This is a genomic window from Bosea sp. F3-2 (assembly GCF_008253865.1).
GTDB lineage: Bacteria > Pseudomonadota > Alphaproteobacteria > Rhizobiales > Beijerinckiaceae > Allobosea.
On the sequence record NZ_CP042331.1, the window covers coordinates 3320001 to 3435343 of the forward strand.

General features: G+C 66.6%; 93 protein-coding genes, 1 tRNA gene and 2 pseudogenes (2 of these 96 cut by a window edge). 43 read left to right on the forward strand and 53 right to left on the reverse strand.

The genetic code is table 11. From position 1 onward, the window contains the following. The 3 genes from ilvD to FQV39_RS15390 all read left to right on the forward strand — a co-directional run. Positions 1-1333: the 3' portion of a dihydroxy-acid dehydratase gene (gene ilvD, locus FQV39_RS15380; protein ID WP_149131088.1), read on the forward strand. 509 nt of this gene lie to the left of the window's left edge; the window shows 1333 of its 1842 coding nt (coding positions 510-1842); the start codon falls outside the window, past its left edge; its stop codon occupies positions 1331-1333. A 195-nt stretch (positions 1334-1528) separates the two neighbouring features. Next, positions 1529-2635 carry an HPP family protein gene (locus FQV39_RS15385; protein WP_149131089.1) on the forward strand — a complete coding sequence of 369 codons (1107 nt, stop codon included), beginning with the start codon at positions 1529-1531 and terminating at the stop codon, positions 2633-2635. 81 nt (positions 2636-2716) lie between these two features. Beyond that, positions 2717-3652 (forward strand): hypothetical protein, encoded by a 936-nt coding sequence (locus tag FQV39_RS15390; protein ID WP_149131090.1) that lies wholly within the window; start codon positions 2717-2719, stop codon positions 3650-3652. A 54-nt stretch (positions 3653-3706) separates the two neighbouring features. Here FQV39_RS15390 and FQV39_RS15395 read toward each other — a convergent pair whose 3' ends face one another. Next, complete coding sequence (locus tag FQV39_RS15395; RefSeq protein WP_149131091.1) at positions 3707-4189, reverse strand: hypothetical protein; 483 nt, start codon at positions 4187-4189, stop codon at positions 3707-3709. A 233-nt stretch (positions 4190-4422) separates the two neighbouring features. Here FQV39_RS15395 and FQV39_RS15400 point away from each other — a divergent pair, with 233 nt between their 5' ends. Both FQV39_RS15400 and FQV39_RS15405 read left to right on the forward strand, forming a co-directional pair. After that, a complete protein-coding gene (locus FQV39_RS15400; RefSeq protein WP_149131092.1) occupies positions 4423-4866 on the forward strand; it encodes an Lrp/AsnC family transcriptional regulator in 444 nt (147 codons plus the stop codon). A 188-nt stretch (positions 4867-5054) separates the two neighbouring features. Continuing rightward, positions 5055-6185 carry a saccharopine dehydrogenase family protein gene (locus tag FQV39_RS15405; RefSeq protein ID WP_149131093.1) on the forward strand — a complete coding sequence of 377 codons (1131 nt, stop codon included), beginning with the start codon at positions 5055-5057 and terminating at the stop codon, positions 6183-6185. A 173-nt stretch (positions 6186-6358) separates the two neighbouring features. Here FQV39_RS15405 and FQV39_RS15410 read toward each other — a convergent pair whose 3' ends face one another. After that, on the reverse strand, positions 6359-6973 hold the full coding sequence (locus FQV39_RS15410) for an HAD family hydrolase (RefSeq protein ID WP_149131094.1): 615 nt from the start codon (positions 6971-6973) through the stop codon (positions 6359-6361). 126 nt (positions 6974-7099) lie between these two features. On the opposite strand from FQV39_RS15410, the gene FQV39_RS15415 reads away from it, so the two are divergent. Both FQV39_RS15415 and FQV39_RS15420 read left to right on the forward strand, forming a co-directional pair. After that, the gene (locus FQV39_RS15415; RefSeq protein ID WP_149131095.1) at positions 7100-7972 is read left to right on the forward strand and encodes a protein-methionine-sulfoxide reductase heme-binding subunit MsrQ; all 873 of its coding nucleotides are present in this window, start codon (positions 7100-7102) and stop codon (positions 7970-7972) included. Positions 7973-8051: 79 nt separating this feature from the next. Further along, entirely contained in the window at positions 8052-9782 is a 1731-nt protein-coding gene (locus FQV39_RS15420) for an MFS transporter (protein WP_149131096.1), read from the forward strand. 188 nt (positions 9783-9970) lie between these two features. Here the strand turns inward: FQV39_RS15420 and FQV39_RS15425 are convergent, their stop codons facing one another. After that, on the reverse strand, positions 9971-10768 hold the full coding sequence (locus FQV39_RS15425) for an undecaprenyl-diphosphate phosphatase (RefSeq protein ID WP_149131097.1): 798 nt from the start codon (positions 10766-10768) through the stop codon (positions 9971-9973). 259 nt (positions 10769-11027) lie between these two features. Here FQV39_RS15425 and FQV39_RS15430 point away from each other — a divergent pair, with 259 nt between their 5' ends. Genes FQV39_RS15430 through FQV39_RS15440 form a run of 3 tightly spaced genes read left to right on the forward strand, consistent with a single transcriptional unit; the run spans position 11028 to position 13719 of the window. Beyond that, on the forward strand, positions 11028-11720 hold the full coding sequence (locus tag FQV39_RS15430) for a glutathione S-transferase family protein (RefSeq protein WP_149131098.1): 693 nt from the start codon (positions 11028-11030) through the stop codon (positions 11718-11720). An 11-nt stretch (positions 11721-11731) separates the two neighbouring features. After that, complete coding sequence (queG, locus tag FQV39_RS15435) at positions 11732-12856, forward strand: tRNA epoxyqueuosine(34) reductase QueG (RefSeq protein WP_282570337.1); 1125 nt, start codon at positions 11732-11734, stop codon at positions 12854-12856. Continuing rightward, positions 12853-13719, forward strand: coding sequence for an SDR family oxidoreductase (locus FQV39_RS15440; RefSeq protein ID WP_149131100.1), 867 nt, complete (start codon positions 12853-12855; stop codon positions 13717-13719). The genes queG and FQV39_RS15440 overlap by 4 nt, the downstream gene beginning before the upstream one ends. 108 nt (positions 13720-13827) lie before the next feature. Here FQV39_RS15440 and olsB read toward each other — a convergent pair whose 3' ends face one another. The 5 genes from olsB to FQV39_RS15465 form a co-directional block, all read right to left on the reverse strand. Then, the gene (olsB, locus tag FQV39_RS15445) at positions 13828-14700 is read right to left on the reverse strand and encodes a l-ornithine N(alpha)-acyltransferase (RefSeq protein WP_472840646.1); all 873 of its coding nucleotides are present in this window, start codon (positions 14698-14700) and stop codon (positions 13828-13830) included. Between the two features lie 182 nt (positions 14701-14882). After that, on the reverse strand, positions 14883-16970 hold the full coding sequence (locus FQV39_RS15450) for a hybrid sensor histidine kinase/response regulator (protein ID WP_149131102.1): 2088 nt from the start codon (positions 16968-16970) through the stop codon (positions 14883-14885). Between the two features lie 165 nt (positions 16971-17135). Then, entirely contained in the window at positions 17136-18689 is a 1554-nt protein-coding gene (locus FQV39_RS15455; RefSeq protein ID WP_149131103.1) for a YifB family Mg chelatase-like AAA ATPase, read from the reverse strand. Between the two features lie 114 nt (positions 18690-18803). Then, complete coding sequence (gene msrA / locus FQV39_RS15460) at positions 18804-19460, reverse strand: peptide-methionine (S)-S-oxide reductase MsrA (RefSeq protein WP_149131104.1); 657 nt, start codon at positions 19458-19460, stop codon at positions 18804-18806. Between the two features lie 82 nt (positions 19461-19542). Next, positions 19543-19803, reverse strand: a complete 261-nt coding sequence (locus FQV39_RS15465; RefSeq protein ID WP_248313022.1) for a hypothetical protein — start codon at positions 19801-19803, stop codon at positions 19543-19545. A 233-nt stretch (positions 19804-20036) separates the two neighbouring features. On the opposite strand from FQV39_RS15465, the gene FQV39_RS15470 reads away from it, so the two are divergent. Further along, positions 20037-20126, forward strand: a tRNA-Ser gene (locus FQV39_RS15470). Position 20127: 1 nt separating this feature from the next. On the opposite strand, the gene FQV39_RS15475 is transcribed toward FQV39_RS15470, so the two are convergent. Then, positions 20128-21060: an IS1595 family transposase gene (locus FQV39_RS15475; RefSeq protein ID WP_149131106.1), complete on the reverse strand. Its 933-nt coding sequence runs from the start codon at positions 21058-21060 to the stop codon at positions 20128-20130. Between the two features lie 722 nt (positions 21061-21782). On the opposite strand from FQV39_RS15475, the gene FQV39_RS15480 reads away from it, so the two are divergent. From FQV39_RS15480 to FQV39_RS15515, 8 genes are all read left to right on the forward strand, one after another. Beyond that, a complete protein-coding gene (locus FQV39_RS15480; protein WP_149131107.1) occupies positions 21783-23282 on the forward strand; it encodes a M81 family metallopeptidase in 1500 nt (499 codons plus the stop codon). 43 nt (positions 23283-23325) lie between these two features. After that, positions 23326-24486, forward strand: a complete 1161-nt coding sequence (locus tag FQV39_RS15485; protein WP_149131108.1) for a M20 aminoacylase family protein — start codon at positions 23326-23328, stop codon at positions 24484-24486. A gap of 11 nt (positions 24487-24497) precedes the next feature. Next, a complete protein-coding gene (locus tag FQV39_RS15490) occupies positions 24498-25634 on the forward strand; it encodes a M20/M25/M40 family metallo-hydrolase (RefSeq protein ID WP_149131109.1) in 1137 nt (378 codons plus the stop codon). A gap of 183 nt (positions 25635-25817) precedes the next feature. Next, on the forward strand, positions 25818-27386 hold the full coding sequence (locus FQV39_RS15495) for an ABC transporter substrate-binding protein (RefSeq protein ID WP_149131110.1): 1569 nt from the start codon (positions 25818-25820) through the stop codon (positions 27384-27386). A 37-nt stretch (positions 27387-27423) separates the two neighbouring features. Beyond that, a complete protein-coding gene (locus FQV39_RS15500) occupies positions 27424-28365 on the forward strand; it encodes an ABC transporter permease (protein WP_149131111.1) in 942 nt (313 codons plus the stop codon). A gap of 14 nt (positions 28366-28379) precedes the next feature. Further along, complete coding sequence (locus FQV39_RS15505; RefSeq protein WP_472840647.1) at positions 28380-29288, forward strand: ABC transporter permease; 909 nt, start codon at positions 28380-28382, stop codon at positions 29286-29288. Further along, positions 29285-30898 carry an ABC transporter ATP-binding protein gene (locus FQV39_RS15510; protein ID WP_149131112.1) on the forward strand — a complete coding sequence of 538 codons (1614 nt, stop codon included), beginning with the start codon at positions 29285-29287 and terminating at the stop codon, positions 30896-30898. Before FQV39_RS15505 ends, FQV39_RS15510 begins: the two co-directional genes overlap by 4 nt. 40 nt (positions 30899-30938) lie before the next feature. Further along, positions 30939-32414, forward strand: coding sequence for an amidase (locus tag FQV39_RS15515; RefSeq protein WP_149131113.1), 1476 nt, complete (start codon positions 30939-30941; stop codon positions 32412-32414). Positions 32415-32421: 7 nt separating this feature from the next. Here FQV39_RS15515 and FQV39_RS15520 read toward each other — a convergent pair whose 3' ends face one another. Continuing rightward, positions 32422-33711, reverse strand: coding sequence for an ArgE/DapE family deacylase (locus FQV39_RS15520; RefSeq protein WP_149131114.1), 1290 nt, complete (start codon positions 33709-33711; stop codon positions 32422-32424). A 487-nt stretch (positions 33712-34198) separates the two neighbouring features. Next, on the reverse strand, positions 34199-35074 hold the full coding sequence (locus FQV39_RS15525) for an SDR family NAD(P)-dependent oxidoreductase (protein WP_210251104.1): 876 nt from the start codon (positions 35072-35074) through the stop codon (positions 34199-34201). 179 nt (positions 35075-35253) lie between these two features. Between FQV39_RS15525 and FQV39_RS34410 the strand changes: the two genes are divergently transcribed. Continuing rightward, positions 35254-35646 carry a MarR family winged helix-turn-helix transcriptional regulator gene (locus FQV39_RS34410; RefSeq protein WP_472840648.1) on the forward strand — a complete coding sequence of 131 codons (393 nt, stop codon included), beginning with the start codon at positions 35254-35256 and terminating at the stop codon, positions 35644-35646. 100 nt (positions 35647-35746) lie between these two features. On the opposite strand, the gene FQV39_RS15535 is transcribed toward FQV39_RS34410, so the two are convergent. Then, complete coding sequence (locus FQV39_RS15535) at positions 35747-36367, reverse strand: reverse transcriptase family protein (protein WP_248313023.1); 621 nt, start codon at positions 36365-36367, stop codon at positions 35747-35749. Positions 36368-36788: 421 nt separating this feature from the next. Then, positions 36789-37894, reverse strand: a pseudogene (locus FQV39_RS15540) (transposase). A 183-nt stretch (positions 37895-38077) separates the two neighbouring features. Between FQV39_RS15540 and FQV39_RS15545 the strand changes: the two are divergent. Together FQV39_RS15545 and FQV39_RS15550 are read left to right on the forward strand one after the other, a co-directional pair. Then, positions 38078-39094 carry an IS110 family RNA-guided transposase gene (locus FQV39_RS15545; protein ID WP_149128711.1) on the forward strand — a complete coding sequence of 339 codons (1017 nt, stop codon included), beginning with the start codon at positions 38078-38080 and terminating at the stop codon, positions 39092-39094. A gap of 592 nt (positions 39095-39686) precedes the next feature. Continuing rightward, positions 39687-40838, forward strand: coding sequence for an alpha/beta hydrolase (locus FQV39_RS15550; protein WP_149133867.1), 1152 nt, complete (start codon positions 39687-39689; stop codon positions 40836-40838). Positions 40839-40974: 136 nt separating this feature from the next. Here FQV39_RS15550 and FQV39_RS15555 read toward each other — a convergent pair whose 3' ends face one another. The 9 genes from FQV39_RS15555 to FQV39_RS15595 form a co-directional block, all read right to left on the reverse strand. Continuing rightward, on the reverse strand, positions 40975-41481 hold the full coding sequence (locus FQV39_RS15555; protein WP_149131117.1) for an NADPH-dependent FMN reductase: 507 nt from the start codon (positions 41479-41481) through the stop codon (positions 40975-40977). A 186-nt stretch (positions 41482-41667) separates the two neighbouring features. Continuing rightward, positions 41668-42162, reverse strand: a complete 495-nt coding sequence (locus FQV39_RS15560; protein WP_149131118.1) for a BTB/POZ domain-containing protein — start codon at positions 42160-42162, stop codon at positions 41668-41670. 133 nt (positions 42163-42295) lie between these two features. Further along, complete coding sequence (locus FQV39_RS15565) at positions 42296-42988, reverse strand: TetR/AcrR family transcriptional regulator (protein WP_187639942.1); 693 nt, start codon at positions 42986-42988, stop codon at positions 42296-42298. Positions 42989-43129: 141 nt separating this feature from the next. Then, positions 43130-46237, reverse strand: a complete 3108-nt coding sequence (locus FQV39_RS15570; protein ID WP_149131120.1) for an efflux RND transporter permease subunit — start codon at positions 46235-46237, stop codon at positions 43130-43132. Continuing rightward, the gene (locus tag FQV39_RS15575) at positions 46234-47313 is read right to left on the reverse strand and encodes an efflux RND transporter periplasmic adaptor subunit (RefSeq protein WP_149131121.1); all 1080 of its coding nucleotides are present in this window, start codon (positions 47311-47313) and stop codon (positions 46234-46236) included. The genes FQV39_RS15570 and FQV39_RS15575 overlap by 4 nt, the downstream gene beginning before the upstream one ends. Further along, complete coding sequence (locus tag FQV39_RS15580; protein ID WP_248313025.1) at positions 47310-48362, reverse strand: efflux RND transporter periplasmic adaptor subunit; 1053 nt, start codon at positions 48360-48362, stop codon at positions 47310-47312. The genes FQV39_RS15575 and FQV39_RS15580 overlap by 4 nt, the downstream gene beginning before the upstream one ends. A gap of 309 nt (positions 48363-48671) precedes the next feature. Further along, a complete protein-coding gene (locus FQV39_RS15585; protein ID WP_149131122.1) occupies positions 48672-49502 on the reverse strand; it encodes a 3-hydroxybutyrate dehydrogenase in 831 nt (276 codons plus the stop codon). Then, the gene (locus FQV39_RS15590; protein ID WP_149131123.1) at positions 49480-50277 is read right to left on the reverse strand and encodes an acetoacetate decarboxylase; all 798 of its coding nucleotides are present in this window, start codon (positions 50275-50277) and stop codon (positions 49480-49482) included. The genes FQV39_RS15585 and FQV39_RS15590 overlap by 23 nt, the downstream gene beginning before the upstream one ends. A gap of 31 nt (positions 50278-50308) precedes the next feature. Then, on the reverse strand, positions 50309-51499 hold the full coding sequence (locus tag FQV39_RS15595; RefSeq protein WP_149133869.1) for a DUF3734 domain-containing protein: 1191 nt from the start codon (positions 51497-51499) through the stop codon (positions 50309-50311). A 278-nt stretch (positions 51500-51777) separates the two neighbouring features. On the opposite strand from FQV39_RS15595, the gene FQV39_RS15600 reads away from it, so the two are divergent. After that, positions 51778-52674, forward strand: coding sequence for a LysR substrate-binding domain-containing protein (locus tag FQV39_RS15600; protein ID WP_149131124.1), 897 nt, complete (start codon positions 51778-51780; stop codon positions 52672-52674). A gap of 220 nt (positions 52675-52894) precedes the next feature. Continuing rightward, positions 52895-54181: a tyrosine-type recombinase/integrase gene (locus FQV39_RS15610; protein ID WP_187639943.1), complete on the forward strand. Its 1287-nt coding sequence runs from the start codon at positions 52895-52897 to the stop codon at positions 54179-54181. A gap of 297 nt (positions 54182-54478) precedes the next feature. Here FQV39_RS15610 and FQV39_RS34415 read toward each other — a convergent pair. From FQV39_RS34415 to FQV39_RS15665, 5 genes and pseudogenes are all read right to left on the reverse strand, one after another. Next, positions 54479-54837 (reverse strand): annotated as a pseudogene (locus FQV39_RS34415) (phosphotransferase); the annotation flags it as partial. A 28-nt stretch (positions 54838-54865) separates the two neighbouring features. Beyond that, the gene (locus tag FQV39_RS34140) at positions 54866-61291 is read right to left on the reverse strand and encodes an autotransporter domain-containing protein (RefSeq protein ID WP_187639944.1); all 6426 of its coding nucleotides are present in this window, start codon (positions 61289-61291) and stop codon (positions 54866-54868) included. A 50-nt stretch (positions 61292-61341) separates the two neighbouring features. Further along, a complete protein-coding gene (gene ampH, locus FQV39_RS15655; protein ID WP_149131126.1) occupies positions 61342-62502 on the reverse strand; it encodes a D-alanyl-D-alanine-carboxypeptidase/endopeptidase AmpH in 1161 nt (386 codons plus the stop codon). Between the two features lie 222 nt (positions 62503-62724). Next, complete coding sequence (locus tag FQV39_RS15660) at positions 62725-63663, reverse strand: LytTR family transcriptional regulator DNA-binding domain-containing protein (RefSeq protein WP_210251106.1); 939 nt, start codon at positions 63661-63663, stop codon at positions 62725-62727. A gap of 244 nt (positions 63664-63907) precedes the next feature. Continuing rightward, positions 63908-65359 (reverse strand): aromatic amino acid ammonia-lyase, encoded by a 1452-nt coding sequence (locus tag FQV39_RS15665; protein WP_149131127.1) that lies wholly within the window; start codon positions 65357-65359, stop codon positions 63908-63910. 182 nt (positions 65360-65541) lie between these two features. Between FQV39_RS15665 and FQV39_RS15670 the strand changes: the two genes are divergently transcribed. The 5 genes from FQV39_RS15670 (at position 65542) to FQV39_RS15690 (ending at position 69995) form a co-directional block, all read left to right on the forward strand. Next, complete coding sequence (locus FQV39_RS15670) at positions 65542-66411, forward strand: fumarate hydratase (RefSeq protein WP_149131128.1); 870 nt, start codon at positions 65542-65544, stop codon at positions 66409-66411. Continuing rightward, positions 66411-67049: a fumarate hydratase C-terminal domain-containing protein gene (locus FQV39_RS15675; protein WP_149131129.1), complete on the forward strand. Its 639-nt coding sequence runs from the start codon at positions 66411-66413 to the stop codon at positions 67047-67049. The genes FQV39_RS15670 and FQV39_RS15675 overlap by 1 nt, the downstream gene beginning before the upstream one ends. Next, the gene (locus FQV39_RS15680; RefSeq protein ID WP_149131130.1) at positions 67046-68029 is read left to right on the forward strand and encodes an NAD(P)H-quinone oxidoreductase; all 984 of its coding nucleotides are present in this window, start codon (positions 67046-67048) and stop codon (positions 68027-68029) included. Before FQV39_RS15675 ends, FQV39_RS15680 begins: the two co-directional genes overlap by 4 nt. Positions 68030-68120: 91 nt before the next feature. Next, positions 68121-68924 (forward strand): DNA-binding transcriptional regulator, encoded by an 804-nt coding sequence (locus FQV39_RS15685; protein ID WP_187639945.1) that lies wholly within the window; start codon positions 68121-68123, stop codon positions 68922-68924. 84 nt (positions 68925-69008) lie between these two features. Beyond that, positions 69009-69995, forward strand: a complete 987-nt coding sequence (locus FQV39_RS15690; RefSeq protein WP_149131132.1) for a Bug family tripartite tricarboxylate transporter substrate binding protein — start codon at positions 69009-69011, stop codon at positions 69993-69995. Positions 69996-70198: 203 nt separating this feature from the next. Here the strand turns inward: FQV39_RS15690 and FQV39_RS15695 are convergent, their stop codons facing one another. Genes FQV39_RS15695 through FQV39_RS15705 form a run of 3 tightly spaced genes read right to left on the reverse strand, consistent with a single transcriptional unit; the run spans position 70199 to position 72877 of the window. After that, the gene (locus FQV39_RS15695) at positions 70199-71131 is read right to left on the reverse strand and encodes a DUF6282 family protein (protein WP_149131133.1); all 933 of its coding nucleotides are present in this window, start codon (positions 71129-71131) and stop codon (positions 70199-70201) included. An 11-nt stretch (positions 71132-71142) separates the two neighbouring features. After that, positions 71143-72063: a cupin domain-containing protein gene (locus FQV39_RS15700; protein ID WP_149131134.1), complete on the reverse strand. Its 921-nt coding sequence runs from the start codon at positions 72061-72063 to the stop codon at positions 71143-71145. Positions 72064-72076: 13 nt separating this feature from the next. After that, on the reverse strand, positions 72077-72877 hold the full coding sequence (locus FQV39_RS15705; RefSeq protein ID WP_149131135.1) for an HpcH/HpaI aldolase family protein: 801 nt from the start codon (positions 72875-72877) through the stop codon (positions 72077-72079). Between the two features lie 20 nt (positions 72878-72897). On the opposite strand from FQV39_RS15705, the gene FQV39_RS33185 reads away from it, so the two are divergent. The 9 genes from FQV39_RS33185 (at position 72898) to FQV39_RS15745 (ending at position 82139) form a co-directional block, all read left to right on the forward strand. Further along, a complete protein-coding gene (locus FQV39_RS33185) occupies positions 72898-73047 on the forward strand; it encodes a hypothetical protein (protein ID WP_187639946.1) in 150 nt (49 codons plus the stop codon). A gap of 12 nt (positions 73048-73059) precedes the next feature. Continuing rightward, positions 73060-74070: an amino acid ABC transporter substrate-binding protein gene (locus tag FQV39_RS15710; RefSeq protein WP_149131136.1), complete on the forward strand. Its 1011-nt coding sequence runs from the start codon at positions 73060-73062 to the stop codon at positions 74068-74070. A 91-nt stretch (positions 74071-74161) separates the two neighbouring features. Next, positions 74162-75253, forward strand: coding sequence for an Ldh family oxidoreductase (locus FQV39_RS15715; RefSeq protein ID WP_149131137.1), 1092 nt, complete (start codon positions 74162-74164; stop codon positions 75251-75253). Positions 75254-75471: 218 nt separating this feature from the next. Then, the gene (locus FQV39_RS15720; RefSeq protein ID WP_149131138.1) at positions 75472-77217 is read left to right on the forward strand and encodes an alkaline phosphatase; all 1746 of its coding nucleotides are present in this window, start codon (positions 75472-75474) and stop codon (positions 77215-77217) included. 28 nt (positions 77218-77245) lie between these two features. Continuing rightward, positions 77246-77713, forward strand: a complete 468-nt coding sequence (locus FQV39_RS15725) for a hypothetical protein (protein WP_149131139.1) — start codon at positions 77246-77248, stop codon at positions 77711-77713. Beyond that, on the forward strand, positions 77691-78392 hold the full coding sequence (locus FQV39_RS15730) for an ABC transporter ATP-binding protein (RefSeq protein WP_149131140.1): 702 nt from the start codon (positions 77691-77693) through the stop codon (positions 78390-78392). The genes FQV39_RS15725 and FQV39_RS15730 overlap by 23 nt, the downstream gene beginning before the upstream one ends. Further along, positions 78389-79690 carry an FtsX-like permease family protein gene (locus FQV39_RS15735; protein ID WP_149131141.1) on the forward strand — a complete coding sequence of 434 codons (1302 nt, stop codon included), beginning with the start codon at positions 78389-78391 and terminating at the stop codon, positions 79688-79690. Before FQV39_RS15730 ends, FQV39_RS15735 begins: the two co-directional genes overlap by 4 nt. Positions 79691-79886: 196 nt before the next feature. Next, on the forward strand, positions 79887-80819 hold the full coding sequence (locus FQV39_RS15740; protein ID WP_149131142.1) for an acetamidase/formamidase family protein: 933 nt from the start codon (positions 79887-79889) through the stop codon (positions 80817-80819). Positions 80820-80864: 45 nt separating this feature from the next. Then, entirely contained in the window at positions 80865-82139 is a 1275-nt protein-coding gene (locus tag FQV39_RS15745) for a M20/M25/M40 family metallo-hydrolase (RefSeq protein WP_149131143.1), read from the forward strand. A 3-nt stretch (positions 82140-82142) separates the two neighbouring features. On the opposite strand, the gene FQV39_RS15750 is transcribed toward FQV39_RS15745, so the two are convergent. From FQV39_RS15750 to FQV39_RS15770, 5 genes are all read right to left on the reverse strand, one after another. Beyond that, positions 82143-83195, reverse strand: coding sequence for an aldo/keto reductase (locus FQV39_RS15750; RefSeq protein WP_149131144.1), 1053 nt, complete (start codon positions 83193-83195; stop codon positions 82143-82145). A gap of 71 nt (positions 83196-83266) precedes the next feature. Then, positions 83267-84097 (reverse strand): ABC transporter permease, encoded by an 831-nt coding sequence (locus tag FQV39_RS15755; RefSeq protein ID WP_149131145.1) that lies wholly within the window; start codon positions 84095-84097, stop codon positions 83267-83269. After that, complete coding sequence (locus FQV39_RS15760; protein WP_149131146.1) at positions 84094-84930, reverse strand: ABC transporter permease; 837 nt, start codon at positions 84928-84930, stop codon at positions 84094-84096. Before FQV39_RS15760 ends, FQV39_RS15755 begins: the two co-directional genes overlap by 4 nt. Positions 84931-85071: 141 nt before the next feature. Continuing rightward, a complete protein-coding gene (locus FQV39_RS15765) occupies positions 85072-86202 on the reverse strand; it encodes an ABC transporter substrate-binding protein (RefSeq protein WP_149131147.1) in 1131 nt (376 codons plus the stop codon). Between the two features lie 15 nt (positions 86203-86217). Continuing rightward, positions 86218-87342 (reverse strand): ABC transporter ATP-binding protein, encoded by a 1125-nt coding sequence (locus FQV39_RS15770; RefSeq protein WP_349238552.1) that lies wholly within the window; start codon positions 87340-87342, stop codon positions 86218-86220. A 114-nt stretch (positions 87343-87456) separates the two neighbouring features. On the opposite strand from FQV39_RS15770, the gene FQV39_RS15775 reads away from it, so the two are divergent. Further along, complete coding sequence (locus FQV39_RS15775) at positions 87457-87972, forward strand: hypothetical protein (RefSeq protein ID WP_187640347.1); 516 nt, start codon at positions 87457-87459, stop codon at positions 87970-87972. Between the two features lie 133 nt (positions 87973-88105). Here FQV39_RS15775 and FQV39_RS15780 read toward each other — a convergent pair whose 3' ends face one another. Then, the gene (locus FQV39_RS15780; RefSeq protein ID WP_149133872.1) at positions 88106-89896 is read right to left on the reverse strand and encodes a chloride channel protein; all 1791 of its coding nucleotides are present in this window, start codon (positions 89894-89896) and stop codon (positions 88106-88108) included. Positions 89897-90011: 115 nt separating this feature from the next. Beyond that, entirely contained in the window at positions 90012-90491 is a 480-nt protein-coding gene (locus tag FQV39_RS15785) for an Lrp/AsnC family transcriptional regulator (protein ID WP_149131150.1), read from the reverse strand. 101 nt (positions 90492-90592) lie between these two features. Here FQV39_RS15785 and FQV39_RS15790 point away from each other — a divergent pair, with 101 nt between their 5' ends. The 3 genes from FQV39_RS15790 to FQV39_RS15800 are packed head-to-tail and all read left to right on the forward strand — an operon-like array spanning position 90593 to position 93702. Further along, a complete protein-coding gene (locus FQV39_RS15790) occupies positions 90593-91780 on the forward strand; it encodes a diaminopropionate ammonia-lyase (RefSeq protein WP_149131151.1) in 1188 nt (395 codons plus the stop codon). After that, positions 91777-92448, forward strand: coding sequence for a glutathione S-transferase family protein (locus tag FQV39_RS15795; protein WP_349238553.1), 672 nt, complete (start codon positions 91777-91779; stop codon positions 92446-92448). The genes FQV39_RS15790 and FQV39_RS15795 overlap by 4 nt, the downstream gene beginning before the upstream one ends. Before the next feature lie 57 nt (positions 92449-92505). Next, a complete protein-coding gene (locus FQV39_RS15800; protein WP_149131152.1) occupies positions 92506-93702 on the forward strand; it encodes a multidrug effflux MFS transporter in 1197 nt (398 codons plus the stop codon). Between the two features lie 6 nt (positions 93703-93708). On the opposite strand, the gene FQV39_RS15805 is transcribed toward FQV39_RS15800, so the two are convergent. Next, positions 93709-95859, reverse strand: a complete 2151-nt coding sequence (locus tag FQV39_RS15805) for a transglycosylase domain-containing protein (RefSeq protein WP_248313027.1) — start codon at positions 95857-95859, stop codon at positions 93709-93711. A 265-nt stretch (positions 95860-96124) separates the two neighbouring features. Here FQV39_RS15805 and FQV39_RS15810 point away from each other — a divergent pair, with 265 nt between their 5' ends. Then, a complete protein-coding gene (locus tag FQV39_RS15810) occupies positions 96125-96517 on the forward strand; it encodes a DoxX family protein (protein WP_149131153.1) in 393 nt (130 codons plus the stop codon). A 133-nt stretch (positions 96518-96650) separates the two neighbouring features. On the opposite strand, the gene trxA is transcribed toward FQV39_RS15810, so the two are convergent. The 15 genes from trxA to FQV39_RS15885 form a co-directional block, all read right to left on the reverse strand. Then, positions 96651-96971 carry a thioredoxin gene (gene trxA, locus FQV39_RS15815; RefSeq protein WP_038366779.1) on the reverse strand — a complete coding sequence of 107 codons (321 nt, stop codon included), beginning with the start codon at positions 96969-96971 and terminating at the stop codon, positions 96651-96653. Positions 96972-97088: 117 nt separating this feature from the next. Further along, complete coding sequence (locus tag FQV39_RS15820; RefSeq protein ID WP_149131154.1) at positions 97089-97745, reverse strand: DUF1345 domain-containing protein; 657 nt, start codon at positions 97743-97745, stop codon at positions 97089-97091. After that, positions 97742-101242 (reverse strand): double-strand break repair helicase AddA, encoded by a 3501-nt coding sequence (gene addA / locus FQV39_RS15825; RefSeq protein ID WP_187639948.1) that lies wholly within the window; start codon positions 101240-101242, stop codon positions 97742-97744. The genes FQV39_RS15820 and addA overlap by 4 nt, the downstream gene beginning before the upstream one ends. Continuing rightward, positions 101239-104346, reverse strand: a complete 3108-nt coding sequence (addB, locus tag FQV39_RS15830) for a double-strand break repair protein AddB (protein ID WP_149131156.1) — start codon at positions 104344-104346, stop codon at positions 101239-101241. The genes addA and addB overlap by 4 nt, the downstream gene beginning before the upstream one ends. Further along, entirely contained in the window at positions 104339-105043 is a 705-nt protein-coding gene (locus FQV39_RS15835) for a nucleotidyltransferase family protein (RefSeq protein WP_149133875.1), read from the reverse strand. Before FQV39_RS15835 ends, addB begins: the two co-directional genes overlap by 8 nt. Before the next feature lie 361 nt (positions 105044-105404). Next, complete coding sequence (tsaE, locus tag FQV39_RS15840; protein ID WP_149131157.1) at positions 105405-106952, reverse strand: tRNA (adenosine(37)-N6)-threonylcarbamoyltransferase complex ATPase subunit type 1 TsaE; 1548 nt, start codon at positions 106950-106952, stop codon at positions 105405-105407. Continuing rightward, complete coding sequence (locus tag FQV39_RS15845) at positions 106949-109366, reverse strand: sensor histidine kinase (protein WP_349238554.1); 2418 nt, start codon at positions 109364-109366, stop codon at positions 106949-106951. The genes tsaE and FQV39_RS15845 overlap by 4 nt, the downstream gene beginning before the upstream one ends. Positions 109367-109825: 459 nt before the next feature. Next, entirely contained in the window at positions 109826-111220 is a 1395-nt protein-coding gene (gene ahcY / locus FQV39_RS15850; RefSeq protein ID WP_472840593.1) for an adenosylhomocysteinase, read from the reverse strand. Positions 111221-111334: 114 nt separating this feature from the next. After that, complete coding sequence (locus tag FQV39_RS15855; protein WP_149131160.1) at positions 111335-111532, reverse strand: DUF2283 domain-containing protein; 198 nt, start codon at positions 111530-111532, stop codon at positions 111335-111337. After that, complete coding sequence (locus tag FQV39_RS15860; RefSeq protein ID WP_248313029.1) at positions 111516-111710, reverse strand: DUF4258 domain-containing protein; 195 nt, start codon at positions 111708-111710, stop codon at positions 111516-111518. The genes FQV39_RS15855 and FQV39_RS15860 overlap by 17 nt, the downstream gene beginning before the upstream one ends. Further along, the gene (locus FQV39_RS15865; protein ID WP_149131161.1) at positions 111707-112021 is read right to left on the reverse strand and encodes an HPr family phosphocarrier protein; all 315 of its coding nucleotides are present in this window, start codon (positions 112019-112021) and stop codon (positions 111707-111709) included. Before FQV39_RS15865 ends, FQV39_RS15860 begins: the two co-directional genes overlap by 4 nt. A gap of 24 nt (positions 112022-112045) precedes the next feature. After that, positions 112046-112447 carry a PTS sugar transporter subunit IIA gene (locus tag FQV39_RS15870; protein WP_149131162.1) on the reverse strand — a complete coding sequence of 134 codons (402 nt, stop codon included), beginning with the start codon at positions 112445-112447 and terminating at the stop codon, positions 112046-112048. Between the two features lie 109 nt (positions 112448-112556). Next, positions 112557-113027, reverse strand: coding sequence for an HPr kinase/phosphorylase (locus FQV39_RS15875; protein ID WP_149131163.1), 471 nt, complete (start codon positions 113025-113027; stop codon positions 112557-112559). After that, positions 113017-114816 (reverse strand): stimulus-sensing domain-containing protein, encoded by a 1800-nt coding sequence (locus tag FQV39_RS15880; RefSeq protein ID WP_149131164.1) that lies wholly within the window; start codon positions 114814-114816, stop codon positions 113017-113019. Before FQV39_RS15880 ends, FQV39_RS15875 begins: the two co-directional genes overlap by 11 nt. A 69-nt stretch (positions 114817-114885) precedes the next feature. After that, on the reverse strand, positions 114886-115343 hold the 3' portion of the coding sequence (locus FQV39_RS15885; RefSeq protein ID WP_149131165.1) for a response regulator transcription factor. The gene runs 244 nt beyond the window's last position; the window shows 458 of its 702 coding nt (coding positions 245-702); its start codon lies beyond the right edge, outside the window; its stop codon occupies positions 114886-114888.

The following is a 115343-nucleotide window of genomic DNA, read 5'->3' on the forward strand; positions in this document are numbered from 1 at the left end:
AGCCGCCGACGACAAGTATACCGATGCTCAAGTCGACGTGATCGAGCGCTCGGCCTGCCCGACCTGCGGCTCCTGCTCCGGCATGTTCACCGCGAACTCGATGAACTGCCTGACCGAGGCGCTGGGCCTCGCGCTGCCGGGCAATGGCTCGACGCTCGCCACCCATGCCGATCGCAAGCGCCTCTTCGTCGAGGCCGGTCATCTGATCGTCGACATCGCGCGCCGCTACTACGACCAGAACGACGAGAGCGTGCTGCCGCGCAATGTCGGCTCGTTCAAGGCGTTTGAGAACGCGATGACGCTCGACATCGCCATGGGCGGCTCGACCAACACCGTGCTGCACCTGCTGGCGGCGGCGCATGAGGCCGAGATCGACTTCACCATGGCCGATATCGACCGGCTGTCGCGGCGCGTACCAGTGCTGTGCAAGGTCGCGCCCGCCGTCGCCGACGTGCATATGGAAGACGTCCACCGCGCCGGTGGCATCATGGCGATCCTCGGCGAACTCGACCGCGCCGGGCTGATCGACACCTCGCTGCCGACCGTCCACAGCGCCACCATGGCGGAGGCACTCTCGCGCTGGGACATCCGGCAGACGCAGAGCGAAGCCGTTCGGTCGTTCTACAGTGCCGCGCCGGGTGGCGTGCCGACACAGACCGCCTTCAGCCAGGAGCGTCGCTTCGAGGAGCTCGATCTCGACCGCGAAGCCGGCGTGATCCGCGATCTCGACCACGCCTATTCCAAGGATGGCGGGCTCGCCGTGCTCTTCGGCAACATCGCACTGGACGGCTGCATCGTGAAGACCGCTGGTGTCGATGCCTCGATCCTCACATTCTCCGGTGCGGCCGTGATCTTCGAGAGCCAGGACGCGGCGGTCGAAGGCATCCTCAACCGGAAGGTCAACCCCGGCGACATCGTGCTGATCCGCTATGAGGGGCCGCGCGGTGGGCCGGGCATGCAGGAGATGCTCTATCCGACGAGCTACCTGAAATCGAAGGGCCTCGGAAAAGCCTGCGCGCTCGTCACCGACGGCCGGTTCTCGGGCGGCTCGTCCGGCCTCTCCATAGGCCACGTCTCGCCGGAAGCGGCTGAAGGCGGCGCGATCGGCCTCGTCGAGAGCGGCGACATCATCGCGATCGACATTCCCAATCGCTCGATCGAGCTCAAGGTCTCGGACGAGGAGCTGGCGCGTCGCCGCGCAGCGATGGAAGCCAAGGGCAAGGATGCCTGGAAGCCGGCCGCGCCGCGCAAGCGCAAGGTCTCGACCGCGCTCAAGGCCTATGCTGCGACGACGACGAGCGCTGCCAGGGGTGCGGTGCGCGTGGTCGACTGATCGGCTTCAGGTCGACCGGCCAACATGGCCGGTCGACCTTTTCGCAGAGATCAAATTTCCACGCTTCGTCACGGAAAGAGCGATTTCTGCTTTTCATATTTGCCAGACTGGCCGCAGCCGCAGAATCGCGTTGTCCGGCCACCTTCTCCGGCGTATTGAGCCTGCCGAAATTTTGAGCAGCGCCAGCCGAATTCAATGCCCATTCCCGTTCTCGAACCACAGATCGGCCCACGCCGGCGCCGCAGGTTCTTCGCACCGATCCTGGCCGGCGCAACCTGGCGCGACCGGCTCGTCGCCTGCCTGGGCGCGCTGATCGGCGTCGGCGCGACCGGGCTGATCTGCGGAGTTCTGCTCGGCAAGGACCCACATCTGCCGCTGCTGGCCGCGCCGATGGGTGCCTCGGCCCTGCTCCTCTTCGCCATCCCGTCGAGCCCGCTGGCGCAGCCCTGGTCGATCGTCGGCGGCAATACCGTCTCGGCACTGATCGGGCTCATGGTCGGCCGCTATGTTGCGGAGCCCGCCATCGCAGCCGGCAGCGCCGTCGCGCTCGCCATTGCCGCCATGTCGCTGCTGCGCTGCCTGCATCCGCCGGGCGGGGCAGCGGCGCTGACGGCGGCGCTCGGCGGCCCCCTCGTCTCCGCCTATGGCCTGAGCTTCGCTTTCGTGCCGGTCGGGCTCAACGCTCTCGTCCTGACGCTGCTCGGCGTGTTGTTCCATCGCTTCTCCAGCCACAGCTATCCGCATCGTCCTGCGGCCGTCGCCAATCCGCACCGAACGAAGGACCTGCCGGCCAGCCAGCGCATCGGCTTCAACGAGGCCGACATCGAGGCGGCGCTCGGCGATCTCGGCGAGGCCTTCGACATCAACCGCGGGGATCTCGACCAGTTGCTGCGACGCGTCGAGATGCATGCGCTCTCGCGCTCCCGTGGCCTGCCGCGCTGCGCCGACATCATGTCCCGCGACATCGTCCGGATCGACCGGCACGGCGGGATCGAAACCGCACGGGCGCTCCTGCTCGAACACGGCGTTCGCGCCCTGCCCGTCGTCGATCACGACAATCGGCTGCTCGGCATCGTCGGCCTGCGCGAGTTGACGCGGCCGGGCCTGCGCGTCGACGACGTCATGACTCCAGCTCACGCCGCCAGCCCCGATGCCCCCGCCGTGGAGCTGATCGGGCCGCTGACCGATGGCCGCCACCACGCGGTCGTCATCGTCGACGAAGCGCAGCACCTGCTCGGCCTGGTGACGCAGAGCGACCTGCTCGCCATGCTGCTCAAGCCATTGCGGCAGGAAGCCGCCTGACCAGGGGCTGCGGCAAAAAACGTTCCCCCTTTCAGCCGTCCTCCTTTAGCCTTGCCGCACCATCTCATCGGAGGAACCGCAATGCGGGCTGCTGCCGTCGCCCTGATCTGCCTTCTGTCGCTTCCCGCGGAGGCCGCCGGCCCGTTCGGCAAGATCGTCGTCGGCAACTGGTCGGGCGGCACCTTCACCAACGACCAGACGGGCACCTTCTCGCATTGCGCCGTCAGCGCCCGTTACAAGAGCGGCGTGACGATGCTGACCTCGGTGACGGCGCAATTTTCCTGGCTGCTCGGCTTCACCAAGCCCGACTGGAAGCTCAGGACCGGCGAGACGCTCAATTTGCGGCTCGTCTTCGACCGCAGCTCGACCATCGACGTGACGGCGAACATCAAGTCGCCGACATTGCTCACCATCGCGATGCCGGCACAATCCAATTTGATCAACGCCTTCCGCCAGGGCCGCTACCTCGAACTGATCGCCAACGACGCGCGCTACACCTTTGCATTGACCTCGACCGGCGAGATGCTGCCGGCGCTGGTCGAATGCGTGAAGCAGAGCGCCAATGTGCGCGGCCCGGTCACACCCGGCGCGCCCGCTCAGGCCCAGACGCCCGAGACGACGGAGAAGGAGCGTGCGGCACGGGCCGAGAAGAAGGCGCTCCTGGAGAAGACGCGCGATCTGATCCGCAGCAAGATGCTGGCCTGCATCGGCCGGGAGGGTGCGCCGATGCTGCTCACCGACGAGAAGGCGGAGGTCGTGGCCAAGGCGGCGATGCTGTTCTGCAAGGATGATGTCGACGCGCTGACCAACGCCACGATCGAGCTGATCGAGACAGAGGAAGGCCGCCCCGCCAACCGCGGTGTCGTCCGCGAAGCCGCGGAAAAGCGGGTGCAGGAGGCGGTGACGGCCCACATCATCCGCGCCCGCGGCGAAATGCTCGGCAAGGGGCAGAGGCCTTCTGATCCGCCGCCGGCGCGGCCGTCCGATCCCGCCCCTCGTCCGTCGCAGATGCTCTGAAACGCGAAACGCCGCGCCTTGCGGCGCGGCGTCCAAAAACCGGGTTGCTGAAAATCAGCCCTTGAGCTTGGCGTTGCACTGGCTCCAGTAGCCGCCGCCCTTCTCGATCCATTTGAGCTCGCCATTGGCGTTGGTCGCCTTGTTGGCGTTGTACTGATCGACGCAGGTCTTGAGGCGAGCCTTACCGGCGGTTTCGTTCGAGTATTTCTGCGACACAGCCTTCGGGAAGACGGCAGCCTTGGCCTTGCCGGCAGGCATCGCTGCGGGCTTGGCGGCCGGAGCGGCAGTCGTCGTCGCCGGAGCAGCGGGCGCCGCGGTTTCCGGCACCGCCGCCGCAGCATCCGCGTCGTTGGCGTCGTCATCGCCGCACTGGGCCTTGCGGAAATCGTTCCACTTCTGGCCCTTCAACGTGTTGGCCTTCTTGGCCTCCTGATACTTGACGCTGCACTCCTTCATCGTCAGCGCCGAGGCTGGCGTCACGGTGAAGGATGCAAGAGCAAGGGCCGATGCGGATGCGAGAATGAATGTCCTGAACATGACCTTCTCCATGGCAAAGCGTGCTGCCGCCGGTCGGCATGCCACTCTGATTTGCGCCCAGAGGCAAGCCCTTTCCGGCGCGCCGAATAACCCTTTCGCGTGCAAAATGTTCCTTTGTAGGCAAGCCCTTGTGCCAATCGCGAGGGAAGGCCCGGCGGATCTTTTACGCTCGGCCCTTGCCGGGCTTCACGATTTCCCTGCTATATGACGGCCCATCTCACACAGGAGACGATATGGCACGGCCCTCCGATGCCGCGAAGGACCGCGAACTCATCCGCATTCTGACCGAAAACGCCCGGCTTCCCCTGTCCGACATCGCCAAGCAGCTCGGTGTCTCCCGAGCGACCGTGCAGGGGCGGCTGGCCCGGCTGGAACGCGACGGTGTGATCGCCGGATACACCACGATCCTGGGCAAGGCGACCCGGCCGGCCACGACGATCTCCGCCCTCATCCTGATCGAACTCGAGGTGAAGCAGCAGGGCGGCGTGGTCGCGGCCCTGAAGAAGCGGCCTGAAATCGTGCAATGCCACACGTTGAGCGGCCATTTCGACCTCTCCGTGAAGATCGAGTGCGAGACGGCGAGCGATCTCGACACCATCATCGACTGGATCGCCGAGATGGAGGGCGTCCGGCGCACCACATCCTCCGTGATTCTGGCCAGGAAGTTCGAGCGCTGACGCTACCACCGCGGCACAGCCGGGGGCGTTATCGTCCATTTCACATCGATATGTCGCATATCCCTTCATGTTGAAGGCACATCGTTACCTGCAGCGGCGATCCGCTCGTTAAAGCGCGCGCCGCCTGAAGCGATGATTGGGACGAGAGGGAGGTGCCCTGCCTGCCCGACCCGTCAGGAGATCGCGACATGACCATCCAGAAGCAGCGCATCGCCGTGCTCGGCGCCGGCCAGATCGGCGTCATCATCGCCGGCATGCTGGCCGAGCAGGGCCATGAGGTGACGCTGGCCGACGCTTCCACGGCGCAGCTCAAGCATGCCGCCGGCGGCCGCTTCGCCACCGCCACCGTCGACGCGTCCGACCTCAACGCGCTCAGCGCCTTCCTCAAGGACCGCGACATCGTCGTCAGCGCTTGCCCCTATTTCCTCAACAAGGGCATCGCCAAGGTCGCGGCCGAGACCAAGACCCATTATTTCGACCTGACCGAGGATGTCGCCACCACCTCCTACATCAAGGAACTCGGCAAGACCTCCGAAGCCGCCCTGGTGCCGCAATGCGGGCTCGCCCCCGGCTTCATCTGCATCCTCGGCGCCGACATGGCGGCGCGCTTCGAGAACGTCCGCACCATCAAGATGCGCGTCGGCGCCCTGCCGCTCTATCCGACCAATGCGCTGCGCTACAACGTAACCTGGTCCGTCGACGGGCTGATCAACGAGTACTGCAACCCCTGCGAGATCGTCTTCGATGGGCAGCCGACGCTGGTTCCGGCACTCGAAGGCATCGAGAGCGTGATGATCGACGGCGTTGCCTATGAGGCCTTCAACACCTCGGGCGGGCTGGGCACGCTGACCGAGACGCTGGCCGGCAAGGTCCGCAACATGAGCTACAAGACGCTGCGCTATCCCGGCCATGCCGAGATCATGAAGCTGCTGCTGCGCGACCTCGAGCTCGCCGACGACCGCGAGACGATGCGCCGGATCCTCGGCCACTCCGCGCCGTTCACCCGCAAGGACGTCGTCGTGATCTTCGTGACCGGCGTCGGCGAGCGCAACGGCCGCCTCGAAGAAGAGAGCGTCGTGCTGCGCTATGACGGCAATGACGAGCTCGGCGCGATCCAGCTCACCACCGCCGCCGGCTGCGTCGCGATGATCGAGCTGTTCCTCGCCGGCAAGCTGCCCGCCAAGGGCTTCGTGCGCCAGGAGGACGCCGCCCTCGCCGACTTCCTCGCGACCAAGGCGGGTACCCGGCTGGTGCGCGAGGCGCGCGGCGTCGATGCCGCCGGCCTCGCCCCGACCGTCGCGATCAAGAGCGCGGCCTGAGGGCCGCTGCTTTTACGCAGAACCGCGCCGTCATTCCGGGCTTGACCCGGAATCCATCTTAGAGCGCCGAACTCTACGATAGATTCCGGATCGGCGCCGCTATCGCGGCTTGTCCGGAATGACGGCGTGTTTCCGTGAAAACGAAACAGGCTCCGACAGCCAGGCTCTGCCCGTCAGAGCCTGACGCCCAGGCCGCGCAACTCGGCGCGCAGGTCGATGGGCTCGACGAAATGGACGGCCCGCATGCCGACACCGCGGGCCGCCACGATATTCTTCTCGCTGTCGTCCACGAAGATGCAGTCGCCGGCCGCGAGGCCGTAGCGGCCGAGCAGCACCTCGTAGATCGCCGGGTCCGGCTTCAGCAAGCGCTCATGTGCTGAGACGACGACGCCGTCGAAGCTCTGCAGGAAGGGGAAGCGGATCAGGCATTCCGCCCATTTCTCGTGCGAGAAATTGGTGATGGCGTAGACCTTTTCGCCCTGCCCCTTCAGATCCTCCAGAACGGCGACGCTGTCGGCTATGGTATGCGGGATGCTGTCGTGCCAGCGCTCGTCGAAAGCGCGGATCTCGCTCTCCCACTCGGGGTGCTGGGCGACCAGCAGGGCCACCGCCTCCTCCCAGGAGCGGCCGCGATCCTGTTCGAGGTTCCAGGCCATGGTGCAGATGTTCTGCATGAACCAGTCCAGCCGCTCCGGATCGGGGATCAGCGAGCGGTAGATCAGCCGCGCATCCCAGCGCAGCAGGACATTGCCGACATCGAAGACGACGGTGGGATTGCTGGAAGCCATCGTGAAATCCGCTTGAAATGGGCCGGCAGGACAACCCATTCACGGGCTTGTGTCCAGACGTGCAAGACAGTGGCCGACCCTATCGTTTATGCCGGGGGGCATGAGCGTTCACATCGGAGACCGCCCGTGAAGGCCTGGCTGCCATGGACCGATCGACAGGGCCGCTTCTCGCCCCTGCGGGCCGCGACCTTCGCGTTGCTGCTCGTGCCGGCGCTGCTGCTGCTGTACGCCGCCTGGATGCATCAACTCGGCTCCAAGCCCTGGACGCAGGCAATCCACCAGACCGGGACCTGGGCGGTGAGAATCCTCATCATCACGCTCGCCGTCTCGCCGTTCCGGCGGCTGTTCGACTGGGGCAAGCTGATCGGCATCCGCCGCATGCTCGGGCTCGGCGTGATGGCCTATGCGCTCGGCCATCTCGCGCTCTACTGCATCGATACGGCGTTCGACTGGGGCCTGATCGTCTCCGAGATCGTCAAGCGCTTCTACCTGACCATCGGCTTCATCGCGCTGATCGGCCTCAGCGCGCTTGGCGCCACCTCGACCGACGGCATGATCCGCCGGCTCGGCAAGGACTGGCAGCGCCTGCACAACCTCGTCTATCCGATCGCCATGCTGGCGCTGCTGCATTTCGCGCTGCAATCCAAGATCGACGTCACCGAGCCGGTGCTGACGAGCGGGCTCTTCCTGCTACTGATGCTCTATCGCGGCCTGTATCGCTGGAAGCTGCCGGTGTCGGTCCCGGGCCTGGCCGGCATCGCGCTTGTCGGAGGGCTGCTCACCGCCGGCCTGGAAGCGGGCTGGTATGCGGCGACTTCCGGCGTCTCGGCCTGGCTGGTCTTGCAGGCCAACTCCGACATTCTGACCTATCAGGACTATGCCTCTCTGCGGCCGGCACATTGGGTCGCATTCGCCGGGCTTCTGGTCGCGTTCGGCCATGGGTTGCGCGCTCGCAAGCCGCGCCCGCCGCGGCAGGCACGCCAGCCCGCGGTGGCGTAAGGGGAAAAACCTTCCAAGTTTCGACATCTTCCAGATGGAAAGGATTTCCCCTCCCGCACTCATGCTCTAACCCTATGGCATGCCTGACGATCCGCACGCCCAGCCCACGGCCGATGTCGTAGAAGCCGAGCTCGCCTCGGAAGGCATCAGGCCAGCGCAGGCCCGGGTCTCGCCTTTCGTTCCGCTGCAGCAGCCGATTTTCCGCGCGGTCTGGTTCGCCAGCCTCGCCTCGAATTTCGGCGGTCTGGTCCAGGCCGTCGGCGCCTCCTGGATGATGGCCTCGATCTCGCCTTCGGCTGAGATGGTGGCACTGGTGCAGTCCTCGACGACCCTGCCGGTCATGCTGTTCTCGCTGGCCGCCGGCGCGATCGCCGACAACTACGATCGCCGCCGCATCCTGTTGACCGCGCAGGTCTTCATGCTGCTGGTCTCCATCGGGTTGGCTGCCTTCGCCTGGCTCGGCCTGATCACGCCCTGGCTGCTCCTGACCTTCACCTTCCTGATCGGCTGCGGCACGGCGCTCAACAACCCGGCCTGGCAATCATCGGTCGGTGACATGGTGCCGCGCCGCGACGTGCCGGCGGCGGTGACGCTGAACAGCGTCGCCTTCAACATCGCCCGCAGCGTCGGCCCGGCCATCGGCGGCGCGATCGTAGCGGCTGCCGGCGCGGTCGCCGCCTTCGCCATCAATGCCGTGAGCTATATCCCGCTGCTGGTCGTGCTGGCGCGCTGGGAGCCGCCCAAGGTCGAGCGGCTCCTGCCGCGCGAGACGCTGCTGATCGCGATGAGCGCGGGCGTGCGTTATGTCGCGATGTCGCCGAACATCCGCTCCGTGATCCTGCGCGCCTTCGTCTACGGCTTCGGCGCCATCGTCGGGCTGGCGCTACTGCCTCTGATCGCCCGCGACCTCGTGCGCGGCGGCCCTCTCACCTATGGCGTGCTGCTCGGCGCCTTCGGCGCGGGCGCGGTGGCCGGCGCCTTCATGAGCGCACGCCTGCGGCGGGCGATGAGCACCGAGGCGCTGGTGCGCTCCACCTTCACCGCCTATGCAGTGGGCGTCCTCCTCGTCGCGCTCAGCACGACCATGCCGCTGGCGATGGTGGGACTTTTCGTTTGCGGAGCCTGCTGGGTTCTGGCGCTCTCGACCTTCAACGCTACGGTGCAGCTCTCGGCACCACGTTGGGTCGTCGGCCGCGCACTCGCGACCTACCAGATGGCGGCCTTCGGCGGCATGGCGACCGGAAGCTGGGCCTGGGGCCGGCTGGCGCAGCATCTCGGCGTCGAGAAGGCTCTGCTGATCTCGGCGGTCACGCTGCTGGCCGGCGCCGCGCTCGGGCTGCGCTACCGGCTACCGCCGCTCGAGGCGCTCAATCTCGATCCGCTCAGCCGCTGGCGCGAGCCGAAGGTCGCGGTCGACATCGAGCCGCGCTCCGGCCCGGTGATCGTGACGATCGAATACATCATCAAGCCCGAGGATGTCGTCGCCTTCCTGACCGTGATGGCGGAGCGGCGGCGCATCCGGCGGCGCGACGGCGCCCGGCACTGGACCCTGCTACGCGACCTGACCGATCCGACGCTCTGGATCGAGCGCTACGATAGTCCGACCTGGGTCGAATATGTCCGGCAGAACCAGCGCGTCACCCAGGCCGATGCCGAGATCGGCGAGCAGGTGCGCGCGCTGCACAGCGGCCCGAACCCGCCGGTGGTTCATCGCATGATCGAGCGGCAGACAACCTCTCTGCCGCCATTGCCGGCCGGGCGGGCGCCGACCCTCGCCGATTCGCTCGCCGATTCGGCGCGGCCGACCTGAGCTGGAACCGCAGCGTCATTCCGGGGCTTCGCGCCAGCGAAGAGCCTGGAACCCATGAACACTGTGCGATGAAGAAGGGGCTGCACCATTACGGCCTCCTTCTTCAAATCCCGTGTTCACGGGTTCCGGGCTCGCCGCTACGCGGCGCCCCGGAATGACGGTGTGGTTCCCAGGTCGGTCAGGTCGGGTCAGCCGACGATCCAGAGGCCGGCGAGCCCGACCATGCCGACAATGATGCGCCACCAGGCGAAGGGGGCGAAGCCGCGCTTCGAGACGAAGTCGAGGAAGCTGCGCACCACGATCAGCGCCGAGAAGAAGGCCGCCACGAAGCCGACGACGATCAGGATACCATCGTCGAAGGTCAGGTCCTTGTAGCTCTTCAGCAGATCATAGGCGAAGGCGCCCGCCATGGTCGGCATGGCGAGGAAGAAGGAAAATTCGGCCGCAGCCCGCTTGCTGGCGCCGAGCAGCATGGCGCCGACGATGGTCGAGCCCGAGCGCGAGACGCCGGGGATCATCGCCAGGCACTGGATGAAGCCGATCTTGAGATACATCGGCAGCGGGAAAGTCGTGGCGTCCGTGTGCTTCTCCTGCAGCTCGAGTTCATCGACGACGAGCAGGATCAGGCCGCCGGCGATCAGCGTGCAGCAGACGATGAAAGGGTTGAACAGCACGGTCTTGATGAAGCCGTGCAGAGCGGCGCCGATGACCGCGGCCGGCAGGAAAGCGATCAGCACGCCGATGACGAAGCGCCGGGCGGAAGGGTCGCTCGGCAGCCGCAGCGCGATGTCGAGCAGGCGGCGGAAATAGACCAACAGGATCGCCAGGATCGCACCGAGCTGGATCAGCACCTCGAAGGTCTTGCCGTTCGATTCGAAGCCGAGGAAATGTCCCAGCAGCAGCAGATGGCCTGTCGAGGAGACGGGCAGGAACTCGGTCAGGCCCTCGACGACGCCGAGGACAAAGGCTTCGATCAGGTTCTGCATGCGGGAGATCCTCGCGCGAATCAGACCGCACCTGGCCGGGCGTCGGTCATCGTCTCGTCGGCTTACGCCCAGGCCTTTGCAAATTGGTTACCACTTCGCGAAGGAGCCGGGACAAATTGTAAGCTCCCGCATTGCCGCGGCTTGTGACGTTTTTCAGGCATGATTATAGCAAGCCCCCGCCGCCCCTTCGGATCGCTACAAAGTCCGGCGGCCCTGCTTCCGACGCATTTTGCCTGCTTCACAAGTCTTCATGAGTGCCATGGCGACCCTGTACCATTACCCGCTATGTCCGCATTCGCGTTTCATCCGTCTCGTCCTCAGCGAGTTCGGCATGGAGGCCGAGCTGGTCGAGGAACGCGTCTGGGAACGGCGGCGGGAATTCCTTGAGCTCAACACGGCGGGAACGACGCCCGTGTTCCAGGAGCAGAACGGGTTGCCGGTGCCCGGCGCGGGACCGATCGCGGAATATCTCGACGAGACCCGCGGGCTTGCGCTCGGCGACCGTCGTCTCCTGCCGGAGGGCCCGGGCGAGCGCGTCGAGGTGCGCCGCCTGCTCGACTGGTTCAACCTCAAATTCCACGAGGAGATCACCGGCCCGCTCGTGCTGGAAAAGGTGATGAAGCGGTTCATGAGCCGCGACGACGGCGGCGGCCCGCCGGAGATGAGCGCGATCCGCGCGGCGCGCACGAATGTGCGCTATCATCTGCGCTACATCTCCTGGCTGCTGGCGAAAAGGAACTGGCTCGCAGGGGCGCAGCTGAGTTATGCCGATCTCGCGGCGGCGGCGCATCTGTCCTGCGTCGACTATCTCGGCGACGTGCCCTGGGAAGAGGATGAGGCGGCTCGCTCATGGTATGCGAGGATCAAGTCGAGACCGAGTTTCCGGCCGCTGCTGAGCGACCGCATGCCCGGCATGGCTCCGAGCGCCCATTACGACAATCTGGACTTCTGAGCGGCGAGAAGCTGAAGCGCGCCGTCGCTGAGCGGGCGCTCAGTGAAGGCTTCGCCGTGATGCGCGTCGCCGCGGCCGATGCCATCCCCGAGGCCCCGGAGCGGCTCGAAGCCTGGCTCGCCAGCGGCTATCAGGGCGAGATGGGCTGGATGGAGGAACGCCGCGAGCAGCGCGCCGATCCGCGCCAGCTGTGGGGCGAGGTCCGCTCCGTCATCATGCTCGGCATGAACTATGCGGGCGACGGCGATCCTCTCGCGACGCTGGCCCAGCCCGACAAGGCTACGATCTCGCTCTATGCGCGCCGGCGCGACTATCACGACGTCATCAAGGGCAAGCTGAAGAGCGTGGCCGGGCTGCTCGCTGCGCGCGGCGGCGCCGACGTCAAGGTCTTCGTCGATACGGCCCCGGTCATGGAGAAGCCGCTGGCGCAGGCGGCCGGGCTCGGCTGGCAAGGCAAGCATACGGTGCTGGTTTCGCGCGAGCACGGCTCCTGGCTGCTGCTCGGCGCGATCTACACCACCGCCGCGCTCCCGGCCGACGCAGCCGAGCGCGATCATTGCGGCTCCTGCCGACGCTGCCTCGATATCTGCCCGACCGACGCCTTTCCGGCGCCCTATCAGCTCGATGCGCGCCGCTGCATCGCCTATCTCACCATCGAGCATCAGGGCCATATCGACGCGGAGTTGCGGCCCGGCATCGGCAACCGCGTCTTCGGCTGCGACGACTGCCTCGCCGTCTGTCCGTGGAACAAGTTCGCGCAGACCGCGCAGGAAACCAGGCTCGCCCTCAGGGACGAGCTCGACGGGCTCGACCTCGCCGCGCTCGCCCGTCTCGACGATGCCGCGTTCCGTACCCTCTTCGCCGGCACGCCGGTGAAGCGCACCGGCCGCGACCGCTTCCTGCGCAATGTACTGATCGCCATCGGCAACAGCGGCCGGCCTGAACTTGCCGAAAGCGCCCTGCCCCATCTCACCGATCCGTCTCCGCTCGTCCGCGCCATGGCTGTCTGGGCGCTGGGCCGGCTCGCCCCCGAGCGCGCCGGCGAGCTCGCCATCACGGGCCTCGGCAACGAAAACAACCCGCAGGTGCGCGCCGAATGGCACGCGCTCGCGCCTCGAACGGAAGACGCCGCATGAATATCCTGGTCCTCGGCCTCGGCTATTCGGCCGGCTTCTTCGCGCGTGCCGCGCTGGCGCGGGGATGGGAGGTGACCGGCACCGTCCGCTCCGCCGAGAAGGCAGCGCAGCTCAGCCGCGAGGGCATCCGCACTCTCGTTTTCGACGGCTTCGCCGTATCGTCCGCACTCGGCAAGGCAGTGGCGGAGGCCGATGCGGTGCTGGTCTCGGTGCAGCCGTCCGAGGATGGCGACCCAGCGCTCGGGCCGCTGCGGAGCGCGCTCACTGCGGCGCCCAACCTGCGCTGGATCGGCTATCTCTCGACGATCGGCGTCTATGGCGACCAGAGCGGCGCCTGGATCGACGAAACCACGCCGCCGGCTCCGACCAACACCCGCACCCGCCAGCGCGTCGTGATCGAGGAGGCCTGGCTGCAGCTCGGGCGCGACAGCGGCAAGCCGGTGCAGATCTTCCGCCTCTCCGGCATCTACGGCCCGGGCCGCAACGCCATCACCAAGCTGCGCGCGGGCACGGCGAACCGGCTGATCAAACCGGGCCAGGTCTTCAACCGCATCCATGTCGACGACATCGCCGGCGTGCTGATGGCCTCGCTGGCGCAGCCCCGCAACGGCGCGGTCTATAACGTCACCGATGACGAGCCGGGGCCGCCGCAGGACATCATCACCTTCGCGGCCGAGCTGACCGGCCTCGAACCGCCGCCCGAAATCCCATTCGAGCAAGCGCAGCTCTCGCCGATGGCAGCGAGCTTCTACGGCGAGAGCAAGCGTGTCTCGAATGCGCTGGTGAAACGGGAACTCGGCTATGCCTTCCGCTACCCGACCTATCGCGAGGCGCTGCATGCGCTGGCAGCGGCCGGCGAATAGTTAGAGAAACCTCGCGACTCCCTGAATCGCGAGGTTTCTCTAAGTTTTTGTTTTATCGCATTTTCTTTACGCGAACCGGTGCCCACTTCGCTCGAAAATGCTCCAGCGTCAGGCCGCGTGGCGCGGGGTCTCGCCGCCATAGTAGTCGGCGTAGCGCTTGTCGATCGCCGAGACCGGCAGCACGACGAGCACATCGGTCGTGCCGAACTGGCGGTCGATGACCGCGCCGGTGCCGAAGCGCGCGCCGAGCCGGAGATAGCCCTTGATCAGCGGCGGCATCTGCTTGAGCGCGAGCTTGGCGTCGACCATCTCCGCCGGCAGGCGATCCATGCCGACGAAATGCTCGGGATGCGCGGTCGCGGCCCATTCGCCCTGCGAACGGGCGTGATGGTGCAGGAAGCTCAACGGCAGTGCCAGCGCGTCGGGGTCGGTGCCGTCGAAGGAGGCGCAGCCGAACATCGCATCGATGCGGTGATGCTCGAGATAGGCCCAGATACCCGACCAGAGCAGCTCGACCGTCCGCTTGGTGCGATAGGGCTTCAGCACGCAGGAGCGACCGAGTTCGAGGAAGCGCTGACCGGGATGGCGCGCAAGCAGCGGCGCCAGATCGAATTCGCTCTGTGTGTAGAAGCCACCAAGCCGCTCGGCTGCGCTCTGACGCATCAGCCGATAGGTGCCGACGACCTTGGGTTTGATGCCGCCGAAGCGGCCGCGGGCGGCGTGATCGATGACAAGAAGATGGTCGCAGGCCTTGTCGAAGCGATCGGCATCACGACGGAACATCCGCGAGACGACATCGGGCTTGGCCGACATTTCCTGATAGAAGACGCGGTAGCGCAGGCGCTGCGCCCGCCAGATCTCGCGCGGACCGCGCGCCAGCCGAACCTCGAGCGAGCCGAGCCGGCCGAGCGTGCCCGAAAGCGGCGGAGCCTCGCCGGGCTCCGCGCCGAAACGGCGCATCGGGCCACCGCCGATCAGCATCAGCGGCACGAATCGGGAGAACCGATTGCCGGCTGCAAATCGTGAGGACTGCGCGTTCGTGCCGTCAGAAACGTGCAATTCCATCGCGTGTCTCGTCCCCCAGCCGCGTTCGGCCTAGAGGTAGGCTTGCCCGGAGCATCTTACAACTTCGCGACAAAACTGCGTCGAAGCGATGACTGCCGTCAAGCCGAGCGGCTGCCGGCCGACCGTTGCGACAGGCGCTCAAGCCAGCGTAGCAATGCCGCGCGCTCCAGTGGCTTGGCGAGGCAGTCATCCATCCCCGCCGCCAAAGCCGCTTCCCGATCGGCTTCGGCGACATTGGCGGTGACGGCGACGAGCGGCAAGGCGGAGGCGCGCCCGAGCCGGCGTTCGAGCGCGCGGACGGCCCGTGCGCAGTCGAGCCCCGTCATCACCGGCATGCGCACGTCGAGAAGGGCGAGCGCCAACGGCGGAGCAGCACCGGTAAAGCTGGCCTCGACGCGCTGCAGCGCCTCGCGCCCGTCGCGCGCCCAGAATGCGATGCAGCCGAAGCGCTCGAGCGTCCGAACCACCAGCAGCGCGTTGATTTCATTGTCCTCGGCCACTAGCACATGGAGGCCCGTGCCGGGCAAATTGCGCGCGGGTGCAGCAGCATTCGCGATCTCGCTCATCGCCGGCAGCATGTGCGGGAAGCCGGCGCCAAGCCGCTCATAGAGCGAACGCGTCCGCACCGGCTTGATGAGAAAGCCCGAGAAGCCCGCGGCCTGCGGCGCACCGAACTGCCGCCGTTCCAGAGGTGTGAGCAGGATCAGGCAGTCGCGGATGCCCGCCGCAACCACCGCCGCCGCGAGGTCCTTCGCCGGCATATCGCCGAGCGCGTGGTCGATCAGAACGGCTGTCGGGAGGGCTTCGCCGATCAGCTTCACGCGCGCCGCTTCGATGGTCGTCGCGACCGAGACCGCGGCTCCGGTCGCCCGGATCGCTTCCGCCAGGAAGCGCGCCGCGAACGGAGCAGGCGAGACCAGCAGGACATGCTGATGCGGCCAATGCGGAATGCCCGGACGCGCAGCATCCGCAGCCGCCGCGAGCGGAAGCGTAACGCGGAAGGTCGCTCCTTCGCCTAGCCGGCTTTCGGCCCTCACCTCGCCCCCCATCAGGCCAACGAGACGCCTGACGATCGCCAGCCCGAGGCCAGCTCCGGACTGCCGCATACCGGCACCATGTTCGACCTGTTCGAATTCGGCGAAGATGTCGTCGAGCCGGTCGGCGGGAATGCCGGGACCGGTATCGGCCACAGTGATTTCGATATCCGCACCCGACTGACGCAGATCGAGACCCACACCGCCGGCTTCGGTGAACTTCACCGCATTGCCGACGAGGTTGAGCAGGATCTGGCGCAGGCGGTCGCGATCGCCGATGAGGCGCGTGGGCAGATCGGGCGCAATATGGGCAGCGAGCTCGATGCCCTTCGCCTGCGCCCGCGGCGCCACCAGTTCCGCCACTGTCTCGACCAGCTGGACGAGGTCGAAGGGTTCCTCGACCAGCTCAAGCTTGCCGGCCTCGACCTTGGCGAAATCCAGGATATCGTCGACCAGAGCCAGCAAGGCCTCGCCGGAGGTCCGCAGCGCCGCGATATAGGTCGCCTGCTCAGCGTCGGGGCCGGTATCTGTGAGAAGATCGGCCATGCCCAGGATGCCGTTGAGCGGCGTGCGGAACTCGTGGCTGACGGTGGCGAGGAAGCGCGATTTCGCCTCGCTCGCGGCTTCGGCCCGGGCGCGGGCCTCGACGAGAGCGTCCTCGCCGGCGATACGGGCGGAGATGTCGCGCCCGACGCGTTGGATGAGCGTCCTCCCGCCATTTCCCGGCACCGCCGTCTCGACCCAGGAGATCCAGCGCTCGCCCTCATAGGTCGCCAGGCACTCGTCGAAGCTGCGCGCTCCGCTTTCGAGCAGTTGGGCCGGCCTGTTGGCAAGTTGCGGCAGCTGCATCTTGCTGCCGACGAGATCGGTCTCGCTCGCACCGAACAGCGTCGCATAAGCCCGGTTGGCATAGACGATGCGCGCACCGTCCCGCCTGACGATCAGATCGCCCTGGGCCTCGATCAGGCTGCGATAGCGTTCCTCGCTGTCGGCGAGATTCCAAAGCCGGTCATTGAGATTCTCGGTGTCGCGGAGCAGAGCGGCGACCTGCCGGCGCAGCTGCCCACGCTGGAACAGGAGCCGGGCGACCAGCACGCATAGCGCGAGCGCCGCGCTTCCGACGATGAACCATGACCAGAACGAAGAAGCCATCCCTTCGATCTAGCACTCGTCCCTTGAGAAAGGCGCCTGGGAACCCCGCGGATTCGCTGCTCGGCCTTAAGGATCGGTTAACCCGGAGTCCTTCCAGCTCGTTGTTTTATCGCATTTTCTTCATGCGAGCCGCATGTCCGCTTCGCTCGAAAATGCGCCACGCGATCAGGCCGCCTGAACGAGCTCGCCCCCGCGCGAGCGATAGGACAGCGCCTCCGCCAGATGCAGCCGCCCGACCTTGGTCTCGCCGTCGAGATCGGCGAGCGTGCGCGCGACTTTCAGCACGCGATGATAGGCCCGTGCCGTCAAGCGCATCGCCTCGGCCGCATCGCGCAGAAGGGCGAGCCCGGCATTGTCAGGCCGCGCAATCTCTTCCAGCACCGGTGGGGGGCAGGCTGCATTGGTGGTGACGTGGCCCAGGCCACGCTGCGGCAATTCCAGCGCCTCGAAGCGCGCACTCTGGAGCTGGCGGGCCGCGGCGACCCTGGCGGCAACGGCGGCAGAGTCCTCCCCCGTCGAGGGCAGGATCAGGTCCGCGGCCGTAACCGCAGGGATATCGATCGCGATGTCGACCCGGTCGAGCAGCGGGCCGGACAAACGAGTCTGATATTGCGCCATGCAGCGCTCGTTCGGCTGTCGGCGGCAGGCGTAGCCAGGCTCCGTCGCCTTGCCGCAGCGGCACGGATTCATCGCCGCCACGAGCTGGAATCTGGCGGGATAGGAGACCCGGTGATTGGCGCGGGAGATCAGGACATCGCCGGTCTCCATCGGCTGCCGCAACGCATCCAGCACCTGCGGCTGGAACTCGGGCAACTCATCGAGGAAGAGCACGCCGTGATGGGCGAGCGAAACCTCCCCCGGCTTGGCATGAAGGCCGCCGCCGACGAGTGCCGCCATCGAGGCCGAATGGTGCGGCGCCCGGAACGGGCGGCGATCGGTCAGGGCGCCGTCGGCGAGATGGCCCGCGACCGAGAGCACCATCGAGACCTCCAGCAATTCTCGCGGCGAAAGCGGGGGCAGGATCGACGGCAAGCGGCTCGCCAGCATCGACTTGCCGGCGCCGGGAGGTCCGTTCATGAGAAGATTGTGACCGCCGGCTGCAGCGATCTCGAGCGCACGGCGCGCGCTCTCCTGTCCCTTGATATCAACGAGATCGGGCAGAAATCCGCTTTGGCGGGCCACTGCCGGCTCGGGCCGCGCCATCACCTGCGTGCCCTTGAAATGGTTGGCGAGCTGGATCAGGGAGCGCGGCGCGAGGATGTCGATATCGGCAGCAGCCCAGGCCGCCTCCGGGCCGGAAGCAGCCGGACAGATCAGCCCCTGCCCTTTTGCATAGGCTGCGATCGCGGCCGGCAGGACGCCGGCCACCGGCGTGATCGAACCATCGAGCGCGAGCTCCCCGAGCACGGCATAGCCGGCAAGCGCATCGGCCGGGATCGCGCCGATCGCCGCCATGACCGCCAGCGCGATCGGCAGATCGTAGTGACTGCCTTCCTTGGGCAGATCGGCCGGCGCCAGATTGACCGTGATGCGCTTGGCCGGCAGGGCGAGCCCCGAGGCGATAAGCGCGGCGCGCACCCGCTCGCGGCTCTCGGCAACGGCCTTGTCGGGCAGCCCGACCAGAATGAAGGCGACGCCGCCGGCCGCGACCTGCACCTGAACATCGACGGCGCGCGCTTCGATCCCCTCGAACGCCACCGTCGCGACCCGCGTCACCATCTCGGCCTCGCCCCGTTCCCCGTGGGAACGCTAGCGGAGCTTCAAGGGCAACGCAAGAACATATCAAGAACTCCCAGCAAGACAGGGAGACGTTCGCCTCCCCGTTCGCAGCGCTCAGGCTTCGACGCCCAGGCCGATCTGGCAGGCGACGCCGGTGCCGCCGAGGCCACAATAGCCCGCCGGGTTCTTGGCGAGATACTGCTGATGATAATCCTCGGCGAAGTAGAAGGCCGGCGCCTCGCGGATCTCAGTCGTGATCGGACCGTAGCCGCCGGCAGCCAAAGCCTTCTGATATTCCGCACGGGAGCGCTCGGCCGCGGCCTTCTGCTCGGCATCGTAGGTGTAGATCGCGGAGCGGTACTGCGTTCCGATATCGCCGCCCTGGCGCATGCCCTGGGTCGGGTCGTGGTTCTCCCAGAAGATCCTGAGCAGATCCTCATAGGCGATCTTGGTGGGGTCATAGACGACCAGCACGACCTCGGTGTGCCCGGTCAGACCACTGCACGCTTCCTCATAGGTCGGATTCGGCGTGGTGCCGCCGGCATAGCCCACGGCCGTGACCCAGATCCCCTCGCCGCTCTGCCAGAACTTGCGCTCGGCGCCCCAGAAGCAGCCGAGCCCGAACAATGCCTTGCGGGTGCCGTCCGGATAGGGGCCGGCCAGCGCGCGCCCGTTGACGAAATGGGTCTCGGCGGTGGGGATGGCAGTGGGGCGGCCCGGCAGGGTCTCGGCCGCCGACGGCATCTCGGTCTTCTTGCGCAAAGAGAACATTCCTCGCTCCGTTCATTCGAGCTTCGGCGCCTATGTAAGCCTCCGGCGGTGGTTCGCACAGGGGGCCATGCGACCGCGGGCTTCACCGACGCGTGACGATACCGATCTGCGGCTCAGGCTGGCGCCCCAGCCAAAGCAGCGCGAAGCCGAGCAGAAGCGCCGCGAGCGCGGTCGGCATCCGCATCACCGAAAGCAGCACGGGGTCCCAGAGCAAGGGATGGATGTTGCGTTCAATCGCTGGCTGGATCTGCGCGTAGCGCTCGGGAATCAAGGCAGTCAGGGTTTCGCTCACCGCGGTGAAGCGCAGGGCGGAGTTGGCGATCGAACGGGCGCCGTCGATCACAAGGGCGACGAATCCAGCCGCAACGGACAGATATCCCAACAGTCGTAGAAGAAACCTCACCCTGCTCCCCGTCACAGTTTGCCGTTGGCGTATCCGGCCGCTGCCCCCAGCTTCAAGATGTGCTCATCCCCGGCGCTCAACGCAACCGGACGCGCAGGTTTTAGCGGGATTGTGCAAAACCCTTCATCTCGGGCCTTGAAAGATGACGGCACGGCGGTCATAAGCAGCGCGCCGGACAGGTGGCCGAGTGGTTGAAGGCGCACGCCTGGAAAGTGTGTATACGGGAAACCGTATCGCGGGTTCGAATCCCGCCCTGTCCGCCACTCAGAAAAGACGAGCGTCCTCAACGACCTCCGGGGCGCGCTCCCCCATTTCCTCCCCCACCCCGCTCCCCCAAGACGCTCCGCCCATGGGACTCGTCGGCAGCGATCCTGGCCGAATCCCTTCCCTCCCCCGGGACAATTCGTCATCCGGGAAACGCTTCGTCCTTGCTGCACCAAGCGCTCGATCCTTCGAACCTTGGGAGTGGTTCACCCGTCCCATGCGGTTCAGACCGACGACGTCGTTGTAGCTCCCGTGCTCGTCAGCGAAGACCTTCGCGTTCCGAGAGACGTGGTCCCGAACCGCGGCCCAAGCGGCATCGCCGTCCTCCTCGCGGATCACCCGGGTGAAGGTCCGGCCGGACATACCCCGTTGCCGGATCGCCAGGATGCAGAGGCGGTCGGGGCTGCGGTTCTCCTTCAGGCGGCGGTCTACGCGGTCCTCGGCCTTGTTCTTGGGCCGCACGTGACCGCCGGCGTACTTGCCGTCGATGTCGACCTCGCCGTCGAGCACCATCTCCTCGCGGCGCGAGGCTACGGTCTCCCGGAGCTTCATCAGGAGCACCCAGGCCGTCTTGTACTGGACGCCGAGCTCTCGGGAGAGCTGGAGGGCGGCCTTGCCCTTCACGGAGTTGGCGACGAACCAGATCGCGAAGAGCATCTTCTTGAACGGCAGCTTGCGCCAGGCGAACGCCGTTCCGGACGTCACCGTGAAGACTGTGCCGCACTCCTTGGCGGAGCACTTGAAGCGGCTCCTGGTCATCTCGTAGCAGCGCAGGTTCCCGCAATGCGAGCAGTAGGCCTCACCGTCCGTCTCAGGCCAGCGTGCCTGCCGGAACCACCTGTAGGCCGTCCTCTCCTGGATGCGGGAGAGTTCCGTAATGGTCAGGTCGCGCACCTTGGGCGAGAGCAAGAAGTGCTGGCCGGGTCTCTCCATGGCTCAGCGCTCCCCTCGAGACGAGGGAGAGCGGTATTTCCCAGCCCCCAGCGAGGGCAGGGAAGCTGAAGCCCATGGTGATGAACGGCATGGTCATGCTCGGAATCCGGTCCGGAAAGTTGAATTGCGGCGATCGGGGACAGTGGGAACGTTCGACCGCCCGGTTGGGCCGTCGCGGTTCAGGTCAGTGCTGTCATATGAGCCGATGCATGACCCGAGCTCATGACAGGGCGAGGGCGGGGTGTCGATCGGGATGCGCGGCGTTGGTTAACGGCGCCGCGACCGATAGTCGGCGTAGGCTATCGCTGTTGCCTGATCGCGCGTCCGCTTCCGGACAAAGATCGAAGGAGAAAAATCGACCCAACCGCGACATTCCCGTCCGGCCCCGCCAAGCGCGAAACTGGGCCCATTGCTGACGTTCATGATGTCCGCATTAGGCCGGCCAACTCGGGAGATCTTCGGGCTTTCGGTTTGACCTGAGACCTTTGTCTCCTCCGACCTGAGGGGAACGACACGGAAAACTCGAACCCAAAGCGATCCAGTTTTAAGGGCTCAGATCACAGGCGCGTGGATGGAAGCCATCGTGCAGTCGATCTGGGGCAGAAAGGCTTGTGCGAATTCAGCGATTGCAAGTTCAATATCCGGGCAGTCGCGGTGAAATTTCGCACTTGGTCAGCACGACGCGGCGTGTTTACCTCGGCGCTTCTCGATCGGAGCCTTCGATGTCCAGCCGCATCGCCTTCGGCGGTTTCCTGCATGAAACCAACACTTTCGCGCCGAGCAAGGCGGGGATGGTCGCCTTCCAGCAAGGCGGAGGCTGGCCGCCGCTGGCGCGAGGCGAGGCGATCTTCGCGGCCGTGACCAACGTCAATGTCGGCGCCTCCGGCTTTCTCGACGTGGCCCGCGAGAAGGGCTGGGAAGCCGTGCCGACGCTATGGTGTGCCGCCAGCCCCTCGGCCCATGTCACGGTTGAGGCCTTCGAGACGATCGCAGGCGAGCTGGTGGAGCGGATTCGCGCAACGCTGCCAGTCGACGGCGTCTATCTCGACCTGCACGGCGCGATGGTGAGCGAGAATTTCGACGACGGCGAAGGTGAGATCCTGCGCCGGGTACGGGCCGTGATCGGACCGGACGTGCCACTGGTCGCGAGTCTCGACCTGCATGGCAACGTCACGCCGCTGATGGTCGAGGCCGCCGACATGCTCGTCGCCTACCGCACCTATCCGCATGTCGACATGGCCCTGACAGGCGCCCGCGCCGCGCGGGCCCTCGCCGGCCTGCTCGGCACCAAAAGGCGCCCAACCAAGGCTTTCCGGCAAATTCCCTATCTCATCCCCATCGCCTGGCAGGCAACGGCGATGGAACCTTGCCGCGCGATCTACGCCGAGCTCGCCGCGCTGGAGGGCGAGACGGTGCCGAGCCTTTCCTTCCTGCCCGGCTTCCCGGCAGCCGACTTTCCGGATTGCGGGCCGACCGTCGTCGCCTACGGCACGACGCAGGCCGAGGCCGACGCGGCGGCCGATGCGGTCGCCCGGCAGGTGATGGCGAGCGAGGCCACCTTCAAGGGCAAGGTCTTCGAACCCGATGCCGGGGTGCGCGAGGCGATGCGGCTCGCAGCGAGTGCGACGAAGCCGATCGTTATCTCCGATACTCAGGACAATCCCGGCGCCGGGGGCGATTCCGACACGATGGGCATGGCAGCGGCCCTCGTGCGCAACGACGCCGAGCGCGCCGCAATTGGCGTTATCGTCGACCCCGAGGCGGCCGCCGCTGCCCATGAGGCGGGCGAAGGCGCGATCGTCACGCTCGCACTTGGTGCGAAGTCCCGCATTCCCGGCGACGCCCCCCTCGTGGCGAGCTTCACTGTGGAGAAGCTTTCCGACGGGCGCTTCGTCGCGCCGGGTCCCTTCTATGGCGGTTCGCGCATGAATCTCGGGCCGAGCGCCTGCCTGCGCATCGGCGGGGTGCGCATCGTCGTCGGCTCGCGCAAAGCGCAGATGGCCGACCGGGCGATGTACCGGCAGGTCGGCATCGAACCGGAGGAGCAGGCGATTCTCGTCAACAAGAGCTCGGTGCATTTCCGCGCCGATTTTGAGCCGATCGCCGAGACGATCCTCGTCTGCGCGGCGCCTGGCCCGATGCCGGTCGATCCGGCGGCCCTGCCATGGCGCCGGCTGCGCCAGGGCTTGCGCACATCGCCGCTCGGCAGGCCGTTCGCCTGAGCATGTCCTCCCTCGCATCAGCCTCTCATCGCCTGGAGATCCCGTGCCCGTCCTGCCGCAGATCGACACCTTCAAGGATGACCTCACCGCGATCCGCCGCGATCTCCACGCCCATCCTGAGATCGGCTTCGAGGAGGTCCGCACCGCCGGCATCGTCGCCGAGAAGCTCCGTCAATGGGGTATCGAGGTCCATACCGGCATCGGCACGACCGGCGTCGTCGGCGTGCTGCACGGCAAGGGCGGCCCCGGAAAGCGCATCGGCCTGCGCGCCGACATGGACGCACTGCCGATCCAGGAGATCACCAACCTGCCCTGGCGCTCGACCGTCGCCGGCAAGATGCATGCCTGCGGCCATGACGGGCACACCACCATGCTGCTCGGCGCGGCCCGCTACCTCGCGGAGAATCGCGACTTCAGAGGCACGGCGATCTTCGTCTTCCAGCCGGCCGAGGAAGGGCTCGGCGGCGCGCGCCGGATGATCGCGGAGAAGCTGTTCGAGCGCTTCCCCTGCGACGAGATCTACGGGCTGCACAATGCGCCTCAACTCGCGCCCGGCCAGATCTCGGTGTTTCCGGGGCCGGCCATGGCCGGCGCGGATTTCTTCGACATCAGGATCACCGGCAAGGGCAGCCACGGTGCCATGCCGCATATGGGGCGCGATCCTGTCATGGCGGCAATGAGCCTGGCCGCAGCGCTGCAGACCATTGTCAGCCGCAATGCCGACCCGCGCGAGGCCGCCGTGCTCTCGATCACCCAGGTCCATGCCGGCTCGGCCTACAACGTCATTCCCGAGGAGGCGGTACTGGCCGGCACGATCCGCACCTTCTCGGAGGAGACGGGCGAGCTGGTGCGCAGCCGCATGCGCGAGATAGCGGCCGGCACGGCGGCGACCTTCGGCATGACGATCGAGGTCGACATCCGCAACATCTTCAACGTGCTGGTCAATCACGACGCCCCGGCGCAGGCGATGGCGGAGGTCGCCACCGAGATCGTCGGCGGCTCAAACGTGCTGACCGAGCCGAAGGCGATGATGGGCAGCGAGGACTTCGCCGACATGCTGCGCGTGGTGCCCGGCGCCTATGCCTGGGTCGGCCATGCCGGGGACGTGCCGGTGCACAACCCCGCATATGTGCTCGACGACGGCATCCTGCCGGTCGGGGCGAGCCTGCTGGCGCGCATCGTCGAGACGCGGGCGGCGGCTTGAGGAGCGTGGCGATGGATCTCCGCACTCTGCCGCTCGACAGTGAGGCCCTGCTCGCAGGGCTCAAGCCCTGGATCGAGTGCGAGAGCCCGACCTTCGACCCCGCCGCCGTCAACCGCATGATGGACCTAGCCGCTGCCGAAACGGCGGCGGCGGGCGCGACGATCACCCGCATCCCCGGCCCGCCCGGCCTCGGCGAATGCGTGCGCGGCGACTTCCCGCATCCGCGGCGCGGGGAGCCCGGCATCCTGGTGATGTCGCATCTCGACACCGTGCATCCGGTCGGAACGCTCGAGAAGCTGCCCTTCCGGCGCGAGGGCTCGCGCTGCTACGGCCCCGGCATCCTCGACATGAAGGGCGGCGCCTATGCCGGGCTGCAGGCCATCGTCGCGCTGGCGAAGGCCGGTGTCGAGACGCCGCTGCCGGTCAGCGTGCTCTACACCAGTGACGAGGAAATCGGCAGCCCGGGCACGCGCGACATCATCATGGAGCAGGCCCGCCGCGACCGCTTCGTGCTGGTGCCGGAGCCGGGCCGGCCGGGCGACGGCGTCGTCACCGGCCGTTACGCCATCGCCCGCTTCAATCTGCGGGCAGAGGGCCGGCCGAGCCATGCCGGCTCCCGCCTCAAGGACGGGCGCTCGGCGATCAACATGATGGCGCGACAACTCATCGCCATCGAGGAGATGACCGGCGAGGACTGCACCTTCTCCGTCGGCGTCATCGAGGGCGGGCGCTGGGTCAACTGCGTGCCAACCCTCTGCAAGGCTGAAGCCCTGAGCATGGCAAAACGGCAGGCCGATCTCGACCGTGGCGTCGAGCGCATGCTCGCTCTCACCCACCGCGAGGAGGATGGCACCGGCTTCACCGTGACGCGCGGCGTCACCCGCCCGGTCTGGGAGCCGGATGCAGGGACCATGGCGCTCTACGGCCTCGCCCGCGAGATCGCCGGCGAACTGGGCTGGGAGCTCGGGCACGCCTCTGCCGGCGGCGGCTCCGACGCCAATTTCACCGGCGCGGCCGGCATCCCCTCCCTCGACGGGCTCGGTCTGCTGGGTGCCGGTTATCACACGCTGGAAGAGCATATCGAGATCGAGAGCCTGCCACGACGGATCAGGCTGATGGCGGGGCTGCTGGCGCGGCTCATGCCCTGAACGATTGACAGGGGCGCTCCGACCCGGGAGCCTTTTCGAATCGTGGCATGGCGCCTGCATGGGACGGGGCCGGAACGGCAAGGCGGAACAAGAGGCAAAAAACACGAAAACCAGCACTTGCGACCTGACACGTCACGATCAGCAAAATCGGCCGGGCGAACGGCCAGAGGGGAGATCAGCCTTATGATGTCGCGTTGGAAGATTGTTACCGCGGCGGCAGCGTTGCTGGCCGGCAGCAGCATGGCGCAGGCCGAAACGACCATGAAGGTCGTCATGCATTCGGACGTGAAGATCGTCGATCCGATCTGGACTACGGCCTATATCGTCCGCAACCATGGTTACATGATCTACGACACCCTGTTCTCGATGGACGAGAAGGGCGAGATCAAGCCGCAGATGGTCGACACCTTCACGGAGTCGCCGGACAAGCTGACCTACAAGTTCACGTTGCGCGACGGCCTGCTCTGGCATGACAGCAAGCCCGTCACCGCGGAAGACTGCATCGCCTCGATCAGGCGCTGGTCGGCCAAGGACCCGGTCGGCCAGAAGTTGATGACCTTCGTCGACACGATCACGGCCGACGACGCCAAGAGCTTCACGGTCAAGCTCAAATCGCCGACCGGCCTGCTGATCTTCGGCCTCGGCAAGCCCTCCTCCAACGTGCCGTTCATGATGCCGAAGCGCGTCGCGGACACGGACCCCAACACGCAGATCTCCGAATTCGTCGGTTCCGGCCCCTTCGTCCTGAAGCAGGATGAATGGAAGCCCGGCGACAAGATCGTCTACACCAAGTTCAAGGACTACAAGCCGCGCTCCGAGCCGGCATCCGGCCTGGCCGGCGGCAAGGTCGTCCATATCGACCGCGTCGAATGGCTTGCGGTCAGCGACCAGCAGCAGGCGGTCAACGCGCTGCTGGCGGGCGAGATCGACATGGTCGAGCAGCCCGCCTTCGACCTGATCCCGCTGCTCAAGGACGACGGCAGCATCAAGCTGTGGAACTACAATCCGCTCGGGCTGCAATACACGCTGCGGTTCAATCACACGCAGCCGCCCTTCGACAATCCGAAGGTGCGCCAGGCCGTGACCTATGCGCTGAACCAGAAGGACTTCCTCGAAGCGACCGTCGGCAATCCCGACTATTACCGGGTCTGCAAGGCGATGTTCGTCTGCGGCTCGCCGCTGACCTCCGAAAAGGGCATGGACGGGTTGCTCGCGTCGAACTTCAAGAAGTCGCAGGAGCTCCTGAAGGAGGCCGGCTATGACGGCAAGCCGGTGGTGCTGCTGCAATCGACCGACCTGCAGTCGCTTACCAATCTCGGCCCGGTCGCCAAGCAGTTGCTCGAGAAGGGCGGCTTCAAGGTCGACATGCAGTCCTCGGACTGGCAGACGGTGGTCTCGCGCCGCGTCCGCAAGGACCCGGTCGACAAGGGTGGCTGGAACCTGATGCAGACCTCCTGGGTCTCGGCCGACATCCTGAACCCGGTCATGGCCGGCTTCTTCAATGCGAGCTGCGACAAGGCCGCCTTCGGCTGGCCCTGCGACGCAGAGATGGAGAAGCTGCGCGACGACTTCGCCCGTGAGCCCGATCCGGCGAAGCAGAAGGCGATCGCGGAAGCCGTGCAGGTCCGCTGGCGCGAGGTGGTGACCCATGTCCATCTCGGCCAGTACAACGTGCCGATCGCGGCCCGGAAGAACATAACCGGCATCCTGACGGCGCCGGCGCCGGTCTTCTGGAACGTCGAGAAGAAGTGAGCCGGATGCGCTTGCTCCTTTCCGGGAAGCCGTCCTGATGCTCGGCTACATTCTGCGGCGCCTGCTGGCGGCGATCCCGGTCCTCGTGATCGTCGCCGTGCTGGTCTTCCTGATGCTACGGCTGACGCCGGGCGACCCGGCGGCGGTGATCGCCGGCGACAACGCCAGCTCCGAGCAGATCGCGCTGGTGCGCAACCGGCTCGGGCTCGACCAGCCGATCCTCGCCCAGTTCACGATCTGGGCGAAGAACCTGCTCTCGGGCAATCTCGGCGAATCCTTCTTCTTCAAGAAGCCGATCTCCGAGCTGATCCTCGGCCGCATCGAGCCGACGCTGTCGCTCGCCTTCGCGACCATCCTGATCGCGATCTGCGTCGCGATCCCGCTGGGCGTGCTCGCCGCCTATAAGCACGGCTCCTGGATCGACCGCATCGTGATGGGCTTCTCGGTGCTCGGCTTCTCGGTGCCGGTCTTCGTGATCGGCTACCTGCTGATCTATCTCTTCGCGATCACGCTGGGCTGGTTCCCGGTACAGGGCTACCAGCCGATCTCGGCCGGGTTCGGCGGCTATGTGCAGCGGCTCGTGCTGCCGGCGGTGACGCTCTCGGTGATCTACGTCGCGCTGATCGCGCGGATGACGCGGGCGAGCGTGCTCGAGGTGCTGAACGAGGACTATATCCGCACCGCCCGCGCCAAGGGGCAGGTCGAGCGCAAGATCCTGTTCCGCCACGCGCTAAAGAACGCGGCCGTGCCGATCGTCACCGTGGTGGGCATCGGCATCGCGCTGCTAATCGGCGGGGTCGTGGTGACGGAGAGCGTCTTCGCCATCCCCGGTCTCGGCCGGCTGACCGTCGATGCCGTGCTGGCGCGCGACTATCCCACCATCCAGGCCGTGATCCTGCTGTTCTCCGGCATCTATGTCGGGATCAACCTGCTGATCGACCTGACCTACAGCCTGTTCGATCCGAGGATCCGCTATTGAACGCCGAGCCGACCCTGCTGGCCCCGGTCGCCGACGAGCCCGCCCCCTCCGGGTGGGGCATCCTGCGCCGGCTGCTGACCAATATCTCCGTGCTGATCGGAGGCTTCGTCCTGGTGGTGATGACGCTGATCGCCCTGCTGGCGCCGCAGCTCGGGACTGTCGACCCGACCGCGATCGACCCCGTTGCGCGCAACAAGAAGCCGGGCTTCGAGCGCACCATCCGCGCCGATGACGGCACGACCTCGACCTTCACGCACCGGATGGGCACGGACTCGCTCGGGCGGGACGTCTATAGCCGGGTGGTGTACGGCGCGCGCATCTCGCTGGCCATCGCGGTCACGGTGGCGCTCGCCAGCATCGCGATAGGTCTCGTCATCGGGCTCGTCGCCGGCTATGTCCGGGTCCTCGACGGGCCGATCATGCGGGTGATGGACGGGCTGATGGCGATACCGGGCATCCTGCTCGCCATCGCGGTCGTCTCGCTGTTCCGGGCCGGGTTGCCGGCGGTCATCATCGCGATCATCGTGCCGGAGATCCCGCGCGTGGTGCGGCTGGTGCGCTCGATCGTGCTCTCGGTTCGGGAGGAGCCCTATGTCGAGGCGGCGATCATGGCCGGCACGCGCGTGCCCAAGCTGATGATCCGCCACATCCTGCCCAACACCACCGCGCCGCTGATCGTGCAGGGCACTTTCATCGCCGCCTCCGCCATCCTCGTCGAGGCCATCCTTTCCTTCCTCGGCGTTGGCATCCCGCCGGAGACGCCGAGCTGGGGCAACATCATGGCCGAGGGGCGCAACCTCTTCCGGGTCTTCCCGCACAACATACTCTATCCGGGTATCTTCCTGGGGCTGACGGTGCTCGCCGTGAACATCCTCGGCGATGGCCTGCGCGACACGCTCGATCCGAAGATGGCCGGCCGATGAGCAACGAGGCATCCCCTGTCCTGGAAATCTCGGGCCTCACCATCGGCCTGCCCGGCGGCGGCGACCGCAAGCATGCGGTGGAAGGCATTTCGCTCGCCGTCGGCAAGGGAGAGATCGTCTGCGTCGTCGGCGAATCCGGCTCGGGCAAGTCCGTTACCGCCTTCTCGGTGATGGGCCTGCTGGCCAGGGTGCTGAAGCCCCTGGCGGGGGCGATCCGGCTGGAGGGCGAGGACCTGCTCGCCGCCACGCCGCAGCGCCTGCGCGCGCTGCGCGGCGACCGCATGGCCATGATCTTCCAGGAGCCGATGACCGCGCTCAACCCGGTGCTGACCATCGGCGACCAAATCGAGGAGGTGCTGCGCATCCATACCGACCTTGACCAGCCGGCGCGCCGCGCGAAGGTGCTCGCCATGCTGGAAGCGATGCGCCTGCCCGATCCCGAGCGCATGCACGCCTCCTACCCGCATCAGCTTTCGGGCGGGCAGCGCCAGCGCGTGATGATCGCCGCCGCGCTGATCCTCGACCCCGCCCTGCTGATCGCCGACGAGCCGACGACTGCGCTCGACGTCACGACGCAGGCGCAGATCCTCAAGCTCATCAAGGAGATGCAGGAGCGGCGCGGCACGGGCGTGCTGTTCATCACCCATGATTTCGGCGTCGTCTCCGAAATCGCCGACCGCGTCGTGGTGATGGAGAAGGGGCGCGCCGTCGAGCAGGGGCCGACGGCGCAGGTGCTGCGCTCTCCCCAGCATCCCTATACCCGCATGCTGATCGCGGCCGTGCCGGTGCTGAAGCCGGCGCAACGGCCGGAGCCGACAGGGCCGATCGCCCTCGAGACTGCCGGCCTTGGCAAGACCTACCGCTCGGGCGGGTTGTTCAAGAAGGAACGCATCGTCCGCGCCGCCGCCGATGTCGGCATCCGGGTCCGGCGCGGCGAGACGGTCGGCATCGTCGGGGAATCCGGCTCGGGCAAGACCACGGTCGCGCGCTGCGTCGCCCGGCTGATGCCGCCGAGCGAGGGGCAGATCCTCGTCCCCGACATCGACATCGCCGGGCTTTCCGAACGGCGCCTGCGACCCTATCGGCGCAAGATCCAGGTTGTCTTCCAGGACCCGTTCCGCTCGCTCAACCCGCGTCGCACCGTGAGCGAGTCGATCATCGAAGGCCCCGTGAATTTCGGGCAGCCGCGGGCGAAGGCACTGGCACGCGCCCGCGAGCTGATGGAACTCGTCGGCCTGCAACCCTCCGCGCTCTCGCGCTATCCGCACCAGTTCTCCGGCGGTCAGCGCCAGCGCATCGCGATTGCCCGTGCGCTTGCCATGGAGCCGGAGATTCTGATCGCGGACGAGGCAGTCTCAGCGCTCGACGTCTCGGTGCAGAAGCAGGTGCTCGCCTTGCTCGACGACGTGCAGAAGCGCTTCGACCTCGCCATCCTGTTCATCACCCACGACCTGCGGGTCGCCGCGCAGATCTGCGACCGGCTCGTGGTGATGGAGAAGGGCCTGGTGGTCGAGCAGGGCCGGACGGTCGATGTCTTCGCTGCCCCCGCCCACCCCTATACGCGTAGCCTGATCGAGGCCGCACCCGGCCGCGACTTCGCCACCGGCTAGGCCTGAACCGGACATTCGACGACGAGCTGGAGACGACGCCATGACCCTGGCGATGAGCTGGGAGGAATGGACCTCCCATGACGCGGTCGGCCTCGCCGAGCGGGTGCGCAGTGGTGAGCTGACGCCGGCCGAGCTGGCGCGGCAGGCGGCCGCGGGCATCGCGAAGACGAATCCCTCGCTCAGCGCCGTAGTGGAAGTCTTCGAGGATGTGGTCGCCGATCCACTGAGCGATGGGCTCGACCCTGCCGGCCCCTTCGCCGGGGTGCCCTTCCTGATGAAGGATCTGGGTCCCACGCTGAAGGGCAGGCTGCAGGAACAGGGCTCGCTCTTCATGCGCGGAAACCGTCCGGCGGCCGATGCATGGCTCACAGGGCGCATGCGCAAGGCGGGCCTCAACCTGATGGGCCGGACCACCACGCCCGAGTTCGGCGTGTGCAGCTCGGCCGAGAACCCCGCAATCTACGTCACCCGCAACCCCTGGCACACGGACTACACCACCTGCGGCTCTTCGGCCGGGACAGCGGCGATGGTGGCGGCCGGCGCCGTGCCGCTCTCGCATGCGACCGACGGCGGAGGCTCGATCCGCATTCCTGCCGGCTTCAACGGCAATATCGGGCTGAAGGCCTCGCGCGGCGTGTTCTCGATCGCGCCCAACCTTTCGGATATCTCCGGCTTTGTCTCGACGCAAGGCTGCCAGAGCCGCTCGGTGCGCGACACCGCTGCCTTCGTCGACGCCTGCCGCGGCGGCGCACCGGGCGAGTTCATGCCCTACTGGGCCACGCCCGAGCCTTATACGCAGCTCATCAAGCGCGATCCGGGCCGCCTGCGCATCGCCCTCTCGCATGAATGGGGCGACTACCGCGCCACGCCAGCCATCGTCGTCGAGCTGGAAAAGGCCGGGCGCTTCCTCGAAGGACTCGGCCACCATGTCGACTGGGCCCTGCCGGAGGCCGATCTGCGCGCCGCATTCGCCGCGCAGACCACCTGCTACATCAGCAATTTCGCACAGGTCATCGCCGGCTTCCTGGAGACGCGCGGCCTGCAACGCCCCCCGGAGGGGCTGATCGAGCCGATGAACATCCGCATCTGGGAGGCGGGTAAGGACATGTCCTATGCCGAGCGCTACCGGATGCAGGCTGTGTTCAACAGCACGGCGCGGGCCTTCGGCGCCTTCTTCGAAGAATGGGATATCATCCTGACGCCGATCACGGCGCTGCCGACGCCCAAGATCGGCGCCACCGAATACCTCACCATCAGCGACAATCCCGATGTGCGCGACTGGTTCGGCAATCTCTGGAAGTTCTTCGCTTATACGCCGCTGTCGAATCTCTGCGGCATACCGGGACTCTCGATGCCGATGGGCCGGCAGGAGAGCGGCCTGCCCTTCGGCATCCAGGCGCAGGCGCGGCAGGCCGGCGACGGCCTGCTGCTGCAGCTCGCGGCGCAGATCGAGCGCGCGATTGGAGGTCGCTGGAACGATGGCAGGCGGCCGCCCGTGCATGTGACGGCGACCTGAGTGCCGTTCAGTCTTTCAGGGTCTCGACGCCGCACCATTCCGCCACGAACAGCGCCATGGCACCGGTGATGCGCTTGATCGAGGCGAGGCTCACCCGCTCGTCGAAGGCATGGATGCCTTCCCCCGAAGGGCCATAGCAGAGCGCCGGAATCCGGTCGTAGAGCGCATAGACGCGGGCGTCGAGATAGGCCGCCGTCATGAAGGATTTCAGCGGCTTGCCGATGGCGGCCTCATGTGCCCGGCCGAGAACGGCCTCTGCTTCGCTGCCCGGCTCGAGCACGTAACCCTGCGCCCAGAAGCCGTTGAAGGTTACCTGCGGCGGGTTGTTGGCAAGGAAGGCATCGGTGCGGGATACGGCACGGATACAGTCCTCGATACGCCGGGCCGTCTCCTCGGCGGTCACGCCAGGATAGAGCCCGACGCGGCAGTCGACGCGGCACCAGCACGGCACGGAGGAGGCCCAGTCGCCCCCCTCGATCTTGCCGATGTTCAGGTTGATCGGGTGCGGCTCGTCCTCGAAATGCGGGCGACCCGCCTTCTCGGCGTTGAATTCTTCCTCCAGTTTCCGCAGCGCGGCAATGACGCGATAGGCGGCGTCGATGGCGTTCGCGCCAGTCCCCATCTCGCGGACATGGGCCGGCACGCCGCGCACCTCGAACTGGAACCAGAGCACACCGATATTGGCGCGGGCAAGCATCTCCTGCTCCGGCTCGGGGATGAGGGCGGCATCGGCACGGTAGCCACGCAGATGCGTCATCAGCGCGCCGTTGCCGGTCGATTCCTCCTCGACCACTGATTCGACATAGACCGTTGCGGCCGGCTGCAGGCCGATGCGCCTGAGCGCGTCGAGGCAGGCCAGGTTCGCTCCGGCCCCGGCCTTCATGTCGGCGCTGCCACGGCCATACATCCAGTCGCCTTCGATCACCGGGTCGAACGGGGCGTGGGTCCATTGGTCGCGCGGCCCGGCCGGAACCACGTCGACATGGGCCTGGAGGATGAGCGAGCGCCCCCGCTCCGTGCGCGGACGATGGATGCCGACGACGATCGGAGCCTCGGAATGGCTGTCGGAGAAGGGCGCACCGCCTGGATGGGCCGCAATCGCCTCCCGGTCCATCGCGAAGCGGTCCATGGTGAAGCCGCGGTCCTTCATCGCCCGGAAGACGAAATCCTGGACGGTATGCTCCTGCCCGCGCGTCGAGGCGAAGCGGACGAGATCCTGCGTGTAGCGAACCTGTTCGTCGAAGCCCTTATCGACGGCCGCGAGAATCCTGTCGCGCAGGGCAGAGTCGAGGGACATGCGTGCTCTCCGTCGAAATTGCCAAAGATCGGCTTCGTCCGCTGACGGCCGGTCGGCAGTCTAGGGCCCCGCCCTGCGGCACGAAGCCCCAAGCCGGTATGCAAGGCCTGCGCCCCGCGCAACCGAGGTTCCGCAGATTTGGCGCTCTTCGCGAAGAGACCGCAATCCGCATATTGCGTCGCCACGTGGCGGATGAGGAATACGCACGTCTCGTCGGTTGATCAGGTCCAGTCGTCTCGGCGTCCCCTGAAAATTTGTCGCCAAATCAAGCCACCGAAAATGCAAACCTGTCAGACATCCGAGGTGGGTCGAGCTTGGACTTGCCGCTGTCGATGGGGACGTCCGCTTTCGGGCGCTGAGCGAGAGTCCGCTCGTGGCGCGATGGCGACGCCCGAGCAGCGCTCCCTGAACGTCAGCAATCTCCCCTTATGAGAAGTTCGGGAGGTCCGCATTCCGGACGGCCTTCCACTGCGCCCTTCGCAGGCGGCTATATGTAGCCGCGTGCGGAGAGCTCCTTCTCGGTGGCAATCCAAAGCGCGCGCGCGACTTCGAGATCGTCGCCAGGGGACGGGGGGATGACCTGTCGTACTCGTCGGCCCATGAAATAGCCGCCAGACACATCTTTGAAGGCTGGATTGATGGCCAATTCGACGATGAGCGTAGCGCCCCTTCGAGGATCGCCGATGTTCAGCCATTTCAGAAGCTGTTCCAACGGCGCGGCGAATGACAACTCCCGTCCCAGGCCCGTGACGTTAAAGCCAGGGCACAAGGCGTTGGCCGCAATGTGCGTGACCGTCAGTTGCCGGGCCAGTTCCATCGAGAACAAGATCGCCATGGTCTTCGTCCGGCCATACAGAGCCGAAGACCCTCTGGCGCTGAAGGCGCTACAATCGACCAGTACCGCCAGGGGATCGAAGGTTCCGCCCCGTCGAGAGGCGTCGGAACCCACGGTGACGATCCGTGAGGATCCGGACCGCATGAGCGTGCCGCGAAGGATGTGCGTGAGCAGCCAGGGCGCCAGATAATTGACCGTGACCATCTCGGCATGGCCGTCGCGGCTAAAGCGCGGTGAAAAGGCGTGGAGCCCCGCATTGTTGATCAAGACGTCGATGTTTCCGTGGCGCTGAATGATCTGACGCCCGATTTCAGCCACCGAAGCCAGATCGCTGAAATCGCCAAATACGACATCGACCTCGGCGCCCGGAGTTTCGGCCTTGATCAGATTCACGGTGATCTCAGCTCGTTGCTTGTCGCGGGCGGTCAAAACGAGCCGCGCGCCGTGACGGGCCAGATCAATGGCGGCGCATTGGCCTAGACCGCCGGTGGCCCCCGTAATGACGACTGTCTGGCCCTTCGCCATCATGGGACGCCTCCAAAATAATTGATTAATGTCTACTATTTGAATGATGGATATTTGTCAAATAATTGAGGCATTCTCCGCGTTTCCAACAGCAGGAGGCCGGTTTGGTTTTGAAGTCCCCACCGCCATCCGCCCCGACGCGCGACGCTCAGATCCTCGCGTTGGGGGAAGTCCTTAACGCGTTGGTCCGTCAGTCTCGCGCAGTCACCGCTCACGCGGCGGCGACCTTTCACCCCGAGCTCCAGCCTGCCGCTTTCCATATCGCCTCGTGGCTTGGAGCGTTTGGCCCGGCCAAGCCCAGCGTGATCGCCGAGGCTATCGGCATGGACCGCAGCGCAACGAGCCGGCTGACACGGGACCTGGCGCGAATGCACATGGTCCAGACACAAACCGACCCGATCGATGGGCGCGGTGTCTTAGTTTGCTTGACCTTGGAGGGCCGGCAGCGGTTGGATTCGGCGATGGCAGAGAAAGCCACCGCGCTTAGGGATCGTCTCTCCGATTGGGAGGATGGTGATCTCGTGCGGTTAACCGCGCTGCTTCGACGGCTCGTTGCCGGCACGGAGACAGGATAGGCACCGACAAAGTCCACTTTTGGGCGTCATGCCAACTTCGTATCTCGACCCTTCTGCGACCTTCGGAACGTCTGCTCAGAGGCGAGATCCCGGCGACCTTTCAGGAGCCGGTGGATGCCGGGCGAGGCGGGCACGCGTCACCGAAATTCTCGGCCGTACCGAGGAGGCGGAAACCCTTCCGAGCCAGATACTTACTGAGGTCTCGGTGGTCTTTGCTACCTAATGCCGGACTTGTCGGCGCACCTTGTGGCAAATGCCCGTTGTAGCAGCAAATCCGAGCCACAATTTCGGAAACGCGACGACCGACGCCAAGTGCTTGCAACACGCCCCTAATCCGGTTTTCCGAGATCGAGGGGAAGAAGTCTTTTAGATCAAGATTGACTACGTGGCGTCGGTTCAGATGCGCCTCGGCATTCGACTTGACCGAACGGTCGGATACGAAGCCATGGACGGGATTCCGAACACGATAGAGTTGCTCGAGAAGCGGCGCCAATTTCCGTTGCAGCATTTTCAGACGAATGTCAGGAGCCGTGATGCGTCGTTGCTTTCCGGAGCCCTTGGAGATCGAAAACTCCTTGTACATCGCCGATCGGTACCACCAGATCTTCTTCAGTTCCTTGGGCGAAACTCCCAGATACGCCAGCAAAGCAGCTTCGCTAGTAAACTCAGCCGGTATGGCGATCGGGATGTGTTTGCCAAAGATCGAAGCAGGCGATGGCAACGGGGTCTTCCTTCCAATCACGCCAGGCGCACATCGGATCATTCGGCGCGCATGATATGTAGAGACTTTTGCTCGTAGGCCGCAGTTACACAGCCCGTATGCGAAGGAAGACCCCGTCGAGAGTGTGGATATCAAAACGGCTCGTGCAGTTCTAGTCCGGGCGGCCTCCTAAACGGGGCCAAGCCGCCTCCGGTTCTATGCTCCACAGAGTGGCCGCCGACCGAGCATTGGGAGCAGAATCTGTATCGTCCGACAATCGCTTGTGACTGGATATTGCTAGAGGCTGAAAAGCAAACGCCGACAAGTCGATCCATTAGCCAGATTGCCCAAGAGCGGACTTCCTCAGAGTCTGCTCCGGGTGGAGGCTGTGTGGAAACGGCGTTCTGCGTGAAGTTTGGTGAGGCGCCGGCAGTCTTGAGGGTCAGGCTGTCATCGCTTTCGTCAACGCCGGAGCGCCGAGGATGGCGATGACCCGCTTGAGATTATGGGCCAGGACATGGAGGCTGATCTCGGTTCCGACATTCGGCAGTCGGCGGGTGAGGAAGTGACTTCGGCCCATCCAGTCCTTGATGGTGCCGAAGACGTGCTCGACCGTGCGTCTTCGGATCCGCATGGCGTCGGGCATATGGTCGAGCCGGTGCTGCATGGCTTCGATCACCGCCTCATGCTCCCAGCGCTTGATGCGGCGCTGCTTGCCGGTGGTGCATTGGTCCTTGACGCGGCAGGCGCCGCAGCCGTCAGCCCAGTAGGTGTGGAGCGTCATCTCCTTCTCGACCGACGAGAAGCGCCATGTGAGCGTCTCGCCGGCAGGACATCGATAGGTGTCGCTCGCAGTATCGTAGGTGAAGTCCTGCTTGCCCCAGCGTCCGTCGGCCTTGGCCCCTGATGTCAGGGGCTTGGGGACGATGGCGTTGATGCCGATCTCGTCGCAGGCCAGCACCTCCGCGCCCGCGAAGTAGCCACGATCGGCCAGCACGGTCAGCGCCTCGGTTGCCGCGGCGTCTTTCGCCTGGCGTCCCATATTCGCCAGTTGGCTTCGGTCGTGGCCGACATTGGTGACCTCGTGAGCCACGATCAGATGATGTTTGGCGTCGACCGCCGCTTGAACGTTATAGCCGACGAGGCCGGTGCCCTTGCCGTTGGTGGCCATGGCGCGGGCGTCGGGGTCGGTCAGCGAGATTTGACGATCGGGCGCCACCGCGACGACGCGGTCCATCGCCTGAAGCTCCCGCATCTGCTGGCGCAGGCGATCGAGCCGCTCCTTGAGGCGGACGGTGCGCATCTGCGCCAGCTCATCCTCCTGCCGATCGACCGTATCGAGCATCGACAGATAGCGCGCGACGTCGCAGCATGGTATCCAGGCCGCCCCGTCGCGGCCGGGCCGGCAAAGCCCATCGTCGCCAGATCGAGTTCGTCGATGAAGACATCCACCACCCGGACCGGATTGTCTTCGCTGACGCAATCCTCAAGGCAGTCGGGCAGGAGTTGCCTCTGCTGCCGGTTCTCGCCTTCGATGTAGCGCGCCATGCAAGCCCTCGGATCGCTCCAGAAAGCCTACCAGATCAGCCCGTTTACACACATGGGGTAATCGCGGGAGCGCGGCGCCTCCGGGCCTCTACTGGCCGTTCGAATGGGTGGTTGTTCCCCGATAAGATGAACGAACGGGCTCTCGACTTGCGGCCGGGCCCAAGCATCGAATGGAGAACAACCATGGGCGAGTATATCGGTCTCGACGTATCGTTGAAAGAGACGGCAGTATCCGTGCGGCGGGCAGGCAAGCGGATTTGGCGCGGCAAGTGCCCGTCGGATCCGAGACTTCTCGCTGAGGTGATCCGTCAGCGGGCGCCCGAAGTTGAGCGGGTCGTATTCGAGACCGGTCCGTTGTCGGTGTGGTTTTACCATGCGCTGACGGCAGAAGGCCTTCCGGCGATCTGCATCGACGCGCGGCATGCCAAGGCGGCGCTCGACATGGCTCCAAACAAAACAGATGCGAACGATGCCGACGGCCTGGCGCATCTGGCCGAGGTCGGCTTCTTTCGCGAGGTCCGGGTGAAGGGCTATGACAGCATGCTGATGCGGACCTTGGTCGCAGCGCGCACCAAGCTGGTCCGGATCAGCACCGAGCTCTCAAACCAGATCCGTGGTCTGATGAAGACATTCGGGCTGCTGGTCCCATCAAGCAAGGGCGGCAAGTTCGAGGAGCATGTTCGGCGGCTGCTCGCCGGCAAGGAGGAGCTTGCGCGCGTCATCCTCCCGATTCTGGAAGCGTGGCGCGGCCTACGCCTGCGGGCAGCCGAGCTCGGGCGCCAGCTCCTGAGCGCCGCACGACAAAGCCAGGCCTGTCAGCTTCTCATGTCGATCCCCGGGGTGGGCGCGGTCACGGCAACCTCCTTCGCCACCGCCATCGAAGATCCGGCCAACTTCTCCAAATCCCGCTCCGTGGGAGCATGGCTTGGCCTGACGACCCGGCGCTACCAATCCGGAGAGGTCGATTATGACGGCCACATCTCGAGGCGCGGCGATGCCCATATCCGAGGCCTGCTCTACGAGGCCGCAACCGTCATCCTGACGCGGGCGCAGGCTGATAGCGCCCTACGTAGCTGGGGCTTGAAGCTGCGTGAAAAGCTGGGCTTCAAGCGCGCGGCCGTCGCAGTCGCGCGCAAGCTGGCCGTGATCATGCACGCCATGTTGAAGTCCGGCGAGCCATTCAACCGAACCGCCGCCTGACGCGTCCAGGCTCGTTTGCGCCAATCCTGAAGGCGCTCTGAGACGTCCCGGCCGGGACGTAGGCCGAACCATTCCGCCGAGGCTGTTGCAGTGTCGAGCCATGCTCGCCGCCTGCGCTCCACACATTGGAAGGTTCGCCCCGCGAAGCCCCATCATGCGGCGACTTCATGTCGACCGCGAAGACGACCGTGCTCCCGGCAAGCGACATCCCAGTCCGCAAAAAAGGCTTGATCTTCGAGCTGCGATTAGACGACAGCCTCGGTCGGAAGCGGAAGTTGGGCCCGTCCTCCCAGATGGGCCGGACCGCGCCAATATAAGACTCTGGCCCCTTGCCCAGAAGCGGACGCTGGCCCTTGCAAACCTGCCTTCTGCTCCCCGCACGTTGACCGAGTAATCTGGCGACCGATTATCGGTTAATGATATGATTTCGATATCATCAGGCGCAGCGCAATATATTGGACCGGGAGGGGGTTTTCAGCGAGCGTTCTTGCCACCCCGAATGACCGTCAATCTCCGCGCCGTTCGAGACGGTTGCGTTGTCGGATCGGTTAAACCAGGCAAGTGAACACTCATGACTAAAGCTTCAAGCGCGATGAGAAGCCGTCGCGTGCTGCGCCGACCGAGGCTTCTCATCGCCGCTCTTCCACTCTGCCTAGGTTTGATGGGATGTGCAGGCCTGCCCAAGGGCGTCCTGACCCCGGTCGAGGTAACAGTTCCACGTACCTCGCGGGTCAGCCTTCTCGTCGCGACCACGCGGGCGCCAAGCTCGGATCGGGGGATTCTCTTTTCCGGGGAGCGTGGGGACGCGTTGCAGTCGACCGAACTCACGGTCTCGATTCCCCCGCCGGAGAACCGGCAGGTCGGGCAAGTGCAATGGCCGAAGCAATTGCCACCAAACCCTGTGACGGACTTCGCGACGACAAAGGTCAGGGACTTGTCCAGTCCCAGCGAAATCCGTGGATGGGTGAAGCAGAATCTGCCGCGCAGCCGCCGCGTCCTGATCTTCGTGCACGGGTTCAACAATCGCTACGAGGACGCGGTGTATCGTTTCGCCCAGATTGTGCACGATTCCCGCACTGACGTCGCGCCGATCCTGTTCACCTGGCCGTCTCGGGGCAATGTCCTCGACTATGCTTATGACCGGGAAAGCACGAACTATTCCCGGACGCAGCTTGAGGAGGTTTTGCGGCAAGCCGCTCGGGATCCCCTGGTCGGCGAAGTTACGATCATGGCCCATTCGATGGGAAGCTGGCTTGTTGTCGAGGCCCTGCGCCAAATGGCGATCCGCGACGGCCGTGTGGCGCCGACGATCAGGAGCGTCATTCTCGCGTCGCCGGATATCGATGTTCAGGTTTTCCGCAAGCAGTGGCTGGAACTCGGAACGCATCGTCCACAGCTCACGCTGTTCGTATCACAGGACGATAAGGCCCTCGATGTGTCGCGCCTCATCGGCGGTGCTGTCGACCGGCTCGGCCAGATCAATCCGGCTGCCGAGCCGTATCGGTCCGAGCTGGAAAAGGCCGGCGTGACTGTCCTGGACCTGACGGCCCTCAAGGGCGGTGATCCGCTCAATCACGGCAAGTTCGCGGAGCGCCCCGAGGTCGTCCGGTTGCTCGGCGAGCGGCTCGTTGCCGGGCAGGTGATCGCTGACGGCAAGAACGGCAGTGTCAACCCGCTCGGGACCGTCGCGGCAGGGGCGGCACAAACGGTGGAAGGTGCCGCGAGCCTCATCCGGTTCCGCTGACGGCTTTCTCTCCTTCGGAGCTGGACCGGCTAAGCCCAGCCCGTCCTTCCACGGGCGCTGGCGCCCCATCCCAGGACCTACCACGTCTCGGCCAAGCAGATGCTGCCGATAGAGCTTTACCTGCTCGCGGTCCGATTTACGCAGCCGCCGCCTGCGCCGTGCTCGTCTGAGCCTTGGCGGGCCGCAAGATCTGTAGAGCCGTGGTCCATTTGTGCAGCTCCTGAAGCATGCCCGTGGCGCCTTCCACTGTCTGCTCGTCAGGGAGGAATATGCCGTCGTCGCTGATGTGCTGCGAGACGAAGGGAACCGGGATCGCCTGCGGCAAGGCGTGCACGTTGACGTTGCCGAGCAACTGGCGGAGCACCTGGGAGGATCGCAGGCCGCCCGACACTCCGCCGTAGCTCACCACGCCGGCGGGCTTGTATCCCCATTCGCGCATGATGATCTGGACAGCGTTCAGCAGCGCGGCGGGTGGGAAGTAGTCGTATTCCGGCGTGACAAAGATGTAAGCGTCGGCCGAGTCGACGCTCACGCTCCATCGCTTGGTTGCGTCGTTCACATGTCGCTGAGCTGCTGGATGGGCCGGCTCGTCGAGCAACGGCAGCTTAAATTCGGCAAGGAGACCGATGACCCGACGGGACAGGCTTTCGCCGCTAGTTCTGCGGCATTCTGGTGGACCGAGATTGTGTTGGAGGTCATTGCGTCAGTCGCTTGTGGAGGTATTTCTGCCGGCCCCCCCGACATGACGGCAGTTCAATATATTGTTTTCGGCCTTATGATTTGAAAAATAATATCAAGGCGCACGGATTCATCGCCGTGAACCGGCGCTTCATTCGCCGCGTTTGACCCGCAGCCATTCCCGCTTGAGGATCGCTTGCGCGGCCTGGGTGATGTCGAGGCTGATGACCTCGATGCGGTCCTCGATGTCCAGCTCCGGGGGCGGTACGCGAAGTCGGTCGACCCCCTCCCTCATCAGGGCATTGAGATGCTGGTGGTCGGGCTCCAGCGGGTTGAGCATGAGTTCGATCTTGGACACCGTCCGCAGCAGGTTCTCCACGCGCTTGAACAGCTCCGGATCCCGGGCGATGACGATGCTGGTCGGTTCCTCCACGGTCTGGCGAATCGCCGCCACAGTCAGGAACTGCGAATTGAGGCTCGCCACCAGGTCGCGCATTGTCTCGATCCATTTCTGGCGGTTGAGCGAAAGCACGTCCGCCTTGAACTGGAATTTGGCGATCCGCGTATTGACGAACGGGCCGGCGATCGACGCGATCATCGCGGTGCAGGCTGTGACGAGGGTGATCCACTGTGGATTGATGTCCATGATCTTTGTCCGGGAGTTATGCCTTCACGCATCTGTTCGGTGGGATTTTAGCCGTCCGGCCAATGGAGGAATGCGAAACAGGCGGTGCAGCACGTGCTCGACAGCGCAGTGATGAGCGAAAGCTATCTCGACCTCATACTTGCCTGTCGTCGGGGGTGGTGGGGCCGTTGCTCCCGCCATGGTGAGCGTTGTCCCGCCGCCGAACGGCGGCGTTTCGAAGGATGTCCTCGACCACAGCCGTGCACTCCGCTTCCGTCAGGAAGGACAGGCCGGGCACCAGAACACGCTCGGTCACGTGCGCCAGGCATCGCCGCGCGAACTCCTCCGCCGCGGCACGGCTATCGTCGATCCGAACGTCACAGGCCGTGGCGCGGACGTCGAGATAGGCCGCGATCTTCTCGACGGTTGGGCCCAGGCTGTTCCGCCGGAACTCCTCTCCAAGCTGCGGAAAGCGGCTAAGCGCTCCGATGATCAGGCGCAGGGTGATGAGGGTCGTCGGATTGTTCAAGGTTTCGAGGATCGCGATCCTCAAATGGCGCAAGGCGGACGCTGGGTCAGGGTCCTCCGGATCGATGGAGGGCAGCGCGCCCGCGATCCTTTCCGCTTCCCCGGTGATCAGCGCGCCGAACAGCGCATCCTTGCTGTCGAAATAGCGGTAGATCGAAGCTTTTGAGACGCCAGAGTGAGCGGTGATCTGGTCGATGCTGGTGCCCACAAAGCCGTTACTGAGAAAGACTTGGCGCGCGCCGTCCAGGATCTGGCTTTTCGTGAGCGTGCTTCTGAGATCAAGCTGGCGTTCACCGTCCGGCTGATTGTCGCCGCGCATGGGATTTCGTCCTTTTTGGTAGGCTGTAGGATGTGACCCCGGCCGCATGCAGTAGTTTGCACGCGGCCGGGGCCGTATTGGCATTCAAGACCCGAGGGGGCGTGGCTCCGGTCCTGAACACCAAACAGGTAGCGTGATGGCTTAGGCCAGCTCGGGTGTTGGCTGCGCGGGCTGCGCTTCCGCCTCAGGCTGCGCTTCCGACTCAGGTTGCGAGGGCGCCTTGATGCGGAACCAGGCCACGTAGAGCGCTGGCAGGAACAGGAGGGTCAGCAGCGTGCCGACGATGATGCCGCCCATCATAGCGTAGGCCATAGGTCCCCAGAACACTTCGCGCGAGATCGGGATCAGCGCCAGGCTCGCCGCCGCCGCCGTCAGCAGGATCGGCCGCGTCCGGTGCATGGTGGCCTCGACCACCGCCTGCCACGGGGCCCAGCCCTCCCGCCGCAGATCCTCGATCTGCACGATAAGGATCACCGAGTTGCGGATCAGGATGCCGATCAGCGCCAGCACGCCCAGGATGGCCACGAAGCCCATGGGAGCGCCGCTGGGCAGCATCGCCGCCACCACGCCGATCAGCCCGAGCGGCGCCGCCGCCACCACCAGGAACAACCGCGAGAAGCTCTGCATCTGAACCATCAGGATGGTCGCCATCAGGAACAGCATGAGCGGGACCACGGCCGCGATCGGACCCTGGGACTTGGCGCTCTCCTCCACCGGGCCTGCTACGACCGCCGCGTAACCGGCCGGCAACGCCCGGATAAACTCCTGCACCTTGGGTTCGAGCTGCTGAACGATGGTGGCCGGCTGCGTCTCGCCAACGATGCTGCCCCGGATCGTGACGGTCGGCAGTCGGCTGCGGCGCCAGATCACCGGCTGTTCAAGCTCGTAGCGGAAGGTCGCGACCGCCGCCAGCGGCACGGACTGGCCATTCTTGCCCGGCAACTGCAGGTTCTGCAGCGTCTCGATGGCGCCCCGCTCGGCGGCGCTGGCCCGGCTCACCACGTCGACCAGATAGATCGCGTCGCGCACCTGGGTGATGCTCGTGCCGCCCACCACGCCATTGAGGACGCCGGCGATGTCCTGCGAGGTCACGCCGAGCTGGCGCGCCTTGTCCTGGAGCACGTCGATCTTCACCACCCGGGCGGGCTCGTTCCAGTTGAAACCGATATCGCTGACCCGGGGATGCTCGCCGACGAGAGCGGCGAGCTGCTGCGCCAGCTCCCTCACCTTCTGGGTGTCAGGCCCGCTGAGCCGGTACTGCACCGGCCGGCCGGCCGGCGGCCCGACCGCCAGCAGGTCGACATAGACATCCAGGCCAGCGAACTCCTCCCGGGTCCAGGTCTTGATCTTGGACCTGAGGCGCTCACGAGCGGCGATGCTCTTGGTCACGATGACCATCTGACCGTAATTGGGATTCGCCGGCTGCGGGTCGAAGGAGAGGATGAAGCGCACGGCGCTCTGGCCGACATAGGACGACCAGTGATCGATGTCTTGATCACCGGCGAGCTTGGCCTCGAAGCGGTCCATCTGCGCCTTTGTGTCGGTGATCGAGGCGTTCTGCGCCAGGGTGAAGTCGACGAGGAGTTCGTTGCGGTCCGAGGACGGGAAGAACTGCTGCTCGACGAACCGCATCCCATAGAGCGAGATGGCAAACATCGCGACCGTCACGCCGATGGTCAGCCAGCGCCAGCGCATGGCGCCGACGAGGACGCGCGAGAACATTGTCGCGCCCCTGCTCGGCTTGTCGTGATGCTTCTTCATCGTCTTCGGGAGCAGCGCCACGCCGAGCAGGGGCGCGAACAGCACCGCGACGATCCACGACAGCAGCAGCGAGACCGCGATGACGACGAACAGCGTGAAGGTGTATTCGCCCGCATTGCTGCTGTTGAGGCCGACCGGGATGAAGCTCGCGACGGTGACGAGCGTGCCGGTGAGCATCGGGAAGGCGGTCGAGGTGTAGACGGCGGTCGCCGCCTTGCGCAGCGTGTCGCCGGCCTCGAGCCGCGCCACCATCATCTCAACGGCAATCATCGCATCATCGACCAGCAGTCCAAGCGCGATGATGAGGGCTCCGAGCGAGATCCGCTGGAGAGAGATGCCGGTATACTGCATGACTACGAAGGTCATGGCGAGCACGAGCGGGATGGAAATGGCCACCACCAGGCCGGCCCGCATGCCCAGGCTGATGAAGCTGACCACCAGCACGATCGCCACGGCCTCGAACAGCGCCTTGGTGAAGCCGCCAACAGCCTCCTCGACCACAACGGGCTGATCGGCGACGAGGTGCACGCCGACGCCGATGGGCAACTCGCCGGTGATCTTGTGCATCTGCTCCTTCAGCGCCTCGCCGAACTGAAGCAGGTTGGCGCCGGTCTTCATCCCGATGGCGAGGCCGATCGCCGGCTGACCCTTGAACCGGAACAGCGCCTGCGGCGGGTCGACATGGCCGCGGCTGATGGTGGCGATGTCGCTCAGGCGGAAGAAGCGGTCGTTGACGCGCAGGTTGAGGCTGCGGAGATTTTCCTCCGAGGTGAACTGCCCGGATACCCGGACGCTGATGCGCTCGCGGCCGGCCTCGATGACGCCCGACGGCGTGATCGCGTTCTGCGCCTGGAGCGTCTGGACAACCTCCTGCTGGCTGACGCCGAGGGCCGCCATCTCGCGCGTCGAGAATTCGAGGAAGATCACCTCGTCCTGGGCGCCGATCAGGTTGACCTTACCGATATTCGGTACCGTGAGAACCTTGGCCCGCACGTCCTCGACATAGTCGCGTAGCTGCCTTTGGGTCAGGCCGTCCGCGGTGAAGGCGTAGACATTGCCGAAGACGTCGCCGAAATCGTCGTTGAAGACGGGGCCGACGACACCCTGCGGTAGCTCCCGCCTGATGTCGTTGATCATGTTGCGGACCTTCACCCAGACGCCCGGCACGTCGCGGCTTTTGACCGTGTCCTTCAGGTTGACATAGACGACGCTCTGGCCAGGCGTGGTCTGGCTGCGGGTATAGTCGAGCGAGTCGAGCTCTTCGAGCTTCTTCTCGATGCGGTCACTGACCTGGCGGGCGGTATCCTCGACTGTGGCGCCGGGCCACTGGGCGGCGATCACCATCGTCTTGATGGTGAACGACGGATCCTCCTCACGCCCCAGACTGACATAGGCGAGGATGCCGGCGATGGCCGAGACGATCATGAAGTACCAGACGAGGGAGCGGTGCTCGAGCGCCCAGTCGGACAGGTTGAAGCGGTTTGTCATTGGAATGCCCCGTCTGGGATCTTGATTGTTTGGCCAGGGGTCAGGCTGTTGACGCCGGCAACGACAACGCGCGAGCCGGCGGCAAGCCCGTCGAGGATTCGAACGAATGATCGGTCCCGCGCGGCTATCGTCACGTCCTGGGTCGACACCGACCTGGTGGCCGGATCGACGACCCAGACCAGGGTCTTGCCATCCAGCTCCAGCAGGGCCGTGGCCGGCAGCTCGATGCCCGGGGAAGCCGGCGTCGTGACCGTTGCGGTAATCGTCGTTCCGAGACGGAAGCTCTTCGCCGGGCTGTCGAGGGTGATCCTGACCCGCCGCGTGCGGGTGGCGGGATCTGCTTGCGGGGCGATCTCCCGCACCGATCCGGCAGCGCGGACCGAAGGATCGACTTGCAGGGCGATGTCAAAGCGCGCTTGCGGCTTGAGATCCCGCCCGACGCTCTCGGGCACGTCGACCACCGCCTCGCGGATCTCGGGGCGGGCCACCGAGACGACCGTTTGGCCCGGCTGGACCACCTGCCCGGGCTCCGCCGCAACAGTGGTGACGACGCCGTCGAAATCAGCGTGCAGCTCGGTGTAGCTGAGCTGCTCCTCGGCCTTTTCGAGCTCCGCCGTGGCGCGGGTGATGCCCGCCAACGCAGACTCGTGCACCTGCGTGGCGGCGTCGAACTGCGCCTGGTTGGAGATGTCCTGCGAGAGCAGCTTGCGCTGGCGAGCTTCGGTCGCGGCGGCGTTTTCGAGACGGGCAGAGGCGCTGGCCAAGTCGGCATGAGCCGACCGCACGGCAAGCTCATAAGCGACGGGATCGAGCCTGGCCAGGCGATCCCCCTTCTTGACGGCGTCGCCGACATTGACGTCACGGCTCACGATGCGCCCAAGCACCTGGAAGCCGATGTCGGACTTGTAGCGAGGCTCGACGGTTCCCGCGAAGCCCAGGGTCCGCGCCGTCTGCGGGGTCACAACGACGGAGAGAACGGGCCGGAGAGCTGGCACCTCCGCGTGGTGCTCTTCCTTGCAGCCCGAGAGCAGAGCGGCTGAGCCGAGGACGGTCAGGGATATCAGGATGGGATTCATTGGGCTGTTCCTTTGGCGACCGCGACAACCTGGTTGGGCCGCAAGAACTGCGTCCCGCCGGTCGCGACGATCTCCCCAGGCCGCAGCCCCTCCCGCACAAAAACCTTCCCGGTTTCGTAGCCTTCGATGGTGATCGGCTTCAGCAACACGGCCTTGGTCTGGGGGTCGACAATCCACACGGCCGGTTGGCCGCTTCCGCTGGACAGGGCACTCCACGGCACTGCCACGAGCTTGCGGGGCTCGAGCCGGCCCTCGCCGATGACGGCAGCACCGAGCGTCATTGCTGCCGGCGACTGCGCGAGGCCGACCTTGGCCCTGACGGTCCCCGTCGCCCTGTCCACGGTCGGCGAGACCTCACGCACGGCGCCCGTTGTCGTCACGGCCGGGTCGGACACCAGCGTCAGCGCGATGGCGGGATCGGTGAGCTCGTGGGTGAAGATTGACTCGTTGACATTGAACACAGCATCGCGCGGCCCGTCCTGGGCGATTGAAAACACAGTCTGCGCCGTCTGCACGACCTGCCCCATCTCGGCATTGCGGGCCGTGATGACGCCAGCAACGCCGGCTCGCAGCACGGTGTCGGAAAGATGGTCGCGGGCGGTGCCGAGCCGAGCTCGCGCATCGGCGCGAGAGGCCTGGGCCGTGCGGTAGGCTTCCTCGGCCTGATCGTGTTCGCGCTGGGTCGTGAAACCTCGGGCGAGTAGCGCCTTCTGACGCTCGTAGCTGGAGGTCGCCTGGCGGAGCACAGCCTCGGCGGATGCCACGGCAGCTTCAGCGGCGGTGACCGTCGCCTGCTGCTGCTGCGGATCGAGCCTGGCCAGCACCTGGTCGGCCGTCACGTGGTCGCCGACATTGACCAAGCGCTCGGTGATGCGACCTGCCACCCGGAACGACAGCTCGCTTTCGACCCGGGGGCGAATCTCGCCCGTCAGTCGAATGGCCGGCGCGTAGTCGGCCAGCGCCGCCACCTCGACCTGCACAGCGGTCGGCGGGTTCTCCGGGCCGCTGGTCTGTTCCTGGCAGGCGGTGAGGCCCGTCACGGCAAGCATTGCCGTGCAGCAGGCCGATCTCCGCCATCGACGACTGTATTCCATCACATGCCCCTTTCGCTGGCTGGAAGCCAAAGTTCAGGGGATGGAATAGGCACGTCCTGATATATGGTCCAATATATTGTTAAGGTTCTTTTGATTTGAAAAAAATATCAATTGCACAAGGCGCCGTGGTCAATGCCAGGACGGTCCCGAGTCACGCCGATGGTCTCGGGTCGAGACGTCTCGGCCGGCTTTCGCGTAGACCAGACATGGCAAAGCGGCCGGGATCGATCGACCCCGACCGCCCCCGGATCTGGCGGCGAGCGACTACTGCATGGACCAGCCGTGGCTGACGACGATTGATTGGCCGGTGAGCGCATTCGACGGGAAAGCGGCGAGGAACGTGGCGGTCTCAGCCACATCCGCCACCGTGGTGAACTCGCCGTCGACAGTCTCCTTCAGCATGACCGTCCGGACGACGTCCTCCTCGGAGATGCCGAGTTCGCGTGCCTGCTCCGGTATCTGCTTGTCGACGAGCGGCGTGCGCACGAAGCCGGGGCAGATTACGTTCGAGCGGACACCGTGAGCGCCGCCCTCCCTGGCCACGACCTTGGCAAGGCCGATGAGACCGTGTTTCGCCGTGACATATGGAGCCTTGAGCGGCGAGGCCTCCTTGGAATGCACAGAGCCGATGTAGATGATGCTGCCGCTCTTCTGCCGGTACATCCGCCTCAGGGCGGCACGCGTCGTGAGAAAGGCTCCGTCCAGATGGACGCTCATCAACTTTTTCCACTTGGCGAATTCGAGGTCGACAACGGGCGCGATGGTCTGGATACCGGCATTGCTGATCAGAACATCCACTCGCCCGAAAGCGTCGATCGCGCGCGACATGCCCGCCTCGACCTGCGCTTCGTCAGTGACGTCCATCGCGATGGCGAGCGCCCGCTTAGCGCTCGGATCAATGTCCCGGGCCGTGGCCTCGGCCGCGTCGCGGTCAAGATCGGCGATGACCACCTTGGCGCCCTCGCGGGCAAAGGTGAGCGCAATCTCCTTTCCGATGCCGCTCGCCGCCCCGGTGATTACGGCCACCTTGCCTTCGAGAGGGACGTGACGGCGGAGGTGACGGCTCAGCACGTCACTTTGCGTAAGCGTAGTCATGGGTGTTTTCCTTCAGGGTCTTACGACGCGGCGTTTCCAGATAGTCATGCACGACCGTGCCGAGCCCGAGCGTTAGGTCAGCGACGAGGTGGACTGCCGAGACGACCTCCAGCACGGGCAGCTCCGCGACCGGTGCCAGCGCGTGGGAGGTGAAGTCGAGCGCCGCCGGGCCCGTCCAGGCGCCCTTCAGCGCGACGCTTTCGAGATGGTACTCGACGAGTTCGCAGATGCGCGGCGTGCCATCGACATGAGGAATGATCTTCAGGAGATAGTTGGGCTCCAGCAGTGAGGCGAGGACGGAATCTTGATCCGCTGGCCTATGCTTGTAGCCCATGGTGCCCGTGGCAACGCGCACGGGGCCGTAATCGAGCGTGCCGATCAGCGTATCAATCTCAGTGCGCAACGAGGGGCTGGCGAGTTTCTTTGGAAAGCCCCAGAGTTCGCGTCCAGCGGCGATGGGCGGCTCGTCGTCGAGGAACATGCAATGCGTATAGGCACCCTTGCGCCCGTCGAAACTGACCGGGATAACCTGTCCGGATTCCGTGTAGTCGCCGAAGCCGGTCGAGTCTGGCATCCGGATGAACTCGTATTTCACCAGCGGCCGGCGCTCGTCAATTTTGAGCGGCTCCGGAACAAGGGCCCTGAGCCGGGCCGGATCGGTCCGGTAGGTGATGATCAGATATTCGCGGTTCACGAAGCGGTAGGGGCCTGGCGCGAAGGCCGGGCTCGTCAACGGCATCGAGAAGGCGCGCTCGCGCACCTCGTCCTCTCTCATAGTCTTGTTCTTTCCTATATGCTGAATGCAACTACTCACGCCCGTGCTGGGCGAGATCGAAGGTGCGCAGACCGTCGGGCGTGGCTGGCCGCTCCAGAACCTCGGGATGGCGCAGTGTTCTGGTCGCGTCCTGATATCCGGCGCGCCAATGCTCCCGCATGGTGAGGCGTGAGAACTCGTAGTCCTTGGAGTGCCCCTCATAACCCTGCGCGCGGTAGATCAGGTGCACGAGGTTGTAGACCTTTTGAGCGGCCTCTCCGCCCAGAAGCTTTGCTTCGTCGGTCTCTCGTAGATCTTCGGGCAGTTTCGCCAGGAGTTTGCCCAGCGCCGAGCGCAGGTGTTGGACACGCTTGAATTGATTTGTATTCGCGCGGGTCCGGCTGGAGTACTGGATCTCCTTTTGTCGTGTTGCCACTTCGGCAAGGTTGCGCGGGAGATCTCCTTGCGCACTCCACACGTCCACCTGGAAGGCGAGCGTGTCCTGGCGTGGTCCCTCCTCGACGACCCATTGCAGCGGCGTGTTCGAGATCAGACCGCCATCCCAGTAGAACTCGCCGTCGATCTCGACCGGCGGAAAGCCCGGCGGCAGGGCGCCGCTCGCCATCACATGCTCAGGCCGGATGACATGGGTCCTATTGTCGAAATAGACGAAATTGCCGGTGCGCACATTGACCGCGCCGACGCTGAACCGCATTTCGCCGGAGTTGACGCGCTCAAAATCGACGGTCCGTTCGAGCGTCTCCTTGAGGAGCTTCGTATCGTAGTAGCTGGTTGCCTCCTCAGTGCCCGCTGGTTGCAGCCACGGAATCTGGAGCCGAGGCGCAAAAAATCCGGCGGCACCGCCAAAGAGCGCGAAGGATGCGCTGATCTGATTGAAGACTCCGCGTGCCGCATCGCCCTTCGGCATGAACGAGTCATGGGACAGCGCCCAATCGAGGAGCGGATTGGCGCTGATACCTTCCCAGAAGACCCGGAGTTGTGCGACCCGTTCCTCGGGCGCATTGCCGGCGATGATTGCGGCGTTGATGGCGCCGATCGAGATGCCAGCGACCCAGTCGGGATGCAGCCCGGCATCGGTCAGCGCCTCATAGACGCCCGCCTGATAGGAGCCCAGTGCGCCGCCGCCCTGAAGGAGGAGGGCGATGCAATCGAAAGGCGGCCGAGAAGAGCGTTGCCGCGATGTTACGATTGGCCGATGCAAGCCGGCTGGCGTGCGGGTCATTTTTTGATCTTCCATCATCGTCTCAAGTAAAAATGCCGCAGCCATTGTGAAATCAGGCGCGAGTTCAGCAGGCCGTATGCAGTCGGTACATGTTCCAGCGAGCGATCGACGGTCCACGCGACCGGCCAAGTCGAAAGCGCTGATAGGTCAGCATAAAATCTTGGTCCAATATATTATTGCAGAAGCCACGATTGAAATATGATATCAATCGCTTCTTCCGCTTACGCGGGCGGTGATTGCCGCACCGATTTCGAGAGTATGATTTAGGAATTGCATCAATGGACCTGCGACACCTCCGGTACTTCGTCGCGACGGCCGAAGAGCTGCATTTTGGCCGAGCCGCGGAGCGCCTCCATATCGCGCAGCCGGCCCTGAGCATTCAGATCAAGGCGCTGGAGGAGACGCTGGGGGTCCAACTCCTTAACCGGACAAACCGGGTCGTTACTCTGACGGAGGCTGGGCGGCTGTTCCTCAAGGAGGCCCGCCGCACCCTTGACCAGGCGCAGCATGCTGCGGTCGTGGCCCGCCGGGCGGGGCGCGGCGAGATCGGCCGCATTGAAATTGGCTATTCCGCCGACGTTTCCTATTCTGGAGTGCTGTCCAAAACCCTGCGGGAGTACCGGCGGCACATGCCCGACGTCGAGCTCGGCCTGCAAGAACTGCATCCGAGCACCCAGATCGCCCAGTTGCTGGAAGGCCGAATTCAAATCGGCTTTCTCGCCAGCTTTATCGGAAGCCCTGCCTGGAAGTTGCCGCAGGAACTCGATGCGATCCGCCTGATGGAATGGCCGCTGCGGATCGCGCTTCCGGTGGATCATCCCCTAGCGCAGCGCAGCCGCATTCCGCGGGAGGCGCTCGCCGATGAACCCTTCATCCTCTATGTCGGGTCGGAAGTCGAGCAGGACCGCTCCTTGGTCCAGCTAACGCTCGGGTTTGCACCGCGCGTCGCGCATGAGGCGCGCAGCGGATTTTCTCTTATCAGCCTGGTCGGCGCCGGACTGGGCGTGGCCATCGTGCCATCGTCGGTCAGTTCCATCAGCATCGGCGAGCACGTGGTCTACCGGCCCATCTCGGGCAATACGATCCAGATCGGCACCGAGGTTGTTTTCCGCCGCGACTTCGAGGACCCCGCCGTCGTCAATTTTCTGAAGATGGTCCGGGTCGAGAAGCCGTGATGCGCAGGTCGAGCCATCACTCGGCTCGCGATAAAGTACCGAGCGCAACAGAGATTGCTTGCCTGGCTCTCAGAGATCGCGGCTCAAATAGGCCGTCGGCACGAACCTACTCGGTTCAACCTCGGGCGAATTTGACCACACCGACTCGCCCGTTTGCGTGGAGCGGCCGGCTTCATCAGGATGATAGGGCCGCCGTGTCTATACCTGCGGACTCAAGACGATGGCGCGCCGCGTCAACGACCGCATTGTCGAACCGTCTCGCGTGCCGGAGAACAATCGCTTCGCCGGTCAGCTCAGGCATGCCGCGCTCGATGAGCATGTCGAAGCCCTCCGTGCGCCATTGGCCCAGTCCTTCAACGTTTCGACTTCGCCTACGCGAGCTACTTTTTGTCGGGTTCGGCCCAGCCTCGTTGTCTTACCGCGCTCCTCCGTCAGCACATGCTCGAACGCGTGGATCGTTCGCCAGAGGTCATGTTCGACAGTCCCGGGCGCTTCCTTCGGTAAGATCTCAATGCGCCGGCGGAACGCAGCCTCTTCAACTGCCTTGTTCCCCTGCTTCCTGGCACTGTTGATCCAGCCCTGGAGTCTTTCCACGTCATCGCAGTTTGCGATCAGAGCCAGCATTCTTGCTTCGGGGTTCATCGCATGGCTGGAAAAGCGCGGTTACGTGACCGGCGAAAATCCGTGGAGCCGGCAGCGGTTCGACACCCGCAATGGACAGGGGAGCGCAGCCAAGCGCCCCTTCACGGATGACGAAGTCGCGAGGCTCCTCACTGGGATTGTCGCGCAACCGCTGGCGGACATGTGCCGGGTCGCCGCCCTCACCGGGATGCGGATCAACGAGATTGCCGAACTTCGCGCCGGGGATGTCGGCGACGGCGAGATTGCCGTTCGCAAAGGCAAGACCAAGGCCGCCGTCCGCAGCATCCCGATCCACCCCGACATTTCCGCGATCTTGAAGAGGAGGACGGATGGGAAGCCCGCAACCGCCGATGTCTTCCATGAGATCCCGCCGCAGCGGAGTGCCGAGCGGGGTCGCGCCGCGCCGGTTGGCCAAGCCTTCGTCAAGAGCCGCCGGAACCTTGGGGTGGACGAACGCGCGGAGGGCGTCCGCCAATCGGCCGTCGACTTCCATTCGTTCCGACGGTGGTTCGACCGCAAGGCGCTGGACGCGTTCGCACGCGGCGCGAGGGGCTTTACGCCCTGGACCCTCGCGGAGGTGATGGGCCATTCGCTCAACGACATGCCGCTTCCCATGACCATGGGTCTGTATCCCGGCCCCTCTTCGATGGAGGCAAAGAGGGCGTGCGTCGAGGCGGTCCGGCTGCCGAAGGAGGTTTGCCGCCGGGGCGGCGCGCGTCCGCGGGCCACCGCACGCGCCTCCGCTGCGCCTCCCGTCACGGCCAATGGGCCCCGGGTTCCGAGGGATGGGTCGCCCGCGCCGTCGCGATCGGGACGGGGGGCTCGTCAGGCTCACGAAATCGTTCCCGGGATTCGAGGCCATTGACCCGACGCACATTTCGGCTGCACGAGAGACGCCGCTCCCCCAACGATTCCCCCGGAACGGTTCCCACACGGCCCTGTGCCGGCGTATCCCCCTGATCCGGCTGGGGAACGCCCGACGGGGGTTCGAATCCCGCCCTGTCCGCCAGTCTTTGCCTTGCGCGAGGCCGCCCGCCAACCGATCGCGCGGGCTTCGCGTTCGAACCCTCTGCCATTTGCCGCCGATCGCACGCTAAGGTCCGGCCCTCTGGGAGAGTTTGATCGCGAATCGGTGCGGCATCGCCGCCAGCATGGCGCGGCCTCAAAAGAACTCGTCCAGCAATTATAGAAGGCGAGGCGTTCCGGGTCGGCGTCCCGGCCGTAATGTCGCAGCAATGGTTCGATCCATTCCTCACCCATGACATGTCGGATGTCTCGGACGATGAGCGCCAAATCCTGATGCCGGTCGGCGAGGCCAAGCCTGGCGCAATCGATGAAGCCCGAGAATTGGCCGTTCTGCGCCAGCAGATTGGCGAAGGTTGCGTCCCCTTGGGCAACCACATTCTCCTCACGTGGAGGTCTCAGCCGGAGCAACTCATCGAACAGTTCGGCTGCGCTGCGTCCGAGGCGCTCGTCGTCGAAACTCTCTTCGTCCACGAGACCGGCCTCGACACACGCCCGCGATTGGCCGTTTTGACCACCGGCACCATCAAAACTTTACCGCAAGCCTGGCATTGAAGGCGTGATCGGCGGCGCGCTGTGCGAGCTGGCCGTCATAGGACACCGCGATCTCGGCGCCTGGTGCGACGTTCAGCGCGAGGCTGGTGCCGACGACCAGCGCGTCACGAGCGATCGGAGCGCCCGCGATCGAGAACGGCGCGCCGCCGGTGAAGGCCTGGAGCGACAACGGGGTCACGTCGCCCGCGGCATGCCGCCAGCCGAGTGTACCGTTAATCCGCGCGACACTGCCGCCGAGATCGAAGCTCATCTGAGCGCGCAGACCGAGCGTGGCGAAAGCGACGGCCGTGGTCTGCGCCTTGGCGGTGAGCGCGGCGGCGCCGCCTGTCTCGGCGAAGCCCCCGCTACGGAGATTGATATAGGCGAGATTGGCGAAGGGCTCGAAGGCGGCCCGGCCGAGATCGAAGCGATAGGCGATCTCGCCGAAGGCCTGCAGGCTGCGGGCATCTGAATCGGAGCGCAGCTCCTCGCCGAAGCCGGAAAAGGCGACACTGCGCCGGGTCTCGAGCTCATGCCAGGCATAGGTGACAGCACCACTCAGGCGGAAGCGGTCGAGTTCGGCTCCGCCATAGAGGCCGATATAGTAGTTGTCCGCCTCGCCGCGGGAGCGGCGGCGAGCAACCTCGAAGGTAGAGCGCGAATAGCCCGCCGCTACGCCCAGCCGCGCCTCTGACGCCACCGCAACGTCGAAGCCGGTAACGAGACCGCCGCTCGAGCGTGTGAGGGAGGCGGCGTTGCCGTCGCCGCGCGTCTGCCCCCAGGAGCCGAAGCCACGCGCCCACAGGGCAAAGCTTTCACTCGCCGCTGCCGCGACCGCCCCCTGGCTCGAGGCATAGGCCAGCGTCGCAATCCGCGGCGCACCAATTCCGTCGAAGGCGGCGCGAATCCGGTCCGACACCGCACTGCGCACCGGCTGGCTGCCCTCGATCAGCACCGTCTTGGCCGAGGCATGGATCTCGCCCGACAGGCTGTCATAGGCGCGCCGGGCCTCGCCCTCGTCGCGCAGCTGCGTGAAGCTCAGCCAGAGCGGGCTGGCATCGCCGAGGCTTTCCAGTCCGAGCGCTGTCTGGGCCTGGTTGCGCGTTTGCGCGATCGCGGCGAACGGCAGGTCGTTGCGCAGCAAGGTCAGCCTGACGTTGTTCGTATCGTATTCCAGCTTCGGATCGAGGAAGAGGTAGTTGGAGCTGACATCGTCGAAGTGGCCTTCGACGCCCTGATCGGCCGTCAGGATGGTGTAGCGCTGGTTCGCCCAGTAGGGGCCGTCCTCGCCGATATGGACCACCGACCCGCCGGAGAGGCGCGCCTTGCCGCTGGCGCGGATCAGGTCGCTCGACGAGCCGCCCGGCCTGACCTCGACCTCGTAGATCGCGCCGTGCTCGAAGCGGATGTCGCCGGAGACGGTGAGCGTGCCGATCGAGTTGCCCGGGGCGATCGTCGCGCCGGTGTGGATCGTGGTCGGCCCGACGGTGCCGCTGCCTTGCAGCCGGCCGCCCGACAGGACGCCGAGCCCGCCGCCGAGCGCGCCGTTGACGACGAGCGTGCCCGCAGACACCGTGGTCGAGCCGGAGAAGCCGGAGCTGTCGCCAGTCAGTTTGAGGGCCCCGCCTCCGGTCTTGGTGAACTGGCCGGTGCCGGAGAATACGCTCGCAAGGCTGGCGTCGTCGCGCTGGTTGAAAACGACCGTGCCGTTATTGGCGATGTTGCCGGAGATCGACGCGGCATCGCCGATCAGTGTACCGGCGCTGACGACGGTGTTGCGATAATAGTTCGTTCCGGCCAGCGTCAGCGTGCCCGCGCCGGCCTTGATCAGATCGCCATAGCCGTAGACGCCGCCTGTCAGCATTGCATCGTGACCGTTGGTGTCGACCGTGCCATTGCCGATCAGCAGCACGGTGCGATCGGTATTGAACGAAGCACCGAAGCGCAGCGCTCCACCGAGGACGGTGACAGCGGTTGCGCTGGCGCCGAGATTGCCGTCGCGCGAGACCTGCAGGGTTCCGGCCTCGATCAGCGTGCCACCGGCGTAGGAGTTGGTGCCCGTCAGAATCGTCGTCCCGGAGCCGGACTGAACGACGACGCCGCTGCCGGAGATGGCGCCGTCGAATCTGGCCTGGTTCGAGCGGTTGAAGCGCAGAACAGCGTCGTTCGCGACGTCGCCGGCGAGCTCGCCCGTCGTGCCGCCATTGCCGATCTGGAGCATGCCGGCCGCGATCCTCGTGCCGCCGGTATGGCCGACGCTGCTAGTCAATGTCAGCGTGCCCCAACCCTCCTTGACCAGGCTGCCGCTGCCGCTGATCGAGCCGCCGAGGACGAAGCTCGTACCGGCGGCGGTCTCGATCGAGCCTGTGCCGGAGAGCGTAACCGAGCGGCTGCTGGTGATGTCGGCCAGCGTCGTCAGCCGCCCCCCACCGTCGAAGGCGATGGTTGAGGCCGCGCTGCCGAGATTGGCGTCGGCGATGACGGCGAGCGTGCCGTTGCGGATCACCGTGCCGCCGGAATAGCTGTTGGTGCCGGTCAGCAGCAACGCGCCGGGGCCGTCCTTCAACAGGCGGCCCGCGCCGGTGATGGTTCCGGCATGGAGGCTGTCCTGCGCCTGATTAACGGTCAGGTCGGCGCCGCCGAGCGCGATCTCGCCGCCGGTGCTGGCCAGGAAGGCCATCGAAAGGTTGTGACCGGCGAGGTCAAGCCTGCCGCCGGTCATCACCCAGTCGGTCATGGTTGGCAAGGCGCCGGCGCCACCGGCCCGTATGGTGCCGGCGGTGATCAGCGTCCCGCCCGACCAGCTGTTGTTGCCGGTGAGAAGAAGCGTGCCGTCTTCCCATTTGATCAGCCCGCCGGCGCCACTCACCGGGCCGGACAGGGTCAATGTGGTGCCGGCGTCCGTCTCGATCGCGCCGGTGCCGCGCAACGCGACGTTCCGGGCGGAGGCGATGTCTGCCGTCGTATGCAGCGCGCCATTGTCGAAGGTGAGCCCGCCGCCGGCCGCGCCGAGGTTGGCGTCGGCGGAGATCTGCAGGGTCCCGCCCGAGACCGCGGTGCCGCCGCTGTAGCTGTTGGTGCCGCCGAGGATCAGGGTACCGTCGCCGGTCTTCTCGAGCCCATCCGTGCCGGTGATCGTCGCGTCGATCCGAGCCGTCTCGTCAGCGAGGACGCGGATTTCCGGCGTGGTGATGGTGATGCCGCCGCCGCTGAAGCCATGCAGGTTGAGGCTGTCACCGGCTCCGCCGGTCAAGGTGTAGCTGCCACCGGCAAACTGCAGACCGACAGCGCTCTCCACGCCCGCGATCGAGACCGTTCCGCCCGGCCCGCGAAAGACGCCGTAGCCGCTGCCCCATTGCGTCGGCGTCGCGCCGCCGAAGTCGAACCAGTTCTGGTTGGGGGCGTTCCAGGTGCCGCTGCCACCGCCGGCCGAGGTCGTGCCCCAGAGCTGCAGGATGGTGAGGCCATTGGGGTTGACGAGGACGTCGACCTTGCCGCTTTGCGAGGTATCGACGGTGTAGGTGTAGCCGAATGCGCCGGTGGAGGGTGTGCTCCCGATCGCAAAGCCGCTGTTCGACAGGCCGCCGCTATAGGTGAAGACGCGATGGTAGCCGATCGCGGGTTGCGCGCTGCTGGCGAGGTTCAGCCTGCCGCTATCGAGAACGAGGTTGCCGTTGACGCGCGTGGCCGTCGAGCCGGGGGATGAAGCACCATACCCGCGCAGCTGGTAGTCGTAATTGCTGGTCGGGTTGAGCGTCAGCGTGCCGTTGACGGTAAGGGCAGCGATATCCGACGGCTTGATCGTGCCGCCGCCGTTGACAGTCAGGTTGCCGTTGACCGTCAGCGAGTTCAAACCGGAGGGGGCGAGTGTGCCGCCGTTATTGACGGTTGTCGCGCCGATGCTGCCACCGCCCTCGACTCGGCCCCCGCCATCGATGCTGACCGTGCCGCCAAGACGGGCGGTATCTGCCATCCGGAGAGTGCTGCCGGCGATCGTTGTCGGCCCCGAGAAGCCTCCGCTGTCGGCGGTGAGGATCGTCGTGCCGGCGCGGAAGTCGATAGCGCCTGCGCCGGAAATCGCGTTGGAGAAGGTGTAGTTGCCGGAGGTATGGTTGAAGACCAGCCTGCCGGTGCCGGCACCGAACTGGATATCGCTGGCAAGCGTTCCGGGCGCAGCCGCGGCCTGTCCGGCCGCCGCACCGATATTGATGGTGCCGGAGCTGCCCGCATTCCTGGCGACCTCGATTTTCCGGCCGCCACCCGCGCCTGCCTTGCCACCGCCGGCGACGGTTAGGCTGCCGCTGCCGGAATTCGCGATCGTCAGCGTATCGGCCATCAGGCTCGCACCGGCGCCGGACACGAGGGCCGATCCCGAACCGCCCCCCCCGAGCACAAGGCTGCCGGAGCCGAATTGCGAGCCGTTGCCCGTGATATTGATCGTTCCGGATCCGCCGCTCATCGCTCCGACGCTCACGGAGCCGGCGCGGACTGTTCCGCCATTCGATATGCCGAGGCTGCCGCTGCGCTGGCTGCCGATGGTCAGAGCCTCCCCAACCGTCCAGCGTGCATTCGCACCGTCGACAACTACTGCCGCCGAGGCACCGGCTGCGCTCTCGACGGTACCGGTGTGCTCGGTCCGAAGCCCCGCGCCGGCCGAGAAGGCGAGCGTGCCGCCGTCGACATAGGTGTACTGGGCGCCGGCGCCGGCCGCATTCGACAAGGTCCAGGTGCTCGAGCCGGTCTTGTAGAGTTCGACGAACCCCCGATATTGCGTTCCCCAGCGCGCGAGATCGAAACCGCTGGCCTGATCGCCACCCAAGGCGAGCGAAGAGCCGAAGGAAGAGAGCACGTCTCCGACGATGTTCGACCCTGCGCGCAATTCCAGGGTGGTGTTGTAGGCCTTGATCGCGGGGGCACGGGTTCCATCGGAATTGAGCCCGCCGATGATGCTGCCGCTATTGATCAGGATCGCCCCGTTACCGCCGTAGATGACGCCGGTACCTCCGTAGATCACACCGAGGCCGCTTATGCCGGATTTTCCCTTGCCTGCGTCGCCGCCGGTGATCGTTCCGGAGTTGACGATCCGGCCGACCGCTCCGATCGCGTCCAGGCCGGTGCCGCCGGCCCCGCCGTCGCCGGCGTTGGTGCCGCCCAATGCACTGCCGCCACCATTGCCGCCGTTCCCACCCCGAATGCTGCCGGCATTGCTGATCGTGGACACGCCGCTATTGCCGTTGTTGTGATCGTCGACGCGCAAGCCGGCGCCACCCGCCCCGCCCTGCCCACTCATACCCCCGCCAGCGCCGCCGGCACCTCCGCTCACACTGGCGTGGCTTTCGATGGTGACGGTCGCAGGGCCGCCAATGGAGAGCCCGTCGCCGCCATCGCCGCCACGCCCGTCGCTGCCGCCATTGCCGACACGGCCGTTCGGCAGGTTGTAGCCGTATAGATCACCGGAATCGCCACCTGCTCCGCCCGCGCCACCCGCGCCGCCCGCGCCACCGAAGACGGTCGCGCTGGCTCCGATCCGGTAGCTGCCGCCAAAGCGCGAGAAGATGCCGGGACCGCCGCCGCCCGCATTGCCACCGCCGCCACCATTGCCACCGTCCCCCGGATAGACGGTGATGGTCGTGCAGCCCTGCTCGTTGCAGTTCGCCTGGGTCTCCCAGGCATGGGCGCCCTTGCCGCCATCGCCCCCCTTTCCGCCATCACCGCCGTTTCCGCCGCCGATCGCCCCGGAATTGAAGTTCACTGTCGCGGCGTTGTTCGGCGCGTAGGTAATTGCGAGGCCGGTGCCGCCGCCTCCGCCCCCGCCGCCTCCGCCGCCACCACCGCCATGGGCCGAGTAGGCATAGGGAATGAAGACATAGGAGGTGATCGCGTGGCCGCCGTCGCCGCCGGCGCCGCCGCTGCCACCATTCTGCCCCTGAACGGTGCCGCTGGTTGGTGCCGACGCATCCGGATTGATGAAGCTGAGGGCCGAGCCATGCGTGCCGCCACCGCCGCCGCCGCCGCTGCCGCCGTCATGTCCGTCGCTGGCGCGGATGATCGGAGCGTCGCCGGGCGCACCGACAGTGCCAAAACCGCCGGGCATGCCGACATCGCCGCCATCGCCGCCGCCCTTCGCATCAGGACCGCTGCCGCCTATACCGCCCTTGGGACCGTCGGCGTTCCGATACTTGTTGCCTTTGGCGTAGCGGCCGCCGCCGCCGCCACCACCGCCTGCATGCCAGGGGCCATTGATATCGCCGGAGCCGCCCTCGCGTGGTTTGCTGGCGCCATGGCTTCCTCCAGCGCCACCCTGACCCTGCTGCGCCATCGCCCGCTGTGCCGGCAGCAGCAGGCCGCCGAGCGCCGCCGAGCACAGCAGAGCCCGCGCCACCCGGGCCATGGCGGTCGAGCATGCGAGGTTCCGCACCTGCATCGATGGCGCTGGGGCCTTTCGCGCGGAATGTGCCGTCGCGCCGCTCATGGGCCGGCCGGAGCCAGTTCCGCCGCAAGGTCGCGGACGGCGGTCCGCAGCCCTTCGAACATGGCGAAGTCGACCTTGCTCGCGACGACGAAGATGCCGAGCCTGCGATTGGGCGAGAGCACGACATAGCTCATGAAGCCGCCGAGACCGCCGCTCTTGCCGAGCAGGAGAGGCACCCGGTCCTTTGACCGGCTGATGATCCAGCCCAGCCCCATCCCCTCAGAGTCCGTCGCCTCGACGCCGACCAGGCGGGAGAGCCCGTCATGCGGTCGCCAGAGCGCATGTGCGAGTGTCCGCGCCGGCCGCCCGGCCGCATCGTCCGCAAGGTGCCAGCGCATCCACCTCACCATGTCGTCGGCGGTGGTGTAGATGCCGGCGCTGGCCTGCATCACCTCGCTCGCCTCCCAGTTCGGGTCGGGCTTTCCGAACGGGTCGAGCCCGGTCATCAGCCGGGGCTTCTGCACCTCGGAAAGGCGCAGCACGGTGTCGCCCATGCCGAGCGGCGTGGTCAGATGCTCCTGCACCAGCTGGGCGAAGGGCTTGCCGCCAGCCCTGCCGAGCGCCTCGCCGAGCAGGCCGAAGCCGAAGTTCGAGTACATCGCGGTGGTGCCCGCTCGATAGGCAGGGCGATGCGTGGCGAGCCAGTCCCAGTAGTAGGAGGCCCTGTAGGCAGCGAACGGGTTCTTCTCGCCAGGCGGCGTCGCCGGGTCGGCCATCTCGCGTGGCAGCCCGGCTGAATGCGTCGCGAGGTCGAGCAGGGTGACCGGCCTGTCTTCGAAAGCCAGCGGCGTCTTGCCGGGCGGGGCATAACGGGCGAGCGGCGCATCGAGGGCAACCCGTCCGGCGGCCGTCATTGCTGCGAGCACATCGGTCGCGAAGACCTTCGAGACCGAGCCGATGCGGACGATCGAACGGCCATCCGGCTCCTTGCCGCTGTCCGGCGCGGTCTCGCCATAGCCGGCGATGAAGCTGTCCTCACCACGGACGACGGCGAGGATCAGGCCGGGAGCGCGTGCGTTGAGGAACATGCCGACGCCGGCCATCGACGCCGCCTCACGCAGAGCAAGATCTTCGGCGGCTGCCCGCTGCCAGCCCACAGCCGTCACGATCGCGAGCAGGAAGCAGAGAGCGAACCGTGCTGCCTTATGCGTCGGCATGCATCTCGGTTTCAGGGCGCTGAGGACAAGGGGACGGCGAAAAGGCATAGGCGAGGCGGATCCGTCGAACGATTTCCGCATTGAGATTGCGCCCCCGCCAAGCGGCAAGTGCTATTCGACGAACAGACATGTGGGTTCGACGAACGGCGCTTCAGGCCGAATCCATCGTGAGAAATCAGTTAAATGACGAGACGTGGGAGCGCCACGAATCGGCAGCGGCCTTCAGACGCCGAGGCGTTTCCGCAACTCCTGCCGGTATTGTCGCGAGACCGGCCAGCCCTCGGCCAGACGGTTGAGCCCGATGATCCAGCGATCGCCTGCGCGTCGGTCGAGGCCGCTGACATGCTGCAAGTTGACGATCGCCGTGCGGTGGACGCGCAGGAAGGACGCCGAGGGCAGCATTCCCGTCCAGAGCGCGAGGGGGCGCAGATCCAGCACGGCCGAACCATCCTGCAGCCATACATTCACATAGTCGCGCGCGGACCGGACGCCGAGGATGGCTTGCGGCTCGACCCCGATGATTTGCCCCGGCCGGCGCAGATAGATCAGCGGGGCGAAGGCCCTCGAGGCATCGGCGAGAGATCGCCCGCCCCGAAGGAAGCCATAGCGCGCCAGCGCGATCAGATCGGCGCACTGGAACAGCGCCTTGATGTCGGCGGATGGCCAGCGCCGGATCGCGATGGTTGCATCGAAACCGATGCAGGCGCGCAAGCGCCCCTCATGAAAGACCGGAACGCTGAGCACGCTCTTGTCATTCTGCCTGAGCATCTCGACCTGGAGCGCGCGTGCCGGGCGTGGCAGGTCGGCGACGCGGTTGATCATCACCGCCTGGCCCTTCACCAGAAACTGGTGGAGCCAGGCGATCATCGTCACCGGCGTGTTCTGCAGATCCTCGACGAAGGACCGGACGCCTTGCCGGCTCCACTCATGCGTGTTCCGGAAACGGAGCAGCTCGGCGTCGTACTCGAACATCCAGGCCCGATCCGCTCCGGCGCGTTCGCCGATTTCAGCCAGCGCGGCGGTGATCGCAACGTCGATGGGCTCCTGAAACAACCACTTGGCCATATGGTAAGGCCAGCTCGGTGTGTTCCCGTCGCCGCATGCCGCGGATGGATAGACCTCGTAGACGGCATCGGCCGCGGGCGCCGGATACTCGACCATGCGGGGAAGGACCTTTTGCTGCCGACCAACCGGTCTACTCAGGGCCAACCTCACCAAAAATCAACACCCGCCTGAGTCCTGCTTTCATTCGCTTGCCTCTGACCTCTGGTGCACCGGCGCCTTGAGCACGACGCAAGAGGAGCTCCCGGAAGCTCGTCAGCAAGCGGACGGAGCAGCAGAGCCTGGCGACGCGCAGACCGAGGGAGGTCGAAGCCGGCAGCTTTCGGCCTGGTCCCTGGAGCCCTCAACCAACCATGAGCATGCTGCGGATCTCGGCGTCGCGTTGCCCGATCAGTCGCAGCAGGGGATCGACATAGGGCACCCGGTCGCCCGCCGCGGCAAAGGGAGTCGCCTCGCGAACCAACGCATGCAGCCTGCCCGTCATGGCGCCAAGCGGGGCGGCCTTCCGGACATCGACGGCCTGAGCCGCGACGAGCAATTCGATCGTTGCGATCGAGCGACACAGGCTCGCGACTTCGGCCGTCTTGCGGGCCGCCAGCCCCGCCATGCCGGCCCGGTCGAGATTGCCATTCGAGTGGCTCGAACTGGCGAGCTCGTGCACGACCGGCGCGGTGGCGAGCCGGGCCTCGGACGTGATCGCCTTGTGGAACTGGGCCAAGCCGTTAAAGCCGGGCAGGCCGACGCCATCCTCCTCGATCAGCCCGACGGTGAGGCCCGACCAGAAGGAATCGACCAGCTTGGCAACGCGCTCCGCCGAGCTGGTTACGACCGGGGCGAAACCCAGCCGCGCGACGTCGAGCGCCATCGACAGCGAGACCGTGTCGAAATTGGCGACGGAGATCAGCGCCTGCTCCTCGATCGAGACGATCGGGTTGTTCTGGCTCGCCCGCAGCTCGGCTTCGACCTGGCCGTAGGCGAACTCCAGGCTGTCGGCCGCCGTGCCGTGGAGCAGCGGCAGCGAGCGGAAGCTGAGCGGATCCTGCAGGTGGCGCGGCCCGCCCTTGGCGAAGAGATAACTGCCGGCGAGGTAGCCGCGGATTCGCACGCCATGCCGGTTGAGCCCGGCGAAGGGACGCGATTGCAGCGCGGCTTCAGAGACGATCGACGGGTTGGCGGCGAAGCCCTCCATGCTGAGGGCTGCTATCAGGCTCCAGAGATCGAGGCTGTGGCGCAGATCGGCCATGGCCAGTGCCGCGGTCCCCAGGGCAAGCGCGCTGGAATTCAGCAGCGCCAGGGCTTCGCCGGCCTGCAGTTCGATATCGGAATAGAGCGCCAGCGCCAGATCGGTGATCGGCGCCATGTCGCTCTGGCCCATCGAGCCCCAGATATGGACCGCGATCGCGCGGTCCTCGTTCAGGGCAGAGGCGAGCCGTTCGGCGAGCAGGGGCCGCACGCCGAGCCGCCCACTCGCCATCGAATTGAGCAGCACCGCCATCATCGCCCGGACGGCTTCGCATGGCGCGAGAGGCCCATGTGCGACGTTATGGGTGAGCAGGAGGCGGCGATTGAACTCGCCGATGCGATCGGGCGCGAGCGGCACGCCGGTCTTGGCGCCGACGCTGGTGGTGACGCCATAGACTCGGTCGCCGCGGGCCACGGCCGCGTCGACCACCGCGCGCGCGGCTTCCATTCGCTGGGCCGCAGCCGGCGCAATCGAGACCGGAGCTTGCTCGCGGGCGATGCGGACGAGCTGCTCGATCGTGAGATCGAAACCGGTGATATCAACTTGGCTCATGGCAGATCCGTTCCCAACAAAGCCCGCGCAGCGCAGCCACGCCTGACCGATTCCGTCATTAATGGGAAGCGCATGCGCACGGCCGGGAAAGGTCCCCGTTTCATTGATTGAAATATCGCATGCGCTTCCGACCAACGCGCAGGGATCGGCTAGTTTCGCCCCCGTCGAAACGGGCACAGCGCATGGCAATCACCTACGATCTGGTCAAGGAAGTCACCGCCGATCTCTATGATTGGTCGCTGCGCCGGATTCCGGAATCCTCGAAGGCAGAATTCCGCAAGGCGCTCGTCACGGAAACCGAGCCACAGGCACGGCAGACGCTGGCTTTCATGCTCGACAGTGCCGAGCGCGCCGAACAGACCGGCAAGTTCCTGTGCTCGGATGCCGGCGTGCCGAGCTACACGATCAAGATCGGCTCCGGCGTGCGCATGCAAGGCGACATCCGCCAGGCCATCGTCGATGGCTTCGCCGATCTCGTCCGCACCATTCAGCCGCCGATCCTGCGCTTCGTCACCAATCCGCTGACGAACGAGCGCAGCTATCACGGCAAGGACATGCCGCTCATCTCCTGCGAGCTGATCGGTGATGTCGACTACCTCGACATCACCTGCGCGCCGAAGGCGCTCGGCGGCGGGCGCTGGGCGGCGGTCGAGACGCTGGTCAGCCCGAGCCTCGAGGAGATCGAGCGCTGCGTCCTTGAGCTCGTCCTCCGCGCAGGTGGCCAGCACTGCCCGCCGGTGGTCGTCGGCGTCGGCATCGGCGGCACCTTCGACCATGCCGCGAAGCTCTCCAAGGATGCGACGCTGCGCCCGTTCGGCGAGCACAATCCCGAACCGATGATCGCGGCGATGGAGGAGCGTCTGACCCGCGCGGTCAACCAGATGGGTTTCGGCCCGATGGGAGTCGGCGGCTCGACGACGACCTTCGGCGTCCATGTCGAATACGCCTCGGGCCACGGCTTCACGCCCGTCGCCGTCTCGTTCAACTGCTGGATCAACCGGCGCACCCGCGCTCGGATCTACAATTCCGGTGTCGTGGAGCGGGTCGAGTGATGAGCGCGTCCCTGCCCCGCCTTTCCCTGCCGTTGTCGCCGGAGGCCGCACGGGCGTTGAAGCTCGGCGATGTCGTGCTGCTCGACGGCGACGCCGTCGCGACCGTCGGCATGCCGACGCAGAAGCGCATGGTGGCGGAGCTTGAAGCCAGCCGCGAGCTGCCATTGCCGCTGCGCGGCGGCTCGTTCTTCCATATGGGCGTCAGCTACGAGGAGGGCGACGCCGGCCCCGGTCCGCTCCACTACGTCAATCCGACGACGTCGAGCCGCTTCGATCATCTGATGCCTACGTTGATCCGGACGCTGCAGCTCACCGCGACCGGCGGCAAGGGCGGGCTCGGGCGGGAGAGCGTGGAAGCGATGCGGGAGGCGGGCTGCGTCTATTTCTCCTTCGTCGGTGGCGCTTCCGCCTTACTCAGCCAGGGCGTTCAGTCCGTGGCGGATTGCGCCTGGACCGACCTCATCATGCAGTTCCGGCTGAACCGCATCCGGCTCGACGGTTTCGGCCCGGTCATCGTCGCGATCGATGCTCATGGCAATTCGATCTACGAGCGCCTGATGACTTCGGCTCGCGAGCGCATGCCCGAAATTTTGCAGTCGCTTCGCACCGCTCCGGACGAAACAGAGAGACCACGATGAAAGTGATCGAAATCACCCGGCCGGGCGGCCCCGAGGTTCTGGCCTTCGGCGAGCGTCCGCGGCCTGAGCTCGGCCCGGCCGATGTGCTGATCCGGGTTCGTGCCGCCGGAGTGAACCGCCCGGACATCCAGCAGCGGCGCGGGCTCTATCCGCCGCCGCCCGGCGCGACCGATCTGCCGGGTCTCGACGTGTCCGGCGTGGTCGAGGCGGTCGGGACCGAGGTTGCCTGGCCCAAGGTCGGCGACAGCGTTTGCGCGCTCGCCAATGGCGGTGGTTATGCCGAATTCTGCGCGGTTCCGGCCTCGCAATGCCTGCCCTTGCCGGGCGGCTTCTCCTTCGCAGAAGCGGCGTCGCTGCCGGAGGTCTTTTTCACCGCCTGGAACAACGTCATCTGGCTCGGCCGGCTGGCACAGGGCGAGACCCTGCTGGTCCAGGGCGGGACGAGCGGCGTCGGCATGGCGGCGATCCAGATCGCCAGGCAATTGCGCGGCGCGCGCGTGATCGCGACCGCCGGCTCGCCCGAGAAGCGAGCGGTCAGCCTGGAGATCGGCGCCGACCACGCGATCGACTACCGCGCCGACTGGGTCGCCGAGATCGAGGCTGCGATCGGGAAGGAGAAGGTTGACGTGGTGCTCGATGCGCAGGCCGGCCCCTATACGGAAAAGCAGCTCGGGCTGCTCGCCCCCGATGGCCGGGTCGTGCTGATCGCCAGCCATCTCGGCCAGACGGCCGAGGTGAATGTCCGCAACATCGTGCGCCGCAGGTTGACCCTGACCGGCTCGACGCTCAGGCCGCGCGACGCCGCCTATAAGGGCCGGATCGCGGCCGAGCTGGTGGAGCAGGTCTGGCCGCTGCTCGCCAGCGGCGCGATCCGCAGCCATATCTGCGCGACCTTCAACTGGGGCGATGTCCGCGATGCCCACGCGCTGATGGATGCGGGTGAGCAGATCGGCAAGGTAGTCCTGACCATGCCGGCCTGAACGTCGGGGGCGCGAGCGAAAAACAAAGGCCCTGTCCGGCACATTCTGCTTTAGAGTCGGCGTTTGTCTTCGCCACGCCGGACCTTGCAGAGTGTTCTCGTTCGCGCCCGTTCAATCCGTCCTCAAGGCCCTCAGGCTGCTGACCGAGGTCAATCGCTGCAGCGCGGCCACTGTCGGCGAATTGCATCGCCGCACCGGCCTGCCGAAGCCGACCATCGTGCGCCTGCTCGAAACCCTGATCGAAGCCGGCTATGTGACTCGCGACGAGCGCATGCGCGGCTATCTCGTCACCTCGCAGGTGGCGCATCTGAGCTCGGGCTTCCACGGCGCCCCGATGGTGATCGAGGCGGCGCGGCCCTGGGCGACGGCGCTGACCCGCCAGATCAAATGGCCCTGCGCCGTCTGCCTGCTCGACTACGATGCCGTCATCGTGCGCTTCAGCACGATCCCGGACAGCCCGATCTCGCCCTTCCATGCGACGCTCGGCTATCGCCTGAGCCTCGGCGGCCGGGCACTCGGGCGGGCCTATCTCGCCTTCTGCCCCGATGAGGAGCGCGCGGTGCTGCTCGCGGCGATGCGCGCCTCCTCCGATCCCGAGAACAGCAGCCTCACGGACGAGGATATCGAGCGACTGATCGCGCAGGCCCGCTGGCGTGGCTATACCGAGCGGGACGCTGCCGCCGAGCCGCGCAACTCGGCGACGGTCGCGGTGCCGCTCAGGCTCGGCGAGCGGGTACTCGCGACCTTCGGCGTCACCTTCTTCCGGTCGGCGGTAGCGAACCCTGACGACAAGGCGCGGATCATCCATCCGCTGAAGAAAGCAGCGGCCAGCATCGAGGCGCAGCTCGAGGCGCTGTCGCAATCGATGGGCGTCGCGTTTCAAGGAGAGAAATAGCCCCCCTTTTCCGCAGGCGGCTGGCAGCTCGCCCTAGTCTCCGGCCAACACGTCCGAAGTGACGTATTCCGGAGGAAATCTCAGATGGGGCATCAGCTCTCACGCCGCAGTTTCATGGCCTCGCTCGCCGGGGCGGGGCTCATAGCAGGCCAGCATCGGGCATTCGCCGATACCTGGCCGAGCCGCCCGACCAATATCGTCGTTCCCTTCCCGGCCGGCGCCTCGACCGACGTGGTCGCCCGGCTTCTGGCGGACCGGCTGCGCGGCGAATTGGGCCAGGGCTTCGTCGTCGAGAACAAGACCGGTGCCGGCGGCAACATCGCCGCCACCAGCGTCGTGCGGGCAGCGCCGGACGGCTATACGCTGCTGTTCTCCTCCTCGGGGCCGCTCGCGACCAACAAGCTGCTCTACAAGACGCTGTCCTTCGATCCGCTCACCGATTTCACACCGATCGCACTGCTGGGTGATGTCCAGGGCATCGTCGCGGTGCATCCCTCGCTGCCGGTCTCATCCTTTGCGGAGCTTGTCGCCTACGGCAAGGCCAATCCGGGCAAGCTGACCTTCGGCAGCCCCGGCTTCGGGCTGATGGGGCACATCACCGGCGAACTGATCCAGCGCAAAGCCGGCTTCCAGATGACGCATGTGCCCTATCGCGGCTCGGCACCGCTCGCGACCGACCTGCTGGCCGGGACCGTCAACGTCGCCATCGACTTCATCCCGGCCTATATCCCGCACGTCAAAAGCGGCGCGATCCGCGGGCTCGCGGTCACCAGCGACCAGCGGGCGCCGCAACTGCCGGAGGTGCCGACGCTGTCGGAGGCCGGGCTGCCGGAGGTCAATGCGACGGGCTGGTTTGGGCTCGTCGGCCCGAAGGGGCTGCCCGAGCCGGTCGCGACGCGGCTTGCCGCGATCACCCGGACTTATGTCGAAAGCGCGGAGGGGCGTGAGAAGCTCGCTGTGATCGGCGTGCGCGCACGCAGCGGCGATGCGGCAGCGCTCCGGGCCGCCCAGACGCAGGAAATCGCGAGATGGGCTGACGTGATCAAGGCCGCCGCGATCTCGCTCGACTGAGCGGCTTGTCGTAAGCCCGTTCCAAGAAACAAAATCGGCCCGGGGAAACCCGGGCCGATTTTGTTTCTTGGGAATGGGTCATCCCGGCCGCAGCGAAGCGGAGATCCGGGATCCATGCCTGAACCGTGATCGGAAGCGTTCCGGCATGGCTCCCGGGTCAAGCCCGGGATGACGGCGTGGTTCGGAGCTAGAGCGAGCGTGCCTTATGCCACAGCGTCGAGCGCGAGCAGTTCGGCCGCATGGCCGCCGGTCATCCGCTTAATTTCGGCTTCCGTGAACTGCAGGTCGAGCAGATGGCTGACGATCTCGCGATAGCCGTCGACCGGTCGCGGCGAGCCGACGAGACCGAGGTCGGAGCACAACACTGTCTTCTCGACACCGGCGACCTCGATCACGCGGCGCAGCTCCGGCGGCTCGAACTTCTTCGACTTGCCCTCGACGAACATGCAGATCGAATGCTCCATCACCGCGCCGAGCGAGACGAGGTCGCGGATATCCGCATCGCTGCAGTTGTTGACCATGTAGGTCGGGTGGTTGACGAGCAGCTTCTTGACGCCGCGAGCCTTGGCCTCCTCGAACACGGCGAAGAGCTCGGGCGTCGAGAGGTGGCCGCCGGCGAGGATGATGTCGCCGGCTGCGATCAGGTCGAGGATCTGCTTGACCTCGTCGAGGAGCTCGCCGTTGGGGCCGAAGGCCGTCAGCGGAACGGGATCGAGCATCTTCTGCGCGGTCTTGGGGAAGGTCTTCACCGCACCCGAGGCGAGCACGTCGATATGATTCTTGGCCGAGAGCGTCGGCATCCAGACGATCTTGCCGCCGATCTTGATGGCATGGTCGACGGCATGCGGGTTGAAGCCGCCCGACGCATTGTTGAGCGCGATGCCGGAGAACAGCCTGACGCCGGTATCCGGCACGAGCTTCTCGAGCAGGATCGCATGGGCCGTGCCGAGGTAGAAATGGTCCTTGTAGACGACGGCGCGAAACCCGGCTTCGGCGGCGTCCAGCATCGCCTCGTGATGGTCGAGGATGCGAGGCATGGCGGCCGGCCCGCTATGGCAGTGAAGATCGACCGCGCCGACGAGGAGATCGGCGATCTGGCGGCTGCGCGCATCCGCATTCACAGTCTGGGAAGTCATGTCCGTGGCCCTCACGCGGTTTCGCCGGGCATCGGATAATCCGCGGCATTGATGACCCAGCCGGGCTTCTGCGAGAAATCCAGGCGAGGCGGGGAGAAGATGTCGATCATCTGGTTGAGCCCGGGCAGGACCGAGCGCGAGGTGTGGATCGACGGCGGCGGGATCACGGTGAGCGAGGGCGCGGCCATCAGCTCATGCTCGTCCTCGCGCCAGATCCGCATGTCCGGCGTCCAGGGCCAGCGGATGTCGTGGATGTAGCCGCCGTCGATGACGAGCGAGCCCTGCTCGAAATCGTCGTGATGATGCGGCGAGAGCGCGGTGATGTCGCGCAGCCCCATGCGCGGGTCGAGGATGTTCACCATCAGCGTCGTGCAGCGGAAGATGCGGCCGAAGCGTCCTTCGCCGCCGCCGGCGTCGAGGCTGTAGGCGCGGATCTTCCAGCCGCCGCGCGGCTCCGGCCAGGGCGCCAGCAGCGCGACATTGGCGTGGGGCTCAGCATAGGAGGCTGCATTTGAGCAGGCCGCAGCGAGATCGGGCGCTGTGCTGGAGAAGATGCGGATGAGGCGGCCGGTGCCGGCCACGGTGACGCGCGAGGCGCCCGGCGGCACGAAGACGATCGAGCCGCCCGGCACTTCGACGGTTTCGCTTCCGGCGGAAACCGTCGCCCCCAGCGCCTTCTCGGGCAGGATCAGGCAGTATTCATCCTGCTGCGATGCCCGCTCCAGCGCGGCTCCAGCTTCGACATCCGAATAGGCGACGATGAAGTTCTGACCGCGCGCCAGCCAGGTCTTGGAGCCCTTGCCGGTCTGCTGCGGCCCCTGCGCATAGAAGCGGGCATAATCAGCGCCTGCATAGGCTTTGACCGGGGCCGCCTTCGCCGCGGGCTGCGGCGACAACTGCGAGCGAGGATCGCTGGAAAGATAACCCGACACTGTCCCGTTTCTCCTATCGCGCGCCGGCCGCTTCGACCCGGCCCCTGGCTGCCTGCATCTGTGAGAGGGCATCCGTCGCGGCCTTGCGCAGGAACCCCTGATCGGACGAGAGGATGAAGGCGCTGGCGCCACGCTCGGCGAAGGCGGCGGATTCCTCGCCATTGTCGGTCATCACGCAGATCGGTTTGCCGGCCGCCTTCGCGGCTCGGAAGATCGCATCCACCGCGTCGCGGACGATCGGGGCGTCGCGATTGGGCGCGCCGAAGGCGACGGTGAGATCGCCACGGCCGATGAAGACGGCATCAAGCCCTTCGACCGCGAGGATCGCGTTGATCCGCTCGATCGCCGACGGGTCCTCGATCATGGCGATGGTGGCGACGGCGGCGTCGGCCGCATCGACGAGGTCCCACATCTTCATCCCGCCATAGCGGCCGGCGCGGGTGACGCCGGAGAAGCCGCGCCGGCCGCCGCGGTAGCGGCAGGCGGCGACCAGCGCCTCGGCATCGGCCACGGTCGCGATATGGGGAGCGAGGATGCCGACGGCGCCGCAATCGAGCGCCGACAGGATGGCGTCGGCCGCGAGTGTAGGCACACGGATGATGCCGGCGATGCCGGCTGCCCGCGCAGCCAGCAAGGCGATATCGGTCGCGTTGCGGTCGAAGGGCGCGTGTTCCTGGTCGATGACGACGAAGTCGAAGCCGCTGTTGCCAAGGATTTCGGTGGCGTGAGCGGTCGGTGTCTTGATGAAGCTGCCGGCCAGGAAGGCGCCGCTGAGAAGGCGCTGGCGGAAGCTGTTGGGTGCGGGAGCCTGCATGGTGCAACGTGCCGGTTTCGATGACCGTGATGATGGGCACCAGCACGGTCGAGCGCGGCCGGAAATTGCCGCGTTTCACGACGCGAAATGCATTGATGCATGCCTACCCTTTGGTCAGAAAGGCGGCAGGATCGGCCGGGTTCAATGAAACGGCGGGTTCCACCGTCTGAAAGGCCATCCCGATGAAGAAGCGCCTCCTGCTGATTGCCGGCCTCCTGGCCGCCTCCGCCTTGCCTGCCGCGGCCGGTTCGCTCGAAAACGTCAGGAATCGCGGCGAGCTGGTCTGCGGCGTCAGCCCGGGCGTGGCGGGCTTCTCCGTCCCCGACGAGAAGGGGCGCTGGGGCGGCTTCGACGTCGATATCTGCCGCGCGGTCGCGGCGGCCGTCCTCGGCGATGCCGGGAAAGTGCGTTACACGCCGCTCAGCCCGAAGGACCGCTTCGTCGCGCTGCAGACCGGCGAGATCGACATGCTGTCCCGGCAGGCGACCTGGACCCTCGGGCGCGATACGCAGATGGGCCTGCGCTATGTCGGTGTCGCCTATTACGACGGGCAGGGCTTCATGGTCCGCAAGTCGCAGAACATCGCTTCGGCCAAGGAGCTGAATGGTGCGTCCGTCTGCGTGCCGACCGGAACCACGACGGAGCTCAACATCGCCGATTATTTCCGGGCGCAGGGCATGAAATACGAGGGCGTCGCCTTCGAGGCCGGCGATCAGGTTGCCAAGGCCTTCGAATCCGGCCGCTGCGACGTGTTCAGCAACGACATCTCCGCGCTCTCCGCCTATCGGCTCAAGCTGGTCAACCCGGCCGAATACGTCATCCTGCCGGAGCTGATCTCGAAGGAGCCGCTCGGCCCGGTCGTGCGGCAGGGCGATGAAGCCTGGACCAGCATCGTCCGTTGGTCGCTCTACGCCATGGTCGCGGCCGAAGAGCTCGGCATCACCGCCGCCAATGCCGATGAGCAGAAGCGTACCGGCTCGCCCGAGGCGCAGCGGCTGCTCGGAGGCAACGGCAATTTCGGCGAGTCGATGGGGCTGAAGCCGGACTGGGCCCTGCAGATCGTCAAGCAGGTCGGCAATTACGGCGAGGTCTATGAGCGCAATGTCGGCACCGGCTCGAAGCTCGGCATCGGGCGTGGCCTGAACAAGCTCTGGACCGCCGGCGGCCTGCAATACGCTCCTCCAGTGCGCTGAGCGGCATCGCCCCGATCCGGCTTCGCCGGGGTTTGAAAGCTGATTTGCACGTCCGGTCATCGCGCCGGGCGTGCTGCATCGAGGGGAGCCGATGTCGGTTTCGGATGCCTATCCGGAGGAAGTCCTGAAAGGTCTCGCCGTCGCGCTGCTCGAAGCGGCCGGAGCGCCGCCCGATAACGCGGCTCTGGTGGCCGAGGCTCTCCTCGACGCGGATATCGAGGAAATGGCCTCGCACGGCCTGCTGCATCTGCCGATGTATCTCGACCGCATCGCGGGAGGCTCCGTCGATCCGGGTGCCAGGGGCGAGATCGTCACGGATCTGGGTTCTCGCCTGACGATCGATGCCGGGAACGGGCTGGGGCAGGTCACGGCCGAGCGGGCCTGCGAGATCGCAACGACACGCGCCGCCGCGCATGGCCTTGCCGTGGTGGCCGTCCGCAACGCCTTTCATTTCGGCGCCGCCGGACGCTTCGCGCGGAAGATCGCGTCGACCGGGCAGATCGGCATCGTCATGGCCAATACACGGCCCATGCTGCCGGCTCCCGGCGGTGTCGAAGCCGTCGTCGGCAACAATCCGCTGTCGATCGCGGTCCCGACGGGCGGCGAGCCCATCACGCTCGACTTCGCCATGAGCGCTGGCGCCATGGGCAAGATCAGGCTGGCCGCGAGCAAGGGAGAGCCGATTCCGGACGGCTGGGCGCAGACGGCCGAGGGCAAGCCGACATGCGACGCGCTCGAAGCACTGAAGGGGACGCTCCTGCCCGCTGCGGGGGCCAAGGGGTTCGGGCTTGCCGTGATGATCGATCTTCTGGCCGGGGGCCTGTCGGCTGGCGGCATCGGCGAGGCCGTGCAGCCGCTCTACGGCGATACCGCCCGCCCCTATGCGAGCGCAAACCTGTTCATGGCGATCCAGATCGAGGGCATGCGGCCAATCGCGGAATTCGAGGCGGCCGCCTCCGGATTTGCCGATAAAATCCGAGGTTCACGGACCGCTTCCGGAGGAAGGCCCGTGCGCCTTCCCGGCGATCGCGCAGCCCAGGCGCGGAGCCGCTTCGATGGCTTCTGCCGTCTAGGACAGGAAACTCTCGAAGCACTCAAAAGCCGCGCTCGCCGCCTCGGCGTCACGATCCCCGTCGCGCTCACGGACGAAGGCAAGGGCCGATCAGATTACGACAGGCGTTGATCGCAATCCTGCGGTCTCCGCCGCAAAGGCTGCCGCCCGATTATTCAAAGAAGGCACCGTTGGGGCAGACACATCCACCGTATTGCCGTCACCCCCAGGACCGATTGGATCGACGGGTCCCGAAATCGCGCTGAGTCTGTCACGAGTTTGATCAAACTGTCACGTTCCGGTCTTAGGCGAGGTCGACCGGCACGAGCCTTTTCTGGCGGAGAACCACAATGCGCGCATATCACTGGCTGGCGGCGATCCTTGCCGCGGGCGTAGCGGGAGGGTCCGCCGCTGCGCAGACCATCTATCCGATCGACCGTGCCGAAATCCTCGAAGGCTCGCGGTTCGACTTCAAAGTCGAATTCCCGAACGCACCGACCTCTGCCGATGTGAACGTCACCATCAACGGCAAGCCTGCCGCCGAGGTGCTCGGCCGTCCGACCAACTTCATCCAGAGCGAGGAAGGCCAGAAGCATTCCGCCCTGTGGCTGCGCGGCGCTTCGCTGCCCGCCGGCCGCTATGTGGTCGAAGCCACGCAGGGCGACAACAAGGCTACTGTGAACTGGGATGTCTTCGCAACCGCCCAGCCGCGCCGCGCCAAGAACGTCATCCTCTTCATCGGCGACGGCATGTCGGTCGCCAACCGTACCGCCGCCCGCATCCTCTCCAAGGGCTGGAAGGAAGGCAAATACGATGGCGAGCTCGCCATGGACGACATGCCGAACATGGCGCTGATCTCGACCTCCGGCACCGACTCGATCGTCACCGACAGCGCGAACTCGGCAAGCGCTTACACCACCGGCCACAAGTCCTGCGTCAATGCGCTCGGCATCTACTGCGCCAAGAACGCGCTGACGCTTGACCACCCCAAGGTCGAGACGATTTCCGAGATCATCAAGCGCCACCGCACCGGCATGGCGATCGGCGTCGTCACCAATTCGGAGATCGAGGACGCGACGCCGGCCTCGATGATCGCCCATACGCGCCGGCGCTCCGACTACAACGACATCGTCAAGATGTTCTTCGACGTGAAGCCGGACGTGATCATGGGCGGCGGCTCGCCGAACTTCCTGCCCAAGTCGACTCCGGGCACGAAGCGCACAGACGATCTCGACTTCATCGCCAAGTTCAAGGAGGCCGGCTACACGCTGGCGACTACGAAGACCGAGATGAACGCCGCCGTCACGGGCGGCGCCAAGAAACTGCTCGGCCTCTACAACACCTCCAATATCGACGGCGCCTTCGACCTGCGCCTTGCCAAGAAGGGCTCGATCGCGAAATTCCCGGACCAGCCCGACGTGGTCGAGCAGACCAAGGCGGCGATCGAGATGCTCAAGGGCGCCGAGGACGGCTTCTTCCTGATGGTGGAGTCGGCCCGCATCGACAAGTACAGCCACTCCCTCGACTGGGAGCGCTCCGTGTTCGACACGATCATGCTCGACAATGCGGTGAAGGTCGCCAAGGACTTCGCCGGCGAGCGCAACGACACACTGATCATCGTCGTGCCGGACCACGCTCACGCCGTCTCGATCATCGGCACCTATGATGACGACCGCCCGGGCCAGCTGCTGCGCGACAAGCTCGGCACCTACGCCGACTCCGTACCGCCGAATTACGGCCCCCGCGATGCCGACGGCTACCCCACCAAGGTCGACACCTCGCGTCGCCTGGCCGTCGTCTACGGCTCCTATCCCGACACCTGCGATACCGGCCGCCCCGCCATGGATGGCGAGCGCGTCCCGGCCGTGAAGGGCCCGGATGGCAAGACCAATATCGCCAACGAGAAGGACTGCACCGGCCCGCTCGCCACGCGCAAGACCGGCAACCTGCCCTTCGACGCCAATAGCGGCGTGCACTCCGCCGACGACGTCATCCTGACGGCGATGGGCCCCGGCGCGGAGAAATTCCGCGGCCACAAGCCGAACACCTATGTCTTCCGCGTGATGGCGGAAGCGCTGGCGCTCGGCGGCAAGTGAGCCGATGATCGGGGCAACGGAGGCATCGATGCGCCGGCGAAGCCCCATTGCGACCATCACCCGCCGCGAAGCCGTGCTCGGCCTCGCGGCGGTGGGCCTTTTCGACCGCGCCGCCATGGCCGCCGATACCGAGACCATCGCCTTCGACGGTCTCTACAAATCCTTCGGCGTGCTCGGCTTCGAATTTTCCGACAGGGTGACCGCGCTGCGCGGCAAAGCCGTGCGCATGGTCGGCTACATGGCACCGCCGCTGAAGCCGGAAAGCCACTTCTTCGTGCTGACGCGCGAGCCTCTCGCCATCTGCCCGTTCTGCCAGTCCGACGCCGACTGGCCGGTCGACATCGTCGTCGTGTTCATGAAGAACGAGACGGCGATGGTCAGCGCCGGCCGCAAGGTCGTGGTGACCGGACGGCTGGAGATCGGCTCCGCGACCGATGCCGAGACCGGCTTCGTCAGCCAGATCAGGATTGCCGATGCCGGCTTCTCCCTCGCCTGAGGCAAGCGCGCAGCGGCTCGTTCTCGCGGATATCGCCCTCGACCATCGTGACGGCGATGGCCAGCCCTTCCGCGTTCTCGACCTTCCCGCACTGACGATCGAGCCTGGCGCCACGCTCGGCATCAGCGGCCCGTCCGGCTGCGGCAAGTCCACACTGCTTCATCTGATCGCCGGCCTCCTGCGTCCGGGCAGCGGCTCGGTGCGCTGGGGCGAGACCGAGGTCTCCGGCTTGCCGGAAGCGCAGCGCGACCGCTGGCGCAGGCAGACGCTGGGCTTCGTCTTCCAGGATTTCCATCTGGTGCCGGAACTCGATGTCGCCGGCAACATCGCCTTGCCGGCGAGCTTCTCCTCCTGGCGCCTGAGCACCTCTGGCCGCGAACGCGCTCTCGCGCTGGCATCCCGCGTCGGGCTGAAGGACCCTCACCGCAGGGCCGCGGTTCTCTCGCGCGGTGAGCAACAGCGCGTCGCGATCGCCCGCGCGCTGTTCAACGCCCCGCGCCTGATCCTGGCCGACGAACCCACCGCCAGCCTCGACGCCGATCATGCTGACGGCGTCTCGGACCTGCTCGTCGAGGCTGCGGAAGAGAGCGGCGCCACCCTGATCTGCGCTTCGCATGATCAACGCCTGCTCGCCCGGCTGGCGCAGCGGCTCGATCTCAGGGCGGGACACGCGGCATGAACCCCTGGCCGATGGTGCTGGCTGATCTGCGGGCGCTGCGCTGGACCGCACCGGCCATCATGCTGCTCGTCGCGCTCGCGGTCGCCACCGGGATCGCCATCGGCGCACAGGAGCGGGCGCTGCGCCAGGGTTCGGCCCGGGCTGCCGATGATTTCGACCTCGTCGTCGGCGCCCCCGGCAGCCAGACGCAGTTGCTGATGTCGACCGTCTATCTGCAGCTCGAAGCGCTGCCGCTGGTCGAGGGGCGGGTTCTCAAGGCGCTCGCGCAGGACGAGCGCGTCGGGAGTTTCGCGCCGGTCGCCTTCGGCGACGTCAGCCGCGGCTATCCCGTCATCGGCACGACGGCCGATTTCGCGGGGCGCTGGGGCCGGATCAAGCCGAGCGAAGGCCGGCTCTTCGCGGCCGAGGGCGAAGCCGTGCTCGGCGCCGATGTGGTCTACCGGCTGGGTGATACGATCGAGCCCTCCCACGGCGTCGCGGGCCATACGCCCAAACCCGGCCAGGTCGACGAGGAGGAACGCGGCCACAAGCATGAGGGCCATGGCTACACGGCGGTCGGCCGGCTGCCGCGGCTCGGCTCTCCCTGGGATCGCGCCATCCTCGTGCCGATCGAGAGCGTCTGGGAGATCCACGGTCTCGGCAACGGCCATGCCACTGAGGAAGCCCGGAGCGATTCCCCGTTCTGGCACGCGGGCTCGAACACCAACGACGGTCGCCGCCCCGAGGAAACGCGGATCGGCCCACCCTTCGACGCCAAGCGCGTGCCCGGCGTTCCGGCGATCGTGGTGAAGCCGAAAAGCGTCGCCGGCGCCTATGCACTGCGCGCGCAATACCGGCAGGGCGGAACCATGGCCTTCTTCCCGGCCGAGGTGCTCGTCTCGCTCTACGGGGCGCTCGGCGACATGCGCGACATCCTCGTCGTCGCCTCGGCTTCCAACGCGGTGCTGATCCTCGCCAGCGTCGTGCTTCTCCTGATCGCCGTGAACGGGTTGCGCCGCCGGCGCTATGCAACGCTCAGGGCGCTCGGCGCCCCGCGTTCCTATGTGCTGCTGGTCACCTGGATCGGCACGATCGTCCTGATCGCCGCGGGCTGCCTCGCCGGGCTGCTGCTGGGCGTGATCGCGACCCATGCGGTATCCGGCATCGTGGCGGCTCGCACGGGGCTTTCGCTCTCGCCTGCGATCGGCGTTGGTGAATTGGCGCAGGCGGGCCTGCTCTGCCTCGTGGGAAGCCTGCTGGCGCTGCTGCCCGCAGCGATTTCCTATCGAAGCCCGATCATCCAGGGCTTGAGAGACTGAGAGCTTCGCCAGACAGGCGTCGCCCAATCCGTCCCCAGCATCGACCACGACCCATTTCGGCGGGGGCGAGCCTGACGCAGGGCGCCCCTTCGCCGGCGAGCGCTTCTCACGGAACAGGCGAGCCCCTACGGTCCGTGCGCCGGGTGGTCGACGCCCCGGCCACGATTTCGACGCGAACCTGCTCCGGAAGGCTTTCATGGCGCGCCATCACTTCGTCCCGACCCGCTATTCGAACGTGATCGGCACCTTGCCGCCGGTTCTGGAGATCGCCAGCGGCGACAGCGTCGTCACCGCCACGCTCGATGCCGCCGGCTTCGGCGCCGACGGCGAGCAGCATGCTCCGCGCGGCAACCCGATGACCGGCCCGTTTTTCGTCACCGGCGCCGAGCCGGGCGATGCGCTGCTCGTCACCATCGAGCGGATGACGCCGAACCGGAAGACCGGCTGGACCTATTCGCCGCTGGCGCCCGGCGTGCTCGACCCGGCGATCCTGGCCGAGCTGCCGAAGCGCGAGCGCTATGAATGGGCGATCGACGCCGCAGCCGGCACGGTAAAGCTGCTCGAGCCTTCGGCCCGCATCAAGGACTGGAGCTTCCCGCTCGCGCCGATGCTGGGCTGCTTCGGCGTGGCGCCGGAACGCGGCCAGGCGATCTCGACCGCGACGAGCGGCGCCTATGGCGGCAACATGGACTACCGGCTGTTCGGCCCCGGCGCGACCATCGCCTTCCCGGTCTTCGAATCCGGCGCCCTGTTCTTCCTCGGCGACGGCCATGCCTGCCAGGGCGATGGCGAGATCGCCGGCACCGGCGTCGAGACCAGCTTCGAGGTCGAGTTCTCGGTGAAGCTCGTCAAGAAGCTTGGCCTGCGCTGGCCGCGCTGCGAGACCGCGACCGACCTGCTGGTGATCGCCAGCGGACGCCCGCTCGACCAGCCGCTGCAGTTCGCCACGACCGAGATGCTGCGCTGGGTCGGCGAGGATCTCGGTGTCGATCCGGTCGAGGCGAGCCACCTGCTCGGACAGGCGGTCCGCTACGACATCGCCAACGTCTTCAACCCGGCCTATTGCGTCGCTGCCCGGCTGGAGAAGACCGCGCTTACCCGCCCGATGTCGCTCCTCGCCCGCGCCTGACGCCTCACGCATTCCTTCAAAACGCCACCATCAAGAAGACTGACCATGTCCAAGGATACTGCTGCCCTGAAGGCCGAGCTGCTTCAGGCGATCGATGCGCGCCGCGACGAGATCGTCGAACTGCTGCGCCGCTTCCTGCGCATCAGGAGCGTCAACCCGCCGGGCGATACCCGCGAAGCTGCCGCCTTCGTCCGCGAACTGCTCGACCAAGCCGGCGTGCCGCATCGCACCGAGGCCTTCGTGCCGGAGATGCCGAACATCATCGGCCGCTGGGAGAGCGGCAATCCCGGCCGCCACCTTATCCTCAACGGCCATATGGACATCTTCCCGGTCACCAAGGAGAAGCTCTGGGAAGCCGAGATCGTCGACGGCAAGATCATGGGCCGCGGCGCCTCCGACATGAAGACCGGGACGCTCGCTTCGATCCTCGCCTATTGCCAGCTCTATCCCCATCGCGAGAAGCTCAGCGGCGCGCTGACGCTGACCGTGGTCTCGGACGAGCAATCGGGCGGGCGCTACGGCACCAAATATCTGTTCGACGAATTTGCCGACGAGATGGCCGCCGATTGCTGCCTGAACGGCGAGCCGAGCGGCCTCGCCAATCTGCGCTTCACCGAGAAGGGCACGCTGCGCTTTTCGCTCTCGGCCAGGAGCATCGGCGGCCATGGCGGCTATGCCCACCGGGCGCGCAACCCGATCGCGGACGTAAGCCGGCTCGTGACCACGATCTATGACCGCTACCACCTCAAGCTCGCGACGCTGCCGCCCGAGATCGACGCGGTGCTGACCTCGCCGGAGACGATCGCGGCGGCCGATCTCAACCTCGGCAAGGGCGCGGGCGACGTCGCCCGGCGCATCACCGTCAATGTCGGCATCCTGCAGGGCGGGCAGAAGGCGACGCAGATCCCGACGCATTGCATCGCCCATCTCGACATGCGCATCCCGATCGGCTCCGACCGCGACGCGATCCGGGCCGATCTCGAAGCGCTCGCCCGCGAGAGCGACTGCGAGATGGTCGTCAACGAGGACCACAGCTACCCGGCGAGCCTGACCGATCCCTTCAGCGAGATGGCGAACATCCTGCGCGGCAACATCCGCGAGCTGCTTGGCCATGACGCCCCGCCGGTGTCGAGCCTGGGGGGTACCGACACGCGCTACTGGCGCTGGCGCGGCGTTCCGGCGCTGATCTGCGGCCCCTCCCCAATCAGCATGGGCACGGACGAGGAGCACGTCACCATCGACGAGGCGATCGCGGTGATGAAGCTGCATGTCGCCTGCGCGGTCGACTATCTCGGCTCGGCCGGCACACCGGCCAAGTAAGGCTCAGCCCTCGGGGACCGGCGCCTCGGCAACGAGCAAGCCCTCGGCCTTGAGATCACGCCAGAGCGCAGCCGGCACCGCCCGCGCGACGAGATCGAGATTGCGCGCGACCTCCTGCGGGGTCACGGCGCCGAGCACGATCGTCGCGACCGCCGGGTGGGCGGCGCAGAAGGCGAGCGCCGCCTGCGGCAGCACGACGCCATGGGCGGCGCAGACCGCCTCGATGCGGGCGACGCGGGCCAGGATTTCCGGCGGCGCCGGCTTGTAGTTGTAATAGGCACCGGGCTTTGCGCCGGTGGCGAGAATGCCGGAGTTGAAGACGCCCGCCAGCATCACAGCGATCTTCTTTTCGAACGCGAGCGGCAGGAACTCCGTCAGCGCGCCCTGTTCCAGCAGCGAGTAGCGGCCGGCCAGCATCATCACATCGAAATCGCCGGCCCGCGCGAAGCGCGCGCACATCTCGGCCTCGTTGACGCCCACACCGATCGCCTTGACCGCCCCGGATGAACGCAGCCGGTCGAGCGCGCGATAGGCGCCGTCCATCGCCTCGGTGAAGCGCTGCTCCATCCTGTCGCCATGGGTCCAGACGTCGACGTCGTGGATCAGCAGGATGTCGATATGGTCGGTGCCAAGCCTGAGCAGCGACTGCTCGAAGGAGCGCATCGCGCCGTCATAGGAGTAGTCGATCACCGCCGGATGCGGCAGGCCGCCGACATAGCCCGAGCCATCTCCCTTCGGCTGGCCGGCATCCATCCAGCGACCGACCTTGGTCGAGACGATGACGCTCCCGCGCGGCACGCTGCGCAGCGCTGCGCCGATGCGGTGCTCGGAGAGGCCGTGGCCGTAGAGCGGCGAGGTATCGACGAGGTTGATGCCGGCCGCGAGCGCGGCGCGGACCGTGTCCTGCGCCGTGACCTCGTCGAGATGCGTGTAGAGATCGCCGAGCGGCGCCCCGCCGAAGCCGATCAGGCTCGGCTGGAGCCCGGCGATCGGCCGGCCGCGAGGAACGGAATCCGAGGCCGGCCCGGATGGAGAGAGTTCAACGCCGTTCGTCATCGCTGATCCGCAAGCCAGGAGGGAGTGGCAGATTTGCGGATCGCCCTCAGGCGCGCAAGCCTGCCGCTGCCTCAGGCCCCGACCTTGGCGAGCACATCGGCGCGCAGGAAGCGCTCGATGAACAGCATGAACAGCACCGAGGGCACGAGCAGGATCAGCGCCGTGATCGAGGCGACCTGATAGTTGCCGCCCATCGCCGCGTTGTAGAGCAGCAGCGGCAGCGTGGTGACCTGCGGCACGCCGACGAAGAAGGTGCCGGTGAATTCGTCGAGCGACTCCAGGAACACGAAGATGCCGCTGGCGATGATGCCGGGCGCGGCGAGCGGCAACGTCACCGAGAAGAAGGTCTTGAGCGGCGAGGCCCCGATATTGCGCGCAGCCAGCTCCAGGTCCCTGTCGACGGCGCCGAAGGCCGCCGCCGCGATCCAGACCGAATAGACCAGGCCATGCGCAGCGTGGACGAGCACGACGGCGAAGACCGTGCCGTTGATGCCGAGCTGATAGAAGATGCGCGCGACATTGATGTAGATCGCGACCGAGGGAAAGGCTTGCGGCAGCAGGAACACGATCATGAAGAGCGCGCGCGCCGGCAGCTTCAGCCGCGCCAAAGCGTAGCCGGCGGGGATCGAGAGCACGAGCGCGACGATGACCGTCAGCACCGCGATCCAGACCGAGGTGGCGAGCGAGGCCATGGCATCGCCGGTCGGGCGGAAGACCTGCTCCCAGTAGCGCGTGCCGTAGACGACCGGCAGCTTGTAGGGCGTGTACCAGCGCTCGGCGACCGACCACAGCGCCAGATTGACCAGCGGCCCGATCAGGAAGAAGGCGAAGGCCGCGAGCGCGAAGGCCGCAAGCAGCATGCGCAGGCCGGAGGCGACGCGGGTCATGGCGTGCCCGGTCATCGTGTGCCTTCCTGCGCCATGCCGCGCTTGAGATAGATGATCGCCGCGCCCGCCGAGATCAGATAGGTGATGACGCCGAGCGCGTTCGCCGTCGAATAGTCGCCATAGGCGTTGATGCGGAAGGCCATGTCGACCGTCAGCATGGTCGGCTGCGAGCCCGCGACCATCATCGGCACCGACAGCACCGACAGCATCGTCACGAAGGAGAGGACGAGCGCGACGAGGAGCTGCGGCATCACCTGCGGCAGCGCGAGTTCGACCAGCACGCGCAGGCGCGAGGCGCCGAGATTGCGGCCGGCCTCCAGCGTGGCGCGGTCGAGCGCTGCGAGCGCGCCGGCCAGCAGCAGCGCGACGAAAGGAGTCTGCTTCCAGACGAAGGTGGCGATGATGCCGCGCCAATCGAGGAAGCTCATCGCCTGCAACGGCTCCATCAGCCCCATGGCGACGAAGGAATTGTTCATCAGCCCGTTCTTGGCGAGGAAGGTGCGCATGCACTGCGCCGCGACGATGAACGGGATGAAGAGCGGCCAGCGATAAAGCGCCTTCAGTGTGCCGACGATGAAGCGGTTCTCGCCCAGCGTCAGCGTGCCGGCGATGATGGTGGCGACGAGCCCCGTCAGCAGGCAGGAGGCGAGCACGATGATGACGGTGAAGAGGATGTCGCCGGAATAGAGCTCATAGGCCTTGGCGAAGGCCTGCAGCGAGAAGCCACCCTGCGGCCCGGTGAAGGCCGAGATCAGCGAGAAGCAGAGCGGATAGAGGAACAGCGCCGCCACGAGGGCGAGGCCTGGCGCGATCAGCAGCAAAGCGAGCTGGCGTTGGGAAAGGGACATTCGTCGGTTCCGGCTAACCAATCGCGGCGGGCGGGAAAGGCCGTCATGGTCGGGCTTGACCCGACCATCTCGGCAACCAGAGTAAGCTGGTCATGAGATCCTCGGGTCAAGCCCGAGGATGACGGCTTCTCGGGGCGAACCTCAGTTCGCGACCTTCTTCTCGTAGCCCTCGAGGATGTCGTTGAAGTAGGGCGCGATCGGGAAGGGTTTGCCGTTCTTGGCGAGCTCAGCCGGAGTGATGTCGGTGAAGAGCTTGTCCCAGGCGGCCTTGTCGAGCTTGCCTTCGAGGTTCTTGGCATCGATGCCCGGATACCAGTTGAACTTCTTGACGATGCCGTCAGCCTGGACCTGCGGGCTGGTGGCGAGCGCGATGAACTCTTCCGCCAGCTTCTTCTGCGCCGACTTCTCCGGCACCGCATAGTACATCGGCTGGCCGGGCATGCCGGGCGAGGCGAGCTTCAGCTTCATGCTCGGCGGCAGCTTGCCGTCGGCCTGCCAGGAGTAGAACATGTCGACCCAGACCGGGCCCATCGCGATCTCGCCGCGGTTGAGCATGTCGAGCGTGCCGGCATTGCCGGGGGTGATGACGGCATTCTTGTTGAACTCCTTCAGCTCGGCGAAGGCCTTGTCCCACTTGGCCTTCTCGGCGGCGTCATAGGGGCCCTGGATCAGCTTGTCGGCGTCGCCGCCGAAGGCATAGACCCAGCCGGCGACGAAGGCCACGCCGGACATGCCGCCCTTGATGCCGTTATAGCCGAACTGCTTCGGGTTCTTCTTCACCCACTCCTTCAGCTCGGTGAAGTTGGCCGGCGGGTTCTTCAGCATGTCGGCGTTGTAGGCGAGCGCCGTCTGCGACTGGAACATCGGCATAACGTAGCCGGAGACGTCGGCGCCGAGCGAGTTCTTGGCCGTCTCGCTGGAGACGAGCTTCGACGTGTCGACATTGGCCGTGTACTTGTTCAGCAGGCCTTCCTTGACCATCTGGCCGGCGGCCTTCTGGTGGATGACCACCACGTCGAAATCGGTCGTGGCGGCGCCCTTCTGGGCGTCGAGCTTCTCGTAGATCTTCTGCGAGCCGGAATCGCCGGGGCCGGTGCCGACCGAGACGACCTTCACGCCCGGATGGGCCTTCTCGAACATCGGCCCGAGATAGTCCTTGACGTAGTCGACCATGTTCTGATCGCCGGCGGAGGCGACGTTGAGGGTCTGCGCAGAAAGCGGCGATGCCACGATCAGCGCGGCGAGCGAGCAGGCAAGCGTGATAATGCGCATGTGTCTGACTCCCTGTCAGGCGGCGATCCCGGCCTCGGTCGCCGGGAAGATGTGAAGGCGCTGCAGCGGAATGCGCAGCCCGACCTTCGTTCCGAGTTCGTGACGGCCGGCATCGTCGACCGTGATCTGGCGGCCGGCCGCTTCCACCTTGTAGCGGTAGATGCCGCCGGGATAGGCGCGCGCGGCGATGATGCCGGGGACGACGAGTTCGCCGCCTGCAGGCGGCGCATCGAGCGCGTCGAGGCTCGCGACATCGTCGCGGAAATAGGCGAGCGCCTCGCCGGCCGGCAGCGCAGCAGCTCCTTCGCCCGCAAGGGTCGCGCGGGCTTCGCCGGCAGCGACGGACGCCAGTCCATCGCCGCGCTCGATGCGCAGCGGCAGCACGTTCTCCGCACCCATGAAATTGGCGACGAAGGCGGTGGCCGGACGATCATACACCTCCTCCGGCGTTCCGACCTGCGCGATGCGCCCAGCCTGCATGATGACGAGCCGGTCGGCCATGGTCATGGCCTCCTCGCGGTCATGGGTGACGTGGACGGCGGTCAGGCCCAGCCGCTGCTGGATGGCGCGGATCTCGTGGCGCATCGTCAAACGGATCTTGGCATCGAGGTTCGAGAGCGGCTCGTCGAGCAGCAGGATGCCGGGGTCGATCGCGAGCGCGCGGCCGAGCGCAACGCGCTGGCGCTGGCCACCGGACAAGGCCGTGACTTTGCGGTTTTCATAGCCGGCAAGACCGAGGAAGTTCAGCATCTCGCCGACCTTGGCGGCGATCTCGGCCTTCGACTTGCCGCGCAGCTTGAGGCCGTAGCCAATGTTCTGCAGCACGGTCATATGCGGCCAGAGCGCGTAGGACTGGAAGACCATCGCCATGCCGCGCTTTTCCGGCGGCAATCCGGCGACATCCTTGCCACCGACGATGATCGAACCGGACTCGACCGGCACGAAGCCGGAGAGCGAACGCAGCAGCGTGGTCTTGCCGCAGCCGGAGGAGCCGAGGAGCGCGGTGAAACTGCCGGGAGCGAAGTCCAGATCGATGCCGTGCAGCACGCGCGTGCCGCTATAGGAAACCTTGAGCGCGCGCACGCCAATGGCCGCGCCACTGCCCGCTCTGGCTTGCGTTTCCGGCTGCAAGGCGCCCACTCCCCACCTTCGCTTTTGTTGCCGGTTAATGGAATTTTTCTTCCATTGACTAGCACGATTGAAATAAACATTACGTACGGGGCGCACTCTATGCAAGAGCTTTGTGAAACTTGGATGACAGCGCAGATACACTCCCTCTGGCTCATGGCGTCGCCCTCCGACGAGGCGATGCTGACCGGTCTCGTCGGCGATCTGGCAGGGCGTTTCGGCACCCTGCTCTTCGCGCCACATCTGACATTGCAAGGTGACACGACGATGCCACCCGCCGCGCTCGAACGCGCGGCGACAGCGGCCGCCGAGAGCATCGCTGCCTTCTCGGAACCCGTGGCGTGGGTCGAAGGGAGCGAAGCCTTCTTTCGCTCCTTCTATGCCCGCTTCGCGGTCTCGCAACCGCTGGCGTCGCTCAAGCGTGCGCTCGATCCGGAAGGCTTCGACAGCTTCGTGCCGCATGTCTCGCTGCTCTATGGGCCGGTCGAGGCCGCTGCCAAGGCAGCCGCCATCGCGGAGGTCAACACGCGGCTCGCCGGCCGTGCGATCCATTTCGACCGGATCGGCATCGTGACGTCGGGGCAGGACATCCCGATCGCGGAGTGGCGGGTCGTCTGGCAGACAGGGCTGCGTTCGAGCTGAGCAGCTCACGCCCACGCCACACCGTCATTGCGAGCGCAGCGAAGCAATCCAGGGGGACTGGGTGAGACGTTCAACCCAGTCCCCCTGGATTGCTTCGTCGCTTCGCTCCTCGCAATGACGGCAAGCGGCTGAGCTACTCGCCGATCAGCTCACGATTTCGGCGGCTGACCTCGTCGCTATAGCGCTTGATCGCGTGCGCTTCGCTGAGGATGCCCACGAGCCGGCGGCTGTCGCGATCGGCGACGACGGGCAGCGCCTCGCTCTCGGACTCGTCGAAGAGCTTCAGCGTGTCGCGCACCGACATGTCGGTCAGCAGCATGCGATCGGGATTGCGCAGCAGATGGCGCACGGTGCGCGGCGCTGGCTCGGCCGCGGCCTCCTCGTCCAGCGCCGGATCGGGCTCGTAGAGCGCGCCGGGCGGCACCATGCCGGCATAGGCATCGCCGGGGCCGATCGCGACGAGGTAGTTGGTGGAACCCGGCGGGTATTTCAGCCGCGCCTCGGCGATGGTGGCGTCGGCTGCGATTTTTGGCACCTCGATACGCATCATGCTGCCGGCGGTGAGGTCCCGCATCCAGCCGACGTCATGGGCGCCGCGGATGCTCTCGCCGCGCAGGTGGAAGCGCCATGTCGCGAAGGAGAAGCCGAAGAGGCGACGCGTCACGAGCGAAGCCGCGCCGGCCGCACCGACGATGGCGAGCGTCAGCTTGAGATCACCGGTCATCTCGAGCGCCAGCAAGGCCATCGTCATCGGCCCGCCGACGATCGAGACCGCGAGCGAGCTCATGCCGACCAGAGCAAACAGCGTCTCATGCCCCGCAAGGTTCGGGAAGGCGAGCGACAAGACGCCGATGAAGAGGCGCCCGGTCAGCACGCCGAGCAGCAGCGAGGCGAAGAACAAGCCGCCGCGGAAGCCTGAGCCGATAGATATCGAGGATGCCAGCGCCTTGGCGAGAAGGACCAAGGCGAAGAGCGCCAGATTCGTGTCGATCCCGAGATAGAGATTGATCGCGCCGTGACCGGCCGAGAACACCGACGGGCTCCAGATCGCCAGCGCACCGACGAGGAGGCCGCCAAAGGCCGGCCTCAGCCAGGTCGGGATCCGCGAGCGCCGGAAGCCGGCCTCGACGAAGGCTGCGGCGCGCATGACGACGATGCCGGCGAGCCCGCAGGCCGCGCCCAACATGACGACGAGCGGCAGGTCGGAGACGATGATCGGCCCGATCGGCGGCACCTCGACCGCGAGCAGCGAGGGCGCAAGCAGGCTGTGGGTCACGGTCGCCATGAAGGTTGCAGCCATCACCGGCACGAAAGCGGCGATCGAGTAGCTGCCGAGGATGAGCTCGAAGGCATAGAAGGCGCCGGTCAGCGGTGCATCGAAGGCCGCCCCGATGGCGCCACCGGCGGCACAGCCGACCATCAGGCGCATGTCGGCCCGGCGCAGGCGCAAGCGGCGTGCGATATGGGAGGCGAGCCCGCTCGCGGCCTGGGTATAGCCCGCTTCGAGGCCTACCGAGGCGCCGGCGCCGCTGGAGCCGATCGTCTGGAGCGCAACGAAGACGCTGTCGCGCAGCGACATTCGTCCGCCATGCAGCGCATTGGCCTCGATCGGGTCGATCGGCTGCTTGCGCCGGCGGAAGAACAGCCAGGACGCCACGCCGATGGCGAGACCGCCGAGGACAGGACCGACGAGGGCCCGCCAGGTCGGGATCGTCGTGGTGATCGACAGGCGCTGGCCATGCGCCAGTCCGAAGATGAGCTCATGCAGAAGCTGCGTCGTGAGCGACATCGCCAGCACGATCAGCCCGGCGAAGACGCCAACCACGGAGGCCAGCACGACGACGCCGATTTCGCTGGAGCGGACGAGCGCGCGCCAGCCCTGCGGCGCATCGCCCGCTCCGGCCGTTGCTGGGGTGGCTTTCACTGTGATCAAGGCAAGGCCCGACAGGCTCGTTCGTCACGTCGGATCGCGGTCGCATATCGCCGCCGCCAGAACAAGACGACCAGGCGATGCCACGCCTGCGCCTGCCGCGGGACCGCTACGCGACGGGCACGGCGAGCCCCGTCTTCACCCGGTCCATGGCGACGAAGCTACGGAACTTGCGGATATTGGGGTTGGCGAAGAAGAGCCGCCGCGTCAGCGCCTCATAGGCCGCCATGCTCGGCACCAGCACGACCAGCATGAAATCGACCTCGCCGGTGACGTAGTAGCATTGCTGCACCTCGGGCGCGGCGAGGAAGGCGGTCTTGGCCGCGTCGATGTCGACAGCCGTCTCGCTGACCAGCTCGACCTCGACGAAGAGCGTGATCGGATGGCCGAGCGCCCCCGGATCGACCACAGCGACATTGGCGCGGATGACGCCGCTCGCCTCCATCCGCCGGATACGGCGCTGGACGGCCGGAGCGGAGAGGTTCACACGCTCGCCGATCACGCGCTGCGGCGTGGTGTTGTCCTGCTGCAGGATGGCGAGGATCGCGCGGTCGAAGGCGTCGAGGTCGTGAGCGGCGGGCTCGGGCATGGCGCGTCCTGAGAAACAAACTTGCATCAGCTCGCCTCAAATCCAGCGCCTTTTTCGCCCCGCTTGCAATATCCATTCATCAGCAAGTCCCCGAGGTCGCCATGTTCCTGCTCAACCACCATCCCGACTACCGCTCCACTCTCCACCCCGACGATGTCGAGACGCTCGGCCCTGCCGGGGCGGATGCGATCGAGGCGCATCTGGCTGAGCGGCAGAACCATGTGCCGACGCCGCTGCACAGCCTGCCCGGCCTCGCCGCCGCGCTCGGGATCGGCGCGCTCTTCATCAAGGATGAGGGCCAGCGCCTCGGCCTCGGCAGCTTCAAGGCGCTCGGTGGCGCCTATGCGGTGATCCGGCTCGCGCTGGAGGCCGCTTCGGAGAAGCTCGGCCGCCCGTTGAGCGATGCCGATATGAACGATCCCGCTATCCGCACTGTGGCCGCCGGAATGACCTTTGCCTGCGCGACCGACGGCAATCACGGCCGCTCGGTGGCGCAGGGCGCGCAGCTGCTTGGCGCGAAGGCGGTGATCTTCGTCCATGGCGGCGTCAGCGACGAGCGCGTCGCGGCAATCGCCCGCTTCGGCGCCGAGATGGTGCGCGTCAACGGCACCTATGACGACTCCGTGGTCGAGGCGGCGCGTGTCGCGACCGAGCGGGGTTGGACCATCGTTTCCGATACGTCGTGGGAAGGCTATGAGCGCATCCCCGGCCTCGTGATGCAGGGCTATACCGCGATCGCCCGCGAGGCGCTGGCGCAGATGCCGGCGCAGCCGAGCCATGTCTTCGTGCAGGCTGGCGTCGGCGGCATCGCAGCCGCGCTCGCCGCCCAGATGCAGACCCGTTTCGGCGACGAGCGGCCGCTCTTCTCCGTAGTCGAGCCGTCGCGGGCAGCCTGCATCTTCGAGGCGGCACGACAGGGCCGGCCGGTCAAGATCGCCCATGGCGCGCCGACTGTCATGGCGATGCTCGAATGCTACGATCCCTCGCCGCTGGCTCTGCGCGTGCTCTACCGCGCCGCCGACGCTTTCCTGACCGCGGAGGATTCCGATGCCGTCGAGGCGATGAACCGCCTCGCCCGCCCCGTCGCCGGCGATCCGGCCATTGTCGCCGGCGAAAGCGGCGCGGCCGGGCTCGCGGGATTGCTGGCAGTGCTGCGTAACCCGGAAGCGCGGGCGGCCCTGAAGCTTGATGCCTCCTCGCGCGTCTTCCTCGTCAACACGGAGGGCGCCACCGATCCGGCACGCTATGCCGAACTCGTCGGCCTTGAGCCCACCGAGGTCGCGGCATGACCAACCAGTCCTCCGGCGAGCGGCTGACGCTCTATTCGCAGAGCCATTCGCCCTATGCGCACAAGACCATCGTCTTCGCCCATGAGGCCGGCATCGCGGGCCAACTCGACATCATCGACCACGAGACCAGCCCGACGAACCGCAACCCGGCCGTCTTCGCGGTCAATCCGCTCGGCAAGGTGCCGGTGCTGATCACGCCGGAGGCGGGAGCAATCTTCGATTCGCTGGTGATCTGCGACTATCTCGACGGACTGCATTCCGGTCCGAAATTGATCCCAACAAACGGAGCCAAGCGCTGGCAGGCGCTGCGCCTGCATGCCGTGGCGCAGGGACTGTGCGATGCCGGCATCGCCCTGCGGTGGGAGACGCTGCGCCGGCCGGAGGCTCTGCGCTACCCGCCGCTCCAGGAGGGCCAGACGGCGAAGCTCGTCGAATCCTATGACCTGCTGGAGCGGCAGGAGCCGCTCGACGGCCCCGTCGATATCGGGCAGATCGGATTGGCGACGGCGCTGGCCTGGCTGGAATTCCGAGCACTGCCGGATTTCCGGACCAAGCGCCCCCGGCTGACACGCTGGTACGAGGAATTCTCGCAGCGCCCCTCGATGCGCGCGACCGCCTATCACGGCGAGACTCAGGACGGCCCGGCGCCCGCCGCCATTGCCGGATGACCGGCTGACGTCGTAGCAGGGGCGCGCGGCCCGCTCCGGCCGCGCCGGAGGCCGCCCATGAAGCTTCGTCCCGATACGCTGGCGATGACCGCCGTCCTCGCCATGCTGACGGCGCTCGGCCCCCTCTCGACCGATTTCTACCTGCCGTCCCTGCCCGAGATCGCGCGGGTGATGGAAACCGATGTCGCCGGCGCGCAGGCGACGCTCTCGTCCTTCCTGTTCGGCTTCGCCGCTGGGCAGCTCTTCTGGGGGCCGCTTTCGGACCGTCTCGGCCGCAAGCCCGTCCTGCTCGCAGGCTTGAGCCTTTTCACGCTGGCGACGCTGGCCTGTGCGCTCGCGCCTTCGATCGGAGCGCTGACATTCGCGCGGGCGCTGCAGGCGCTCGGGGCCTCGGGTCCGATCGTGCTCGGCCGCGCCATGGTGCGAGACCTCTATGACGGGCCGCGCGCCGGCCGCGAGCTCGCGCGCATGGGCATGATCATGGGGCTTGTCCCAGCCGTCGCACCGGTGATCGGCGGCGTGCTGCAAGTCGCCTTCGGCTGGCGCTCGACCTTCCTCGCCTCGCTCGCCTTCGGGCTAGCTCTTGCTGCCGTCATCATCACGATCATGCCGGAGACGATGCGCGTGCGCTCACCGCACCCCCTCTCGCCGATCGCCATCTTCCGCGGGTTCGGCGTGCTGCTGCATAACCGCGCCTTCCGCGTCTATGTCGCGCTCACCGCGCTGGCCTATGCCGGGCTCTTCGCCTTCATCTCCGGCTCGTCCTTCGTGCTGATCGGCATCTACGGGCTGACGCCGGTGGAGTATGGCTTCTCCTTCGGCTTCGGCGTGCTCGGCTTCATCCTCGGGACGATCATCGCCCAGCGCCTCGTCGGCCGGCGCGGCATGGACGGTGTGATCTCCCTCGGAGTCGCCTGCCTCGCCGGGGGCGGGCTCGCCATGCTGGTCGGTGTCCTCACCGGTTTCGGCGGGGCGGCAGGCGTCGTCGTGCCGATGGCGCTCTATGCCTGCGGCGTGGGGCTCACCATGCCGCAGGCCCAGGCCTCCGCGATGATGCCTTTTCCGGACCGCGCCGGCGCGGCGTCGTCCTTCAACGGCCTGTGCCAGATGCTGCTCTCGGCCTGCGTCGGGCTGCTCGTCGGCCATCTGCTCAAGAACGCGGCGCTGCCGCTGCCCATGGTCATGTCGACGCTCGGCGTCGCCGCCCTGGTGCTGTTCCGGGCGACGCGTGCCATCCGCGGAGCCAAGGTCTAAGCGGCCTCAGCCGCCGAAGAGTCGCTCGAAGAAGTTGCGCTCCTGCGGCGCCGGCTTCACCCAGGCGCGATCCGAGCTGGCGGGCTGAGCCGGCGCGGGCGTGCCGGCATCGGCCACCGGCGCGCCGTCGCCGAAGATCGTCTTCGGCGCGCCCTGCCAGAAGCCGCCGGGCAGCGGGATGGGCTGGGCGCCGGCATGGGCGGCCTTCATGTACTTGCCCCAGATCTCGGCCGGCAGGCCGGAGCCGGTGACGCGCTTCATGGTGGAGTTATCGTCATTGCCGACCCAGACGGCGGTGACGAGGCGGCCGGTGAAGCCGACGAACCAGGCGTCGCGATAATCCTGCGTGGTGCCGGATTTGCCGCCGACCTCCCAGCCGGCGAGGTTGACCTTGCTGCCGGTGCCGCCGGTCATCACCGCGTGGAACATGGTGTTCATCATCGCGAGCGTCTGCGGCTGGATCACCGGGCCGAAATTATTCGCCTTGCGGGCATAGATCACCTTGCCGTTGGTCGAACGCACCTCGCGGATGACATAGGGCAGCACCGATTGGCCGCCATTGGCGAAGCTGGCATAGGCGGCCGTCATCTCCAGCGGTGTCACCTCGGAGGTGCCGAGCGACAGCGACGGGTTGGGCTGCAGCGGCGAGGTGATGCCCAGGCGCTGCGCCGTACGGATCACCTCGCGCGGCGTCACCTCCTGGATCAGGCGGGCGACGACCGTATTGAGCGAATGGGCGAAGGCGGTCTGCAGCGTCACCGGGCCGCGGAAGCTGCGGGAATAGTTCTCCGGCTCCCAGCCCTTGATCGAAACCGGCGAGTCGTCGCGGATCGTGTCCGGCGTCATGCCCTTCTCGATCGCGGTCAGATAGACGAAGGGCTTGAAGGAGGAGCCCGGCTGGCGGCGCGCCGCCGTCGCCCGGTTGAACTGGCTCTTGGTGTAGTCCCGCCCACCGATCAGGGCGCGGATCGCTCCGTCCGGCGCAAGCGACACCACCGCACCCTGCGAGGCGTTGAGCTTGGCACCCTGCGCCGAGAGCGCATCGACGAGGATCGTTTCGGCCGAGCTCTGCAGCTTGGTATCGAGGGTGGTAAGCACGGTCACGTCGCCTTCGACCGCGCCGATGAAGTCATCCAGCACGTCCATGACGTAATCGGCCGCATAGTTGACCGAGCCGGCGCCGACGCGCTCGGGCACTTCGGCCGGCGTGGTCAGCGCGGTCTTGGCTGCCGCCTGCGAGATGAAGCCCTGGTCTGCCATCGCTGCGATGACGAGCTGGGCCCGCTTCTCGGCCGCCTCCGGATTGCGGTTGGGTGCCAGACGCGACGGGGCCTGCACCAGGCCGGCGAGCATCGCCGCCTCCGCGATCGTCACCGAGCGCGCCGACTTGTTGAAATAGCGCTGCGCTGCCGCCTCCACGCCATAGGCGCCAGAGCCGAAATAGACGCGGTTGAGATAGAGCTCGAGAATCTGGTCCTTGGTGTAGGTGCGCTCGAGCCAGAGCGCCAGGATCGCCTCCTGGATCTTGCGGGCGGCGGTGCGCTCCTGCGTCAGGAAGAGGTTCTTGGCGAGCTGCTGGGTCAGGGTCGAGCCGCCTTGCGCCACGCCGCGGCCGCGCAGATTGGTGACGAGCGCGCGGCTGATGCCGATCGGGTCGATGCCGAAATGCTCGTAGAAGCGCTTGTCCTCGATCGCGACGAAGGCCTTGGGCAGATAGGGCGGTATCTCGCCGATGGTGATGGTGCGCCCGCCGGTCTCGCCGCGATTGGCGAGCAGCGAGCCGTCGGCGGCGAGGATCGCGATGTTCGGCGGCCGCTTCGGCACGGTGAGCTGGTCGATCGGCGGCAGTTGCGAGGCGTGATAGGCGATGAAGCCACCGAGGCCGATGGCGCACCACAGGCCGAGCACCATCGTCCAGTAGAACAGCCCGCCGAGCAGCGAGCGCCGCCGGCGCCCGCGGCGCTTGCCACCACCGCCTCCACCGCTGCGCTTGTTGCGCACCGGCTGGCTACGCGGCTGCGGACGCGGCGCTGCGCGATGACGGTGAAGCGGGCGATCGTCGTCGGAAAGGCGCATGTCGAAATCGTCGCGGCTTGCGCCGCTCTCTTCGTCGAAGGACGGCTCGCGCCGCTCGCCTCGTTTGATCCGGTCGTTCATCCTGCCCCGTTCGGCCCACACGCCGCCCTGCAATGCGGTCAGGTCACACAGGATTCAAACATGGCGCTTTTAAGGGACAGTTAAGGGTGCGCTGCGGCCGCGAAGGCACAGTCGTCGCGAGAACGTGATCGAACTTGCAAATGCGCAAACGAAATCGTCATCGAACGGGATATTGCGCAAAATCAAAAGCCCTGCCTAAAAGCCGGACGGGAAACGCGCAGGAACCTATCGCCATTCGTTTCGTTTTCGTCGACAGAGGACACAGATGAACTCGCTTAATCGCTATGCGCCGCATGTGCTCGGCCTGCTGCGTATCGTCACCGCACTGATCTTCATCCTGCACGGCACGCAAAAGCTCCTCGGCTTCCCGGCTCCGCCGGCCGGCGGCGCGCTGCCCTCGGCCTTTACGCTTATGTGGTTCGCGGGCGCCCTCGAACTCGTCGGTGGCCTGCTGATGCTCGTCGGCTTCCAGACCCGAATTGTCGCCTTCGTCCTCTCGGGCCAGATGGCCTTCGCCTACTGGATGGCGCATGCGCCGAAGAACTTCTACCCGGCGCTGAACGGCGGCGACGCGGCAATCCTCTACTGCTTCGTTTTCCTCTACTTCGTCTTCGCCGGCGCCGGCGCCTTCGCAATCGACAAGGAAAGCCGCGCCTGAATTCAACGGCCGTAGAGCCTCTTTCCCGCGGAGGCATTCCGGCAGGATTGGTGTCTCCCCGTCCAACTCGACGAATCGAAAAGGCCCGCTTCCAACCGGAAGCGGGCCTTCTTCATGAGAGACTCGAGGGTGTTCAGACGGCCGCCGAGATCCAGCGCGAGAGATCGCTCTTGGGCGCCGCACCGACCTTCTGCGAGGCGAGCTTGCCGTCCTTGAAGAGCATCAGCGTCGGGATCGAGCGAATGCCGAACTGGGCCGGAATCTGCTGATTCTCGTCGACGTTCATCTTGACGATCTTGACCTTGCCATTGAGCTCGGTCGCGATTTCCTCAAGCGCCGGGCCGATCATGCGACAGGGGCCGCACCATTCCGCCCAGAAATCCACCACGACCGGCTCGGAAGACTTCAGGACGTCGGCCTCGAAGCTCTGATCGGTTACCTTGCTCGTTGCCATGACTGGCCGCCTTTCGGTTTCAACGGGCAGCTATACCACCCTTCGCCAGCGAAGCTATGAACGCCCGCCCTTCCGGTCAAGGCGCGTGCGCCGCAGGGCAGAGGCGAAGCGGGCGCGTCACGAGCCGCTTGAAACCAGGCTCGCCCCGACATTGATCGCCATCGCCAGAATCGAAGTGTTGAACACGAAGGCGAGGACAGAGTGCAGCAGCACGACGCCGCGCGCCTCACGCGTGGTCACCCCCACATCCGAGGTCTGCGATGTGCAGCCGATCGTGTAGGAGAAATACAGGAAATCGACATAGTCGGGATCGGCCTCTCCGGGAAAATCGAGGCAGGGCTCCTTTTTGCCGCCCCGGTAGTAGACACCGGCGTAATGCAGCGTGAAGAAGGCGTGCAGCAGCGTCCATGAACACAGAATCGTGACGCCGCCGAGCGCCAGATGGAGGCCGCGCTCCGCGGCGGGCGCTGCGCCGATGCCCGTAAGCTGCACCACGATGGCGACGAGGCTCGCGCTCGCGGCCAGGCAGGCAATGATCAGGATGGCGAAGGCGCCTTCGTCCTGACGCTCGGCCCGCGCCCGGATCTCGTCGACCGTTTCCGAAAACATCGTCGAGGCGAGCAAGCCGAGATAGAGAATCGTACTGACGTCCCAGGCAACCAGGAATCGCGTCGCCCAACGCCAGTCGCCGGGCAGCAGCACCGCCAACACTGCGCCCGCGCCCAAAGCCACCAGAAGGCGCGGGCGCAGCAACAGGGACGGCAGAAGCTTCATGATCGGGGCGATCCGTCGGGGGGATCGACGCTAACGCCCGTGGCGGCGCCTGCCAAGGCGAGAAGCGCCGCATCGAGCTGCGCGGCCGCAAGCTCGAAATGGGCGAGGTTCGCGGTGTAGACCACCAACGCCCGGATCGTCCGGCCGGGATAGATCTCTTGCATCAGCGCGGCATAGGCGGCGAGCTGCGCCAGCGTGCCGACGGGAATCGCCTCGGCCCGTTCCGGCGGCCGGGCGGTGGTCTTGAAATCGGCGATGACGACGCAGTCGGGCATGACGGCGAGCCGGTCGATCCGGCCGGATACCGCGCGCATCGGACCATCCGGCAGGCGGATGGCACCGGCCACCGGCACCTCCGCCAGCGCACCTTCGGAAAAGAGCGCCGCGAGGCCCGGCTCGTCCAGCAGAGCAAGCGCCTGGGCGACGATGCGCGCGCGGCGCTCCGGCGGCAGCGCGCCACCGCGCGCCTGCGCCAAGACTTCTGCCGTCCCGGCGCGGCGCGCGGCCGGAAGATCGGGCAGCAGCTGGAGCAGGAGATGCGCCAGCCGGCCCGCCGCCGCAGCCTCGGCCAGGAAAGGCCCGTCGCCCGGCCGCTCCTCGCCATCCGCAGCCGAGAGAGCGCTCGATGGCTTGAGCGGCGGTGCGGGCTCGGCCTCCCGGGCGACCCGCTTCGTCAGCCAGATGGGCGACGGCAGGGCCGGCTCGCCCCGAAGAGCCTGCGTCTCCTCATCCACCGGCGCCGGCGGCGTGACAGAGAAGCGCAGGATCGCCTCCTCGCCCGCACCGATCTCGTGCAAACCGGCCTCCGACTGCGCCAGCCCTTCCGCGATCATCGCATACCAGCTTCCGGCCGGCGCCTCGCCCTTGGCCTGCGCGCCGCAGACAATCAGGCGATCTTCGGCGCGGGTCATGGCGACATAGAGCAGGCGGTGATGCTCCTCGACCATCTGCGCGATGACCCTGGCCTTGGCCGCGGTGGTCGCCTCAGTGTCCTCGGCGCTCGCGGGCGGCCAGATCGGGACGAGGCCGTCGCGGGCAGCCGGCACGGCGAGGATCTTCGGCAGGCGCTTGGCACCGGGCTCGACGCCGAGATCGGCGAGGATGACGATCTTCGCCTCCAGCCCCTTCGAGCCGTGCACCGTCATGACGCGGACCTCGCCGGCGCTGGCCGAGAGATCGCGCTTCACGTCGGCGGCGCTGCCGGTGACGTGCTGGAGGAAGCCGGCGAGCGAGGGGCCATAACGCCGCTCATGATCGAGCGCCGCGTTGAGAAAGGCATCGAGCGCGTCGCCCGCTTCGGCACCGAGCCGGGCCAGGGCGAGATTGCGTCCGCCACCGGGACCGAGCAGCCCGGCGAAGAAGCGGAACGGCCCGGAGCGGCCGGCCTCGCGCGCCCAGTCGACAAGCTTCGCCTCCGCTGCGGCATAGCGCGGCTCGTTCGCGGCGGCCTCCTGCAAGGCGGCGCGCAGCGAACCGGCGCGGCCGGGCGCGAGATGCAGGAGATCATCGTCGTTCAGGTCGATCAGCGGCGTCTTCAAAGCGGTGGCGAGCGTCAGGTCGTCGTCCGGCAGCAGCAGCGCCCGGCCGAGCACGACGAGATCCTCCACCGCCGGATGTTCGGCCAGCGTCAGCCGGTCGCGACCTGTCACCGGCACGCCGGCATCCTTCAGCGCCTTGACGATGGCCTCGAAGAGCGCGCCACGCTGGCGCAGCAGGATCATCACGTCGCCGGCGGCGAAGGGATTGCCGCGATCGTCGCGCCGGTCGCGATGCCAGCGCTGCAAGGTGCGCGCAATGCGCTCGGCGAGCTTCACCGTGCCACTGCGCCGCTCGGGCGCATCGACCGGCGTGGTCCAGGCATCCGGCGGCTCGCCGGTATCGTTGGCGGCTATAGGCCAGATGTCGACCGTGCCGGGCGCGCTGCGGCGCACCGTGTCGTGCATCTCCGGCCGCGCCGTGCCGTCGAAGACGAGTCCGCGCGCATGCTCGGCCAAGGCGAAGACGGCATCGACCGCCTGCATGATGTCCGGCGCCGAGCGGAAGGAGGTGTTGAGGCTGATCGCCTCGAAGGCGAGCTCCGCCTCCGCGATCCGTTGGCCGAGCGCGCGGCGCTCCTCGCCGAAGGCAGCGGGCGCAGCTCCTTGAAAGCCATAGATCGACTGCTTCTCGTCGCCGACGACGAAGATGGTGCGCGGCTTTGCCCGAAGGTCGCCACCGCTGGTGAATTCCTCGGCGAGCTTGCGCAGGATCGCCCATTGCGCCTCGCCGGTGTCCTGCGCCTCGTCGAGCAGGATGTGGTCGATGCCGGCGTCGAGCTTGTAGAGCACCCAGGCCGCCTCGACCCGCTCCAGCAGCGAGCGCGTCCGCGCGATCAGGTCATCGTAGTCGAGCAGCGAGCGCAGGCTCTTCTGGCGCTGGTAGGAGGCGAGCATGCGCGTGACCAGCAAAGCGAGCGCCGCGCTGCGGTCGCGGATAGCGACGGCGTTGATCGCATCGGCCGCCGCCAGCAGGCAGGCGGCGAGCGCTTCCAGCGTCGCCAGCAAGGCGCCGTCGAATTCGGATTTGCCCTTGCCGCGGATATTGGCGTTGATCGTGCCGGCTTCGGTGATGAAGCCGCGCCGGCAGAAGGCGACGGGGTCGCCATCGTCCTGCCCGGCAAGCAGCGTGCGCAGCGACGCGGCAAGGTTCTGGCGCGTCGCGCTACCGGCCTGCAGCGCCTCGATCAGGCCCTGCAGGCCGGGCAGTGCCGCGAACTCGGCGCGAAAGGCCCGTTTGATCGTGTCGGCATCGAGATCGGGCGCGATAGCGAGGAAGGCGGCGATGCCGGCCAGCATCTCCCGCGGATCGCGGGCGCGGCCGTTCTCGTCGCTGAACAGGGCGCGCTGGCGCAGCGCCTCCTGCACCATCGTCTCGAAGGAGTCCTGCGCCGCGAGCTGGGCCAAGAGATCGAGCGCGCGTGCTTCCGCCCCATCCGGCTTCGCAGCGACCAGGGCTAGCAGTTCGCGCCGCGCCTCGCGCAGCATCTCGGCCTGGGCGAGATCATCCGCCACCTCGAAGCGCGGCGGCACATTGGCCTCGAAGGGCGCAGCTTGCAGCACGCGGGTGCAGAAGGCGTGGATCGTCTCGATGCGCAGGCCGCCCGGTGTTTCCAACGCCTCGGCGAAGAGCCGTCGCGCCTTGGCCCGCTCGGCGGCAGCCGGCGCACGACCTGTCAGATTGGTCAGCTCCCGTGCAAGGACGGTCTCATCCAGCGTCGCCCAGGCACCGAGCGCCTTGAAGATGCGGTTCGCCATATTGGCGGCCGCCGCCTTGGTATAGGTGATGCACAGCATCCGGCTCGGCTGCACGCCGTCGAGCAGGAGCCGGAGCACGCGGTTGACCAGCACATGGGTCTTGCCCGAGCCGGCATTGGCCGAGACCCAGGCCGAGAGGCCGGGGTCGGCGGCCAGCGCCTGGCGCTGGTTGGTCAGCGGCGGAACGATCCAGCCCGGCTTCACGCCTCGCCTCCTTCGTCCCCGCCGGGTGCCGCCGACCATTCCTTGACACGGGCGAGATGGTCGTAGGGGCTGGCATAGCGGATGTAGTCCGGCGCGCGCCGCGAGACGTAAGGCTCGCGACCGGAGCGCAGCGCATCAAGATGCTTCAGCAGATTGTCGAGATGGCGCGCGGCGACATCGGCCAGCGGCTCGCCGTCGAAATCCAGCGGCTTGTCCTTGGCCCAGCCCTTCGGGTCGTGGTGGAGCTTCATGTAGATGACAGCCTCGACCGGCGTCGGCCCTGTCAGTCCTTTGAAACCGGAACGTGCCGCAAGCTCGGCTTCCAGCGTCAATTGCGGCGCAAAGCCCTTCTCGACCTGGGCCTTGCTGGGCGGCGCGCCGGTCTTGAAGTCGACGATCCGCAGCGCCGGCTCGCGCGTCAGCTCGATGCGGTCGGCCCGCCCGCTCAGCCGGAATTCGCTGCCGTCGGCCAGCTTGAAGCTCGCCCCAGTGAACAGCTCGACGCCGATGCGGCCGATGCCGGGGCGCCGGCGCTCCTCCCAGCGGATGAAATGCCCGGCCGTGAGCAGAAAGCGCGGCCACCAGAAGGCGCGCACCTCCGGCACGTCGTCGAAGTCGCGGAACAACCGGTCTCCGATGGCGATCAATTGCCCGAGCGCGTCGGCAGGCAACTGCTCGGGATACGTCGTGGTGAAGCTCTCGACGATGTTGTGCAGAAGCCGGCCGCGGTCCTGCGCCGTCGGGTCCTCGATCAGTTCGTCAAGCGAGTCGAGCTTCAGGATCTTGCGGGCATGGATCTGGTAGGGATCGCGATAGAGCGTCTCGACCTCGGTGACGCTGAGCAAGAGCGGCTGCAGCGCGCGCGGCGGGCGCGGCGCCGGCCGCCCGATCGGCTTGGCCGCAGCCGGCGCGCTCAGCAGGGCAGCGAGCCCGCGCAGACGATCGCCCTCGGCGCGCGCCCTGCTCCATGCGTCCTTCGGCGTCACCGCCTGCAGGCGTTGCCAGAAGCGCGAGGCGATGGTCTCGGCCTCGCCGACCTTGCGTGGCCGCGTCAGCGTGACCTCGCGCGCCATCAGCGCCTGGACGAAGTCATGCGCGGTCTGGCCGATGCGGCGCTCTGGCGGCGACAAGCCGAGCTCCGCGCGCATCGGCCGGTTGATGAAGGAATCGGTCGTGGTCTGCGGCGGCCAGACGGTCTCGTTCAGCCCCCCAAGCACGATATGGTCGGCCTCGAGCAGGCGCGCTTCGAGCAGGCCCCAGATGGCAACACGCGGATGGCCCGACGCCGCCCGCTTGACCGCGCGCTCGGCGAGCAGGCCGTCGAGGATCGCGACGAAATCCTGCGGCCGGCCGCCGGACGGGATCACCTCTCTCGCCGCAACGAGGTCATCAAACAGGCCGGCCAGCGCCTCGCCATCGGGGCCGACGAAAGCGAGCGGCGTGCCGGCTTCCGTCGTGCTCATGGCGGTGACGGCCGCCTGTGCGGCTGCGGCGACGGCAGCGAGTGACGGCGCGTCGAGGAAAAGCGCTTCGAGCAGCGGTGCACAGGCGGCTTCCAGCGCATGAAGCACGGTCGCGGCGGCAGCTGCATCCTCCGCCGTCAATCGCTTGCGCGGGCCGGGAACGTGACCAGCCTCGCGCAGCTCGTTCCATTGGCCGAGTGCGACATGCAGGCCGGCCAGCCCCCTGCCGACGGCATTGCCGCGCCAGCAGCCGATCTCGAGGGCCGCGGCTCCACGCGTCAGCGCCTCGTGGCTCAAGCCCAGCCGGCAGAGCGGATGGGCGAAGAGCGGGACGAGCGTGGCCGGCGTCATCTGCGCCAGCGCCGCTTCCAGAATGAGCCGCAGCAGCGAGCCCGCCGGCCAGCGCCCGAGCGGCTGTCCGGCGGAATCATCGACCTCGACGCCCCAGCGCGCCAGTTCCACCGCCACGCGCTCGGCAAGGCCGCGATCCGGCGTGACCAATGCTGCCTTCGCCTGCGGCCGTTCAAGCGTCTCGCGCAGCGCGATGGCGACCGCGAGTGCCTCCTCGCGCTCGTCGGCCGTCTCGACGATGCGCAGTCCGGCGAAGCCCGCTTCCGCCTCGCCGGCCGCGATGCGTTGACCGAGGCTGGCCCAAAGCTCCGTCACCGAAGCCGGCAGCATCGCCTCGCGCAGCAATTCCCCTCGTGCATGGCGCGCGGCATCGGGCACTGCGAGTTCGCGCACATCGGCGCGCTCCGCACCGAGCGTCTCCATCAGATGATGCAGCGCCGCCTGCGGATGCGACGGCGCAGGTTCCTTGGCGATCGCGTTCCAAGCCCGCTCGTCCAACTCGAGGTCGATGCCCGGCAGGATGACCGCTCCGTTGGGAAGCCGTGCGATGGCCGAGAGCAGCCGCGCCGTGGCCGGGACTGTGCCGGTCGAGCCTGCGGCGATGATCGGGCCCCTTGCTCCGCCCGCAAGCAGCCGCTCGCGCTCGGCCGCCAACATGCGGTTGCGGAATTCGGCCGGGTCGATCGCGCCTTGGTCCGCGAGGATCTGCGGCCAAGCCTCGCCGAGAATGGCGAGGAAACTGGCGTTGAGCTGCCAGACCCTGTCGAAGCGGGCAGCGTCGAGGCCGACGAGCTTCTCGACCGGGACGCCCTCGGTCTGCATCTGATCGAGCAGGGCGGCGAGGTCCCCGGCGAGCCCATAGGCCTCGGCCAGCGTCGCCGGCACCAGTGACGGCTCCGACGGGTCGAGCCTGAGATGGCTGCGATTGGCGGCGCGGCCCCAGGCGTCGACGAGCCGGGTCAGCAGCATGCGGCGCTGCAGCGGCTCGATCGGAGCGAGACGCTCGCCTGTCCAGGCGCCGGAGCCGATCAGCGCCGTTTCGGCCTCGTCGACATCGCCGAGCGGGACGATGCGCGGCAGCAGGAGCGGCTTGCCGCCGAGCCTCTCGGCCAGGATTGCGGTGAAGGCGCGGGCGGCGCGGCGCGTCGGCAGGTAGAGCGTGGCGCGTGCCATCGCCGCCGGATCGGCGTGGTCGTGGATCGGCCCCAGCCGCCCGTCCAGCATCGCTTCGGCCAGCACCTCGAGAAAGGGCGCGCCGGCGGGAATGCTGAACAGGTTGAGCTCAGGCATCGACCGGCTGCGCGGCGAGGGCGGCTTCGGCCGGCGCGATCGCCTCGGGCGTGCCTACATGCAGCCAGCGCCCCTCCAGCACCTCGCCGAACAGGCGGCCGCGGGCGATGGCGCGGTCGAAGAGCAGGTTGAGCGAGAACGGCCCTTCCGGCGTGTCGGCGAAGAGCTCCGGCTTGAGGATAGCGACACCCGCGTAGACCCAAGGCGCGCTCGCAGCCGCGCCGCGGCGTGTCAGGCGGCCGTCCCCTCCGAGGAAGAAATCGCCGGCGCCGTCGAAGCCAAGGCTGGTCTCGCGCTCGGCGAGCAGCAGCAGCATGTCCATCCGCGCCGGGTCCCAGGCCTCGGCCATCGCCTGCATGGCGGGCCGGCCGGTCTCGCGCCAGAGCGCGTCGGAGTTGACGTGGAAGAACGGTGTGGCGCCGAGCAGCGGCAGCGCCTTCTTCACGCCGCCGCCCGTCTCCAGCAGTTCGGCACGCTCGTCCGAGATGGAGATGCGCGGGCGGGTGCGTCCGGCGAGGTGCGCCTCGACCTGCCCGGCGAGATGATGGACGTTGACGACAGCCTCCTCGACGCCGACCTCGGCCAGCCGGTCGAGCATATGGTCCAGCATCGCCTTGCCGCCGATCTTCACCAGCGGCTTCGGCAGCGTGTCGGTGATGGGGCGCATGCGCTGCCCGAGCCCGGCCGCCAGCACCATCGCCCGGCGGATCGGCGGCGAAGCGGTTGAGGTCACGCGAATCTCCCTGCCATTTCAGCAACGTTATCAGCCACGGAGAGAACCCGCACTCAAGACCCGATACGGCTTGCGCATTCCTGGGGGTGGGGGCGCGGGAACTACCCTTCTCCCCTTGCGGGAGAAGGTGGCTCGGCGAAGCCGAGACGGATGAGGGGTCGCGCGACCTTCGATAAGACGGGACATCAATTACGACAGCGATTCAGGACGGCACGACCCCTCACCCAACCCTCTCCCGCAAGGGGAGAGGGGCGCGGCGCGGTTCCCGTGCTCGCTCCTTCACGAGATGCACGGGTCAAGCCCGAGCATGACGGCGCCTTGCGCCTCACTCCGTCTCGAACAGCTTGGGCATATGGGCCTGATACCAGCCCTTCAGCTCTTCGAGGGCGGGGTGTTCGAGATTGCGGCGCAGATAGGCCTCGATGCGCGGCAGATGCTTGAGGTAGTCCGGCTTGCCATCGCGCTTGTCGAGCCGGGCGAAGATGCCGGCGATCTTGGTGTTGCGCTGGGCGCCAAGGATCGCATAGGCGCGGGCGAAATCGGCGAGATCGAAATCGGGCGCCTCAGTGCGCCGCGCCGCGCCATAGGCGGCGAGCAATCTCAATTCCAGCGAGGCCGGAACATCGACGCGCGCATCCTGGCCGAGCGAGGCGAGGTCGTAGGCCGGGTGGCCGAGCACGGCATCCTGGAAGTCGATCAGGCCGAGCCTGGCGTGGCCCTCCCGCTGTTCCAGCCAGATCAGGTTCGGCGAATGGAAATCGCGCAGCGTCCAGGTGCTGGGCTGGGCGAGGATCTCGTCGAAGAGCTTGTTCCAGATGCGGGCGAATTCGGCCTGTGTCACCGCCGGCAGGGTCACGCCCGCGATATGCGGCGCATACCATTCCAGGATCAGCTCGGTCTCGATCGCCAGCGCCTGCCGGTCATATTCCGGGATCGCATGGTCGCGCGCCTCGGCCACCGGCAGGATCGCCGGCAGGGTATGGCGGTGGAGGTCGGCGAGCAGCCTGGCCGCCGCCTCATAGCGATCCGCGATCGGCCGGCGCTCGGCGTCGATCACCCCCGCACTGCCGAGATCCTCGATGATGAGCAGGCCGGTGGTCAGTTCCTCGGCGAGGATCTCGGGCGCCGAATAGCCGAGCGAGCGCAGGCCGCGATCCATCGCGACGAAGGCCTCGACGTTCTCGGCAAGGTGAGCCAGCGTGCTGTAGGGCTTGCCGAGGCGGATCGGCGGGCCGTCCGGCCGCGGCGGCGAGATCATCAGCACGGCGGTCTCGCCATTCGGCTGCGTCAGCCGCTCATAGGCGCGCGTCGAGGCGTCGCCGAGCATGAAGTCGCGGCGTGCCCCGCCCCAGCCGGAGGCGTCGAGCAGGCGGCGCGAAGCGACGGCGATGGCGAGCCGCTGCTTCCAGAGCACGCCGCCGGAGAGATCGGCGATGCGGCCGGTCTCGGGATTGTCGGGGTCGACATCGAGCACGATGTCGAGCCTGCGCCCAGCCGGCAGGCGCGTGCCGGCGCGGTCAGGCCACTCGACCAACGTGATCAGCCGTTCGACATCCTCGATCAGGCCGATGTCGTCGAGCTCGTCCGGCGAGCGCACGCGGTAGAGATCGGCGTGCAGCGCGGGGCCGCGCCTGGTGTCGTAGCTCTGGACGAGCGTGAAGGTCGGGCTCGGCGCCTCCAGTGCGGGGTCGTCCGCGAGCTCGCGCAGGATGGCGCGCGCCAGCAGCGACTTGCCGGAGCCGAGATGGCCGGAGAGCGCGACGATGTCGCCCGGCTTCAGGATGGCGGCGATGTCGGCGGCGAGGCGCAGCGTTGCTGCCTCATCCGCCAGCAAAAGGCGGTGGAGGCCGGCCTTGCGGGCTTCTTCGGTCATTCAGCGGCGTCCGAGAGCGGCATTCCCTGTGCCGGGAAGATGGCCGTCACCTTCGTGCCGCGGCCCGGCGCGGAGTCGAGCTCGACATGGCCGCCATGCAATTCGACGATGGAGCGGACGATCGACAGCCCGAGGCCGACGCCGCGATGGCTGGAGCCGAGGGAATGGCTCTCGAAGCGCTCGAAGACCTTCTCCATGACCTCCGACGGAATGCCGCGGCCGTGATCGGCCACGGTGATGCGGATGTCGCTGCCCTGGCGTGTCGCGCTGACGGTCACGGTCTGACCGGGCGAGGAGAAGCCGATCGCGTTCGAAAGCAGGTTGAACAGCACCTGCCGCAGGCGCTTGCCGTCGGCGCGCAGCGGCCCGGTGCGCGGATCGATTTCGACCTTGAGCTCCAGCCTGCTGTCGGTCAGCCGGTCATGCAGGCCCGCCGCCGCCTGGGCGATGGTGTCGGCGACATCGACATCCTGGATTTCCAGCGTCAGCGCGCCATTGTCGATGGTCGCGAGGTCCAGGATGTCGTTGATGATGGCGAGGAGCGCGCCGGAGGAGCGCACGATATGCGAGGCATAATCGCGCTGCTTCTCGTTGAGCGGGCCGACCGTCTCGGTGCCGAGCAACTGCGCGAAGCCGATGATGTTGGTGAGCGGCGAGCGCAGCTCGTAGGAGACGTGGTGGACGAAGTCCTCGCGCAGCCGCGAGACACGCTCCAGCGCCTCGTTCTTCTCGGTCAGCGCCCGCTCGACATTCACGCTGGCGGTGACGTCGGCGAAGGAGATCAGCGTCGCTCCGTCCGGCAACGGCGCGGCCGCCATGTCGAGCACCGTGCCGTCGCGCCGCTCCATCCGGCTGCGATAATCCTCGCGCGCATCGCGCACGCCGGTGACGACGCTGTGCAGTTCGCTCCAGATCTCGTCCTGCGGGAAGAGCGGCCGGCAGAGGCGAATGACCTCGTCGATATGCGGGGCGCTGGCGGCGAGATCGCCGCCCTGGATACGCCAGGATTGGGCGAAGGCGGGGTTGGAGAGCTTGAGCCGCCCATCCGAGCCGAACACGGCAACGCCCTCGCGTAGCGAATCCAGCGTCTCGCGCTGGGTGCGGGAGAGCGCGTTGAAGCGGGATTCGAGCGTGAAGCGCTCGGTCACATCGTCGTAGAGATAGGTGACGCCGCCCTGCGGATTGGGGCTGGCGACGACATGGATGGTGCGCCCGTCCGGCAGATACCACCAGTCCTCGCTGGCGCGCGTCGCGGTGTAGGCCGCCTGGGCCGCAGCCTTCCAGCTGCGGTAATCGCCGAGTTCCGGCAGGCGCCGCTCGGCCCGGAGCCGGTCGAGGATCTCGCCATCGGTCGGCTGGCCATCGAGGAAGCCCGCCTCCAGCGACCAGAGCGCATCGAAGCCGGAGTTGCGATAGACGAGACGCTGCGAGCCGTCGAAGACCGCGACCGCCGTCTTCAAGCGGTCGAGCGTACGGACATGGGCGTCCATCTGGCGCTGAAGGTCGGCCCTGACCGCTTCCAGCTCGCTCATATCGGTGGCGAACCCGGCAAAGCCCGTCGCAGCCGGCAGCTCGACGATGTCCAGAGTCCGGCGTTGGCCCGCGACAACCGCTGGCGCCCGCACCGCAAAGGGGCTGCCTTCGCGCCGCGCCCGTGTCGCCGCCTCGCGCTCGGCCCGGTCGAGCAGTTCGAGACCGCCCTTCACCGCGGTCGCCGTGTCGCTGGCTTCGACGGCCCGCGCATAGGCGGCGTTGACCCAGGTCAGGCGGCCATCGGCGTTACGCATCCAGGCTGGGTGCGGCAGGCCCGCGAGCAGATGGGCGAGCGCCGCGTGATCTGCGGTGACGCGCTCCAGCTCGCCGCGCAGCGTCATGACCTGCGCCCGCTCGCCGGTGACCTCGCGGAAGCGAATGACTGCCCGGCCGGCGACGGGCCGGCCCTCGATATCGATGAAAGGTCCGGCCTTGCTGCGCAGCGTGACGGTGAAAGCCTCGCCACGCTCCTTCAGTGCGTCGGTCGCAAGCTCCAGCCGCTTGGCGTCAGAAGGGGCGGCCCAGCTGCCATAGGCCAAAGCGAGCGCGGCGCCGGGGGCGCCGAGAAAGCCGCTGTCTCCCTCGAAGACCGGCTGAGCATCCCGGCCGTTCCAGCTCACCACGACCTGCGGATCAGCACCCAGCAGGATCGAAAGCCGCTCCTGATGGCTGCGTGCGGCTTCGAGATCGGCTGCCAGCTTGGCTTCGCGCTTCTGCCAGCGGGTTCGTTCGCGCAGATAGACGAGCGAGGTCGTCGTGGCGAAAACCGTCAATCCCGCGAGAACGAGGGACAACGCGCTCGTGCTCATGATGTCGAGCCGCATCGGCGCGAGCCAGGGATCCTGCGCGATGGCGGGGGCCGAGGCAACCGAAGCGATCAAGGCAGGCAGCAATGCGCGCGGAGTCCAGTCCCCAGCTCGCCCCTGTCGCCTCACCCGTCTCATCCTGCGCCCATCATCTCGTGGCGGCCGAGGCCGCCATATCCGCCACACCCGTCGGAATCGGCTTGGAGAGCCGGCGAAAACCACCGTCTCGAGGGCCGATGCACGCGCACCACCACGCCAATCACATCAGAGCTTTGATCCGTTCCGCGCCATGGCGGGAACCCGAATCACCCCCACTGTAATCATCGGTGGAGTCCGTCAGGAAGTGCTTAATCGCCGGTAAATGGAGAGTTTTTCGGGCAGCTCGGCCCATCAGGAACGAAATATCAAGAAGTAGTTTCAAAATCAGACCGACCTACAATTTGTAGTGTCCCCTTCGGTGATTCCATAATGGCACAGCGATAAAAAAAGGCCCGGCGGATGCCGGGCCTTCAAGAGATTGCGCGTTGGCGCGTGTCAGTAGCGGTAGTGGTCCGGCTTGAACGGGCCGGCCTGCGGCACGCCGATGTATTTCGCCTGGGCGTCGTTGAGCTTGGTGAGCTTGGCACCGACCTTGGCGAGATGCAGCGCCGCGACCTTCTCGTCGAGATGCTTCGGCAGAGTATAGACCTTGTTCTCGTACTGGGCGTGGTGGTTCCACAGCTCGATCTGGGCGAGCGTCTGGTTCGAGAACGAGCAGGACATCACGAAGGACGGGTGGCCCGTGGCGTTGCCGAGGTTCACGAGGCGGCCTTCCGACAGCAGGATGATGCGCTTGCCGTCGGGGAACTCGACCTCGTCGACCTGCGGCTTGACGTTGTCCCACTTGAAGTTCTTCAGGGCGGCGACCTGAATCTCCGAGTCGAAGTGGCCGATGTTGCAGACGATCGCGCGGTGCTTCATCGCGCGCATGTGGTCGACCGTGATGACGTCGAGGTTGCCCGTGGCGGTGCAGAAGATGTCGCCGCGCGGGGCGGCGTCTTCCATGGTCACGACCTCATAGCCCTCCATCGCCGCCTGCAGGGCGCAGATCGGGTCGATCTCGGTGACGAGCACGCGGCAGCCGGCCTGGCGCAGCGAGGCGGCCGAGCCCTTGCCGACGTCGCCATAGCCGGCGACGACAGCGACCTTGCCCGACATCATGACGTCGGTGCCGCGGCGGATGGCGTCGACCAGCGACTCGCGGCAGCCATAGAGGTTGTCGAACTTCGACTTGGTGACGGAGTCGTTGACGTTGATCGCCGGGAACGGCAGGCGGCTCGCCTTGGCGAGCTCATAGAGGCGGTGCACGCCGGTGGTGGTTTCCTCCGAGACGCCCTTGATCGCGGCGCGAGTCTTGGTGAACCAGCCCGGATTGGCCTTCAGCTGGCGCTTGATCAGCGCGAAGAAGATCGTCTCTTCCTCATTGCCCGGCTTGTCGAGGAAGGCGGCATTCCCGGCCTCGGCCTCGGCACCGAGGATGATCAGCATGGTCAGGTCGCCGCCATCGTCGAGGATCATGTTCGGCGTGCCGCCGTCGCCCCAGGTGGCGGTCTTCAGCACATACTCCCAGTACTCCTCCAGCGTCTCGCCCTTGATGGCGAAGACCGGGGTGCCGGTCGCGGCGATCGCGGCGGCGGCGTGGTCCTGAGTCGAGAAGATGTTGCAGGAGGACCAGCGGACATCGGCGCCGAGCTCCTTCAGCGTCTCGATCAGCACGGCGGTCTGGATGGTCATGTGCAGGCAGCCGGCAATGCGCGCGCCCTTGAGCGGAGCCTTGCCCTTGTTCTCGGCGCGAACCGCCATCAGGCCGGGCATCTCGTCCTGGGCCATGTTGATTTCCTTGCGGCCGTAATCCGCAAGCGCGATGTCCTTGACGATGTAATCCGACACGGGGAGCTCCAATCCTGGCACCTGAAACGTGCCGGCTGTCTAGCAGCGCCCGGAGCGGAAGGCAATCAAAGATATAAAGATGTCTTTATATGAGAGAGAACAGCCAGCGATGGCTCACGCGGCGGTCAGCCGCGTGAGGTCGGCTCCCTGCGCCAGATGCTCCGAAGCGTCGAGGATCTCGACGCCAACGATGCGCCCCGCCTCGTCGAAATCGAAGACGATCCCCGGCCGAACCTCCTCGCTCTCGACGACCTTGCCCTCGGCAAAGCGCAGATAGAGCGCATCGACCTCCGGATCATATGTCGTTCTCATGTCCGGCGCCCTCGGTCCAGAAACGCCGCACCATGTCCGGATGCGACGGATCGGGCTCAGTCTGGTCAGGCGCAAGAACCGTCCGCTCGACCCATGAACGTTCGATGGCGCGTTCAGCCATCATCGCAACGGCGTGAGCCGTGAACTCGAAACGACGATCGGCTGCGCTGCCGCTCACTCCCCCTCGCCGAACTTGTCGGCGATCAGGGCGGCCAGCGCATCGAGAGCCGGCTTCGCCTCGGCCCCCTGGGCGACGATGGTGATCGTCGAGCCGATGCCGGCGCCGAGCGTCAGCACGCCCATGATCGAGGTGGCACCGACGGTCTCGCCGCAGCGGCTCACCGTGATATCGGCGTCGTAACGGGCGGCGCATTGCACGAATTTCGCCGTGGCGCGGGCGTGCAGGCCCTTCTTGTTGACGATCTCGAATTCACCGTAGAGAGCGCCGTCAGGGACCTGGACCTCGGGGCAGTCACAATTCTCGTCCAAGCCGCCCTCCCCGGTCGTGCTGGTTTACTTGCCGGCCAGCACGCGGCTGGCGACCGTGATGTACTTCCGGCCCGCATCCTGCGCGCTGGTCACGGCCTCGTCGAGGGTCTTCTCCTCACGCACGCTGGCGAGCTTGATCAGCATCGGCAGGTTGATGCCGGCCACCACATCGACCCGGCCGGGCTCCATCACCGAGATCGCCAGGTTGGAGGGGGTTCCGCCGAACATATCGGTCAGGATGATGACGCCATCGCCATTCTCGACCTGCTCGACAGCGGCGATGATGTCGCGGCGGCGACTTTCCATGTCGTCATCGGGAGCGATGGCGATCGTCGCCAGATACGCCTGGGGGCCGACGACATGTTCCAGGGCGGCGCGGAATTCCGTCGCCAGATGCCCATGAGTCACGAGGACCAGTCCGATCATTCAATCCAGCACCGGAGAGCGCCCATCGGCGCCCGGACAAGGTCGCGGTTTATGCGGCAGGTGCGAGACAATCGCAAGGTGTCAGCCATTAAACTTGTCAAAATCGTGGTTACAAATCGGACTCTGTGAATAAGTCGAGGGCAGTCAGGACGAGCCGTTCGTCGCCGGCGCGGCCGAAAATCCGCAGGCGCGGCAGGTCCAGTCCAGCGAGGCTGTCGACCAGTTCCTCAGGCTCCGGCATCCGGGCCGGCTCCTCGCCGATCAGGTCGACGAGCAGGCGGACGACAACGGCCCCGGTGAAGGGTTCGGGCGTCAGGCCCAGGCCACGTCGTTCGACAACCCCTTCCAGCGGCGCGACCGGCCGGGCCAGCAGGCGACCGCCAGCCGCCATCAAGGCCACGCGATCGTCGGCGACCAGTCGCGCAAAGCGACCGGACCGCCCGGCGAGGCCGATGAGGGCCAGCGCGAGGGATGACTTGCCGCTGCCGGCGGCGCCACGCAGCAGCACGCCGGCCTCGCCGATCGCAATCGCAGTGGCGTGGATACGCTCGCCCGTCTTCGCGTTCGGTTCAGGCGGCATGCGAATAGGCCGCCGGCAGACAGACAATGAATCGAGCGCCGATCCGGCAGGCTTCGCCGTCCGGTCCGACGGGCCCCAGCCGGTTCTCCGCCCGGATCGAGCCGCGATGCGCCTCGACGATCTGGCGCGAGATCGAGAGACCAAGGCCCGAATTCTGGCCGAAGCCCTCATTGGGGCGGTCGGTGTAGAAGCGCTCGAAGATCCGCTCCAGCGCGTGCGGTTCGATGCCCGGCCCCTCATCCTCGACGGTGACGAGCACATCGTTGGCGACGCGCGAGAGCATGACGCGCACCGGCTTGTCCGGCGGCGAGAAGGAGCGGGCGTTGTCGATCAGGTTGACCATGACCTGGCCGAGCCGGGAGTCGTGGCCGAGCACGAGGAAGGCATCGTTGCCGGCGCGCTGGCTGCGACGCTCGGCCGCCAGCTCGATCCTGGCCTGGCCCTCGCGGCGGGTCTCGTTCTGGATCGTCACGACCGCTTCCAGAACCTGCCCGACGTCGACCGGGGCGGAGTCGTTGCGCGCAAGCTCGGCATCGAGGCGCGAGGCGTCGGAGATGTCGGAAATCAGACGATCGAGACGACGCACATCGTGCTGGATCACCGCGAGCAGCCGCGAGCGCGAATCCTCGGTCTTGGCGCGGGGCAAGGTCTCGACGGCGCTGCGCAGCGACGTCAGCGGGTTCTTGAGCTCATGCGCGACATCGGCGGCGAAGCTCTCGATCGCCTCGATGCGGCTGTAGAGAGCCTTGGTCATGTCGCGCAACGTGCCCGACAAATGGCCGATCTCGTCGTGGCGGCTGCTGAAATCCGGGATCTGCTCGCGCGACTTCACGCCCTTGCGCACGCGTTGCGCGGCATCGGCGAGCTTACGGATCGGCTCGGCGATGGTGCCGGCGAGCAGGACCGACAGGACGATCATCACGCCTGCCGCGACCGCGAAGACCTGGAAAATGGCAAAGCGTTCGGAGGCGATGACAGCATCGATGTCGCCGCCTTGCGTCGAGAGCAGCAACGCTCCCTTCACGGTGCGGAAGCGCTGCACCGGCACCGCGACCGAGACGATGGTCTGTCCCCGCGTGTTGACGCGCACCACGCTCGCCGGCGAGCCGTTCAGGGCGCGGGCGACCTCGGGGTAGGACTTGCCGTTGGCGTTCTCGAAATCGTCGTAGGTCGGCACATCGGCCTTGCCGAGCCGGTTGCGCAGCATGTTCCAGGTGCGCTCCAGGAGCGGCGGCTCGTCGGGCTCGCCGACGCGCGGCAGATCGAGACGCAACACGTCGCCGCGCGAATAGAGGCTGCGCGAGTCGAGGGTGAGCAGACCGTCCTTGTCGTAGACCCGCGCCCGGGTCTTGGTCGGTGTCACCAGCCGGCGCAGCAGCGGCGCGACCTTCTCGGGATTGATCGAGAAGTCGAGCGGATCCTCGGCGATGCCGGCGCTCTCTCCGGCCTGGAGCTGCAGCAGCTTGTCGGGATCAATGGTGATCGTATCGATCTCGACCGTGGCGGAAGAGGCGATCGCGCCGGCGATGATCTCGCCTTGTGTCAGCAAGCTCTGGACACGAGCCTCGATCAGGCCCTCGCGGAACTGGTTGAGGTAGAGGAAGCCGAGCAGCAGCGCCACGAGGCCGCCGAGATTGAGGACGAGAATGCGCCGGGTCAGGCTCGAGGCGGCGCGCGCCGAGATCGCGCGGCCCATCCGCCGCCAGGCGAGGCCGACACGGCGGCGCAACGCCCCGCGCCAGCCGGCGGCTGGCTTTAACGGCCGAGCCTCGTTGTCGACGGTTGCCATGGCTTGCGGCTGACTTTCCGCTCAGGAGACGATGAATGCGCCGGAGCCGGCGCATCCCGCCTTCCTGCCTCAGACTTCCTTGAAGCGATAGCCCACGCCGTAAAGCGTCTCGATCATATCGAACTCGGGATCGACCTGATTGAACTTCTTGCGCAGGCGCTTGATGTGGCTGTCGATGGTGCGGTCATCGACATAGACCTCATCGTCATAGGCGGCGTCCATCAACGCGTTGCGGCTTTTCACCACGCCCGGGCGCTGAGCCAGCGACTGGAGGATCAGGAACTCGGTGACAGTCAACGTCACCGGCTCACCCTTCCAGGTGCAGGTGTGGCGCTCCGGATCCATGCGCAGCAGGCCGCGCTCGAGGGCCTTGGCATCCTCAGTGCGGGCAGCGACCGTCGCGTCCCGGGCACCGGCGCGACGCAGGATCGCCTTGACGCGCTCGACCAGAAGGCGCTGCGAGAACGGCTTCCGGATGAAGTCGTCGGCGCCCATCTTGAGCCCGAAAAGTTCGTCGATCTCCTCGT

Bases quoted from the DNA above. Each gene is read 5' to 3' on its own strand.
- FQV39_RS15385 (WP_149131089.1), top strand. From the start codon at position 1,529: ATGCCCATTCCCGTTCTCGAACCACAGATCGGCCCACGCCGGCGCCGC.
- FQV39_RS15390 (WP_149131090.1), top strand. From the start codon at position 2,717: ATGCGGGCTGCTGCCGTCGCCCTGATCTGCCTTCTGTCGCTTCCCGCG.
- FQV39_RS15395 (WP_149131091.1), bottom strand. From the start codon at position 4,189: ATGTTCAGGACATTCATTCTCGCATCCGCATCGGCCCTTGCTCTTGCA.
- FQV39_RS15400 (WP_149131092.1), top strand. From the start codon at position 4,423: ATGGCACGGCCCTCCGATGCCGCGAAGGACCGCGAACTCATCCGCATT.
- FQV39_RS15405 (WP_149131093.1), top strand. From the start codon at position 5,055: ATGACCATCCAGAAGCAGCGCATCGCCGTGCTCGGCGCCGGCCAGATC.
- FQV39_RS15410 (WP_149131094.1), bottom strand. From the start codon at position 6,973: ATGGCTTCCAGCAATCCCACCGTCGTCTTCGATGTCGGCAATGTCCTG.
- FQV39_RS15420 (WP_149131096.1), top strand. From the start codon at position 8,052: ATGCCTGACGATCCGCACGCCCAGCCCACGGCCGATGTCGTAGAAGCC.
- FQV39_RS15425 (WP_149131097.1), bottom strand. From the start codon at position 10,768: ATGCAGAACCTGATCGAAGCCTTTGTCCTCGGCGTCGTCGAGGGCCTG.
- FQV39_RS15430 (WP_149131098.1), top strand. From the start codon at position 11,028: ATGGCGACCCTGTACCATTACCCGCTATGTCCGCATTCGCGTTTCATC.
- FQV39_RS15440 (WP_149131100.1), top strand. From the start codon at position 12,853: ATGAATATCCTGGTCCTCGGCCTCGGCTATTCGGCCGGCTTCTTCGCG.
- olsB (WP_472840646.1), bottom strand. From the start codon at position 14,700: ATGCTGATCGGCGGTGGCCCGATGCGCCGTTTCGGCGCGGAGCCCGGC.
- FQV39_RS15450 (WP_149131102.1), bottom strand. From the start codon at position 16,970: ATGGCTTCTTCGTTCTGGTCATGGTTCATCGTCGGAAGCGCGGCGCTC.
- FQV39_RS15455 (WP_149131103.1), bottom strand. From the start codon at position 18,689: ATGGTGACGCGGGTCGCGACGGTGGCGTTCGAGGGGATCGAAGCGCGC.
- msrA (WP_149131104.1), bottom strand. From the start codon at position 19,460: ATGTTCTCTTTGCGCAAGAAGACCGAGATGCCGTCGGCGGCCGAGACC.
- FQV39_RS15475 (WP_149131106.1), bottom strand. From the start codon at position 21,060: ATGGAGAGACCCGGCCAGCACTTCTTGCTCTCGCCCAAGGTGCGCGAC.
- FQV39_RS15480 (WP_149131107.1), top strand. From the start codon at position 21,783: ATGTCCAGCCGCATCGCCTTCGGCGGTTTCCTGCATGAAACCAACACT.
- FQV39_RS15490 (WP_149131109.1), top strand. From the start codon at position 24,498: ATGGATCTCCGCACTCTGCCGCTCGACAGTGAGGCCCTGCTCGCAGGG.
- FQV39_RS15495 (WP_149131110.1), top strand. From the start codon at position 25,818: ATGATGTCGCGTTGGAAGATTGTTACCGCGGCGGCAGCGTTGCTGGCC.
- FQV39_RS15500 (WP_149131111.1), top strand. From the start codon at position 27,424: ATGCTCGGCTACATTCTGCGGCGCCTGCTGGCGGCGATCCCGGTCCTC.
- FQV39_RS15510 (WP_149131112.1), top strand. From the start codon at position 29,285: ATGAGCAACGAGGCATCCCCTGTCCTGGAAATCTCGGGCCTCACCATC.
- FQV39_RS15515 (WP_149131113.1), top strand. From the start codon at position 30,939: ATGACCCTGGCGATGAGCTGGGAGGAATGGACCTCCCATGACGCGGTC.
- FQV39_RS15520 (WP_149131114.1), bottom strand. From the start codon at position 33,711: ATGTCCCTCGACTCTGCCCTGCGCGACAGGATTCTCGCGGCCGTCGAT.
- FQV39_RS15525 (WP_210251104.1), bottom strand. From the start codon at position 35,074: ATGATGGCGAAGGGCCAGACAGTCGTCATTACGGGGGCCACCGGCGGT.
- FQV39_RS15545 (WP_149128711.1), top strand. From the start codon at position 38,078: ATGGGCGAGTATATCGGTCTCGACGTATCGTTGAAAGAGACGGCAGTA.
- FQV39_RS15550 (WP_149133867.1), top strand. From the start codon at position 39,687: ATGAGAAGCCGTCGCGTGCTGCGCCGACCGAGGCTTCTCATCGCCGCT.
- FQV39_RS15560 (WP_149131118.1), bottom strand. From the start codon at position 42,162: ATGGACATCAATCCACAGTGGATCACCCTCGTCACAGCCTGCACCGCG.
- FQV39_RS15565 (WP_187639942.1), bottom strand. From the start codon at position 42,988: ATGCGCGGCGACAATCAGCCGGACGGTGAACGCCAGCTTGATCTCAGA.
- FQV39_RS15570 (WP_149131120.1), bottom strand. From the start codon at position 46,237: ATGACAAACCGCTTCAACCTGTCCGACTGGGCGCTCGAGCACCGCTCC.
- FQV39_RS15575 (WP_149131121.1), bottom strand. From the start codon at position 47,313: ATGAATCCCATCCTGATATCCCTGACCGTCCTCGGCTCAGCCGCTCTG.
- FQV39_RS15580 (WP_248313025.1), bottom strand. From the start codon at position 48,362: ATGCTTGCCGTGACGGGCCTCACCGCCTGCCAGGAACAGACCAGCGGC.
- FQV39_RS15585 (WP_149131122.1), bottom strand. From the start codon at position 49,502: ATGACTACGCTTACGCAAAGTGACGTGCTGAGCCGTCACCTCCGCCGT.
- FQV39_RS15590 (WP_149131123.1), bottom strand. From the start codon at position 50,277: ATGAGAGAGGACGAGGTGCGCGAGCGCGCCTTCTCGATGCCGTTGACG.
- FQV39_RS15595 (WP_149133869.1), bottom strand. From the start codon at position 51,499: ATGACCCGCACGCCAGCCGGCTTGCATCGGCCAATCGTAACATCGCGG.
- FQV39_RS15600 (WP_149131124.1), top strand. From the start codon at position 51,778: ATGGACCTGCGACACCTCCGGTACTTCGTCGCGACGGCCGAAGAGCTG.
- FQV39_RS15610 (WP_187639943.1), top strand. From the start codon at position 52,895: ATGGCGCGCCGCGTCAACGACCGCATTGTCGAACCGTCTCGCGTGCCG.
- ampH (WP_149131126.1), bottom strand. From the start codon at position 62,502: ATGCCGACGCATAAGGCAGCACGGTTCGCTCTCTGCTTCCTGCTCGCG.
- FQV39_RS15660 (WP_210251106.1), bottom strand. From the start codon at position 63,663: ATGGTCGAGTATCCGGCGCCCGCGGCCGATGCCGTCTACGAGGTCTAT.
- FQV39_RS15665 (WP_149131127.1), bottom strand. From the start codon at position 65,359: ATGAGCCAAGTTGATATCACCGGTTTCGATCTCACGATCGAGCAGCTC.
- FQV39_RS15670 (WP_149131128.1), top strand. From the start codon at position 65,542: ATGGCAATCACCTACGATCTGGTCAAGGAAGTCACCGCCGATCTCTAT.
- FQV39_RS15675 (WP_149131129.1), top strand. From the start codon at position 66,411: ATGAGCGCGTCCCTGCCCCGCCTTTCCCTGCCGTTGTCGCCGGAGGCC.
- FQV39_RS15680 (WP_149131130.1), top strand. From the start codon at position 67,046: ATGAAAGTGATCGAAATCACCCGGCCGGGCGGCCCCGAGGTTCTGGCC.
- FQV39_RS15690 (WP_149131132.1), top strand. From the start codon at position 69,009: ATGGGGCATCAGCTCTCACGCCGCAGTTTCATGGCCTCGCTCGCCGGG.
- FQV39_RS15695 (WP_149131133.1), bottom strand. From the start codon at position 71,131: ATGACTTCCCAGACTGTGAATGCGGATGCGCGCAGCCGCCAGATCGCC.
- FQV39_RS15705 (WP_149131135.1), bottom strand. From the start codon at position 72,877: ATGCAGGCTCCCGCACCCAACAGCTTCCGCCAGCGCCTTCTCAGCGGC.
- FQV39_RS33185 (WP_187639946.1), top strand. From the start codon at position 72,898: ATGACCGTGATGATGGGCACCAGCACGGTCGAGCGCGGCCGGAAATTG.
- FQV39_RS15710 (WP_149131136.1), top strand. From the start codon at position 73,060: ATGAAGAAGCGCCTCCTGCTGATTGCCGGCCTCCTGGCCGCCTCCGCC.
- FQV39_RS15715 (WP_149131137.1), top strand. From the start codon at position 74,162: ATGTCGGTTTCGGATGCCTATCCGGAGGAAGTCCTGAAAGGTCTCGCC.
- FQV39_RS15720 (WP_149131138.1), top strand. From the start codon at position 75,472: ATGCGCGCATATCACTGGCTGGCGGCGATCCTTGCCGCGGGCGTAGCG.
- FQV39_RS15725 (WP_149131139.1), top strand. From the start codon at position 77,246: ATGCGCCGGCGAAGCCCCATTGCGACCATCACCCGCCGCGAAGCCGTG.
- FQV39_RS15730 (WP_149131140.1), top strand. From the start codon at position 77,691: ATGCCGGCTTCTCCCTCGCCTGAGGCAAGCGCGCAGCGGCTCGTTCTC.
- FQV39_RS15735 (WP_149131141.1), top strand. From the start codon at position 78,389: ATGAACCCCTGGCCGATGGTGCTGGCTGATCTGCGGGCGCTGCGCTGG.
- FQV39_RS15740 (WP_149131142.1), top strand. From the start codon at position 79,887: ATGGCGCGCCATCACTTCGTCCCGACCCGCTATTCGAACGTGATCGGC.
- FQV39_RS15745 (WP_149131143.1), top strand. From the start codon at position 80,865: ATGTCCAAGGATACTGCTGCCCTGAAGGCCGAGCTGCTTCAGGCGATC.
- FQV39_RS15750 (WP_149131144.1), bottom strand. From the start codon at position 83,195: ATGACGAACGGCGTTGAACTCTCTCCATCCGGGCCGGCCTCGGATTCC.
- FQV39_RS15755 (WP_149131145.1), bottom strand. From the start codon at position 84,097: ATGACCGGGCACGCCATGACCCGCGTCGCCTCCGGCCTGCGCATGCTG.
- FQV39_RS15760 (WP_149131146.1), bottom strand. From the start codon at position 84,930: ATGTCCCTTTCCCAACGCCAGCTCGCTTTGCTGCTGATCGCGCCAGGC.
- FQV39_RS15765 (WP_149131147.1), bottom strand. From the start codon at position 86,202: ATGCGCATTATCACGCTTGCCTGCTCGCTCGCCGCGCTGATCGTGGCA.
- FQV39_RS15775 (WP_187640347.1), top strand. From the start codon at position 87,457: ATGACAGCGCAGATACACTCCCTCTGGCTCATGGCGTCGCCCTCCGAC.
- FQV39_RS15785 (WP_149131150.1), bottom strand. From the start codon at position 90,491: ATGCCCGAGCCCGCCGCTCACGACCTCGACGCCTTCGACCGCGCGATC.
- FQV39_RS15790 (WP_149131151.1), top strand. From the start codon at position 90,593: ATGTTCCTGCTCAACCACCATCCCGACTACCGCTCCACTCTCCACCCC.
- FQV39_RS15795 (WP_349238553.1), top strand. From the start codon at position 91,777: ATGACCAACCAGTCCTCCGGCGAGCGGCTGACGCTCTATTCGCAGAGC.
- FQV39_RS15800 (WP_149131152.1), top strand. From the start codon at position 92,506: ATGAAGCTTCGTCCCGATACGCTGGCGATGACCGCCGTCCTCGCCATG.
- FQV39_RS15805 (WP_248313027.1), bottom strand. From the start codon at position 95,859: ATGAACGACCGGATCAAACGAGGCGAGCGGCGCGAGCCGTCCTTCGAC.
- FQV39_RS15810 (WP_149131153.1), top strand. From the start codon at position 96,125: ATGAACTCGCTTAATCGCTATGCGCCGCATGTGCTCGGCCTGCTGCGT.
- trxA (WP_038366779.1), bottom strand. From the start codon at position 96,971: ATGGCAACGAGCAAGGTAACCGATCAGAGCTTCGAGGCCGACGTCCTG.
- FQV39_RS15820 (WP_149131154.1), bottom strand. From the start codon at position 97,745: ATGAAGCTTCTGCCGTCCCTGTTGCTGCGCCCGCGCCTTCTGGTGGCT.
- addB (WP_149131156.1), bottom strand. From the start codon at position 104,346: ATGCCTGAGCTCAACCTGTTCAGCATTCCCGCCGGCGCGCCCTTTCTC.
- FQV39_RS15835 (WP_149133875.1), bottom strand. From the start codon at position 105,043: ATGGTGCTGGCGGCCGGGCTCGGGCAGCGCATGCGCCCCATCACCGAC.
- tsaE (WP_149131157.1), bottom strand. From the start codon at position 106,952: ATGACCGAAGAAGCCCGCAAGGCCGGCCTCCACCGCCTTTTGCTGGCG.
- FQV39_RS15855 (WP_149131160.1), bottom strand. From the start codon at position 111,532: ATGAGAACGACATATGATCCGGAGGTCGATGCGCTCTATCTGCGCTTT.
- FQV39_RS15870 (WP_149131162.1), bottom strand. From the start codon at position 112,447: ATGATCGGACTGGTCCTCGTGACTCATGGGCATCTGGCGACGGAATTC.
- FQV39_RS15875 (WP_149131163.1), bottom strand. From the start codon at position 113,027: ATGCCGCCTGAACCGAACGCGAAGACGGGCGAGCGTATCCACGCCACT.
- FQV39_RS15880 (WP_149131164.1), bottom strand. From the start codon at position 114,816: ATGGCAACCGTCGACAACGAGGCTCGGCCGTTAAAGCCAGCCGCCGGC.